At 70.6% G+C, this 115,343-nt stretch carries 32 protein-coding genes and 1 pseudogene (2 of these 33 only partly in view); 15 read left to right on the forward strand and 18 right to left on the reverse strand.

The features are described from left to right. The 7 genes from ACLJPX_RS35165 to ACLJPX_RS35195 form a co-directional block, all read right to left on the reverse strand. Positions 1-7,347: the 5' portion of a type I polyketide synthase gene (locus ACLJPX_RS35165; protein ID WP_410604662.1), read on the reverse strand. Its footprint begins 1,395 nt before the window's first position; the window shows 7,347 of its 8,742 coding nt (coding positions 1-7,347); the start codon lies at positions 7,345-7,347; its stop codon lies beyond the left edge, outside the window. A gap of 30 nt (positions 7,348-7,377) precedes the next feature. Beyond that, positions 7,378-18,414 (reverse strand): SDR family NAD(P)-dependent oxidoreductase, encoded by an 11,037-nt coding sequence (locus ACLJPX_RS35170; RefSeq protein WP_410604663.1) that lies wholly within the window; start codon positions 18,412-18,414, stop codon positions 7,378-7,380. 33 nt (positions 18,415-18,447) lie between these two features. Beyond that, complete coding sequence (locus ACLJPX_RS35175) at positions 18,448-40,188, reverse strand: SDR family NAD(P)-dependent oxidoreductase (protein WP_410604664.1); 21,741 nt, start codon at positions 40,186-40,188, stop codon at positions 18,448-18,450. Positions 40,189-40,228: 40 nt separating this feature from the next. Further along, positions 40,229-44,587 carry a type I polyketide synthase gene (locus ACLJPX_RS35180; RefSeq protein ID WP_410604665.1) on the reverse strand — a complete coding sequence of 1,453 codons (4,359 nt, stop codon included), beginning with the start codon at positions 44,585-44,587 and terminating at the stop codon, positions 40,229-40,231. 272 nt (positions 44,588-44,859) lie between these two features. Next, positions 44,860-54,681 carry an SDR family NAD(P)-dependent oxidoreductase gene (locus ACLJPX_RS35185; protein WP_410604666.1) on the reverse strand — a complete coding sequence of 3,274 codons (9,822 nt, stop codon included), beginning with the start codon at positions 54,679-54,681 and terminating at the stop codon, positions 44,860-44,862. A 14-nt stretch (positions 54,682-54,695) separates the two neighbouring features. Next, positions 54,696-54,917 carry a hypothetical protein gene (locus ACLJPX_RS35190; protein WP_410604667.1) on the reverse strand — a complete coding sequence of 74 codons (222 nt, stop codon included), beginning with the start codon at positions 54,915-54,917 and terminating at the stop codon, positions 54,696-54,698. Then, the gene (locus ACLJPX_RS35195; protein ID WP_410604668.1) at positions 54,917-61,312 is read right to left on the reverse strand and encodes an SDR family NAD(P)-dependent oxidoreductase; all 6,396 of its coding nucleotides are present in this window, start codon (positions 61,310-61,312) and stop codon (positions 54,917-54,919) included. The genes ACLJPX_RS35190 and ACLJPX_RS35195 overlap by 1 nt, the downstream gene beginning before the upstream one ends. Before the next feature lie 331 nt (positions 61,313-61,643). On the opposite strand from ACLJPX_RS35195, the gene ACLJPX_RS35200 reads away from it, so the two are divergent. The 5 genes from ACLJPX_RS35200 (at position 61,644) to ACLJPX_RS35220 (ending at position 70,751) form a co-directional block, all read left to right on the forward strand. After that, the gene (locus ACLJPX_RS35200) at positions 61,644-63,335 is read left to right on the forward strand and encodes a flavin monoamine oxidase family protein (RefSeq protein ID WP_101606867.1); all 1,692 of its coding nucleotides are present in this window, start codon (positions 61,644-61,646) and stop codon (positions 63,333-63,335) included. A 19-nt stretch (positions 63,336-63,354) separates the two neighbouring features. After that, on the forward strand, positions 63,355-64,767 hold the full coding sequence (locus ACLJPX_RS35205) for a class I adenylate-forming enzyme family protein (RefSeq protein ID WP_410604669.1): 1,413 nt from the start codon (positions 63,355-63,357) through the stop codon (positions 64,765-64,767). A gap of 27 nt (positions 64,768-64,794) precedes the next feature. Beyond that, positions 64,795-65,733 (forward strand): ACP S-malonyltransferase, encoded by a 939-nt coding sequence (locus ACLJPX_RS35210; protein ID WP_410604670.1) that lies wholly within the window; start codon positions 64,795-64,797, stop codon positions 65,731-65,733. After that, the gene (locus tag ACLJPX_RS35215) at positions 65,730-67,289 is read left to right on the forward strand and encodes an MFS transporter (RefSeq protein ID WP_410604671.1); all 1,560 of its coding nucleotides are present in this window, start codon (positions 65,730-65,732) and stop codon (positions 67,287-67,289) included. Before ACLJPX_RS35210 ends, ACLJPX_RS35215 begins: the two co-directional genes overlap by 4 nt. A 690-nt stretch (positions 67,290-67,979) precedes the next feature. Then, on the forward strand, positions 67,980-70,751 hold the full coding sequence (locus ACLJPX_RS35220) for an AAA family ATPase (RefSeq protein ID WP_410604672.1): 2,772 nt from the start codon (positions 67,980-67,982) through the stop codon (positions 70,749-70,751). 6 nt (positions 70,752-70,757) lie between these two features. Here ACLJPX_RS35220 and ACLJPX_RS35225 read toward each other — a convergent pair whose 3' ends face one another. From ACLJPX_RS35225 to ACLJPX_RS35245, 5 genes are all read right to left on the reverse strand, one after another. Next, complete coding sequence (locus ACLJPX_RS35225; protein ID WP_410604673.1) at positions 70,758-73,484, reverse strand: AAA family ATPase; 2,727 nt, start codon at positions 73,482-73,484, stop codon at positions 70,758-70,760. Positions 73,485-73,493: 9 nt separating this feature from the next. Next, positions 73,494-76,253, reverse strand: a complete 2,760-nt coding sequence (locus tag ACLJPX_RS35230; RefSeq protein ID WP_410604674.1) for an AAA family ATPase — start codon at positions 76,251-76,253, stop codon at positions 73,494-73,496. Further along, positions 76,250-78,955, reverse strand: coding sequence for an AAA family ATPase (locus ACLJPX_RS35235; RefSeq protein WP_410604675.1), 2,706 nt, complete (start codon positions 78,953-78,955; stop codon positions 76,250-76,252). Before ACLJPX_RS35235 ends, ACLJPX_RS35230 begins: the two co-directional genes overlap by 4 nt. A 490-nt stretch (positions 78,956-79,445) precedes the next feature. Then, complete coding sequence (locus tag ACLJPX_RS35240) at positions 79,446-80,111, reverse strand: LuxR C-terminal-related transcriptional regulator (protein WP_410604676.1); 666 nt, start codon at positions 80,109-80,111, stop codon at positions 79,446-79,448. Between the two features lie 540 nt (positions 80,112-80,651). Next, complete coding sequence (locus ACLJPX_RS35245) at positions 80,652-80,987, reverse strand: hypothetical protein (RefSeq protein WP_410604677.1); 336 nt, start codon at positions 80,985-80,987, stop codon at positions 80,652-80,654. 218 nt (positions 80,988-81,205) lie between these two features. Here ACLJPX_RS35245 and ACLJPX_RS35250 point away from each other — a divergent pair, with 218 nt between their 5' ends. Continuing rightward, positions 81,206-81,694, forward strand: a complete 489-nt coding sequence (locus ACLJPX_RS35250; protein ID WP_101606856.1) for a beta-class carbonic anhydrase — start codon at positions 81,206-81,208, stop codon at positions 81,692-81,694. 46 nt (positions 81,695-81,740) lie between these two features. Here ACLJPX_RS35250 and ACLJPX_RS35255 read toward each other — a convergent pair whose 3' ends face one another. Both ACLJPX_RS35255 and ACLJPX_RS35260 read right to left on the reverse strand, forming a co-directional pair. After that, entirely contained in the window at positions 81,741-82,526 is a 786-nt protein-coding gene (locus ACLJPX_RS35255) for an SDR family oxidoreductase (protein WP_101606855.1), read from the reverse strand. Further along, entirely contained in the window at positions 82,523-83,275 is a 753-nt protein-coding gene (locus ACLJPX_RS35260) for an SDR family oxidoreductase (RefSeq protein WP_410604678.1), read from the reverse strand. Before ACLJPX_RS35260 ends, ACLJPX_RS35255 begins: the two co-directional genes overlap by 4 nt. Before the next feature lie 123 nt (positions 83,276-83,398). On the opposite strand from ACLJPX_RS35260, the gene ACLJPX_RS35265 reads away from it, so the two are divergent. Next, positions 83,399-84,013 carry a TetR/AcrR family transcriptional regulator gene (locus tag ACLJPX_RS35265; RefSeq protein WP_410604679.1) on the forward strand — a complete coding sequence of 205 codons (615 nt, stop codon included), beginning with the start codon at positions 83,399-83,401 and terminating at the stop codon, positions 84,011-84,013. Positions 84,014-84,286: 273 nt separating this feature from the next. Here ACLJPX_RS35265 and ACLJPX_RS35270 read toward each other — a convergent pair whose 3' ends face one another. Beyond that, positions 84,287-85,984: a helix-turn-helix domain-containing protein gene (locus ACLJPX_RS35270; RefSeq protein ID WP_410604680.1), complete on the reverse strand. Its 1,698-nt coding sequence runs from the start codon at positions 85,982-85,984 to the stop codon at positions 84,287-84,289. 514 nt (positions 85,985-86,498) lie between these two features. On the opposite strand from ACLJPX_RS35270, the gene ACLJPX_RS35275 reads away from it, so the two are divergent. From ACLJPX_RS35275 to ACLJPX_RS35290, 4 genes and pseudogenes are all read left to right on the forward strand, one after another. Further along, positions 86,499-86,741, forward strand: coding sequence for a hypothetical protein (locus ACLJPX_RS35275; protein ID WP_410604681.1), 243 nt, complete (start codon positions 86,499-86,501; stop codon positions 86,739-86,741). A 238-nt stretch (positions 86,742-86,979) separates the two neighbouring features. Further along, positions 86,980-87,150 (forward strand): hypothetical protein, encoded by a 171-nt coding sequence (locus tag ACLJPX_RS35280; RefSeq protein WP_410604682.1) that lies wholly within the window; start codon positions 86,980-86,982, stop codon positions 87,148-87,150. Positions 87,151-87,246: 96 nt separating this feature from the next. Next, positions 87,247-87,522: pseudogene (locus tag ACLJPX_RS35285) on the forward strand (phthiocerol/phthiodiolone dimycocerosyl transferase family protein); the annotation flags it as partial. A gap of 330 nt (positions 87,523-87,852) precedes the next feature. Continuing rightward, positions 87,853-89,520, forward strand: coding sequence for an aminotransferase class V-fold PLP-dependent enzyme (locus ACLJPX_RS35290; RefSeq protein ID WP_410604683.1), 1,668 nt, complete (start codon positions 87,853-87,855; stop codon positions 89,518-89,520). Between the two features lie 418 nt (positions 89,521-89,938). Here the strand turns inward: ACLJPX_RS35290 and ACLJPX_RS35295 are convergent, their stop codons facing one another. Then, the gene (locus tag ACLJPX_RS35295) at positions 89,939-90,124 is read right to left on the reverse strand and encodes a hypothetical protein (RefSeq protein ID WP_410604684.1); all 186 of its coding nucleotides are present in this window, start codon (positions 90,122-90,124) and stop codon (positions 89,939-89,941) included. Positions 90,125-91,045: 921 nt separating this feature from the next. On the opposite strand from ACLJPX_RS35295, the gene ACLJPX_RS35300 reads away from it, so the two are divergent. The 3 genes from ACLJPX_RS35300 (at position 91,046) to ACLJPX_RS35310 (ending at position 100,607) form a co-directional block, all read left to right on the forward strand. After that, complete coding sequence (locus tag ACLJPX_RS35300; protein ID WP_410604685.1) at positions 91,046-98,053, forward strand: SDR family NAD(P)-dependent oxidoreductase; 7,008 nt, start codon at positions 91,046-91,048, stop codon at positions 98,051-98,053. Next, positions 98,011-98,991 carry a TIGR03560 family F420-dependent LLM class oxidoreductase gene (locus ACLJPX_RS35305; protein WP_410604686.1) on the forward strand — a complete coding sequence of 327 codons (981 nt, stop codon included), beginning with the start codon at positions 98,011-98,013 and terminating at the stop codon, positions 98,989-98,991. The genes ACLJPX_RS35300 and ACLJPX_RS35305 overlap by 43 nt, the downstream gene beginning before the upstream one ends. Positions 98,992-99,788: 797 nt before the next feature. Beyond that, the gene (locus tag ACLJPX_RS35310; protein WP_410604687.1) at positions 99,789-100,607 is read left to right on the forward strand and encodes an alpha/beta fold hydrolase; all 819 of its coding nucleotides are present in this window, start codon (positions 99,789-99,791) and stop codon (positions 100,605-100,607) included. A gap of 375 nt (positions 100,608-100,982) precedes the next feature. Here the strand turns inward: ACLJPX_RS35310 and adhE are convergent, their stop codons facing one another. Both adhE and ACLJPX_RS35320 read right to left on the reverse strand, forming a co-directional pair. Then, positions 100,983-107,087, reverse strand: a complete 6,105-nt coding sequence (gene adhE / locus ACLJPX_RS35315; protein WP_410604688.1) for a bifunctional acetaldehyde-CoA/alcohol dehydrogenase — start codon at positions 107,085-107,087, stop codon at positions 100,983-100,985. Between the two features lie 701 nt (positions 107,088-107,788). Beyond that, complete coding sequence (locus ACLJPX_RS35320) at positions 107,789-113,053, reverse strand: type I polyketide synthase (RefSeq protein ID WP_410604689.1); 5,265 nt, start codon at positions 113,051-113,053, stop codon at positions 107,789-107,791. A gap of 979 nt (positions 113,054-114,032) precedes the next feature. On the opposite strand from ACLJPX_RS35320, the gene ACLJPX_RS35325 reads away from it, so the two are divergent. Beyond that, on the forward strand, positions 114,033-115,343 hold the 5' portion of the coding sequence (locus ACLJPX_RS35325; protein ID WP_410604690.1) for a hypothetical protein. Its footprint extends 108 nt past the window's final position; 1,311 of the gene's 1,419 nt are visible here — the first part of the coding sequence; it begins with the start codon at positions 114,033-114,035; the stop codon falls past the right edge of the window.

Genomic DNA, 115,343 nt, shown 5'->3' on the forward strand with positions numbered 1-115,343 from the left:
GTCCGCGTACTGCGCGTGGACCGACGGGTACTCGGCGGCGATGGCGTCGGCCGTCGCGGCGATGGTCGGGGCGAAGGCGTCGGTGGCGTCCCCGCCGAGGACGTCGAAGCCATTGTGTCCCAAGGTGAGCAGGTCGACGCGACGCCCGGCGCATTCGGCACCGATGGCCTTGCCTAGTTCCAGAAGGCTGTAGAAGCCGGATTCGAGGCCGCTCGCGGTGAGGCCGAGGGCGTGCACGATCCGCAGCGGTCCGTCACCGGCGAGCGCTTGGCGGTCCACATCGGACGCGACCGTGACGCGGTGCCCGGCGGCTTCCGCCGCGGCCGCGAAGCCGTCGGCGAATTTGCCCGGCTCGGCGAACAGAACCAGGTCGCCCGGTGTCGTGGGCACCCGGCGGGTGGTGTCCCGGTGCCAGGTCGGCGTGTGCGCGGCGAGGCCCGAACGGACCGGGGTCTCGGGCACGGCCTCACCGGCGGACATCTGCGTCAGCGACCAGCCGTTGCCGCGGGAGGCGACCTCCGGCCAGTAACGCGTGCGCTGGAAGCGGTACCCGGGCAGGGAAACGAACCGGCGGTCCGGCCCCGCGCCCTCCGCCCAGCCGATCTGGACGCCGTGCTCCCACAGCGCGCCGAGCGCGGTCAGCCAGGCACGCCGTCCCGCCCCGGCCACCGGCTCCGGCAGCAGGGAGACCACCGGGGTCTGTGGCAGGTAGCGACCGGCCGCCTCGGCGCCGTCGTCCCCGAGCCCGGCTTCGACCAGGACACCGGCGTACTTGGCCAGCGCCAGCAGGCCGTCTTCGAAGCGGTCGTCCGCGATCCGCCAGTGCGCCGGATCCGCGGCCTCGGCGGCGGTGAGCACCGCGCCGGTGCGGGGCGAGATCACCGGTACCGTCGGCGTTCCCGCCTTCGGAACCGATCCGCCGAGCGCGAGTTCGAGCCCCTCGGCGAGCCCGAACAGCCCACCCGCGACGGCGGCCACGCATTCGCCGGTCCCCCGGCCCAGCAGCACGGCCGGTTCGAGGCCCCACGCGGTCAGCAGCCGGGTGAAGGCGTACTCGACGGCGAAGACCACGGCCCGTTCGTCGGCCTCGGCGGTGCCGTAAAGCGCGCCGAGCAGGTCTGCGCGACCGTCCAGCAGGGCCGCGCAGTCGTCGATCGCGGCACGGAAGGCGAGTTCGGTGCGGTAGAGCTCGTCGGTGGTGCCCTGCCAGGCGCGGCGGGTGCCGGGCAGCAGGAGCCCGAAGCGACGCTTGTCGGTGACGGCCGTGCCGCCGGTGACCGAGTTCAGCGCCGTGACCGCGTCGCCGTGGTCGCGGACCAGCACCGCCTTGCGGAGCGGAAGAGCGCTGCGTCCGGCCTGGGTGGTGAAGGCGACGTCGGCCAGTTCGGCGTCTTCGGTCAGGTGGGCGGCGAGGGCTTCCGCGTTGGCGCGCAGCCCGGCTTCGCTCTGCCCGGACAGCGTGAGCAGCTGCCATTCCCCGCCCGGGGTGGCGGCCGGGGCGGGCGCGGCCTGGTCGAGGACGAAGTGGACGTTCGAGCCGGACCAGCCGAACGAGCTGACGCCCGCGCGCAGGATCCCGTCGGCGTTGGCCGGGAACGGCCGCGCTTCGGGGACCGGGCGCACCGTGCCGTCCACGGTGACCACCGAGTTCGGCGTGCTCATGTGCAGGTTGCCCGGCAAGGTCCCGTTTTCCAGCGACAGCACCGTTTTGATCAGCCCGGCCATGCCCGCCGCGGCCAGCGTGTGGCCGACGTTCGTCTTGACCGCGCCGACGTAGAGCGGCTCGGGCGCGTTGCGCTCGCCGAAGATCTCGCCGAGCGCGGTGAACTCGATCGCGTCGCCGAGCTGGGTGCCGGAGCCGTGCGCCTCGACGTAACCGATCTCGTCGGGAGCGACCCCGGCGTCGGCCAGCGCCGCGCGGATGACCGCGTTCTGCGCCGCGCGGTTCGGTGCGGTGAGGCCGTTGCTGCGGCCGTCCTGGTTGGTCGCGGTGCCGCGGATGACCGCCCGCGTCCGCCTGCCAGGGCCGACCTCGCCCGCCCGGCGGAGCACGACGACGCCGCCGCCCTCACCGATGACGTAGCCGTCGGCGCTCTCGTCGAAGGTCTTGGTGCGGCCGTCGACCGCGAGCATGCTCATCTTGCAGGACTGGATGAAGACGTCCGGGTTGATCATCGCCGAGGCCGCACCCACGATCGCGATGTCGCACTCACCCCGCCGAAGGCTCTGCACGGCCAGGTGCGCCGCGCTCAGCGCCGACGAGCAGGCGGTGTCCACGGTCAGGCAAGGCCCGCGCAGGTCGAGCAGATGCGCGATACGCCCGGCGGCGGCGGAAAGCGAGCTGCCGAGCCCGAAGTAGGGGTCGTCGGCCGCGTCCATGCCGTCGGCTTCGAGCTGCCGCATGCTGTACTGCATGGTGTCGATCAGGCCGGCGAACACGCCGGTGCGGCTGCCGCGCAGTTCGTCCGCGGTGAGCCCGGCGTCCTCGATGCCCTCCCACACCAGCTCCATGAGCAGCCGGAACGTCGGGTCGAGCCGCCGCGCTTCCTGGGGCGACAGGCCGAAGAACGCCGCGTCCCAGCCCGCGATGTCGTCGACGAACGCGCCCTGCTGCGTGTACGCCTTGCCCGGCGCGGTGCGGTCGGGGTCGTAGTAGTCGGCGGCGGTCCAGCGGTCCGGCGGCACCTCGCGCACGAGATCCTTGCCCTGGACCAGGTTCTCCCAGAACTTCTCGGGAGTGTCGCTGCCGCCCGCGAACCGGCAGGACAGGCCGACCACGGCGACGTCCTGGCCCGCGGCGGCCGGGCCGGTGACGACGGTCCGGGTCTCCTGGGCGACCGGGGTGAGCGCGGCCAGCAGATGCGCGGCCAGCGCGGCCGGCGTCGCGTGGTCGAACACCATCGTCGGCGGCAGCGCCAGCCCGGTCTCGGTGTTGATCCGGCCGCGCAGTTCGATGGCGGTGAGCGAATCGATGCCCAGTTTGGTGAACTGCTGCCCGGCCGGGACACCGTCGGTGTGCCCGAGGACGGCGGCGGTGTGGGTCAGGACCAGTTCGGTGACGACGCGTTCGCGTTCGGCCTCGGGCAGTCCGGCGAGCCGGGTGCGCCACGCGTCGGCGGCTTCCGCGCCCTCGGCGGCCTGTGCGGCTTCGGCGGCGGCGATGGCGGCGACCTCGGGCAGGTCGGCCAGCAGCGGGCTGGGCCGCAGCGCGGCGAACGGCGGCGCGAACTTCTCCCAGGTCAGTTCGGCGACGGTCAGCGCGGTCTCGTCGCGGTCGAGCGCCTGGCGGAGCGCGACGAGCCCGGTTTCGGGCGCCATGGCGGGAACGCCGAGTCCGCTGAGCATTTCGTCGAGGTCCGCGCCGACTCCCATGCCGACCCGGCCCCAGCGACCCCACGCGATCGACGTCGCGGGCAGGCCGTGCGCCCGGCGCCGTTGCGCGACCGCTTCGAGGTGCGCGTTCGCGGCGCCGTAAGCGCTCTGGACCGCGTTGCCGATGGAAGCGGCGATCGAGGAGAACAGCACGAAGGCGTCGAGGTCGAGTCCTTCGGTGAGTTCTTCGAGGTTGCGCGTCCCGGCCACCTTGGGGCGCAGGACGTCGGCGTAGCGCTCGCGGTCCATCGTCTCGATGAGGCCGAGTTCGAGCACCCCGGCGAGGTGGAACACGGCGCGGAGGTCGCCACGGACCGGCTCGATGACCGCGGCCAGGGCATCGCGGTCGGCGACGTCGCAGGCGGCGATGGTGACGCGGTCGCCTGCCAGTTCGGCCGCGCCGGGTGCGTCTTCTCCCTGGCGTGAAACGAGAACGACATGGTCGGCGCCGTGCTCGACCAGCCACCGGGCGACGATCCCGCCCAGGCCGCCGGTGCCACCGGTGACGAGTACGGTGCCACGTGGCTTCCAGGACCGCTTGGGCTCGGCGGGTTCTGCGTGCGCGAGCCGCCTGCCGAAAGCGCCGGTCGCGCGGACGGCGACCTGGTCCTCACCGCGGGGACCGGTGAGGACGCCGCGCAGCAGGGCCACGACCCGCTCCCCCGCCTCGGCCGGGACGTCGACGAGCCCGCCCCACGCCTGGGGGTTCTCCAGCGCGGCCGCGCGGCCGAAGCCCCACAGCTGGGACTGCGCGGGCGCGTCCGGTGCGTCGTGGGCACCGGTCGAGACCGCGCCGCGGGTCAGCGTCCACAGTGGACCTTGAGGATCACGCGCGGCCAGTTCCCGCACCAGCGTCATGGTGGCCTCGGCACCGAAGGACAGTCCGTCGCTCTCGGTCTCGTCGAGGGCCAGCAAGGACAGGATGCCGTCGAAAGACTCGTCGGGCAGCTCCACGCGATCGGGCCGGTCGACGACGAGCCGCCGGACCTCGGCTGCGGCCAAGGCCTCGGCCGCGGTCTCGATCCACGGGTGTTCCCTCGCGGAGGTGACGAGCAGCCAGCGGCCGGTGGCCGTGGTCGTCGCGGGAGTGAAGGGCTGCCAGCGAACGTGGTAGGCCAGCGCAGCCGCTTCGGCCGACAGCGACCGGGCACGGCGGTAGCGCGACAACGCGGGCAGGACGGTGCCGAGCGGGGCTTCGACGTCGGACAGCTTCAGCTCGGCGGCGAACTCGCCGACGTCGCCCGCTTCGACGACCGACCAGAACCGGCCGTCCTCGGCGGCGACGGGCGCGCCCGCACCCGGGTCCTCCAGCCAGAAACGCTTGCGCTGGAACGGATAGGTCGGCAGCGTGACCACCCGCGCGCCACTGCCGCCCAGGTAGGCGGCCCAGTCGACCCGGGCGCCGTTGGCATGCGCGAGCCCCAGCGCGGTGACGAGCGTGGCCGCCTGGTCGCGGTCCTTGCGCTGGGTCGCGGCGAAGACAGCGCCGTCCGGGCGGACCGAGCGGCCCATCGGGGTGAGCGCCGCGTCCGGGCCGAGCTCGAGGAACGTGGTGACGCCTTGGCCGTGCAGGGTTTCCACCGCGTCGGCGAACCGGACGGTGCCGCGGACGTGCTCGGCCCAGTACTCCGGGTCGGTGAGCCTGTCGGCGTTCTGGCCGGTCAGCGTCGAGACGACCGGGATCGTCGGCTCGCGGTAGGTCAGGGTGCGCGCGACCGCGGCGAACTCGGCCAGCATCGGCTCCATCAGCGCCGAGTGGAAGGCGTGGGAGACGGACAGGCGGGTCGTGCGGCGGCCCGGGAAGCGTTCGGCGACCGCGGTCGCCGCCGCCTCGGCGCCGGAAAGGACGACCGCGCGGGGTCCGTTGACCGCCGCGAGCGCGACTTCCTCGGACAGGTACGGGCGCACCTCGTCCTCGGTCGCCTCCAACGCGATCATCGCGCCGCCTTCGGGCAACGCCTGCATCAGCCGACCGCGGGCCAGGACCAGCTTCGCCGCGTCCTCCAGGGAAAGCACGCCGGCGACGTGCGCGGCCGCGAGCTCGCCGACCGAGTGCCCGGCGAGGAAGTCCGGGGTGACACCCCAGGACGTCACGAGCCGGAAGAGCGCGACCTCGAAGGCGAACAGGGCGGGCTGGGCGAATTCGGTGCGGTCGAGCCGCGCGGCGTCGGAGCCGAACACGACGTCGCGGACGCCGGGCAGCTGCGCGCAGGCTTCGTCGAAGGCGTCGGCGAACACCGGGAAGCATTCGTGGAGACGGCGGCCCATGCCGAGCCGCTGCGATCCCTGGCCGGTGAACAGCACGGCGAGGCGTCCGGCGGTGTCGCTGCCGGTGACCGTGCCCGCTTCACCTCCCGCGAGGGCGCGGAGACCGGCGGCCAGTTCGGTACGGTCGGCGCCGGTGACGACCGCGCGGTGCTCCATCCCGGCGCGCGTGGTGGCCAGCGACAGCGCGACATCGACGGGCTCGGCGCCGGACTCGTCCACAGTGGACAAAAGTGTGGCGGCCTGTGCGCGGACGGCCTCGGGGGAAGCGCCGGACAGGACGTAGGGAACCACCGGCGGGGCCACGATCTCACGGTCCGCGGCGGGTTCGTCCGACGGCTGCTCCAGGACGACATGCGCGTTGGTGCCGCTGATCCCGAACGAGGACACACCCGCGCGGCGGGGCCGGTCGGTGGCGGTCCACGGTCGGGCCTTGTCGAGCAGTTCCACGGAACCGGCCGACCAGTCGACGTGCGGGGACGGCGCGTCGACGTGCAGGGTCGCGGGCAGCGTGCCGTGGCGCATCGCTTCGACCAGCTTGACGATGCCCGCGAGTCCGGCGGCGGCCTGGGTGTGGCCGATGTTCGACTTCACGGAACCCAGCCACAGCGGGGTTTCCCGATCCCGGCCGTAGGTGGCCAGCAACGCCTGCGCCTCGATCGGGTCACCCAGCGCGGTGCCGGTGCCGTGCGCCTCGACGACGTCCACAGTGGACGCTTCGATCCCGGCGTTCGCCAGCGCCGCGCGGATCACGCGCTGCTGAGAGGGACCGTTCGGGGCGGTCAGGCCGCTGGAAGCGCCGTCGGAGTTGACCGCGCTGCCGCGAACGAGCGCGAGGACCGGATGGCCGTTGCGGCGGGCGTCGGAAAGGCGTTCCAGCACCAGCATCCCGGCGCCCTCGGCCCAGTTCGTGCCGTCGGCGGCGGCCGCGAAGGGCTTGCAGCGGCCGTCCGGCGCGAGCCCGCGCTGCCGCGAGAACTCGACGAACGCGCCCGGCGTCGCCATCACCGTGACCCCGCCGGCCAGTGCCAGCGTGCACTCTCCCGACCGCAGCGCGCGGGCCGCGAGGTGGACCGCGACCAGCGAAGACGAGCACGCCGTATCGATCGACACCGACGGTCCTTCGAGGCCGAGCGCGTAGGAAACCCTGCCGGAGACGACACTGCCGGAGGTGCCGATGCCCAGGTAGCCCTCGTGTTCCTCGGGCAGGGCGGTCAGCCGCGAGGCGTAGTCGGTGAACCCGACCCCGGCGAACACGCCGGTGGCGCTGCCTTTGAGCGAGAGCGGGTCGATCCCGGCCCGCTCGACGGCCTCCCACGCGGTCTCGAGCAGAAGCCGCTGCTGCGGATCGGTCGCCTCGGCCTCCCGCGGCGAGATGCCGAACAGTTCGTTGTCGAACTCGGCGGCGTCGTGCAGGAAGCCACCTTCACGGACGTAACTGGTTCCCGGGACGGACGCGTCGAGGTCGTGGATCGCGTCGGTGTCCCAGCCGCGGTCGACGGGGAACGGCGAGATCGCGTCGGCGCCCGAATCGACCAGGTCCCACAGCTGTTCCGGGGTGCGGACGCCGCCGGGGAACCGGCAGCTCATCGCGACGATCGCGATGGGCTCGGTCTCCTTGTCCCGCGCGTCCGCCAGCTCGCGGCGGCTCTCACGCAGGTCGGCCGCCATCCGCTTGAGGTAGTCGACGTACTGCTCTTCCGAAGGCATGGGTCACGGCTCCTGAGGGTCTGTCGCGGGTCAGCGCGGGCCGAACTCGTTGTCGATCAGCGCGAGGAGGTCGTCCGGGGACGCGGCTTCGAGGTCGGCGGTGGCGTGCGCGGGCTTCTTCGCCGCCCAGACCGACACCAGCCGCTTCAGCCGTCCGTCGATCTCCGCGTCGCCGGGGTCGGCGCCGTCGAGCAGGGCTTCGAGCCGGGTGATCTGTTCGGTCACCGCGGCACCGGCGCCGGTCTCGGGGGCGAGTTCGGTCTGGAGGTACTTGGCCAGCGCGTCCGGCGCCGGGTAGTCGAAGACGACCGTCGTGGGCAGGGTGAGCCCGGTCGCGGCGGCCAGCGCGGTCCGGAACTCGACCGCGGTGAGCGAGTCGAAACCGAGGTCGAGGAAACCGCGCCCGGGGGCGATCGCGGCCGCCCCGGCGTGCCCGAGCACGGCCGCGGCCTGCCCGCGCACCAGGTCGAGCAACGCGCGCTCCTGCTCCGCTTCGGCCAGCCCGGCGAGCTTGGAACGCAGTTCGCCGGCGTCGGCCGCCGCGGCCCGGCGCCGCACCGCGGGGACCAGATCGCGCAGCACCGGCGGGAGCTGCCCGGCCGCGGCGAGCCCGGCTCGATCGAGCTTCACCGGGACCGACGCCGCCAGGTCCGTGGCCAGTGCCGCGTCGAACAGCGCCAGGCCTTCGTCGGTGCTCAGCGCGGGGAAACCGTTGCGGCTCAGCCGTTGCCCGGCTTGCTCGCCGAGCGCGCCGCCCATGCCGTCGGCCCAGCGGCCCCAAGCCAGCGAGCGGGCGGGCAGGCCGAGAGCCCGGCGGTGCACGGCGAGACCGTCGAGGAACGCGTTGGCGGCGGCGTAGTTGCCCTGCCCGGCGTTGCCGAGCACCCCGGCGGCCGAGGAGAACAGGACGAACGCCGCGAGCTCGTGGCCCTTCGTCAGTTCGTGCAGATGCCAAGCGGCGGCGGCCTTCGGGCCGAACACGGTCGCGAGCCGGTCCGGGGTGAGCGTGTCGACGAGACCGTCGTCGAGGACACCCGCCGCGTGCACGATCCCGGTCAGTCCGGGGATGCCGGCCAGCAGGGTTTCGACGGCGGCGCGGTCCGCTACGTCGCAGGCCTCGATCCGGACGTCGGCGCCGAGTGCCTTCAACTCGTCGGACAACTCGGTCGCGCCCGGGGCGTCCGGCCCGCGACGGCTGGTCAGCACGAGGTCGCGGACCCCGTGCGCCTGAACCAGATGCCGCGCGAGGTGGGCGCCGAGCCCACCGGTGCCGCCGGTGACGAGCACCGCTCCGCCTGCCAGCTCCGGTGTCTCGGCGGCGGAGTCACGCACCTGCGCGAGCCTCGGCGCGTACAGCTTTCCTTCGCGCAGCAGCAGTTGGTCCTCACCGGTGGCCAGGGCCCTGCCGAGAATCGTCGTGTCGCCATCGCCGTCGACGAGGACGAACCGGCCGGGGTTCTCCGACTGCGCGGCACGCACCAGACCCCAGACCGCGGCGGCCGCGGGGTCGGCACCGTCCTCTTCGGACAGTGCGACCGCACCCGCGGTCAGCACGACCAGGCGGGTGTCCGTGTAACTCGGGTCCTGGAGCGCGGCGAGCACGGTCGCGGTCGCCGTCCGGGCCGCGTCGGCGACGTCGCCGTCGGGCTCGGCGAGTTCCAGTACGACGGCGCCGGGCAGGTCCGCGCCGACGTCTTCGTGGCGGGCCCACGACGTTTCGCCGTCGACCGCCGGCACCGGTGTCCAGACGATCCGGTGGAGCGACTCGCTCGGCGACGTCACGGCCGCCGGGCGTTCCCCGAAGGTGACCTCGGCGGACAGCACCGGGGCACCGGCGAGGTCGAAGACCGCCAGCTCCCCCGCCGGGCTCAGGCTCGCCCGGACGGTGGTGGCGCCGGTGGCGTGCAGGGTGACGTTCCGCCAGGCGACCGGCCAGCCGTACTCGGCCAGCAGCGGGTCGATCAGGCCCGGGTGGAGACCGAACAGCTGCGGGATGTCGTCCGGCACGGTCAGTTCGGTCAGGACGTCGGGGGCGGCCGGCGCCGGGGCGGGTGCGGTGACCAGGAATCCGGTGCCGTGGCGCTGCCAGTCCTTTCCGGCGCGGGTGTGGATCGAGACCGGGCGGCGGCCGCCGTCCTCGGGACCGACGGCGACCTGGACCTCGCGGTCCCCGGTCAGCGGTGCCTCGACGGCGAACTCCGCGAGAGTGCCCGCGCCGGCCTCGTCACCGGCGCGGATCGCGAGTTCGACGAGCAGCGTGTCCGAGGGGTCGGCCGGGAGGACCCCGGTGCACAGGACCGAGCCGTCGCCCGCCGAGGTGACCGCGGAGGCCAGGACCGGATGGCGCAGGCCACCGGCGACCCGCGCCACGGCCGGTTCGCGCAGCCAGTACCGCTCGTGCTGGAAGGCGTAGGTCGGCAGGTCGATCACGCGCGGTTTCGCGGGGGCGAAGAACGCGGACCAGTCGACGTCGATCCCGCGGACGTGCAGCCGGGCCAGCGCGGTGACCGCCGCGGTGGGCTCGTCCCGATCGTCGCGCAGGGCGGGGATCGCCTCGCCGGACCCCGCGGCCAGCGCCGAAAGCACCGCCGCCGGGCCGATTTCGAGGAAAGTGGTCACGTTTTCGGCCGAGAGGGCGGTCAGCGCGTCGGCGAACCGGACCGGTTCCCGCACGTGCCGCACCCAGTACGCGGGATCGGTCAGCTCGGTGGCGACGGCGCCGGTGACGGCCGAGACGACCGGGATCTTCGGCTCGGCGTAGGTCAGGCTCCGCGCCACTTCGGCGAAGTCTTCGAGCATCGGGTCCATCAGCGGCGAGTGGAACGCGTGGGAGACGTCGAGGCGCTTCACCTTGCGGCCACGGGCTTCCAGCGCCGACGCGGCGGCCAGCACCGGTTCCTCCGCGCCCGAGAGCACGATGGCGTCGGGCCCGTTGATCGCGGCGACGGCGACCCCGTCGAACTCGGCGGCCTCGGCCTCGGTCGCCTGCACGGCGACCATCGCGCCGCCTTCCGGCAGCGCCTCCATGAGCCTGCCGCGGGCTTCGATCAGTTTCGCCGCATCTTCCAGGGAGAACACGCCTGCGACGTGTGCGGCCGCGATCTCGCCGATCGAGTGCCCGGTGAGGTAGGCGGGACGCACACCCCAGGACTCGAAGAGGCGGTAGAGCGCGACTTCCAGGGCGAAAATGGCGGGCTGGGCGGTCCCGGTCCGGCTGAGATCACCGTCGATCGGGAGAAGCGCGGCGATCTCGTCGTAAGCCTTAGCGAAGGTGGGGAAGGCTTCGTACAGGCCGCGTCCCATCCCGGCGCGCTGCGAACCCTGTCCGGTGAACAGGAACGCGAGCCGGCCGGTCGCGGGTTCGCCGGTGACGACGCCTCCCGCGGATCCACCAGAGGCCAGTGCCCGCAGACCGGCGCCGGGCTCGCCGACGACGACCGCGCGGCACGCGTGGTGAGTCCTGGTGGTCGCCAGCGAGAATCCCGCATCGACCGAAGAATCCACAGTAGACAGACGAGAAGCTTGAGCGGCCAGGGCCTCCGGGGTACGACCGGAGAGAACCAGGGGTACGACAGGCAGCGATCCCGAAGGCTCGGGCTCGGCTTCGGCCGGGGCCTGTTCGAGGACGATGTGGGCGTTCGTGCCGCTGATACCGAAGGACGACACCCCGGCGCGGCGTGGCTGACCGGTCTCCGGCCACGGCTTCTGCTCGGTGAGCAGGGAGATGTCGCCGGTGGTCCAGTCGACGTGCGGGGTCGGCTCGTCCACGTGCAGGCTCGCCGGGACGACACCGTGGTTCATCGCCTCGACCATCTTGATGATCCCGGCGACCCCGGCCGCGGCCTGGGTGTGGCCGATGTTCGATTTCACCGAACCGAGCAGCAACGGCCGCTCGCGGTCACGGCCGTAGGTCGCCAGCAAGGCTTGTGCCTCGATCGGGTCGCCCAGCGGCGTGCCGGTGCCGTGCGCCTCGACGACGTCCACAGTGGACGCCTCCACGCCCGCGTTCGCCAGCGCCGAGCGGATCACCCGCTGCTGCGAGGGACCGTTGGGGGCGGTGAGGCCGTTCGACGCGCCGTCCTGGTTGACCGCCGAGCCCTTGACCACCGCCAGCACCCGGTGTCCGTTACGGCGGGCGTCGGAAAGGCGTTCCAGCACCAGGATTCCGACTCCTTCGGCCCAGTTCGTGCCGTCGGCTGCCCCGGCGAACGGCTTGCAGCGCCCGTCCGGCGCCAGTCCGCGCTGGCGGGAGAACTCGACGAACATGTCGGGCGAGGCCATCACGTTGACGCCGCCCGCCAGTGCCAGCGAGCACTCTCCCGACCGCAACGACTGCGCGGCCAGGTGCACAGCCACCAGGGAAGAAGAGCAAGCGGTGTCGACGGAGACGGCCGGGCCTTCCAGTCCCAGCGCGTAGGCGACCCGGCCGGAGACGACACTGCTGAAGGACGCGGTGCCGAGGAAGCCTTCGACCTGCTCGGGAATCGCGCTCAGCCGCGAGATGTAGTCGTTGGACAGCGCCCCGGCGAACACGCCGGTGCTGGTGCCGCGCAGGGAGCCGGGTTCGATACCCGCGCGCTCCAGCGCCTCCCACGCGGTCTCGAGGACCTGGCGCTGCTGCGGGTCGATCGCCAGCGCCTCACGCGGCGAGATCCCGAAGAACTCGGCGTCGAAGTCGCCCGCGTTGTACAGGAAAGCGCCCTCGGACGCGTAAGTGGTGCCGCGGTGGTCGGGGTCCGGGTGGAACAGCGAGTCCAGGGGCCAGTCGCGGTCGGCCGGGAAGTCTCCGACGCCGTCGCGGCCCTCGGCGACCAGCTGCCAGAGCTCGCCGGGCGAGGTGACCTCACCCGGATAGCGGCAGCCCATGCCGACGATGACGACCGGGTCGTCGTGGATACCGGACCCGGCCGTGGCGGGGGGTACCACGACCGGGGCCGGCGTTTCGTCCCCGACGAGCTCGCCGCGCAGGAAGACCTTCAGCGCGTCCGGTGTCGGGTGGTCGAAGACGAGCGTCGCGGGCAGCCGGAGACCGGTCGCGGCGCCGAGACGGTTGCGCAGCTCGACCGCGGTGAGCGAGTCGAAGCCGATTTCGTTGAACGCGCGGGTCGCGGCGATCCCGGCCGCGTCGGTGTGGCCGAGCACCAGCGCGACCTCGCGGCGCACCAGGTCCAGCAGCAGCTCGTCCCGGTCCGGCGCGGGCAGCCCCGCGAGTTTGCGCCGCAGTTCGCCCGCCTGTTCGGCGCTGGCCGTCTTGGCCTTGGCACGGCCGGAGCCGCCGACGAGCGCGCGGATCAGCGGTGAGATCGGGGCGTCGCTGCCGCGCACGGTCGCGCGGTCGAACTTGAGGCCCAGCAGGACGGCGTGGTCGAGGCCGACCGCGCGGTCGAACATCGCCAGGCCCTCTCCCGCGTCGATCGGCGGGAAACCGCTGCGGCGCATACGTTCTTCGCCCGCGTCGCCGAGTTCGCCCTTCATGCCGCCGGACCAGAGGCCCCAGGCGACCGACTGCGCCGCGAGACCTTCGGCGCGACGGCGGGTGGCGAGGCCGTCGAGGAAGGCGTTGGCGGCGGCGTAGTTGCCCTGACCCGGGTTGCCGAGCACGCCGGCGGCCGAGGAGAACTGGACGAACCAGCGCAGCGGAAGCCCTGCGGTCAGCTCGTGCAGATGCCAGGCCGCGTCCGCCTTGGGAGCCAGGACACGGTCGAGACGTTCGGGGGTGAGCGCGTCGATCGGGGCGTCGTCGAGGACACCGGCCGCGTGGACGACGCCGGTGAGCGGGTGCTCTTCGGGGATCGAGGCCAGCAGCGTGGCGACGGCGTCGCGATCCGCGCTGTCACACGCGGCGACGGTGACGGTCGCGCCCAGGGTTTCGAGTTCGGCGGAAAGCTCGGAAGCGCCGGGCGCGGCCGGACCCCGGCGGCTGGTCAGCAGCAGATGCCGGACGCCGTACTCCGCGATGAGGTGCTTGGCGAGCATCGCGCCGAGACCACCGGTGCCGCCGGTGATCAGGACGGTGCCTCCGGGCTCCGGGCCGCGCGGGATGGTGAGCACGACCTTGCCGATGTGCTTGGCCTGGCTGAGCAACCGGAACGCCTCCGGCGCCCGGCGGACGTCCCAGACGCGGCGCGGCAACGGCTTCAGGACACCGGTGGCGAACAGGTCCAGCACTTCGGCCCACATGCGGGAGAACTGCTCGGGTCCCGCCTCGATCAGGTCGTAGGGCCGGTACTCGACGCCGGGGTGCTGGGTGGCGACTTCTTCGGGATCGCGCAGGCCCGCCTTGCCCATCTCCAGGAACCGGCCGCCGCGCGGCAGGAGCCGCAGGGACGCGTCCACGAAGTCGCCGGTGAGCGCGTCGAGGACGACGTCCACGCCGCGTCCTTCGCTGGTGGCGAGGAAGTGCTGTTCGAAGTCGAGGGTGCGGGAGTTGGCGATGTGGGCGTCGTCGAGCCCGGCCTCGCGCAGCACGTGCTGCTTGGCGGGACTGGCGGTGCTGTAGACCTCGGCGCCGAGATGCCGCGCGATCTGGATGGCGGCCATGCCGACACCACCGGCGCCCGCGTGGATGAGCACGGACTCCCCCGCCTTCAGACCGGTGAGTTCCTTGAGCCCGAAGTAAGCGGTGAGGAACACCAGCGGCACGGACGCGGCTTCTTCGTCCGTCCAGCCGTCGGGGATCCGTGCGCACATCGAGCGCTGTGCGGTGGTGATGGAGCCGATACCGCCGATGGCGACGCCCATGACGCGGTCTCCAGGTTTGAGATCGCCTGTGCCTTCTACGTCGGACCCGGTTTCCAGGACGACACCGGCGATCTCGTTGCCGAGCGGGCCGGGTTCGCCCTCGAACATGCCGAGGACGTTGAGCGCGTCGCGGAAGTTGAGCCCCGCGGCGGCGACGGCGACCCGGATGTGCCCGGGCGCCAACGGTTCCAAGGCCTGGGGACAGGGCTCCAGGCGGAGTTCTTCCAGGGTGCCGCGCGCGGCCATGCCGAGGCGCCACGCGGGTTCGGCGGGCGGGCTCAGTTCGTCGGTTCCCGGGACGGGGCCGAGGCGCAGCACGGCGAAGGCGCCGTCGCGCAGCGTGAGCTGGGGTTCGCCGGTCGCCAGTGCGGCGACGAGTTCGGTGTCGGCGAGGTCGCCGGTCTCGGTGTCGACGAGGACGACGCGGCCCGGCAGTTCGCTTTGCGCGGAGCGGCCGAGGCCCCAGACCGCCGCGGCCGCCGGGTCGACCTTGCCGGGTCCGATCGCGGCGCAGGTGACGATGACGAGTTTCGCGTCGGCGAACCGGTCTTCGGTGGAGAACTGCTGCAGGACGGCGAGGACCTCGCGCGTGGCGATCCGGGCCCCCGCCGGGTCGGTGAAGACCGGGAGCACGACCACCGGTGGCACGGCGCCGCCACCGATCCGCCCGTGGTAGGCCCATTCGGCCGGGGCCGGCTCGGCCGGGGTGGGGATCGGGGTCCAGTCGAGGCGGAACAGCGAGTCGAGACCGGGGGTCGCCGAGGTGACCGGGGCGAGTTCGCGCAGGGTCAGGGAACCGATGGTGACGACGGGCGCGCCGGTCCCGTCGGCGGCGCGCAGGGTCACCGCGCCGGACGCGGCGGGCGTGAGCTTCAGCCGCAGCGCGGACGCGCCGGTGGCGTGCAGGGTGACGTCCTGCCAGAGGAACGGCAGTTTCGCGCCGCCCGGCTCGTCGGCCAGCAGGCCGATCGCGTGCAGACCGGCGTCCAGCAGGGCGGGGTGCAGGCCGAACCGGTCGATGTCGGCCTTCGCGGTGTCTTCGGGCAGCGCCGTCTCGGCGAAGATCTCTTCGCCGAGGCGCCAAGCTGCCTTGAGTCCTCGGAAAACCGGGCCGTACTCGAGACCCGCGGCGGCGAACACCGGGTAGACCTCGGTGACGTCGACCTGCGTCGCGTCCTTCGGTGGCCATTCGGCGAGGTCGAAGCCTGCGGCCGGGGCTTGCGGGGCCAGCGTTCCCGAACCGTGCAACGTCCAGGCGCCTTCACCGGCCCGGGAGTAGACGGCGACGGCGCGGCGGGCGCTCTCGTCCGGGGCCGCCAGCACGACCTGGACGTCCGAGGGACCGGCGAGGACCATCGGCTCGCGCAGGGTGAGTTCTTCCAGATGCGCGCAGCCGGCTTCGTCACCGGCCCTCAGCGCCAGCTCGACCAGGGCGGTGCCGGGGACGATGACGGTGCCCGCGACCGCGTGGTCGGAAAGCCAGGGGTGGGTGGACGGCGAGATCCGGCCGGTGAGGACGATCCCGGCGCCGTCGGCGAGCGGGACGGACGCGCCCAGCAGCGGGTGGGCGGCGTCGGCGAGGCCGAGCCCGCCGGGGTCGCCCGCGCCGAGTCCGCCGCGCAGCCAGTAGTTCTCGCGCTGGAACGGGTACGTGGGCAGATCGATCGTGCGGGCGCCGGTGCCGTCGTGGAACACGGTCCAGTCGACGCGGGCGCCGCGGACGTGCAGTTCGGCGAGCACGGTCATCGCCGTCCGGGCTTCGGGGCGGTCCTTGCGCAGCACCGGGACGGTGAGGATGCCTTCGGGCGGCAGCGTCCGCGCGACCATCCCCGCCAGCACCGAATCCGGGCCGATCTCGACGAACCGGGAAACCCCTTCGCCGCGCAGGAAACCGATCCCGTCGGCGAACCGGACGGGCTGCCGGACGTGCCGCGGCCAGTAGCCGGGCACGGTGACCTCGTCGGGTCCGGCGAGACGGCCGGTCACGTTGGACACCACCGGGATCGACGGTGTCCCGTGCAGGATCTCTTCGGCGATCGCGCCGAATTCCGCGAGCATGCCGTCCATCCGCGCGGAATGCGACGCGTGGGAGATGTTGAGCCGCTTGATCTTCCGGCCGCGCTCGGCGAATTTCGCGGCCAGCGCCTCGGCGGCGGCCTCCTCACCGGAGACGACGACCGAGTCGGGCGCGTTGAGCGCGCCGATGGCGAGGCCGTCGGTCAGTTCGGCCGCGACCTCCTCTTCGGTGGCCTGGATGCCGATCATCGCGCCACCCGGCGGCTGGGCCTCCATCAGGCGGCCGCGCGCGGTGATCATCCGGGCGGCACCGGCGAGGTCCCAGACCCCGGCGACGTGGGCCGCGGCGAGTTCCCCCGCGGAGTGGCCGACGACGTAGTCCGGCCGGGCGCCCCACGACTCCAGCAGGCGGAAGAGCGCGACCTGCAGGGCGAACATCGCGGGCTGCGCGTAGGTCATCCGGTCGAGCAGCTTTTGGTCGTCGCCGAAGACGACCTCGGCGAGCGGGCGGTCGAGGTGGGTGTCGAGGGCGGCGCACGCCTCGTCGAAGGCCGCGCGGTAGGCCGGGAAGGTGTCGTACAGCTCGCGGCCCATGCCGCAGCGCTGGGCACCCATCCCGGAGAACAGGAACGCGGTGCGCCCGAGCAGCGGTTCGCCGGTGACGACGCCGGGGGCGGGATCGCCCGCGGCGAGCGCGGTCAGTCCGGCCTTGAGGTCGTCAGGCGTGCTGCCGACGATCGCGGCACGCGACTCCAGCGCGGTCCGGGTGGTGGCCAGTGACCAGCCGAGGTCGAGCGGGTCGACGTCGTCCGAATTGGACACAGTGGACAGAAGATCGGCCGCGGCGGCCTTGAGCGCGGCGGGCCCGCGAGCCGACAACGGCCAGGTCTGGACGGCGGGCGGGGTCCGCTCCGGCTCGGCGTCCTCGCTCGCGGGGGCCTGCTCCAGGATGACGTGCGCGTTGGTGCCGCTCATGCCGAAGGACGACACCCCGGCCCGCCGGGGCCGGTCGCCGGTGTCCCACGGCTTCGGTTCGGTGAGCAGTTCGACGGCGCCCGCCGTCCAGTCGATGTGCGGGGAGGGCTCGTCCACGTGCAGGGTGCGCGGCAGGACGCCGCGGCGCATGGCCTCGACCATCTTGATGATCCCGGCGGCGCCCGCGGCGGCCTGGGTGTGCCCGATGTTGGACTTGATCGACCCGAGCCACAGCGGGTTTTCCCGTTCGCGGCCGTAGGTCGCCAAAAGCGCCTGCGCCTCGATCGGGTCACCGAGGGTGGTGCCGGTGCCGTGCGCCTCGACGGCGTCGACGTCGGCGGCGGTCAGCTTCGCGTTCTTCAGCGCGGCACGGATGACGCGCTGCTGGGCCGGGCCGTTGGGCGCGGTCAGGCCGTTGGACGCGCCGTCCTGGTTGACCGCGGATCCCTTGAGGACGGCGAGGATCCGGTGCCCGTTGCGGCGGGCGTCGGACAGCCGCTCCAGCAGGAGCATGCCCGCGCCCTCGGACCAGCCGGTGCCGTCGGCCCCGGCGGCGAACGCCTTGCAGCGCCCGTTCGGCGCCATCCCGCGCTGCCGCGAGAACTCGACGAACGTCTCCGGTGTGGCCATCACCGTGACCCCGCCCGCCAGTGCGAGCGAGCACTCCCCCGACCGCAGCGCGTGCGCCGCGAGGTGGACCGCGACCAGCGAAGACGAGCACGCCGTGTCGATCGTGACCGCCGGCCCCTCCAAGCCGAGGGTGTAGGCGAGCCTGCCCGACAGCACGCTGTTGGACGAGCCGGTGCCGAGAAATCCTTCGACCTCTTCGGATCCGCCGTCGAACCCGGAGACGTACTCACTGCGCATCGCACCGGCGAACACTCCGGTGGCGCTGCCCTTCAGCGCGGCGGTGTCCAGCCCCGCCCGTTCGAACGTCTCCCACGTGACCTCCAGCAGCAACCGCTGCTGGGGGTCCATCGCCAGCGCTTCCCGCGGCGAGATGCCGAAGAAGCCCGCGTCGAACTCCCCGGCGTCGTGAAGGAATCCGCCCTGATCGCTGTAGCTGGTGCCCCGGTGTTCCGGGTCCGGGTGGTACAGCCCGTCGGTGTCCCAGCCCCGGTTCGCCGGGAATCCCGTCATCCCGTCCCCGCCGCCGTCGACGAGGTCCCACAGTCCTTCCGGCGAGGTGACCCCGCCCGGGAACCGGCAGGCCATGCCGATCACGGCCAGTGGCTCGGAGCCGCTCTCCTCGGCTTCTCGCAGACGGCGCCGCGTCTCACGCAGTTCGGCGGTCAGTCGCTTGAGGTAGTCGAGCGTCCGCTCGTCGGTGGTCATGACGGTGGTCCTCCTCGCGGCGCCGGGCCGGGGTCAGAGTTCGTTGTCCAGCAGGGCGAACATGTCGTCGATGGTGTCCACTTCCAGATCCGCGTCGCCGCCGGACGGCCGGACCCGGTCCTGCCACAGGGCGACCAGGTTCCGCAGCTTCGCCTCGACCTCGGCACCGTCCGCGGCCGCGATGTCCACTGTGGACAGCTCGGCGGCGAGCCGGTCGATGCCCGACGCCAGGCCGGCGGCCCCGGCCGGGGCCGTCGGTCCCGCAGCGTCCATCTCGGACTGCAGGAACTTGGCGAGATCGTCCGGGGTCGGGTAGTCGAAGATCAGCGTCGCGGGCAGGCGCAGCCCGGTGGCCGCGTCGAGCCCGTTGCGCAGCTCGACCGCGGTGAGCGAGTCGAAGCCCAGTTCGGTGAACGCCCGGCCCGGCTCGATCGAGTCCGCGCCGTCGTGCCCGAGGGCCGCCGCGGCCTGACCGCGCACCACCCCGAGCAGCACCAGTTCGGCGTCCGCCTGCGCAAGCCCGGCGAGCCGACGCTTGAGTCCGTCGGCCTGCGCCGCCGCGTCCACCGTGGCGGCACGCCGCACCGAACCGCGGACGAGACCGCGCAGCAGCGGCGGTACCGGTCCGGTCATCGTGCGGAGCCCGGCGACGTCGAGCTTGACCGGCACCGAGACCGGCTCGGCCAGGCCGGTGGCCAGGTCGAACAGCTCCAGTCCTTCGACCGGGTCGAAACTGCCGACCCCGTCGCGGCCCATCCGGTCCGCGTCCGCCGAGTCGCCCATCCCGTCGGCCCAGAGGCCGAAGGCGAGCGATGTCGCGGGCAGGCCGAGGCCGCGGCGGTGGTGCGCCAGCCCGTCGAGGAACGTGTTCGCCGCCGCGTAGTTCGCCTGTCCCGGCGCGCCGAGCACCCCGGCGGCCGAGGAGAACAGGACGAACATGGTCAGGTCGTGGCCGCGGGTCAGCTCGTGCAGGTTCCACGCCGCGTCCACCTTGGGCCGCAGCACCTTCTCGAGCCGCTCGGGGGTGAGCGCGGTCAGCAGCCCGTCGTCGAGGACGCCGGCCGCGTGCACCACACCGGTGAGCTCCGGTGTGCGGTCCAGGACCGCGGCGAGTGCGTCCCGGTCGGCGGCGTCGCACGCCTCGATCCGCACGGTGGCGCCCAGCGCGGTCAGGTCCGCCGTCAGTTCGGCCGCGCCGGGCGCGTCCGGACCGCGACGGCTGGTGAGCACCAGGCTGGTGACGCCGTGCTCGGTGACCAGATGCCTGGCCAGCACCGCGCCGAGGCCGCCGGTACCGCCGGTGACCAGCACCGTGCCGCCGATCGGGCGGCGCGGCACGGTCAGCACGACCTTGCCGACGTGCTTGGCCTGCGACAGGAAGCGCAGCGCCTCCGGTGCCCGGCGCAGATCCCAGGTGCGGACCGGCAGCGGGGTGAGCGCGCCCTGGTCGAACAAGACGATCAGCTCCTCCCATATCTGCGCGATCCGGCGGTTGCCCGCTTCGATCACGTCGAACGCCTGGTAAGTCACACCGGGATGGTGCCCCGCGGCGCCGCCGTCCGGACGGACGTCGGTCTTCCCCATTTCCACGAACCGCCCACCGCGCGGTAACAGGCGCATCGAGGCGTCGATGAAGTCGCCGGTCAGCGCGTTGAGGACGACGTCGACGCCGTTCCCGCCGGTGGTCTCGCGGAACCGTTCCTCGAAGTCGAGCGTCCGCGACGACGCGATGTGGTCGTCGTCCAGCCCGGCCGCGCGCAGGACGTCCCACTTGCCCTCGCTCGCGGTGCCGAACACCTCGGCGCCGACGTGCCGGGCGAGCTGTGTCGCGGCCATCCCGACGCCACCGGCCGCGGCGTGGATCAGCACCGACTCGCCCTTCTTCAGCGCGCCGAGGTCGGTCAGCGCGTAGTAGGCGGTGAGGAACACCAGCGGCACCGACGCGGCCTCTTCGAACGTCCAGCCCTCGGGCATCTTGGCCAGCAGGGCCCGGTCGGCGAAGGTGAGCGGGCCGAACCCGCCGTGCACCAGGCCCATCACCCGGTCGCCGACGGCGAGATCGTCCACTTCGGACCCGACGTCGGTGACGACACCGGCGGCCTCGTACCCGATCCGGCCCGCGTCACCCGGGTACATGCCGAGCACGTTGAGCACGTCGCGGAAGTTCGTCCCGGCCGCGCGGGTGGCGATCCGGACCTCACGCGGCAGCAACGGTTCGAGCACGTCCGGGTACGGCTCGAAGGAGAGCCTGTCGAGGGTTCCCTTGACCACGCTGTCGAGACGCCAGGCCGGTTCGTGCCACGGCGGCACGAGGTCCGGCGACGACGCCGCGGTCAGCAGCCGCGCGGCGTGGACGACGCCGTCGCGCACGGCGAGCTGGGTTTCGTCGCCCAGCACGGCCAGCGCGGTGTCGACGTCGGCCTCGGCCGCGTCGAGCAGCACCAGACGACCGGGATGCTCGGACTGAGCACTGCGGACCAGGCCCCAGACCGCGGCCGAAGCCGGGTCGACACTGTCCGAAGTAGACACGGCGACACCGTTCTCGGTGCGCACCACGAGCGTGGTGTCCTTCTCCTCGGCCAGCCACTCCTGCAGTTTCGCCAGCGTGCTCAGCAGCAGCGCGTGCGTGGCCGCCGGGGTGTCCCCGGCCTCCGGTACCGCCGACAGGATCTCCGTCGGGGTCGCCGGGGACTCGTTCGTCACCTGCGCCCAGCCGAGCCGGAACAGAGCGTCCGAAGTGGACGGAGCGGCCGGGCCGAGGTCGGTGACCTCGCGCAGCAGCAGCGCTCCCACCGTCAGCACCGGTGCGCCGGCGCCGTCGGTGAGCTCCAGGCGGACCGAGTCGGTGCCGGTGGCGGAGACCCGGACGCGGGCGGCGGTGGCGCCGGCCGCGTGCAGGACGACGTCGCGCCAGAGGAACGGCAGCCGGGTGGTCGTGGTGTCCCCGGTGGGCAGCAGGCCGATCGCGTGCAGCGCGGCGTCGAGCAGTGCCGGGTGCAGGCCGAACTTCCCGGCGTCGCCGTGGGCGGCGGCGGGCAGTTCGAGATCGGCGCAGACGTCGTCGCCCACCCGCCACGCGGCGGTGAGGCACTGGAACACCGGCCCGTACTGCAGGCCCGCTTCGGCGAGCCCCGGGTAGAGCTCGGTGACGTCGAGGGCCTCGGCCCCGGCGGGCGGCCACGCGGCGTCCTTGGCCGCCGGGTAAGCGTCCCCGGGAGCGAGCAGACCGGTCGCGTGTTCGGTCCACGGAGCCTCGCCGAGGCGGGAGTGGATCGACACCGGACGCCGTCCATCGTCGTCCGGAGCGCCGAGGACGACCTGCACGGCGAGTCCGCCGGTCTCCGGCAGCACCATCGGCGCGGCCAGGGTCAGTTCGGCGACGCGGGCGCAGCCGAGTTCGTCGCCCACCCGGACGGCGAGCTCGACCAAGGCCGCGCCGGGGACCAGCACGGTGCCGAGCACCGCGTGGTCGGCCAGCCACGGCTGCGCGGCGCGGGACAACCGGCCGTAGCCGACCAGCCCGTCCTCGCCCGCCGTCGGCACGGTCGCGCCGAGCAGCGGATGCCCGGCCGCGGCCAAGCCCAGCCCGGCGGCGTCGCCCGCGGTGGCGGGCGGGTCGAGCCAGAACCGCTCACGCTGGAACGCGTAGGTCGGCAGCGACACGGCGCGGGCGTCCGTGCCGTCGAAGAACGCCGTCCAGTCGACGTCGGTACCCGCCGCAACTAGTCGGCTAAATGCGAGAGCGGCGGTCTGCCGCTCGTCACGGTCCTTGCGCAGCACCGGGACGAACACCGCGTCCGGGGCGCTGTCCGCTCCCATCGCGGAGAGCACCCCGTCCGGGCCGAGCTCCGCGAACCGGGTGACCCCGGCGGCGGCGAGCGCGGCGACACCGTCGGCGAACCGGACCGGCTCACGGACATGCCGCACCCAGTAACCCGGGTCGGACAGTTCGTCGGCGACCCGGCCGGTCACGGTGGAGACGATCGGGATCCGTGGTTCGGCGTAGCTCAGGCTCTCCGCCACCGTGGCGAACTCCGCGAGCATCGGCTCCATCAGCGCCGAGTGGAACGCGTGCGAGACGACCAGAGCCTTGGTACGGCGTCCTTCCCCGGCGAACCGGGCGGCGACCTCGCGGACCGGACCGTCCACACCGGACAGCACGATCGCCTGCGGTCCGTTGACCGCGGCCAGGCAGACGTCGTCGGACAGGTGTTCGCGCACCTCGTCCTCGGTCGCCTGGACCGCGACCATCGCACCGCCTTCCGGCAGCGCCTCCATCAGCCGTCCTCGCGCCTCGACGAGTTTCGCCGCGTCCTCCAGGGAGAACACGCCCGCCACATGGGCGGCCGCGATCTCGCCGATCGAGTGACCGGCCAGGAAGTCGGGCCGGATCCCCCACGACTCCACGAGCCGGGACAACGCCACCTCGAGAGCGAAAATCGCGGGCTGCGCGGTGCCGGTGCGGTCGAGATCACCAGCGAGAGGCAGCAGCGCGGCGACCTCGTCGTAAGCCTCGGCGAACACCGGGAAAGCGGCGTAGAGCCCTTCGCCCATACCGAGCCGCTGGGAACCCTGGCCAGTGAACAGCAGGGCGAGCTTGCCTTCGGCCGAGCGGCCGGTGACGACCTGCGGGGTGGTCCGGCCGCCGGCCAGCGCGGCCAGACCGGTGCGCAGCGCGTCGGCGTCGCCGGTGAGCACCGCCCGACGTTCGAACGCGGTCCGGGTGGTCGCCAGCGCGTAGCCGATGTCCAGTGGGTCCGCGAATCCGACGGTGCCGAGCAGTCGCCCGGCCTGAGCCCGCAGCGCGTCTTCGGTACGGGCGCTCAGCATCCACGGGAGAAGCGACGGTGGCGCCGGAGTCCGGGCCGGTGCGGCGGGTTCCGGAACCTGCTCCAGGATGACGTGCGCGTTGGTGCCGCTGATGCCGAACGCCGACACCGCCGCGCGCCGCGGCCGTCCGGCCTCGGGCCACGGCCGGGCCTCGGTGAGTAGCCGGACCTCGCCCTCGCTCCAGTCGACGTGCGGTGACGGCTCGTCGACGTGCAGGGTCGCGGGCAGCACTCCGTGCCGCATCGCCTCGACCATCTTGATGATCCCGGCGAGTCCGGCGGCGGCCTGGGTGTGGCCGATGTTGGACTTCACCGAGCCGAGCCACAGCGGTTCCTCGCGGTCCTGGCCGTAGGTGGCCAGCAGCGCTTGCGCCTCGATCGGGTCACCCAGCGCCGTACCGGTGCCGTGTGCCTCGACGATGTCCACAGTGGACGACTCGACGCCCGCCGCGGCCAGCGCGCGGCGGATCACCCGCTGCTGCGAGGGACCGTTGGGCGCAGTCATCCCGTTGGACGCGCCGTCCTGGTTCACCGCCGACCCCTTGACGACGGCCAGTATGCGACGTCCGTTGCGGCGCGCGTCGGAAAGCCTTTCCAGGAGCAGGAAACCGGCGCCCTCGGCCCAGGCGGTGCCGTCGGCCGCCGCCGCGAACGGCTTGCAGCGGCCGTCGGCGGCCAGGCCGCGCTGACGGGAGAACTCGATGAACGGGTTGGGGCTGGCCATCACGGTCGCGCCGCCGACCAGCGCCAGTCCGCACTCGCCCGAACGCAGCGCCTGCGCCGCCCAGTGCAGGGCGACCAGCGACGACGAACACGCCGTGTCGACCGACACCGCCGGGCCTTCGAGCCCGAAGGTGTAGGCGACCCGGCCGGTCAGCACGCTGCTCGCACTGCCGGTCCCGAGCAGGCCCTCCATCCCCTCCGGGGTGGCGGCCAGCCGGGAGGCGTAGTCGTCGTACATCACCCCGGCGAACACACCGGTGGCGCTGCCGCGCAGCGAGACCGGGTCGATCCCGGCGCGTTCGAACGCCTCCTGCGCGGTCTCCAGCAGCAACCGCTGCTGCGGGTCGACGGTGACCGCTTCCCGCGGCGAGATGCCGAAGAACTCCGCGTCGAAGTCGGCGGCTTCGTGCAGGAAACCGCCCTCGCGGGCGTAGCTGGTGCCGGGGTGGTCGGGATCCGGGTGGTACAGCCCGTCGAGATCCCAGCCGCGGTCGGACGGGAACGGCGTGATCGCGTCGGTCCCTTCGGCGACCAGGCGCCACAGATCCTCCGGTGAGCTGACGCCGCCCGGGAACCGGCAGCTCATCGCGACGATCGCGATGGGCTCGTCCGGTTCGGCCACGCGCACCGGTTCGATGTCCACACCTGCCTCGTCACCGGCCAGCTCGGACCGGACGTAGGTGGCGAGCGCCGCCGGGGTCGGGTGGTCGAACACCAGCGTGGCGGGCAGCCGCAGCCCGGTCGCCTCGCCGAGCCGGTTCCGCAGTTCGACGGCGGTGAGTGAGTCGAAGCCGAGTTCCGTGAACGCGCGACCGGCCTCGACCGACGTCGCCGTGCCGTGTCCGAGCACGTCGGCGACGTGCCCCCGGACCAGGTCGACCAGATGCGAGAGCTGGTCGGCGGGCGAAAGCCGGGTCAGCGTCGCGGTCAGCCCGGCGGCGGCCGCGGCGTTGGCCGCGCCACGCCGCTTCGGCACCCGGACCAGGCCGCGCAGCGCGGGGGCGGGCTCACTGGTGCGGGCCAGCGTGCGCAGCGTCGCCAGGTCCAGTTTGACCGGGACCGGAACCGGCGTCGAGGCGGCCAAGGCGGCGTCGAACAACGCCAGGCCCTCTTCGTCGGTCAGCGCGCCGAATCCGGCGCGAGCGAGACGGTCCACATCGGACTGTCCGCCCATGCCGTTGGCCCACAGGCCGTACGCCAGCGAACGTGCGGGCAGCCCCTCCGCGTGACGTCGGCGAGCGAGGTCGTCGAGCAGGGCGTTGGCCGCGGCGTAGCTGGCCTGCCCCGGACCGCCGAGGATCCCGGACACCGAGGACACCAGGACGAACTGGGTCAGCGGCTTGCCGAGGGTGAGTTCGTGAAGCGCGAGCGCCGCGTCGGCCTTGGGCCGCAGCACGGTGTCGAAGCGCTCCGGGGTCAGTTCGGTGACGACGCCGTCGTCGAGCACGCCGGCGGCGTGCACGATCCCGGTGAGGTCTTCGATCCCGTCGAGCAGCGCGGCGAGCGCGTCGCGGTCGGTGACGTCGCAGGCGACGACCTCGGCGCCGAGCTCTTCCGCCAGTTCCGGGGCGCCGGGCGCGCCGAGGCCGCGGCGGCTGGTGAGGACCAGCCTGGTGACGTCCGGCGCGAGGTGCCGGGCGATCGCGGCCCCGACCCCGCCGGTGCCGCCGGTGACGAGAACCGTGCCCTCGCCCCAGATCGCGGCCTCTCCCGGCGTCGCCCGGGTCAGGCGCGGGACTTCCGCCACGCCATCGCGGATCCGGACCTGCGGTTCGCCGGTGGCCAGCGCCAGGCTGACGTCCTCGCCTTCAAGGACGACGAACCGGCCAGGGTGCTCCGAAGCGGCGGTGCGGGCGAGACCGCGGACGGCGGCCCCCGCCGGGGTGTCGCCGGTGCGCACCACCAGACGCGGCCCGCCGTCGGCCAGGAACTCCTGGATCGCCGTGAGGGTCGCGGCCAGCGCGTCACGCGGCTCGCCCTCCGGCGCGGTGAAGACCTGGACGTCCTCGGCGGCTTCACCGTCGGCGGGTACTTCGACCCAGGTCAGCTCGTACAGCGAGTCGGTGCCGCGCGGCCTCGGGGCCTCCGCGGTCCGGACGTTCACCGTGCCGAGGGTGATCACCGGCGCGCCGGTGGTGTCGGTGGCCAGCAGGGAAACGGTGCCCGTCCCGGTCGGTGTGACGCGGACGCGCAGCGCGGTGGCGCCGGTGGCGTGCAGGGTGACGTCGCCGAAGAGGAACGGCAGCCGGGTGCCCTCACCGGGGAGGAGACCCAGGGTGTGGAGCGCCGCGTCGAGCAGCGCCGGGTGCAGGCCGAAGCCGTCGACTTCGGTGCCCTCGGGCAGTTCCACCTCGGCGAACACGGTGTCCCCGTCGCGCCAGGCGGTGGTGAGCCCGCGGAACGGCGGGCCGTAGTCGAGACCTGCGGCCGCCAGGTCCGCGTAGAGCCCGTCGAGCGGGATGGGTTCCGCGGCGGGCGGCCACTCGGTCAGCCCGGACGGCACGGCGGCCGTTTCCGGGACGAGGATCCCGGCGGCGTGCTCGGTCCACTCCCCCTGCGGGGCACGCGAGTGCACCGAAACCGGCCGTCGCCCGCCCGTGCCCGCCGCTCCGACGAGCACCTGGACGTCGAGCGCGCCGTGCGGCGGCAGCACCAGCGGTGCGGCCAGGGTCAGTTCCTCCACGCCCGCGCAACCGGCTTCGTCACCCGCGCGGACGGCGAGTTCGAGCAGTCCGGTGCCGGGGACGAGGACCTCGCCGAACGCGGCGTGCCCGGCCAGCCACGGATGCGTGGCGACCGAAAGCCGTCCGGTGAGGACCCAGCCGTCGCCGTCGGCGAACGGCACGGCGGCGCCCAGCAGCGGGTGCCCGGCGGGCTGGAGCCCCGCCGTGGTGACGTCGCCCGCGCCGGATCCGGCGGCGAGCCAGAAGCGGCGGCGGTCGAACACCGTCGTCGGCAGGTCGACGACGCGGGCGCCCGTCGGGCGGAACACCTCGGCCCAGTCGACGCCGACACCGCGGGTGTACGCGGCGGCCAGCGTGGTGAGCGCGGTTTCCGCCTCATCACGGTCGGCGCGCAGGAACGACGCCGCGAAGGTGTCCGGGCCGTCGTCGGCGAGGGCGGTCAGCACGGCGGCCGGGCCCAGCTCCACGAACCGGGTCACGCCTGCCTCGCGCAGCCACGCCAAGCCGGCGGCGAACCGGACGGTGGCGCGGACGTGCTCCGCCCAGTACTCCGGCTCGGCGACCCTGCCGGTCCTCTCGCCGTCCACTGTGGACACGAAGGGGATCGCCGGGGCCGAGAACTCCAGTTCCCGCACCACGGCGGCGAACTCGTCGAGCATCGGCTCCATCAGGGCCGAGTGGAAAGCGTGCGACACCTCCAGCCGCTTGGTGCGGCGGCCGAGCTTCTCGAACTTCTTGGCCAGCTTCAGCGTCGGCGAGGCGGCACCCGAAAGCACGACCGCGTTCGGGCCGTTGACGGCGGCCAGCGAGACCTTGGCCGTCAGGTGCTCGCGCACCTCCTCCTCGCTCGCCTGCACCGCGACCATCGCGCCGCCCTCGGGCAGCGCCTCCATCAACCGGCCACGCGCCTCGACAAGCTTGGCCGCGTCCTCCAGCGAAAGCACACCCGCCACGTGAGCGGCCGCGATCTCGCCGATCGAATGACCGGCCACGAAGTCGGGGACGACGCCCCAGGATTCGGCGAGCCGGTACAGTGCGACTTCCAGCGCGAAGATCGCCGGCTGCGCGGCGCCGGTGCGGTTCAAGTCGCCTCCGGCCGGGAGCAGCGCGGTGACCTCGTCGTAGGCGGCGGCGAACACCGGGAACGCGGCGTAGAGCCCTTCGCCCATGCCGAGCCGCTGGGATCCCTGTCCGGTGAACAGGAACGCCGTCCGTCCGGACAGGACGCGGCCGGTGACGACCGACGGGGTGGCCGTGCCCTCGGCGAGGGATTCCAGTCCCGTGCGGAGATCCGCGTCCGTGGCGCCGAGCACGACGGCACGCCGTTCGTGCGCGGTGCGCGTCGTCGCGAGTGCGAAACCGACGTCGACCGGCTCGCCGTCACGGCCGAGCAGACGTCCGGCCTGCTCTCGCAGGGTGTCTTCGGCGCGGCCGGAGAGCACCCACGGCACGAGAGCCGGAGCGACGACCTCGCGCGGGGCCGGGGTTTCGGCCGGTGGCTGTTCGAGGATGACGTGCGCGTTGGTCCCGCTGATCCCGAACGACGACACGGCGGATCGCCGCGGCCGCCCGGTTTCCGGCCAGTCCCGGCCCTCGGCGAGCAGTTCGACGTCACCGGCTTCCCAGTCGACGTGCGGGGTCACCTCGCCGAGGTGCAGCGTCTTCGGCAGGACACCGTGGCGCATCGCCTGGACCATCTTGATGATCCCGGCGACCCCCGCGGCGGCCTGGGTGTGACCGAAGTTGGACTTCACGGAGCCGAGGTACAGCGGTTCGCCGTCGCGCTCGCGGCCGTAGGTGGCCAGGAGCGCCTGCGCCTCGATCGGGTCACCCAGCGTCGTACCGGTGCCGTGTGCCTCGACAGCGTCCACAGTGGACGACGGGACACCGGCCGCGGCCAGCGCTTGGCGGATCACCCGCTGCTGTGAGGGACCGTTGGGCGCGGTGAGGCCGTTGGACGCGCCGTCGGAGTTGACCGCCGAGCCCTTGACCACCGCCAGCACGCGGTGCCCGTTGCGGCGCGCGTCGGAAAGCCTTTCCAGCACGAGCATTCCCGCGCCTTCTGCCCAGCCGGTTCCGTCGGCGTCGGACGAGAAGGACTTGCAGCGGCCGTCGGCGGCGAGGCCGCGCTGACGGGAGAAGCCGATGAACGTCTCCGGCGTCGCCATCACCGTGACCCCACCGGCCAGCGCCAGCGAGCACTCCCCCGAACGCAACGCCTGCGTCGCCCAGTGCAGGGCGACCAGCGACGAGGAGCAGGCCGTGTCGACCGACACCGCGGGCCCCTCCAGGCCGAGGGTGTAGGCCACGCGGCCGGACAGCACGCTGCCCGAGGTACCGGTGCCGAGGAACCCTTCGACGTCGTCGGGGACGTCGTTGCCGAGCCGGGTGCCGTAGTCGTGGTACATGACCCCGGCGAACACGCCGGTCGGGCTGCCCTTGAGCGACGTCGGATCGGTGCCGGAACGTTCCAGCGCTTCCCAGGCGACTTCGAGCAGCAACCGCTGCTGCGGGTCCATCGCGAGCGCTTCCCGGGGCGAGATCCCGAAGAACTCCGGGTCGAAGTCGCCCGCGTCGTGCAGGAATCCGCCTTCGCGGGTGTAGGTCTTGCCCGGCCGGTCGGGGTCGGGGTCGTAGATGCCGTCGACGTCCCAGCCGCGGTCCTCGGGGAAGCGGGTCACCCCGTCCTTGCCGCCGGAAACGAGGTCCCACAGCTCTTCCGGCGACGTCACGCCGCCCGGGTAGCGGCAGGCCATGCCGACGATGACGATCGGGTCGCCGTCGGCGCGGGCCGCGGTGAAGACCGGGGTCGCGTCGGTGGGTTCGTCGAGCAGTTCGGCGAGCAGGAATTCGGCCAGCGCCAGCGGGGTCGGGTGGTCGAAGGTCAGCGTCGCGGGCAGGCGCAGCCCGGTGACCGTGCCGAGGCGGTTGCGGAACTCGACCGCGGTGAGCGAGTCGAACCCGAGGTCACCGAAGGCGCGATCGGCTTCGACGGCGTCGGGGCTGGTGTGGCTGAGGACGTGCGCGGCCTCGGTGCGGACAAGTTCGGTCAGCAGCCGCACGCGTTCGCCGGCGGGCACCCCCGCGAGCCGCTGGCGCAACCCGGCCGCTTCCGCTTCCTCGGCCGCACGACGGCGCCGTGGCCGGACCAGGCTCCGCAGCACGTGCGGGACCTCTGCTTCGGCACGCAGCGCGGCCAGGTCGAGCTTGGTCGCGACGGGACGCGGGTCGTCGCCGAAGGCCAGCAGGTCGAACAGTTCCAGCCCGGCTTCGACGGGCAAGGCCGCTCCACCGCGACCTTCACCCATGCCGGTTTCCCAGAGGCCGAAGGCGATCGAGGTGCCGGGGAGGCCCTGGGCGCGCCGGTGGGCGGCGAGCCCGTCGAGGTAGCCGTTGGCCGCGGCGTAGTTCGCCTGGCCGGGTGCGCCGAGGGCGCCGGCGATCGAGGAGAACGTGACGAACAGCTTGAGGTCGCTGGTCAGTTCGTGTAGATGCCTGGCGGCCTCGGACTTGGGGCCCGCGACGGCGGCGAGCCGTTCGGGTGTCATCGCGGCGAGGACGCCGTCGTCGAGGACGCCCGCGGCGTGCACCACGCCGCTCAGCGGCTCCTCCGCGAGCGCGAGCACGGACTCGAGCTGGGAACGGTCGGCGACGTCGCACGCGGCGATCGTCACCTCGGCGCCGAGCGCGACCAGATCCTCCCGCAGGGCTTCGGCGCCGGGGGCGTCCGCTCCCCGGCGTCCGACGAGCAGCAGGTGCCGGACGCCGTGGCGCTCGACGAGCCGCCGGGCGACGTGCGCGCCGAGTCCGCCGGTACCGCCGGTGACCAGCACGGTGCCGTCGAGGGTCCAGTCCGGGTCGGCGGTGGCGCGGGACCGCGTCAACCGAGGAACGCGCAGGCCGTCTTCGGTGAAGGCGACCTCGGGTTCACTGGTCGCGGCCGCGATCCGGACGTCGCCGGTGCCGTGGACCAGGACGAACTTGTCCGGGTACTCGGCCTGCGCGCTGCGCACGAGTCCGGCGACGGCGGCGTGCTCCGGGCTGTCACCGGTGAGGTGCACGACGAGCCGGTCTTCGGCCGTCTGCAGCGCTTCGAGTGCGGCCTCGACCGACGTGGCTTCGTGCACGGCGATGTCTTCGCTCTCCGAAGGCGTCGCGACGGGGATCCAGTCGATGCCGAACAGCGCGTCGGTGGTGGCGCTGGGCAGCGGCCCGTCGCCCACCGGGCGCAGGCTCAGCGAGCCGGCCGAGAGCACCGGAGCACCGGTGCCGTCGGTGACACGCAAGGAAACGGCGTCCTGACCGGCCGGGGTGAGCCGGGCCCGGACCGTGGTCGCACCGGTGGCGTGCAACGCCAATCCGGTCCACGAGAACGGCAGCCGGGCCGGGCCGCCGGTCAGGCCGACGGCGTGCAGGACCGCGTCGAGCAGGGCCGGGTGCAGTCCGAACCCGCGGACGTCGGTGCCCTCGGGCAGCGCGACTTCCGCGAAGATCTCGTCACCCTGTCGCCAGGCAGCGCGCAGGCCTCGGAACGGGTCCGCGTAGGTGAGTCCGGCTTCGGCGAGTGTCGCGTAGAAGCCTTCCAGGTCAACGGATTCGGCACCGGTCGGCGGCCATTCCGGTTCGGCCGCGGGTTCGGTGTCCGTCGCGATCAGCGAGCCGGTGGCGTGCAACGTCCATTCGCCGTCCTGAGGACGCGAGTGCACCGCCAGCGTGCGGCGGCTGTCACCATCCGAAAGGGACACTCGCAGCTGGACCGGGGCGGCGGTGAGCACCAGTGGCGCCTGCAGCGTCAGTTCTTCGACGGTGCCACAGCCGACCTCATCGCCCGCCCGGACGGCGAGTTCGGCGAACGCGGTACCCGGCAGCAGGACGGCGTCGCGGACGCGGTGCCCGGCCAGCCACGGCTGCTCGTCGAGCGAAAGCCGTCCGGTGAGGACCAGCCCGCCGCGTTCGGGCAGCGCGACGGCGGCGCCCAGCAGCGGGTGGTCGAGCGCGCCGAGACCCAGCGCGGAGGCGTCGCCGGAGCCCGGCGGCGCCAGCAGCCAGAAACGGCGGCGCTGGAACGGATAGGTGGGCAGGTTCGCGGGTCGCGCGCCACTGCCGTCGAAGAAGCGGTCCCAGTCGACGGGAGCGCCCGCCGCGTGCACCGTGCCCAGCGCGGTCATCGCGGACCGGGCCTCGTCCGAGTCCTTGCGCAGGGTGGAGACGAAGACGCCTTCGTTGCCCATCGCGGAGAGCACGGCGTCGGGGCCGAGTTCGAGGAACGCGGTGACACCTTCGGCGGTCAGCACCGCGAGGCCGTCGGCGAACCGCACGGTTTCACGGACGTGGCGCACCCAGTAACCCGGGTCGGTCGGATCGGCCGATTCGCTCACCGTGGAGACGATCGGGATCCGCGGCTCGGCGTACTCCAGCGACTCCGCGACCTCGGCGAACTCCGCCAGCATCGGCTCCATCAGCGCCGAATGGAACGCGTGCGACACCACGAGATGCTTGGTGCGACGCCCTTCCTGGGCGAACCTGGCGGCGACCGCGCGGACCGGACCGTCCACACCGGACAGGACGACGGAGTCGGGCCCGTTGACGGCGGCTAGACTCACCTCGTCGGTCAGGAACTCGCGCACCTCGTCTTCGGACGCCTGCACCGCGACCATCGCGCCGCCCTCGGGCAGCGCCTCCATCAACCGGCCGCGTGCCTCGACGAGCTTCGCGGCGTCCTCCAGGGAGAACACGCCGGCCACGTGTGCCGCGGCGATCTCACCGATCGAGTGCCCGGCCAGGAAATCCGGGGTCACGCCCCAGGACTCGAAGAGCCGGAACAGTGCCACTTCCAGGGCGAAGATCGCAGGCTGCGCGGTACCGGTGCGGTCGAGGTCGCCGTCGAGAGGCAGCAGCGCGGCGACCTCGTCGTACGCCGCTGCGAAGGCGGGGAAGGTCTCGTAAAGGCCTTGGCCCATGCCGATTCGCTGGGAACCCTGCCCGGTGAACAGGAACGCGAGCCGTCCGGTGACCGCGCGGCCGGAGACGACGTTGACCGCCCGGCCGGTGTCGGCGAACGCGGCCAGCCCGGCCCGCAGGACGGACGGATCGGTGCCGACGACGACCGCGCGCCGCTCGTGCGCGGTACGGGCGGTCGCCAGCGACCAGGCGACGTCGAGCGGGTCGGCCGTCAGGTCGGCGAGCCGTGCGGCCTGTGCCCGCAGGGCCTCTTCGGACCGGCCGGACAACACCCAGGGCAGCATCGCGGGCCGGGCAGTCGATTCCTCGGTCTCCGGCACGGGAACGTGTTCGAGCACGACGTGCGCGTTGGTCCCGCTGAACCCGAACGAGGACACGCCCGCCCGGCGCGGACGGCCGGTCTCCGGCCAGCCCGCGGCCTCGGTGGCCACGCGGATCGCGCCGGCCTCCCAGTCGACCTGGGCCGAGGGCGCGTCGACGTGCAGCGTCGCGGGGACGACGCCGTGCCGCATCGCCTCGATCATCTTGATCACCCCGGCCACCCCGGCGGCGGCCTGGGTGTGCCCGAAGTTCGACTTCACCGAGCCGAGCAGCAACGGCTCTTCGCGGTCCTGGCCGTAGGTGGCCAGCAGCGCCTGTGCCTCGATCGGGTCGCCCAGCCTGGTGCCGGTACCGTGCGCCTCGACGACGTCGATGTCCGAAGTGGACAGTCCGGCGTTGGCGAGCGCCTGCCGGATCACGCGTTGCTGCGACGGTCCGTTCGGGGCGGTGAGCCCGCTGGACGCGCCGTCCTGGTTGATCGCGGAACCCTTGAGCAGGGCGAGGACCGGGTGACCGTTGCGGCGCGCGTCGGACAGTTTCTCCAGCAGGACGAATCCGGCGCCCTCACCCCAGCTGACACCGTCGGCGCCGTTGGCGAAGGCCTTGCAGCGGCCGTCGATCGCCATCGCGTTCTGCTTACTGAAGTCGACGAACGGGTCGGGGTTGGCCATCACGGTGACGCCGCCCGCCAGTGCGAGGGAGCATTCCCCCGAACGCAGGGCTTGGCTCGCCAGATGCATCGCGACCAGTGAGGACGAGCACGCCGTGTCCACCGACACGGCCGGTCCCTCGAACCCGAAGGTGTAGGAGACACGGCCGGACATCATCGCGCCGGACGTGCCGGTGCCGAGGAAACCTTCGACCTCCTCCGGGATCTTCGTCAGCCTGGACGCGTACTCGTGGTAGATCGCGCCGGTGAAGACACCGGTGTCGCTGCCGCGCAACGTGCCGGGCGGGATGCCCGCGCGTTCGAAGGCCTCCCACGCGATCTCCAGGAGCAACCGCTGCTGCGGGTCCATGGCGAGGGCTTCGCGGGGCGAGATGCCGAAGAACTCCGGGTCGAAGTCCCCCGCGTCGGGCAGGAAGCCGCCGGTGCGGGTGTTCGACACACCCTGTTTGCCCGGGGTCGTGTCGAACAGCGCGGCCAGGTCCCAGCCACGGTCGGTGGGGAACTCCGTCAGGCCTTCGCGGCCTTCGGAAACCAGGCGCCACAGGTCTTCCGGCGTGTTCACGTCGCCGGGGAACCGGCAGCTGGTCGCGACGATCGCGATCGGCTCACCGGCGTCGACGACCCGGGCACGGGCACGAGGTCCGGCGGTGAGGTCGCCGAGCAGTTCCGAACGCACGTAACCGGCGAGGGCGACCGGGGTCGGGTGGTCGAAGATCACCGTCGACGGCAGCCGCAGCCCGGTCACGGAACCGAGGCGGTTGCGCAGTTCGACCGCGGTCAGGGAGTCGAAACCGAGGTCCATGAAGCCGCGGCCGGGTTCGACCGTGGCCGCGTTGACGTGCCCGAGCACCAGGGCGACCTGCGTGCGGACGAGGTCCAGCAGCTCGCGGTCCTGATCGGCTTCGGTCAGCCCGGCGAGCCGCCTGGCCAGCGAGGAGTCCTGGCCGCCGCCCGATTTCGCGGTCCGGCGGCCGGGTTTGACCAGCGCGCCGAGCAGCGGCGGGAGCGGTCCGGACGCGGCCAGCACCGGCAGGTCCAGCTGAACGGGGATGGCGAGCGGCGCTCCGGCGGCGATGGCCGCGTCGAACAGCGCGAGACCGTCTTCGACGGCGAGCGCGGGAGTGCCGCCGGCGCGCAGCCGCGCCAGGTGGGCTTCGCCGAGCGTCTCCGCCATGCCCGCGGCCCACGGGCCCCAGGCCAGCGATTGCCCGGCGAGACCGAGCGAACGGCGGTGTGCGGCGAGACCGTCGAGGTAGCCGTTGGCCGCCGCGTAGTTGCCCTGCCCCGGGGCGCCGAGCACCCCGGCGGCCGAGGAGAACGTGACGAACAGGTCCGGGTCGCCGGACAGTTCGTGCAGATGGCGGGCCGCGTCGGCCTTCGGGCCGAGCACGAAGTCGAGCCGTTCGCGGGTGAGCGCGTCGATGGTGCCGTCGTCCAGCACACCGGCGGCGTGCACGACACCGGTCAGGTCGACGCCGTCCAGCAGCGCCGCCACGGCGTCACGATCGGAGACGTCGCAAGCGACGACGCGGACTTCGGCGTCGAGCTCCTCCACCAGCTCCGCCGCTCCGGGCGCGTCGAGGCCCCGGCGGCTGGTGAGCAGGAGCTTCCGGACTCCGTGCTTGGTCACCAGATGGCGGGCGACCAGGGCACCGAGACCGCCCGTGCCGCCGGTGATCAGCACCGTCCGGTCCGGGTCGAGTGCCCTCGGCATGGTGAGCGCGACCTTGCCGATGTGCTTGGCCTGGCCGAGGAACCGGAACGCTTCCCTGGCCTCGCGGACGTCCCAGGTCCGGGTCGGCAAGGGGGCGAGCGCGCCGGAGGCGAAGAGGTCGGTCAGCGCGTCCCACAACTGAGCCGTCCGCTCCGGCCCGGCGTCGATCAGGTCGAAGGCGCGGTAGTGGACGCCTTCGGGCTCGCGGATGTCGGTCTTGCCCATCTCCAGGAAACGGCCGCCGGGCGCCATCGTCCGGATCGAGGCGTCGATGAAGTCCCCGGCGAGGGCGTTCAGGACGACGTCGATACCGCTGAACCGCTCCTCGAACTCCAGCGTGCGGCTCGAGGCGATGTGCGCGTCGTCGAGTCCGGCGTCGCGCAGCACGTACTGCTTGCTTTCGCTCGCGGTGCCGTACACCTCGGCGCCCAGATGGCGCGCGAGCTGCGTCGCGGCCATCCCCACCCCGCCGGCGGCGGCGTGGATCAGGATCGACTCGCCCGCCTTGAGCCCGGCCAGGTCGACCAGCGCGTAGTACGCGGTCAGGAACACCAGTGGCGTCGAGGCCGCCTGTTCGTACGTCCAGTCCGCGGGCTTGTGGGTGATCATCGGCCGTTCGGCGATCGCGATCGGCCCGGCACCTCCGGAGACGAGGCCCATCACCTGGTCGCCGGGGCTCAGGTCGGTGACGTCGGCGCCGACTTCGAGGACGGTCCCGGCGAACTCGCTGCCGAGCAGCCCGGCCTCGCCGGGGTACATGCCGAGCGCGTTGAGGACGTCGCGGAAGTTGAGCCCGGCGGCGCGGACGGAAACCCGGACACCCAGCGGGCCGAGCGGCTCGTCGGGCAGCGGTTCCAGGGTCAGGTGGTCGAAGGTGCCCTTGCCGGACAGGCCGAGCCGCCAGTTGCCCGGCGGCGGGAGCAGGCGTCCGGTGGATTCGGGCGTGACCAGGCGAGGGACGCGCAGTTCGCCCTCACGGACGGCGATCTGCGGTTCCCCGGCGGCCAGCACCGCGTCGGTGAGCTCGTCGGCGTCGGCGAGCAGGAACCGGTCCGGGTGCTCGGACTGCGCACTGCGCACCAGCCCCCACACCGCGGCCGCGACCGGGTCCACATCGGACAGTCCGGTGTGGACGAGCAGTTTCGCTTCGGCGAAGCGTTCTTCGGCGAGGAAGGTCCGGAGCACGTCGAGGGTCGCGCCGGTGACGGCGTGGACGTCGTCGCCTTCCGCGCGGTACACGACGACCTCGGGGGCCTCATCGGTGACGTCGGCGAACCGCGCCCAGCGCGGGGCTTCGCCGTCCGGTGTGGCGATCGGCCGCCAAGCCAACTCGTACAGTCCCTCGCGAGTGGTCGCGGGACGCAGCTGTCCGGCCGAAACCGGGCGGACGACCAGGGAGCCGACGGTGGCGACCGGCGCACCGGTCCCGTCGGCCACGCGCAGGGTGACCGCGTCGGTGCCGGCCGGGGTGAGCCGGACGCGCAGTTCGGCCGCGCCAGAGGCATGCAGGACGACGTCGCTCCAGGCGAACGGCAGGCGGGCGGGGCCGTCGCCTTCCGCGAGCGCGTGCAGCGCCGCGTCGAGCAGCGCCGGGTGCAGGCCGAAGCGGCCCGCCTGGTCACGGGCGGTCTCGGGCAGGGAGACCTCGGCGTAGGTGTGCTTGCCGTCGCGCCACAGGGAATGCAGGCCCTGGAAGATTTCGCCGTACTCCAGCCCGGCCGAGGCCAGTTCGGCATAGCGGCCTTCGAGGGAGACGGCCTCGGCGCCGGGCGGCGGCCACTCCGCCAGGTCCCATTCGGGCGTGGACGAAGCCGGGGCGAGCGCGCCGGTGGCGTGCAGCGTCCACTCCCCCGCGCCGTGGGGGCGCGAGTGCACGGTGAGCGGGCGGTGGCCGGTTTCCTCCGGCGTCCCGGCCCACAACTGGACCTGGACCGCGCCGCTCTCCGGCAGCACCAGGGGCGTCTGCAGCGTCAGCTCTTCCAGCACCGCGAGGCCGGTCTCGTCGGCGGCTCGCACCGCCAGTTCGACCAGCGCGGTACCGGGTACGACGACCTGCCCGTGCACCACGTGCTCGGCCAGCCACGGATGCGTCCGCAGCGAAAGGCTTCCGGTGAACAGGAATCCGCCCGCGTCGGCGACCGAAACGGCGGCACCGAGCAGGGGATGGTCGAGCGAACCGAGGCCGAGACCCGCCGCGTCACCGGCGGCGTGCGTCGCGGGGAGCCAATAGAACTCGCGCTGGAACGGGTACGTGGGCAGTTCGACCGGCCGCGCGCCGTCGAACGCGGCGGCCCAGCCGACCTTCCCGCCGTCGGTGTACACGGCGGCCAGCGCGGCGACGAAGGTCTCGGGTTCGGGCCGGTCACGGCGCAGGGCCGGGACGAACAGGCCGTCCGCGCTTTCCTGCCCCGCCGCGGAAAGGACACCGTCCGGACCGAGTTCGAGGAAGCGGGTGACGCCCGCCTCGGCCAGCGCGCCGACGCCGTCCGCGAACCGCACGGCCTCGCGCACGTGCCGGACCCAGTAGGCCGGGTCGAGGATCTCGGCGGTCTCGGCGATGCGGCCGGTGACGTTGGAGACGAGCGCGATCTTCGGCGTCTTGTAGGTGACTCGGCGGGCGACGGCGGCGAAGTCGTCGAGCATGCCGTCCATCAGCGCCGAGTGGAACGCGTGGGAGACGGCGAGGTTCTTGGTCCTGCGGCCCTGCTCGGTGAAGACGGCGGCGACGGTCCGCACGGCGTCCTCGGTACCGGAGACGACGATCGCGCGCGGTCCGTTGACGGCCGCGACGTCCGCCCCTGTCACCAGGGCGGCGCGAACCTCGTCCTCGGTCGCTTCGATGGCGCACATCGCGCCCCCGCGCGGCAAAGCGCTCATCAGGCGGCCGCGTGCCGTGACCAGTTCGGCGGCGTCGTCCAATGACCAGATGCCGGCGACGTGCGCCGCGGCGAGTTCACCGACGGAATGACCGATCAGGAAATCCGGGACGACACCCCAGGATTCGACCAGGCGGTAGAGCGAGACCTCCAGTGCGAACAGCGCGGGCTGGGCGTTCCCGGTGTCGTTCAGGGCTTCGGCGTCCTCGCCGAAAACGATCTCGCGCACGCCGGGCAGCAGCTCGCAGACCTCGTCGAACGCGGCGGCGAAGGCCGGATACGCCTCGTAGAGCTCGCGGCCCATGCCGAGTCGCTGCGAGCCCTGGCCGGTGAAGCACACCGCGAGGGCACCGTCGGTCGCGTCGCCGACGTTCGAGTCCCCCTCCGCGACCGCCGCCAGCCCGGCGCGCAGGGTGGCCTCGTCGCGGCCGGTGACGACGGCACGGTGTTCGAAGGCGGACCGGGTCGCGGCCAGCGACCAGCCGATGTCGGCCGGGTCGCCCTCGACGTCCAGCAGCGCGCGAGCCTGGGCGCGCAACGCCGCCGGAGTACGGCCGGACAGCACCCACGGGATCACCGGCGGCGTGACGGCGTCCACTGTGGACGGATCGACGGCGGGCGCCTGCTCAAGCAGTACATGGGAGTTGGTCCCGCTGATGCCGAACGACGAGACACCCGCCCGGCGGGTCTCCCCCTCCGGCCAAGGGCGCGCCGACGCCAGCAGTTCGATCGTTCCCGGCGACCAGTCGACCTGCGGACTCGGCGCGTCGATGTGCAGGCTCGCGGGCAGGATTCCGTTGCGCAGGGCCAAGACCATCTTGATGATCCCGGCGACCCCCGCCGCGGCCTGGGTGTGGCCGATGTTCGTCTTCACCGAACCGAGCAGCAACGGCCCCCGCTCGCCGCGGTCGCGACCGTAGGTGGCCTGCAGGGCTTGGACCTCGATCGGGTCGCCCAGCGTCGTCCCGGTGCCGTGCGCCTCGACGACGTCGACGTCCTTCGTGGACAGACGAGCGTCGGCGAGCGCCTGGCGGATGACGCGCTGCTGCGAAGGACCGTTGGGGGCGGTGAGGCCGTTGGACGCGCCGTCCTGGTTGACCGCGGAGCCGCGCACGACGGCCAAAACGGGGTGGCCGTTGCGCTGGGCGTCGGACAGCCGCTCCAGCACGATCATGCCGGCGCCCTCGCCCCACGCGGTGCCGTCGGCCCCGGCGGCGAACGCCTTGACCAGGCCATCGCGGGCGAGACCGCGCTGACGGGAGAACTCGATGAACGCGTCCGGGCTCGCCATCACGGTGGCGCCGCCCGAAAGCGCGAGGTCGCACTCCCCCGCCCGCAAGGCGCGGACGGCCAGGTGGAGCGTGACCAGGGAAGCCGAGCACGCCGTGTCGACGGTGACGGACGGGCCTTCCAGCCCGAGGACGTAGGAGATCCGTCCGGAAAGGACACTGCCGGAGATCCCGGTGCCGAGGTAGCCCTCGACCCCTTCGACGCCCTTGGGCAGGTCGCGGCCGTAGTCCTGGCCGTTGGTGCCGACGAAGACCCCGGCGCGGCTGCCGGACAGCGACGCGGGGTCGATCCCGCCGCGCTCCAGCGCCTCCCACGACGTCTCCAGCAGCAGCCGTTGCTGCGGGTCCATCGAGACGGCCTCGCGCGGCGAGATGCCGAAGAACTCGGGGTCGAATTCCCCGGCGCCGTCGACGAAACCGCCTCGGTCGACGTAGCTGGTGCCGAGGTGGTCCGGATCCGGGTCGACGAGCGCGCCGACGTCCCAGCCGCGGTCGTCGGGGAACCCGGTGATCCCGTGGTCCCCGGCGGTCAGCAGTTCCCAGAACCGCTCCGGCGACCGGACGCCGCCCGGGAAGCGGCAGCCCATGCCGACGATGGCGATCGGTTCGGCGGCGCGGTCTTCCAGCGCGGCGAGCCTGCCGCGCGTGCGCTGCAGTTCGCCGGTGACTCGCGTCAGGTAGTCGCGAAGCTTGTCGTTCTCACCCACGGTGTCCCCACTCATCGGTCGAGGTCGCGTGCACTCGGGCTCAAGCACCGAGTTGCTGGTCAATGAAGGCGAAGAGTTCGTCGTCCGAAGACGGCGTGAAGCCGGGCCCGTCCAGGCGCTCGGCGAGTTTCCGCAGCCGCTCGCCCGCCCTGGCGTGCTCGTCGCCGCCGGGATCGAGGCGGCCCAGCGCGGCTTCCAGCCCGTCGAGCAGGTCGTCGACGTCGGCGGTGTCAGCACTGTCCGCGCCGTCCGCCGCGGCGAGTTCCTGCCAGAGGTAGGCGGCGAGGGCCTGCGGGGTCGGATGGTCGAAGACGAGCGTCGCGGGCACGGCGAGGCCGGTCGCGGCGTCGAGGCGGTTGCGCAGTTCGACCGCGGTGAGCGAGTCGAACCCGAGTTCGGTGAACGCGCGGTCCGGTCCGATCGCCGACGTGTCCGGATGGCCGAGCACGCGGGCCACGGTCTCGCGGGCGACCTTCAGCAGCAGCCGTCGCTGTTCGGGCTCGATCAGCCCGGCCAGCCGGGACCGCAGATCCGCCACCGGCGCTTCGGCCGCCGCGGTTTCCGGCCGGGGCAGTTCGGCGAGCATCGGAGCGGCGCGGAAGTCCTCGAAGAACGACGGCCAGTCGAAGTCCGCGACGGTGACGCAGGTGTCGTCCGCGGCGATCGCCCGGACGAACTCCTCCGCCGCGGCCTCCGGCGTCATCGGGCGCAAACCCTTGCGGCGGACGGCTTCGTCGACATCCTCGGCCATCCCGCCCTCGGCCCACGGGCCCCAAGCGATCGACAGCGCCTTGACGCCCTCGGCCCGCCACTGGGCCGCGAGCGTGTCGAGTTCCGCGTTCGCGGCGGCGTAGGCGGCCTGGCCACCGTTGCCGAGCACCCCGGCGACCGAGGAGAACAGCACCAACGCGTCGAGGTCTTTCGTGATTTCGCGCAGGTTCCGCGCGCCGGTCACCTTGGGCCGGGCGACGGCTTCGAACCGCTCCGGGGTCGCGTCGTCGAGCAGGGCGTCGTCGAGGACACCGGCGGTGTGCACGACCACACGCAGGTCCTCCAGGCCGGTGACCACTGTGGACAGTGCGTCGCGGTCGGCGGCGTCGCAGGCGTGGATGTCGACGCGGGCGCCGAGACCTTCCAGCCGTTCGCGCAGTTCCGCCGCGCCCGGCGCGTCTTCACCACGGCGCGAAAGGAGCACGACGTGATCCGTCCCGGCGCGGATCAGCCGTTCGGCCACGAGCGCGCCCAGCGCCCCGGTACCGCCGGTGACCAGCGCGGTGCCGGAGGTCGTCCATTCCTCGGCCGGCACCGGAGCGGCGGGGACGAACCGGCGGGCGAAGATCCCGTCCTCCCGGATCGCGACCTCGTCTTCCGGACCGCCGAGCACTTCGCGCAGCCGGGCTACCGCGCCGTCGTCCGGCTGCTCGGGCAGCGTCACGCAGCCGCCCCAGCGGCGGGGCTGTTCGATCGCCGCGACCCTCGCGACGGCGGCGACACCGGGATCGCCGGTGGCGCACCAGACCTTCGCCGGGGTGTCCCGCAGGAGCGCGGCGAGCGCGGCACCGTCCGCCGGGAAGGCGAGGACCGGCCCGGTGTCGGGCACTTCCGTGACCAGGGGCGCATCGAGCGCCTTCGCGGCGGCTTCGGCCCAAGCGCTGGATTCGGGGGCGTAGACGGTCCACGCTTCCGACGTCGGCACCGGTTCGATCGGGCGCCACACGACCTCGTAACGCCGGGCCGGGGGCGTGCTCCGATCGGCGGCGGCGAGCCAGAAGCGGTCCCGCCGGAAGGGATACGTCGGCAAGTCGACACGGGCGCCGCCGCCGAGGATCCCGTCCCAGTCGAGCCGGACCCCGGCGGTGAACAACCTCGCCCGCGCCAGGTCGGCGGCGGCCGCCTCGTCACGGTCTTTCCGTTGCGTGGCGATGAAAGTGCCGTCCGCGACGCAGTCCGCGCCGAGCGCGGTCAGCGAAGCGTCCGGCCCGATCTCGACGAAACGCCGGACCCCGCGCGCGTGCAGCGTCGCGATGCCGTCGGCGAACCGGACGGGCTCGCGCACCTGCCGTACCCAGTACTCCGGGTCGCGAACGTCCCCGGAGGCGAGCGGGATCCGGGGTTCGGCGTACGTCACGCTCTCGGCGACCTCGCGGAAGTCGTCGAGCATCCCGTCCATCATCGCGGAGTGGAAGGCGTGGCTGACCGAAAGCCGTTTGGTGCGGCGGCCCGGGAAGGCTTCGAGCAGGGCGGTGACCGCGGCTTCCTCGCCGGAGAGCACGACGGACGACGGACCGTTGATCGCGGCGATGCTGACGCCGGCGGGCAGGTCCAGTTCGGCTTCGGTGGCCTGCAGCGCGACCATCACCCCGCCGGAGGGCTGGGCCTGCATCAACCGGCCGCGGGCGGCGACCAGCCGGGCGGCGTCGTCGAGCGACCACACGCCGGCGAGGTACGCGGCGGTGAGTTCGCCGATCGAATGTCCGAGCAGGAAGTCGGGTTCGACGCCCCAGGAGCGCACCAGCTCGGCCATCGCGACCTCGAAGGCGAACAACGCGGGCTGCGCCACGTCGGTCCGGTCGATCCTCGTCTGGTCTTCGCAGGACAGGATTTCGGCGAGTTCGAAGCCTGTGTGCGCGTCGAGCCGTTCCGCGACGCGGGCGAAAGCCTCACCGAAGACGGGGAACGCAGAGGAAAGCGCGGTGCCCATCGCGAGCCGCTGCGCGCCTTGCCCGGTGCACAGGAACGCCAGTTTGCCGCTGCCCGCGCGGCCGGTGACGACGCCGGGCGCGGACTCGCCGCGGGCCAAGGCGCCGAGTCCGGCGAGGAGTTCTTCTTCATCGGCGCCGGTGACGACCGCGCGGTACGGCAGCGCGGCCCTTCCGGTGGCCAGCGACCAGGCGAGGTCGGCGGGGTGTCCCCCGGTCTGGCGCAGCCGGTCCGCCAGCTCGGGCAGCGTGGCCTCGGACCGCGCGGACAGCACCCACGGGACCCGGGCCCGCGGGAGGTGCTCGACCGCGGGCGCCGGTTCCGGGGCCTGGCGGAGGATGACGTGCGAATTGGTGCCGCTGATCCCGAACGACGACACGGCGGCCGCGCGCGGGCGGCCGGTCTCGGGCCAGGGCCGGTGCTCGGTGAGGAGTTCGACCGCGCCGGAATCCCAGGCGACGTGCGGAGACGGCTCGTCGGCGTGCAGCGTGCGCGGCAGTTCGCCGCGGCGCAACGCCTCGACCATCTTGATGATCCCGGCGACCCCGGCCGCGGCCTGCGTGTGACCGAGGTTCGACTTGACCGAACCGAGGTACAGCGGGACCTCACGGTCGCGGCCGTAGGTGGCGAGCAGGGTGTCGGCCTCGATCGGGTCGCCGAGTTTCGTGCCCGTGCCGTGCGCTTCGACGACGTCGATGTCCGAAGTGGACAGACCGGCGCCTGCCAGCGCGGCGCGGATCACGCGTTGCTGCGACGGGCCGTTCGGTGCGGTGAGGCCGTTGGACGCGCCGTCGGAGTTGACCGCGGAGCCTTGGACGACGGCGAGCACCCGGTGTCCGTTCCGGACGGCGTCGGACAGCTTCTCCAGCACCAGAACCCCGGCGCCCTCACCCCAGCCGGTGCCGTCGGCGCCCGCGCCGAACGACTTACAGCGGCCGTCCGGGGCGAGCCCGCGTTGACGGGAGAATTCGACGAAGGTGTCCGGGACGGCCATCACGGTCGCGCCACCGGCCAGGGCGAGCGAGCACTCCCCCGCCCGCAGCGCCTGCGCGGCGAGGTGCACGGCCACCAGCGACGACGAGCAGGCGGTGTCGACCGAAACGGCCGGGCCCTCGAAACCGAAGGTGTACGCGACACGGCCGGACAGCACGCTGCCCGCCGTACCGGTGCCGAGGAAGCCTTCGACGCCCTCCGGCAACTCGGTGACGCCGGTTCCGTAGTCGTGGTACATGATCCCGGCGAACACACCGGTCGCGCTGCCCTTCAACGCCGAGGCGTCGAGCCCGGCGCGCTCGATCGCCTCCCAGCTGATCTGGAGCAGGAGCCGCTGCTGCGGATCCATCGCGAGCGCTTCACGCGGCGAGATGCCGAAGAACTCGGGGTCGAATTCGGCGGCCTCGTGGAGGAATCCCCCTTCCCGCGCGTAGGACGTGCCGCGATGGTCGGGATCGGGGTGGAACAGCTCGGCGAGGTTCCAGCCGCGATCGGCGGGGAACTCCGAGACCGCGTCGCGGCCGTCGGCCACCAGCTCCCACAGCGCTTCGGGCGAATCGGCCCCACCGGGGTAGCGGCATCCCATGCCGATGATCGCGACCGGTTCCCGCGCCGCTTCGGCGAGTTCGCGGTTGCGCGCGGCCAGCCTGCTGTTCTCCTTGACCGATTCCCGCAGCGCGGTCACCAGCTCTTCGGGTGTCGCCATCAGATTCTCCGGACCGGACGAGACGGGCGCAGCTCGGGCATGGCCTCATCCTGGGCGCGGGCGCCGCTCCCCCCGCGCGCTGTTCGCCACCCCGGCCCCATTCCCCGGTAACCGAAGACCCACCCCCCAGTACGTGAAGGCCCCCTTCACTGCGCTAGACGCAATGAAGGGGGCCTTCACGTACTGGGGGCGGCGGGGGCTGAAGGACGCTTTCCCCGCATCTCACGTGGGGAAAGCGCCCTTCACCGCGTCCGATGCGGGGAAAGGCCCCTTCAGCTCTGACCGGACGAAGACATCGCCCGGCTGATCAGGTCACCCACGTCCAGGTCGTCGATGGCCTCGGCCGACACCGCGGGCGTGTCCGCAGGCAGTTCTTCGGCCAGTTGCACCAACGCCTCCAGCACGCCCAGCTCACGGAGTCTGTCGAGCGACGCGCCCGCCAGGGCCCGGCGCAGACGTGCCTCGTCCGGCACCGCGACTTCGGGGAACAGCAGGGTGCCGAGGTGGGCAGCGAGCGCCGCCGGGGTCGGGTGGTCGAACACCACCGTCGCCCCCAGCGGACGGCCTGCCGCGGCCGCGAGGCGGTTACGCAGCTCGACCGACGTCAGCGAGTCGAACCCGAGGTCGGTGAACGCGTGCTCCGGATCCACCTCGCCCGCCGTGGCGAAGCCGAGCACCTGCGCGGTCTGCGTCCGGACCAGGTCTTCCAGCGCGTCCGGCGTCAGCGGACCGGTGTCGGCGACCGGGGAGGCCGTCCGCCGCACCGGGAGCCGGACGAGTCCGGTGAGCAGCGCGGGCAGCACTCCCGCCCGGGCCTGGTCGCGCAGCCCGGCCAGGTCGAGTTTGACGGGGACGGCCACCGGGCCGGGAGCGAGATCGAACAGGACCGCGCCCTCCTCCGGGCTCAGGGCACCGAAGCCGTCGCGCCGCATCCTGTCGATCAGTGCCTCGTCGAGAACGCCGCCCATCCCCTCCGCGGCCCACATCCCGTAGGCGAGCGACCGCGCGGGCAGGCCGTCGGCGTGCCGCTGCTCGGCCAGCGCGTCCAGGTAGGCGTTGGCCGCCGCGTAGTTGCCCTGTCCCGGCCCGCCGAGCACGCCGGACACCGACGAGACGAGCACGAACTCGGTCAGCGGCCGGTAGAGGGTCAGTTCGTGCAGGTGACGGGCACCGTCGGCCTTCGGGCCGAGCACGCGGTCCAGGCGTTCGGGGGTCAGCGCGGTGACGACGCCGTCGTCGAGCACGCCGGCCGCGTGCACGATCCCCGACAGGCCGGGGATTCCGTCGAGCAGGGCGGCCACGGCGTCACGATCGGCGACGTCGCACGCTTCGACGCGCACCTCGGCTCCCAGTTCGCCCAGCCGGTCGGCCAGTTCTCGAGCGCCGGGGGCGGCGAGGCCGCGACGGCTGGTGAGGACCAGGCGTTCGACGCCGTGCCCGGTGACGAGCCGTTCGGCCAGTTTGGCCCCGACGCCGCCGGTGCCGCCGGTGATCAGCACCGTGCCCGCGGACTCCCAGTCCGGTTTCGGGCCGGGCTCGGCCCGGACCAGGCGCGGCACCTCGGCCCGGCCGTCGCGCACCCGGACCCGGGGTTCCCCGGTCGCCAGCGCGATGTCCACATCGGACACTTCACCGTCGAGGATGACGAACCTGCCGGGGTTTTCCGCCTGAGCGGATCGCACCAGCCCGGCGGCGGCCGCGTCGTCGAGCCCGGGTCCGGTGACCACGACCAGTCGTGAGCCGGAGAACCGGGGTTCGGCGAGGAAGCTTTGCAGGGCGGCGAGGACGGCGTGGATTCCCTCCGGGGGAACCGGCAGGACGACCACCGGCGGAACCGGCTCGGTCACCTCGTCCCACCGCGCCCACGGCACCGGCGTGGTCACCGATGCCTCGGCCGCGATGTGCTCGACGCGGAACAGCGACCGGTCTTCCCCCGCCCGCAGTTGCTCACCGGTGACCGCGCGGACGACCAGCGAGCCGACCGACAGCACCGGCGCACCGGCGAGATCGGTCAGGTCGATGGCGACCTCACCGGGCCCGATGAACCGCAGCCGCGCACGGACCGTCGTGGCGCCGGTCGCGTACAGGCTGACGTCGCTCCAGCTGAACGGCAGCGCGCCCGACTCCTCGCCCTCGCCGAGGAACATGCCGTGCAGGGCGGCGTCGAACAGCGCGGGGTGGATACCGAAGCGGGCCGCGTCCTCCTGCGCCTCCTCCGGCAGCGAGATCTCGGCGTAGCGGTCCTCACCGTGCCGCCAGGCCGCCCGCAAGCCCTGGAACAGCGGGCCGTAGGCGAACCCGCGGTCGGCGAGGTCGTCGTAGAAGGAGCCGAGGTCGATCGGCTCGAGACCGTCCGGCCACGTGAATCCCTTGGCGGGTGGCTCCGCCTCCGCCAGCAGGCCGAGCGCGTTGAGTTCCCACTCCTCGCCGGGAATCCGCGAGTGCACGGTCACCGCCGCCGCACCGCTGACCGCGACCTGCAGTTCGATCGGCCCGCTCTCGGGAATCACGACGGGCGCGTGCAGGGTCAGTTCGACCAGGCGCGGCCGCCCGGCCTCGTCACCCGCCCGGACGGCGAGCTCGGCGAGCGCTGCTCCCGGCAGCAGGACGGTGTCGTGCACCGTGTGCCCGGCGAGCCAGGGATGGGTCGCGAGCGAAAGCCGCCCGGTGAGGACGGTGCCGTCGCCCTCCGCGAGCGAAAGCCCGGCGGCGAGCAGCGGATGCCCCGGCGAGTCCAGCCCGGCCGAGGTGAGGTCCGCGACGGGCGCGGGTTCGAGCCAGAAATGCTTGCGCTGGAACGGATAGGTCGGCAGGTCAAGGGCACGCGCGCCGGGCAGGACGCCGTCCCAGCCGACGGCGACACCCTGGACGTGCAGCGTGGCGAGTGCGGTCATCGCCGTGACGGCCTCGTCCCGGCCCTTGCGGAGCAACGGAATCCCGTCGGTGAGCGCCGAGAGCACCGCGTCGGGGCCGACTTCGAGGAACTTCGTGACCCCGTCGGCGCGGAGCGTCTCGACAGCCTCAGCGAAGCGCACGGTTTCGCGCACGTGCGACACCCAGTACGCCGGGTCGGTCACGGGTGACACGAGCGGGATACGCGGCTCCGAGAACGTCAGCTCCCGCACCACCGCGGCGAAGTCGTCCAGCATCGGTTCCATCAGCACCGAATGAAACGCGTGCGAAACGTCCAGGCGTTTGGTCTTCCGGCCGCTGAACCGGGCCACGAAAGCGAGCGTCGGCTCCTCCGCACCCGAAAGCACCAACGACGTCGGGCCGTTCACCGCGGCCAGCGAAACACCGTCCGGCAGTTCCCCGAGTTCGTCCTCGGCCGCTTGCGCGGCCACCATCACCCCGCCCTCGGGCAGGGCCTGCATCAACCGGCCGCGCGCCGTGACGAGCTTCGCCGCGTCCCCCAGCGAGAACACCCCGGCGACATGAGCCGCCGCGATCTCACCGATCGAATGCCCCGCCAGGAAATCGGGCCGCACACCCCAGGACTCCACCAGCCGGAACAGCGCCACTTCCAGCGCGAAGATCGCGGGCTGCGCGAACTCCGTCCGCGAGAGGTCCCCGAACTCCGGTAACAGCGCGCACACCTCGTCGTAGGCCGCCGCGAACACCGGGAACGCCCGGTACAGCTCGGTTCCCATGCCGGGACGCTGCGAACCCTGGCCGGTGAACAGGAACGCGAGCTTGCCCTGTTTGACCTTGCCGGTGATGCCGCCACCTTCGGCGACGGCTTCGAGCCCGGCACGCAAACCGTCCGCGTCCGCCCCGACGACCGCGGCCCGGCGTTCGTGCGCGGTCCGCGTCGTGGCCAGCGAATAAGCGACGTCAAGCGGGTCTGCGGAGTCCACAAGGGACAGCAAGGCCTGGGCCCGCTCGGCCAGAGCCTGGTCGGTTTTCGCCGAAAGCACCCACGGCACGACACCGTGCGAGGTGGACTCGGCGGGCTTCTCGGCCGGGACCTGTTCCAGGACGACGTGCGCGTTGGTCCCGCTGATCCCGAAGGACGACACCCCGGCGCGCCGGGGCCTGCCGGTTCCGGGCCACTCGCGCGGCTCGGTGAGCAGTTCCACCGCCCCGGCGTCCCAGTCGACCTCGGCCGACAGCTCCGCCGCGTGCAGGCTGCGCGGCAGCACACCCCGCCGCATCGCCTCGACCATCTTGATGATCCCGGCGACCCCGGCGGCGGCCTGCGTGTGGCCGAGGTTCGACTTGACCGAACCGAACCACAGCGGCTCGTCCCGTTCGGCGCCGTAGGTCGCGATGAGCGCCTGTGCCTCGATGGGGTCGCCCAGCCTCGTACCGGTGCCGTGCGCCTCGACCGCGTCGATGTCCGAAGTGGACAGACCGGCGTCGGCGAGCGCCGCGCGGATCACGCGCTGCTGCGAAGGACCGTTCGGCGCGGTGAGGCCGTTGGACGCGCCGTCCTGGTTGACCGCCGAACCGCGGACCACGGCCAGCACCGGATGCCCGTTGCGACGGGCGTCCGAAAGCCGCTCCAGCACGAGCACTCCGGCGCCTTCCGACCAGCCGGTGCCGTCGGCGTCGTTGGAGAAGGACTTGCAGCGGCCGTCCGGGGAAAGCCCGCGCTGGCGGGAGAAGTCGAGGAACGTCTCCGGCGTCGCCATCACGGTGACCCCGCCGGCGAGCGCCATGTCGCACTCCCCCGCCCGCAGCGACCGGGCGGCCAGATGCAGGGCGACCAGCGACGACGAACACGCCGTGTCGACCGACACCGCCGGGCCCTCCAGCCCGAGGGTGTAGGCGATCCGCCCGGACAGCACGCTGGCCGAGGTGCCGGTCCCGAGGAACCCGGCGACACTGTCGGGGACGCTGGCCAGTTTCGCGGCGTAGTCGTAGTACATGATCCCGGCGAACACACCGGTGGCGCTGCCCTTCAGCGAGGCCGGGTCGAGCCGGGCGCGTTCGAAGGCCTCCCAGCTGATCTCGAGCAGGAGACGCTGCTGCGGGTCCATCGCGAGGGCTTCGCGGGGCGCGATCCCGAAGAACTCGGGGTCGAATTCGCCCGCGTCGTGCAGGAATCCGCCGTGCCGCGTGTAGGTCTTGCCGGGCAGACCGGGTTCGGGGTCGTAGATGCCGTCGACGTCCCAGCCGCGGCGGCCGGGGAACGGCGAGATCGCGTCGGTCCCCGCGGCCACGAGGTCCCAGAGATCCTCGGGCGACCGGACGCCGCCGGGGTACCGGCAGCTCATCGCGACGATCGCGATCGGCTCGTCGGCGGCGCCACGCCGGGTCACCACCGGGCGGACCGGTTCCGGGGCGCCGAGCAGTTCGGTGCCGAGGAACGCGGCCACCGCGGCCGGGCTCGGGTGGTCGAAGACGAGGGTCGCGGGCAGCCGCAGACCGGTCTCGGAGGTGAGCTCGTTGCGCAGTTCGACGGCGGTCAGGGAGTCGAAACCCAGTTCGGTGAACGGTCGCGAAGCCTCCACGGTGTCCGCGCCCGCCCTGCCGAGGACGGCCGCGACGCGGGCCCGCACCAGGTCCACCAGCAAGGCTTCGCGGTCACCCTCGGGCAGCCCGGCGAGCCGTCCGGCCAGTCCGGTGTCGGTGCGGCGGGCGGCTTCGCGGCGAGTGCGGACGCGGACCAGCCCGCGCAGCAGGGGCGGTACCCCGGCGTTCCGCACGGTCGCGAGGTCGAGCCGCACCGGGACGAGGACGGCGCCGCCGTCGGCCACCGCGGCGTCGAACAGCGCGAGGCCCTCTTCCGGTTCGAGGGCGCCGAAGCCGTCCCGGCCGATCCGGTCCCGGTCGGTGCCGCTCAGCGCGGCACCCATGCCTTCCCGCCACAGGCCCCAGGCGAGCGATTGAGCGGGCTTCCCGTCGGCCCGGCGCTGCCTTGCGAGCGCGTCCAGGGCGGCGTTCGCGGCCGAGTAGGCCGCCTGCCCCGGCGAGCCGAACACCCCGGCGATCGACGAGAACAGCACGAAAAAGTCGAGGTCGCCGGCGAGTTCGTCGAGGACGTGCGCGGCGGTGGCCTTCGCCCGGAACACCGCGGCGACCCGCTCGGGAGTAAGCGAGGTGAGGACGCCGTCATCGAGGACCCCCGCCGCGTGGACGATCCCGGTGACCGGCGGTTCGGCCCGGTCCAGCAGGTCGCGCACCTGATCGCGATCGGCGACGTCGCAGGCCTCGATCCGGGCCCCGAGTTCCTCGGCGAGTTCCTTCGCGCCGGGCGCGGCCTCACCACGGCGGCTGACCAGCAGCAGATGCCGGACGCCGTGTTCGGCGACCAGATGCCGGGCAAGGCGGGCGCCGAGCCCGCCGGTTCCGCCGGTGATCAGGACCGTGCCGGAAGTGTCCAATGTGGACTCACCGGTGCCGGCCCTGGCGAGGCGTGGCGCAGACAGGACGCCGTCGAGCGCGTGCACTTCGGGTTCGCCGGTGGCGAGCGCGGCGTCGATGTCCGCGCGGGTACCGCGGACCAGGACGATCCGCCCCGGATGCTCGGCCTGCGCGGTCCGGACCAGGCCTTCGACAGCGCCTTCGCGCCCGGTCAGCACCACGAGCGGGCCGGGCTCGTCCGTGGCCAGGAAGTCCTGCAGCGCGGAGAGAGTGGCGTCGAGCGAATCGGCTTCCAGGACCCCTGCGGGCGTAACGTCCGAGGAACCGGCTGGCAGCGGAACGTCTTCGAGACGATAGAGGCCGTCCTGCACCGAACTAGCAGCCGTGACGGCGCGGACGCTCAGCCCACCGATCGTGGCGACCGGCGCGCCGGTGCCGTCGGCGAGGTCGAACTCGAACGAGCCGTCGGCACCCGGCCGCGCGTGCACGCGCAGTTCGGTCGCGCCCCGCGCGTGCAGCACGACGTCGCGCCAGGCGAACGGCACCGCTCCCTGGTCTTCGCCGAGGACCGCGGTGGCCTGGAGCGCGGCGTCCAGCAGTGCCGGATGCAGGCCGAACTTCGCCGCCTGATCGGGATCCGGCAGGGCGACCTCGGCGAAGACCTCGCCACCGCGACGCCAGACCTTGCGCAGGCCGCGGAACATCGGCCCGTAGGCCAGCCCGGCGGCAGCGAGCCGGTCGTAAGCGTCACCGAGGTCCACGGACTCGACGTTCTCCGGCGGCCAAGCCATGTCCACAGTGGACATCGGCGGCGTGCCGAGGAAGCCGGTGGCGTGGGTGGTCCACGGATGCTCCGGCAACCGCGAGTGGATCGACACCGGGCGGCGGCCGTGCTGGTCGGCGGCGCCCGCGACGACCTGGACCTCCGGCGTGGCACCGGGTTCGAGGACGAGCGGTTCCTGCAGGATCAGCTCTTCCACGCCCGCGCAGCCCGCTTCGTCACCCGCGCGGACGGCGAGTTCGGCGAACGCGGTGCCGGGCACGAGCACGCGGCCCGCGACGACGTGATCGGCCAGCCACGGATGCCGGTCGAGCGAAAGCCGCCCGGTGAGCAGGACACCGTCGTCGGTGGCCACGGACACCGCCGCGCCGAGGAGCGGATGGTCGGCGGCGGCGAGCCCGGCCGCCGTGACGTCGGCGTCGCTTTCCTGGCCGAGCCAGAAGTACTCGTGCTGGAAGGCGTAGGTCGGCAGTTCGGTGAACCGCCCGCTGCCGTCGAGGTAGGCGGACCAGTCGACGGCGACACCGCGCGTGTGCAGGGTGCCGAGCGCGGTGACCAGCTGCCGGGGTTCGTCGTGACCACGGCGCAGTGCGGGAACCCCGCCGTCGACCAGTGCGCTGAGCACCGCGTCCGGCCCGAGTTCTAGGAACTTCGTGACCCCGGTGGCCGTCAAGCGCTGGACCGCGTCGGAGAACCGCACGGTCTCGCGGACATGGGCGACCCAGTAGGCCGGGTCGGTCACGGGCGACATCATCGCGATACGCGGCTCCGAGAAGGTCAGCTCCCGCACCACCTCGGCGAAGTCGTCCAGCATCGGTTCCATCAGCACCGAATGGAACGCGTGCGACACCTCCAGCCGCTTGGTCTTGCGGTCCGTGAACCGGGCGGCGAAGGCCAGCGTCGGTTCCTCGGCGCCGGACAGCACCACCGACGACGGACCGTTCACCGCGGCCAGCGAAACACCGTCGGGCAGCTCCCCGAGTTCGTCTTCGGACGCCTGCACCGCGACCATGACGCCGCCCTCAGGAAGGGCCTGCATCAACCGGCCGCGCGCGACGACGAGTTTCGCCGCGTCTTCCAGCGACAGCACGCCCGCCACGTGGGCCGCGGCGATCTCACCGATCGAATGCCCCGCCAGGAAATCGGGCCGCACTCCCCACGACTCCACCAACCGGAACAACGCCACTTCCAGCGCGAAGATCGCGGGCTGCGCGAATTCCGTCCGGCCCAGGTCCCCGAGCTCCGGCAGCAACGCGCGCACTTCGTCGTACGCGGCCGCGAACACCGGGAACGCTTGGTACAGCTCGGTTCCCATCCCGGGGCGCTGCGAACCCTGACCGGTGAACAGGAAGGCCAGTCCGCCTTCGGTGACCTTGCCGGTGACACCGCCGCCATCGGCCACTTCGGACAGACCCGCCGAGAGGATCTCCCAGTCCGTGCCCGTGACGACGGCCCGGTACGGCAGCGCCGCCCGGGTGGTCAGCGTGTGGGCGACGTCGATCGGCGCTGTCGTTCCCGCGGCCGACAGCAGGCGAGAAGCCTGGTCGGCCAGCGCCGGTTCGGTCGCCGCGGAAAGCAGCAGCGGCACGACCGCGGGCGCGTCCCGCACGGCGGCGGGTTCCGTCGCGGGAGCCTGCTCCAGCACGACGTGCGCGTTGGTGCCGCTGATACCGAACGACGACACCGCCGCCGACCGGGGGCGGCCGGTCTCCGGCCACAGCGTGCTTTCGGTCAGCAGCGAGACCGGTCCGGCGGACCAGTCGACCTCGCGGCTGGGCGTGCCGACGTTCAGCGTCGGCGGCAGGACGCCGTGCCGCATCGCCTCGACCATCTTGATGATCCCGGCGACCCCGGCCGCGGCCTGCGCGTGGCCGAAGTTCGACTTGACCGAGCCCAGGAACAGCGGGCGATCGCGGTCACGGCCGTAGGTGGCCATCAGCGCCTCGGCCTCGATCGGGTCGCCCAGCCTGGTCCCGGTGCCGTGCGCCTCGATCGCGTCGATGTCCGAAGTGGACAGTCGAGCGTCGGCGAGCGCGGCGCGGATCACGCGTTGCTGCGACGGGCCGTTCGGCGCGGTGAGCCCGTTGGACGCGCCGTCGGAGTTCACCGCGGAACCCCGCACCACGGCGAGGATCCGGTGACCGTTTCGCTGGGCGTCGGAGAGCTTCTCCAGTACGAGCATCCCGACGCCTTCGGCCCAGGCGGTGCCGTCGGCGTCGTCGGAGAACGACTTGCAGCGCCCGTCCGGGGCCAGGCCGCGCTGGCGGGCGAAGTCGACGAAGATCCCCGGCGAGGCCATCAGGTTGACGCCGCCGGCCAGCGCCAGGGTGCACTCCCCCGCGCGCAGGCCGCGCACCGCGGCGTGCACCGCGACCAGGGACGACGAACACGCCGTGTCGATCGACACCGCCGGGCCCTCCAGGCCGAACTGGTAGGCGATCCGTCCGGAGTGGACACTGCAGGTGGTGCCGGTGAGCAGGTAGCCGTCCACCGTGTCACCCGGATTGTGCAGCCGTGGCCCGTATTCCTGCGCGGAAACACCGACGTAGACCCCGGTGGGGCTGCCGCGCAGCGCGGCCGGGTCGAGACCGGACCGTTCGACGGCCTCCCAGCCGACCTCCAGCAGCAACCGCTGCTGAGGTTCCATCGCCAGCGCCTCGCGCGGTGAGATCCCGAAGAACTCGGCGTCGAATCCGGCGGCGCCGGGCAGGAAACCGCCGGTGCGCACGTAGGTGGTGCCGCGGTGGTCGGGGTCGTCGTCGAACAGTCCGGAGGTGTCCCAGCCGCGGTCGGCCGGGAACTCGCCGATGCCCTCGCGGCCGGAATCGACCAGGTCCCACAGCGCGGCGGGCGTGTCGGCCCCGCCGGGGAACCGGCAGGCCATGCCGACGATCGCGACCGGCTCGTGCCGTCCGTCCTCGGCGTCGCGCAGCCGTTCGCGAGTCCGGTGCAGATCCCCGGTCACTCGCTTGAGCAGGTCGAGAAGCTTCTCTTGGTCCGCCATCACACCCTCGCTGGTCAGAAGATCTCGTCGGTGAGGAAGTCGAAGACCTTGTCGACAGCGGCGTCGAAGAGCAGGTCGTCGAACTCGTCGTCCTTGTCTCCGGCCGCGTAGGCCAGCAGCAGCTTCTTCAGCGGCTTGGCGACCTTCTTCCGGTCTTCGATGTCCAGGTCGCTCAAGCGCTCGCTCAGCCGCTCGATGTCGGCGAGCACCTTGGCGACCGCTTTCTTGTCCGCCATCAGGAAATCCCCAGTTCGGTGGCCAGGAAGTCGACGACTTCGTCCGCGGTCGCGTCTTCGAGACGCCCGCCGACGTCCGTTCCCGGCGTGATGCCGTCGAGCAGGGCCCGCAGCCGTCCGGCGACCGCCGTGCGGCCGTCGTCGTCGACCCCGCTCAGGCGCGTCTCGAGCGCGTCGAGTTCGGCCAGCACCGCGTCGGCCGCGCTGAGCGACGGCGGGGCCAGTTCGGTCAGCAGGTGCCCGGCGAGCGTGGCGACGGTCGGATGGTCGAACACCGCGGTGGCCGACAGGCGCAGCCCGGTGACGGTGTTGATCCGGTTACGCAGTTCCACCGACGTCAGCGAGTCGAACCCGAGGTCCTTGAACGCGCGCGCCGGATCGATCATGCCGCCCGCCTCGTGGCCGAGGACGGCGGCGGCGTTGTGCCGCACCAAATCGATCAGCAGGGCCGAACGTTCTTCGTCCGGCAGTGCCGTGAGCCGCTCGCCGAGGCCGGCGCCACCCGTCGTCGCGGGTCCCGCGACGCGCCGGGTGGCGACCTTCGCGAGGCCACGCAGCACCGGCGCCACTTCGGTGGTCCTGGCGTGGGCGCGCAGCGCGGCCCGGTCCAGTTCGATCGGCAGGACGGCGGTGAACCCGCCGTCGAGGGCGGCGTCGAACAGGGCGAGCCCGGACTCCGCGGTCAGCGGCGGAAGTCCTTCGCGGGCCATGCGGTCGACGTCGTTCTCGGCCAATCCGCTGCCCATTCCCTCGCGCCACAGCCCCCACGCGAGCGAGACGGCGGGCAAGCCTTGTGCGCGGCGCTGGGCGGCCAGCGCGTCCAGGAACGTGTTCGCGGCCGCGTAGGAAGCCTGCCCCGCGGAACCGACGATCCCGGACACCGAGGAGTAGAGCGCGAACAGCGCGAGGTCGTGGCCACGGGTCAGCTCGTGCAGATGCCAGGCCGCGTCCACCTTGGGGCGCAACACTTTCGCGAGCCTCTCGGGAGTCAGCCCGGTGAGCACGCCGTCGTCGAGGACACCCGCGGTGTGCACGACGCCGGTCAGCTCGACGCCGTCCAGCAGCGCGGCGAGCGCGTCCCGGTCCGCGACGTCGCAGGCGGCGATCCGGACTTCGGCGCCCAGCCCGGTCAGCTCGGCGGCGAGTTCGCCCGCGCCCGGCGCGTCCGGGCCGCGGCGGCTGGTGAGCAGCAGTTTGCGGACTCCGTGCGTGGTCACGAGATGCCGGGCGACGAGCGCCCCGAGTCCGCCGGTGCCCCCGGTGACGAGCACCGGCCGGTCCGGATCCAGCGCCCGCGGCACGGTCAGCGCGACCTTGCCGATGTGCCGGGCCTGGCTGACGAACCGGAACGCGTCCGGCGCGTGCCGGACGTCCCAGGTCCGCACCGGCAGCGGGGTGAGCGCGCCCTTGTCGACCAGCGCGAGCAGTTCGGTCCAGATCTCGGCGGTGCGCGCCCGGCCCGCTTCGATCAGGTCGAAGGCCCGGTAGGCGACGGTTTCGGGCGCGCGGACGTCGGTCTTGCCCATTTCGAGGAACCGGCCGCCGGCCGCGGTCACGCCGAGGGAGGCGTCGACGAACTCGCCCGCGAGGGAGTTGAGCACGACGTCGACACCTCGTCCGCCGGTGGCCGTCAAGAACTCGGCGGCGAAGTCGAGGGTCCGCGAGGACGCGATGTGGTCGTCCGGCAGCCCGGCGGCGCGCAGGACGTGCTGTTTGCCCTCGCTCGCGGTGCCGAACACCTCCGCCCCCAGGTGACGTGCGAGCTGGGTCGCGGCCATCCCGACCCCGCCCGCCGCGGAGTGGATCAGGATCGACTCGCCCGCCTTGAGCCCGGCGAGGTCGACGAGCGCGTAGTAGGCGGTCAGGAAGACCAGCGGCACGGTCGCGGCCTGCTCGTCGGTCCAGCCGTCCGGGATCCGGGTCAGGAACGGGCGCTCGCCGACGGCGACCGGGCCGATACCGCCGTGCACCATGCCCATCACGCGGTCGCCCGGCGCCAGATCGGTCACCGCGGCTCCGGCGGCCAGCACGGTCCCGGCGACCTCGCAGCCCAGCGGCCCGGCCTCGCCCGGGTACATGCCCAGGACGTTGAGGACGTCGCGGAAGTTCAGCCCGGCCGCCCGGACGGCGATGCGGACGTCGTCCGGTCCGAGGCCGGGCTCGTCGATCGTGGTCAGGGCGAGGTTTTCGACGGTCCCCTCGCCGGTTTTGTCGAGCCGCCAAGGCCCGGCGGGCGGCAGCAGGACCCCCGCGCCCGCCTCGGCGATCCGCGGGACGAGCGGGACGCCGTCGCGCACCGCGACCTGCGGTTCCCCGGTCGCCACGGCCATCGGGACCTCTTCGGGCGAAGCGTCGACGAGGACGAACCGGCCCTGGTGTTCGGCCTGGGCGCTGCGCACCAGGCCCCAGACCGAGGCGGCCGCCGGATCCGCGGCATCGGGTCCCGCCGCGTGTCGCGTGTGGACGACCAAAGTGGACTCTTCCCGCGTCACCCAGTCCTGGAGCACTTCCAGCACACGGGTGCCGAGCTCGTACGCCGAGGTGACCGGGTCACCTTCGGACCGCAGCGACAGCACGGTGGGTTTGCCGGGGACGACCTCCGGATACGTCGTGCACGCCACCGGTTCCGCGACCGCGACCGGCGTCCAGTCCACGGTGAACAGCCCGGCGGGGAGTTCCCGGCCACGCTCGGACGGACGGCGGACGGTCAGCGAGCCGACGCTGAGCACTTCGGCGCCCGCCGGATCGACGGCGACCAGCGACACGGTGTCCGCCGCGTGGAAGGTGATCCGCAGCCGCAGCGCTGTCGCACCGCTCGCCCGCAGGCGGACATCCGACCAGGAGAACGGCAGTCCACCGGCGGTCTCCGCCGACTCGCGGAAGAACATCGCGTGCAGGCCGGCGTCCAGCAGGGCCGGGTGGATGCCGAAACCGCCGCCTCCGTCCTCGACGTCGCCGGGAAGCGCGACTTCGGCGTGGACGTCGTCGCCGTCCACCCACACCGCCTGGAGGCCGCGGAACACGCCTTCGTAGCCGAATCCGGGCAGGTCCTCGTAGAAGCCTTCCAGGGAGGGGGATTCTCCCGGCGGTGGCCACGCGACAGCTGTCGGGACGGCGCCTGTGTCAGGGACGAGAGTGCCGTTCGCGTGGCTGGTCCATTCCTCGCCGTGCTCCGGTCGCGAGTGGACGGTGACCGCGCGGCGGCCGTCGTCGTCCGCGGCCGCCACCACCACCTGCACTTCGACCGGGGCCGCGAGGACGAGCGGCGCGCCCAAGGTCAGCTCCTCCACGCATCCGCAGCCGGTCTCGGCTCCGGCGTGCAGGGCCAGTTCGAGGAAACCGGTGCCGGGGAAGAGGATGTCGTCGCCGACCCGGTGCCCGCTCAGCCACGGCTGCTCGGCCACCGAGAGCCGGGCGGTGAAAACGGTGTCGCCGCCGGGGACCGGGACCACCGCCCCGAGGAGCGGGTGCCCGGCGTCGCGCAGGCCGAGCCCGCGCGCGTCCTTCCCCGGACCGGGGGTGAGCCAGTAGCGCGACCGCTGGAACGGGTAGGTCGGCAGAGCGATCCGGCGCCCGCCCGGGACTAGAGCCGCGAAGTCGACGTCGATCCCGCGTACGTGGGCGGTGCCCAAGGCCGTCAGGATTTCGGGCACTTCGGCTCGGTCACGGCGGAGCAGCGGCCGGGCGACGCCGTCGTCGACCAGCGCCGAGAGCACGCCGTCCGGGCCCAGTTCCAGGTACGTGCCGCAGCCGTTGTCCCGCAGCACGCGCAGCGCGTCGGCGAAGCGGACGGTGGCCTCGACGTGGCGGATCCAGTACTCAGCCGCGTCGTGCCCGCCGATCTCGCCGGTGACCGTCGAGACGATCGGCAGGTTCGCGGGGTGGTACTCGGCGAGCCGCGCGATCCGGGCGAAGTCGTCGAGCATGTCCCGCATCAACGGCGAGTGGAAGGCATGACTGACGTTGAGCCACTTGACCTTGCCGTCGAATCCGGCGATCGCCGCTTCCAGCGTCGCACGCGCGCCGGACAGCACGACGGCTTCCCCGCCGTTGACCGCGGCGATCCCGGCGCTGCTCTCGTATCCGGTCAGCAGCGCGCGGGCCGTTTCTTCCGTGGCACGGAGGGAGACCATCGCGCCGCCCTCGGGCAGCTCGCGCATGAGCCTGCCGCGAGCGGTCACCAGCATCGCCGCGTCGGACAGCGACAGGACGCCCGCGACGTGCGCGGCCGCGAACTCGCCGACCGAATGCCCGCACAGGTAGGCCGGGACGACGCCCCAGGACTCCAGCAGCCGGAACAGGGCGACCTCGACGGCGAACAGCGCGGGCTGCGCGTAGTCGGTGCGGTCCAGCAGCGCCGGGTCCGCCCCGCCGAACACCACGTCCCGCAGCGGAGGATCGAGCTGCAGGTCCACGTGGGCACAGACCTCGTCAAAGGCTTCGGCGTAGACGTCGTAGGTGTCGTAGAGCCCCCGGCCCATCGCGATCCGCTGGGCGCCCTGTCCGGTGAACAGGTACGCGAGTTCGGCGGGCTCCTGGAGCGGGCCACCGCGCAGCACTCGCTCGTCGAAAGCGGTCAGGGCCTCGGTCAGGCCGTCGGCGTCCGGTGCCAGGACGAAGGCACGTTCGGCCAGCGTCGCCCGGGTCTTGGCGAGCGAGAAGGCCAGGTCTGCCGGGTTCGCTTCGACGGCGGCGAGCTGGGCCGCGCGGGCACGCAACGCGTCCGGATCGGCGGCCGAGAACGCGACCGCGATCGGCGACGGCACCTCGGGCGCGGGCGCTCCGGGCGTGGCGGGCGCCGGTTCTTCCAGGATCAGGTGGGCATTGGTGCCGGAGATGCCAAACGACGAGACGGCGGCCCGGCGCGGTTCCTCACCGCGAGGCCATTCCACCGGCTCGGCCAGCAGCGAAACCGCGCCTGCGGACCAGTCGACCGCCGGTGTCGGGTCGGCGCCGTGCAGGGTGCGGGGCAGCCGGTCGTGCCGCAGCGCCATGATCATCTTGATCACCCCGGCCGCTCCGGCGGCCGCCTGTGCGTGCCCGATGTTGGCCTTCACCGAACCCAGCCACAGCGGGGTTTCCCGGTCCTTGCCGTAGGTCGAAAGCAGTGCTTGCGCCTCGATCGGGTCTCCGAGGGTGGTCCCCGTGCTGTGCGCCTCGACAGCGTCCACAGTGGACGCGGCGATCCCGGCGTCGGCCAGCGCGGCGCGGATCACCCGCTGCTGGGACGGACCGTTGGGCGCGGTGAGCCCGTTGGAAGCGCCGTCGGAGTTGACGGCGCTGCCGCGGATCACCGCGAGCACCGGATGCCCGTGGCGTTCGGCGTCGGAAAGCCTTTCCAGGACGAACATCCCGGCGCCTTCGGCCCACGCCGTACCGTCCGCCGCCGCCGAGAACGGCTTGCAGCGCCCGTCCGGCGCCAAGCCGCGCTGATGCGAGAAGGCCACGAAAGGACCGGGCGTACCGAGCACGGCCACCCCGCCGGCGAGCGCGAGCGTGCATTCACCATTCCGCAGTGCGCGGACCGCGAGATGGAGGGCGACCAGCGAGCCGGAACACGCGGTGTCGACAGTCAGCGCGGGCCCTTGCAGGCCGAGGGTGTACGCGATCCGGCCGGAGACGACGCTCGGCGCGCTGCCGGTGAGCAGGAGCCCGTCGAGACCTTCGGGCGCGTCCGCCAGGCGGGTGCCGTACTCCTGCGGCTCGGCGCCGACGAACACCCCGGTGCGGCTGCCGGTCAGGGTCCCGGCGTCGATCCCGGCACGTTCCAGCGCCTCCCACGCCGTCTCCAGCACCAGGCGCTGCTGCGGGTCCATCGCCAGCGCCTCACGCGGTGAGATGCCGAAGAACCCCGCGTCGAATTCGGCCGCGCCGGGCAGGAAACCGCCGTGGCGCACATAGGTCTTGCCCGGGGTGCCCGGCCGGGAGTCGTACAGGCCGTCGACGTCCCAGCCGCGGTCGCGGGGGAATTCCGTGACGACGTCCCTTCCTTCGTCCACAAGGGACCAGAGAGCGGCGGGTGAGTCCGCGCCGCCGGGGAAGCGGCAGCCGATGCCGACGATCACGACGGGTTCGCCGGTGGCCGCGCCACCGTCCGCGGCGTCCTCGGGCCCGGCACCGAAGAGGCACTCGTCGAGGAAGTCCGCCAGCGCCTCCGGTCCAGGATGGTCGTAGGCGAGGGTCACCGGCAGTTCGAGTCCCGTCTCGGCGCTCAGCCACGCGTGCAGCTTCACCGCCAGCAGCGAATCGAACCCCAGGTCGGCGAAGGTGCGGCCGGCCGGGAGCGGCCCGTCCAGCACCGCCGACGTCGCCCGGCGCACCAGGCCCAGCAGCGTGCGGCGCCGCTCGGCGCGCGGCCTGCTCTCCAGCCGTCGCAGGGAATCCAGCTCGGTCATGCGCGCACTCGCCACCTCGGGTCGCCTGGCACAGGGAAGTCGTGCTCCAGCTATCCACAGCGGGCCGGGCGAGCGGGACGGAACTGTTCCACCGCCGGGTAACCGCCCGCCCCTCCGCCCGGTTTCCGTGCCGTGGGCAAGCGGTGGAAAAGGTATCCGTCGCTCCGGAACGGAATCGTTAACGTGGCTCTCGGCGAACCGGATTTCAGTGCCCCGATTTCAGCGCCCCCGATTTCAGCGCACAGACCCGTGGCCGCACGAGAACGCCGGCGTCCGCCGTGCCGGCCGGGTCGTCCGCGCGACGCCAGAACTAGTGCCGGAGGTAACGCCGATGACCATGTCTCCCGTCGAAGAACGCGTCCTGCCCCGCCCGCGGGCCGAGGCGGCTCCGCCGACGAGCATGCTGTGTCCCGATTTCCCGTTCGCCTACGACGACTGGATCCGCCATCCCGCCGGCCTCGGCCGGGTACCGCGCCAGGCGCACGGCACCGAGGTCGCGGTGATCGGCGGTGGCCTGTCCGGGATGGTGGCCGCCTACGAGCTGATGAAGCTCGGCCTGAAGCCGGTGATCTACGAGGCCGAGCAACTCGGCGGCCGGATGCGCTCGGTGAGCCTGCCCGGCTACCCCGACGCCGTCGCCGAGCTGGGCGCGATGCGCTTCCCGCCGTCCGCGGGCGCGCTCTTCCACTACATCGACAAGGTCGGGCTGGAGACGACGCCGTTCCCCAACCCGCTCTCCCCCGCGTCGCCGAGCACGGTGATCAACCTGCACGGCGAGAACCACTGGGCCCGCACGTCCGCCGACCTGCCCGCGGTGTACCGCGAGGTCAACGACGCCTGGACGAAGACGCTGCAGGAGCAGGCGGACCTGTCGCTGATGGAGGACGCCATCCGGCGCCGGGACATCTCGACCATCAAGGCACTGTGGAACCACTTGGTCACCAAGTTCGACAACGTGTCGTTCTACGGCTTCCTGACCTCGTCCCCGCTGTTCTCCTCCTTCGAGCACCGCGAGATCTTCGGCCAGGTCGGCTTCGGCTGCGGTGGCTGGGACACCGACTTCCCCAACTCCGCGCTCGAGATCCTGCGCGTGATCTGCACCGACACCAGCGACGAGCACCACCGGATCATCGGCGGCTGCCAGCAGTTGCCGCTCGGGCTGTGGACCGACGAGCCCGCCGAGCTCGAATACTGGCCGTCCGGTACGTCGCTGGCGAGCCTGCACGGCGGCGAGCCGCGCCCGGCGGTGGTGCGGATCGACCGGACCGGCCGCGGGTTCACCATCGAGGACGCCGACCGCGACGTGCGCACCTATCCGGCGGCGATCTTCGCCGCGCAGAACTGGAACCTGCTCTCGGGGATGAAGAGCGACGACGCCCTGTTGCCGCAGCCGGTGTGGACCGCGCTGGAGCGCACGCACTACATGGGCGCGTCCAAGCTGTTCGTCATCACCGACCGGCCGTTCTGGCTCGACCAGGACCCGGCGACCGGCCGGGACGTGATGAGCACAACGCTCACCGACCGCATCCCGCGCGGGGTCTACCTGATCGACAACGGCCCCGACGAACCCGGCACGATGCTGCTTTCCTACACGTGGAACGACGACTCGCTGAAGGTCGCTTCGCTGACCCCGGACGAGCGGCTCGACGTGATGCTCGCCGCGCTGGCCAAGATCTACCCCGGCGTCGACATCCGCTCCCACATGATCGGCCCGCCGATCGCGATCACCTGGGAGACCCAGCCGCATTTCAAGGGCGCCTTCAAATCCTGCCTTCCCGGCAGCTACCGCTACCAGCGACGGCTGTTCACCCAGTTCATGCAGCGCGACGCCGCCGACCACCACCGCGGCTTCTTCCTGGCCGGCGACGACGTCGCGTGGATCGCCGGTTTCTCCGAGAGCGCGGTCACCACCGCGTTGAACGCCGTGTGGGGCGTCGTCGAGCACCTGGGCGGCGGCACCCATCCGGACAACCCCGGTCCCGGCGACGTGTTCGACGAGATCGCCCCGGTGAGCCTGGATTGACAGTGGAAAGGACTTCCCCATGTTCGCGAAGATCTATTCCCCCGACGCGGTCACCGGCGGCGCCGCCTTCGAGCAGCAGGCCCTCCGGGTCGCCGAAGTGCTGCGCGACCGCGGTGTCGGCTCCGGCGACCGTGTCCTGCTCAAGGCCGACAACACGTTGGCCTACCTGACGATCCTCGTCGCGCTGATGCACGCCGGCGCGTCCGTGGTGCTCGTCGACCACATGGAGCACGCCGACCGTACCGCCGAGACGATCGCCGGTTCCGGTGTCGTGCTGGCGGTCGTCGACGACGACGCGCCGATGCCTGCCGACGCGCCCACGGCGTACACCTACGAGATCATGGTGGCCGCCGCCGACCGGACCCCGACCGATGTCCGGTTGCGGTTCGACGTCTGGGAAAAGCTGCCCGACAGCCTCGTGATGTGGTCTTCCGGCTCGACCGGCGTCCCCAAGGGCGTCGCGAAGAACGGCGCGCGGTTCCTGAAGAACCTGGAACGCAACGCCGACCTGGTCGGCCACGTCGCCGACGACGTCCTCCTACCGCTGCTGCCGTTCAACCACCAGTACGGCCTTTCGATGGTGATGATCGCTTGGCTGCGGGACTGCTCGCTGGTGATCGCGCCCTACCGCCGTCCCGACCGGGCGCTGCGCCTGGCGGGGATGGCCGGCGCGACGGTCGTCGACGCGACGCCGTCCACCTATCGCAGCCTGTTCAACATCATCGGCAAACGTCCGTCGCTCAAAGCGGAATTCTCCCGCGTGCGCATGCTGTGCAGTGGCGCCGCCCCGCTCGAACCCGGGGTCGTGGAGCAGTCCGACGAGCTCTTCGGCATGCCGCTGCTCGACAGCTACGGCAGCACAGAAATGGGCAACGTCGCCTTCGCCAACATCGGAAACCCCCGTGGGTGCGGGCAAATCGTCGAAGGGCTGACGCTGGAGGTGCGCGCCGACGACGGCACCGTGCTGCCCAGCGGCGAAATCGGCGAGCTGTTCGTCCTCGACCCGGATCTCATGGAGGGCTACCTCGACGGCACCGGGCAGGTGCTCCCCGTCGACCGCGGCTGGTACGCCACCGGCGACCTCGGCCGGCTCGACGCGGACGGGAACCTGTTCGTCGTCGGGCGCAAACGGGCCGTGCACCGCAACGGGCACACCCTGCACCCCGAGGTGATCGAGCACCGGCTGGCCGAAGACGGCTGTTCGGCGAAGATCGTCGCGCTGCCCGACCAGCGGCGCGGGTCGAGCCTGGTCTTCGTCGTCGAGGACGACGCACAACGGGACTCGCGCTACTGGCGCGACCGGATCTGCGGCGTGCTGCCCCCGGCCGAGCAGCCGAACCGTGTCCTCGTCACCGATCAGTTCCCGTTGAACCGCAACGGGAAACCGGACCGGAAGCGGCTCGAGCAGTTCGCCGCGGCCGAACAACTCTGATCCGAAAAACGAAACTGGGTGTGCACAGTGGACATTTCCACGGATGCCGTCCTCTTCCCCGGCATGGGTCCCGCCCGTGCTTCGGAACTGGGCAGGTTCCTCGTCATCGACCCTCTGGCCCGGCGCCTGCTCGGCGCGGCGGAGCACGCGCTCGGCCGCTCCTTGCTGGATCCGCTGGCCAGAACGGGCGAAGAGTACAACGAGCACACCCAGATCGCGTTCGTGCTCGCGTCGCTGGCGCTCGCCGAACGGGCGGAGCGGGAGCACGGGCTGGCACCGGTCGCGGTCGGCGGCGCCAGCTTCGGCGAACGCGCCGCCGTGGTCCGCGCGGGCGCCCTTCCGCTCGGCGATCTCGTCCGGCTCGTCGACGCCGTCGCACGCCGGGAACGGGAGTATTTCGAGACGACGAACCAGGATCTCGTCAGCCAGTTCATCGTGCGGACGCCGGAAACGGCGCTCGGCGAGATCCTCGACGGGATCGGCCACGAACTCTCCGGCCGGTTCGACGAGGAAGTCCACCTGGTGACCCTGCGCGAGTCCGCTTTGGACGAATTCGTCCGCCGGGTGCGGGCCGCGGGCGGTTACGCGCTCACGACGATGCGTCCCGCCGCCCACGCGCGGATGCTCGGCGGGCTGCGCGACAGGCTCGCGGAAGAGGTCTTCGGCGAGTTCGAGTTTTCCGCCCCTGACCTCCCGATCGTGTCCGATCAGGACGGAGAGGCGATCCGGACCGGTGACGAGGCGGCGTCGCTCCTGCTGGAGTCGACGGTCAACGCGGTACGGCTGCCCGGGCTGGTCCACCGGTTCACCCGGCTCGGCGTCGACCGGGTCCTCGTCGCCGGCCCGGACCACCTGCTGCACCGGCTGCCCGGGCTGACGTCGGCGTTCACCCTCCTGCGCGCCGACCTCCGGAGCACGGTGAAACCGAAACCCCGGCCCCGCCTTCCCGAGGCGGTGGCCGCATGAGCACCAAGGCCCGCGACATCGCGACGATCATGGTGTCCTGCCTGGCGCAGCTGATGGTCGCGATCGACATGACCGTGCTGCACCTGGCCGTACCGGCGCTCACCACCCAGCTCGGCGCGTCGGCCGAGGAACTGCTGTGGATCGCGGACGTCTACGGCTTCGCCATGGGCGGTCTGCTGGTGACCATGGGCAATCTGGGCGACCGGTTCGGCAGGCGGCGGGTGCTCGTGGTCGGGGTGGCCGCGTTCGCGCTGGGCTCGCTGGTGGCCGCCTACGCCCCGAGCGCCGAAATGCTCATCACGGCCCGGGCGCTGCTGGGGGTCGCGGGCGCGGCCGTGCTGCCCTCGACGACTTCGTTGCTACGCGCGGTTTTCACCACCCAGCGGGCGCGGACCGCCGCGGTGGGCGTCACCGCCGGGGTGTCGGCGGCGGGCTTCGCGATCGGCCCGATCGTCGGCGGGGTGCTGCTGGAGCACTTCTGGTGGGGTTCGGTGTTCATGGTCAACATCCCGGTGGCGCTGCTGATCCTCGGCGCCGCCCGCGTCGTGCCGGAATCCCGCTCCAGCGGCCGGTTGCGGCTCGATCTGCCCAGCGTGCTGCTGTCCATCGTCGGGCTGGTGGCCGTGGTGTACGCGCTGAAGGGCGCGTTCTACGTCGGCCTGTGGTACCCGGAGGTGCTCGGCGCGTTCGCGGTCGGAGGCGCGTCGCTGTGGTGGTTCGCCCGCCGCCAGCGACGGCTCGAACAACCGCTGATCGACCTGGAGCTGTTCCGGCGCCGCGGGTTCTCGGCCTCCGTCGGCTCGAATCTGGTGTCGGTGTTCACGATGTCGGCCTTCGCCCTGATCTCCAGCCAGTACTTCCAGCTCGTCCTGGGCTGGAGTCCACTGCGCTCCGGGCTGGCGTTCGTCCCGGGCGCGATCGCGGCGCTCGTCGCGGGCGGTGTCCTGGCGGCCAAGGCGGTGCGCCGGTTCGGCCGGGCGCCGACGGTGTCGGGCGGGCTGGCGCTGGCGTCGATCGGCTTCGGGCTGTTCGGCGCGGTGAACACGGACTCGACGTACGTACTGGTGCTGGCCGCGCAGGTGGCGTTCGGCGCAGGCGCGGGGCTCACGCTGACCGTCACCGGCGACACCATCCTCGGCACGGTCCCCCGCGATCGCGCCGGTGCGGCGTCGGCGATCTCCGCCACCGCCTACGAACTCGGCGGCTCACTCGGCATCGCGGTGGTCGGCAGCGTGCTGTCCGCCGTCTACCACGCCGAGCTGACCCTGCCCGCCGGCGTGCCGCCCGAGCTGGCCGCCCAGGTGCGGGAGTCGTTCAGTGCCACGGCGGCGGTCGCGACCGGCCTGCCGGAACCGGTGGCGACGGCGGTCCGCACGGCCGCGGAGGAGTCGTTCGTCGGCGGCATCCGCACCAGCATGCTGGGCAGCGCGGCGGTGATGGTGGTCCTCGCGGTGGTGGCGCTCCGGAGCCTGCGCGGCGTCCCGAAGGTGATCGAGACCGACGTACCCCCGCCGCAACCCGACCCCGTCCCCGAGGCCCCCAGCACCCGCATTTAGTCCTCTAGTTGCGGTAGTTGCGCACGCTAAAGACCGCAACTAGAGGACGAAACGCGGCACACAAGGTGTCGTGCACTGGCGTGGGCCTGGTGGTTTCCTGTGGGGTGGTCGTGAGTGGCGTTCCGGGTTAGAGCCGCAGGGGTCTTAGATACCTGCTGTTTGTGGCAGGAGTTGGTTGCAGGTCCGTGAAGGCCTCCTTGCCTACCCTGAAGGTAGTGAAGGAGGCCTTCACACCTTCCCCGAGTACATGAAGGCCCCCTTCCTGTACCTAGGCGCAAGGAAGGGGGCCTTCATGTACCGCAGAGGAGAGCCTGGGCGACAGTGGCGTGGTGGGTCGAGTCGTTGCGAGGGCCGAGCCAGCCAGCCCGGGTGTCGCGAAAGCCACGGGCCAGGAGCTGCGAACGCCACTTTCGCAACACGCCCCGATCCCCACACCCGCGTTTAGTCCTCTAGTTGCGGTAGTTGCCCACGCTAAAGACCGCAACTAGAGGACGAAACGCGGAGGGAGAGAGCGCTTTCTTCGGGAAGGCTGACTCTGGTGGAAGCGGTCGACCGTGGTCCGCCGGGGCAACTATGCTGGCCGAAGGTGCCCCGGCCGCCTGACCTCCCGACCGAGCGGTCCTCCGTGCGCCATGCTCGGAGCGACCGTCGCCCGGCCGCGCCGTGGTCCCGCGCCGGCCGAGGAGGGAAATGGGAGCGACGGCCGTCACGAACGCCGGACCGGACGACGCGCAGGCCGCTCTGGACCGGGTGCTCACCGGGTCCGGTGCGATCTGGGTGGTGCACGGCCCGGCGGGCAGCGGCCGCAGCACCGTCCTCTCCGGGCTGGCCCAGCGCGGACGACGCTCCGGCGCCGCCGTGCTGGCCGTCCCGGCCGGTCCCGAGCCCGAAACCGTGCTGCTCCGGCTGACGACCCAGCTGGTCGAGCTGATCGCGACCCTCGACCGGCCCGAGCTGGTCAGCATGCTCAGCGCGGTGGCCTGGCTGCGGGCCCGGCTCGAGTCGGGCTCCGGCACCGGACCGCAGACGACGGCCCACGATCTGATCACCGTTCTCGCCACCCTCGCCCCGCGCAGCCGGATCGTCCTGCAGTTCGACGACTTCGATCTGCTGCCACCGGAGCTCGCCACCGTGCTCACCCTGGTCGCCGAGGGTGCCCGCGCCACCGGGACGGTCACCGTCGCGACCGCGGCAGGCCGGGATCCCGGCGGCGGCCCGGTCGGCAAACTGCTCGCCATCGCCGACGGCACGGTGGGCCTCCGGCCGCTGACCGCCGCGGAGACGACGGCGCTGCTGCCCGGCTGGACCACCCGCGCCGGGCGGATCGCGAGCGATCCCGCGCTCGTCAGCGCGGTCCGCACCGCGCTCGGCCCGCTGTTCGGCAATCCCGGCACGGTCGGCGCGACGATCACGGGCCTGCGCGTCTCCGGCAGGCTGTCGGTCGTCGACGAACACGTCTGCCTGACCGGCGCGGGCACCCCGATCGTGCTGCCCGAGGGACATGCCGAGACGATCGGGCTGCGACGGCTCGGGCCGCGCGCCCGGCGGCTGGCCGCCATCATCGCGGTACTGAGCGAACAAAGCGTCCCGACCCTCGAAAGGTTGCCCTGGCTGGCGTCCGCGGCCGCGCTGACGCCGCCGGTCGCGGGCCAGGCCCTCGACGACCTGGTCCGGGCCGGGATCCTTCGCGGCGGGACGGACGGCGCGGTGGAGTTCGCCGTCCCCGCGCTGGCCGACAAACTCCGGCTGGAGCACGGCCTACGCTGGCGCACGGTGCTGCACCGGAGGATCGTGCGGGATCTCCTCGACCGCCATCCGGCCGATCCGGCCGAAATCGCCCCGCATCTCGCCGAGCTCCCGCCGTCACCGCCGGATCCCGGGACGGCGAGCCTGCTGCTCGACGCGGCCGCGAGCGGGAACACCGACATGCCGACGGCGCGCCGCTACCGGCTGGCGGCGCTCCGGCTGCTCGCCCCGTCCGACGACCGGTTTCCCGAAGTGCTCCGGGCCCTCCTCGCGGACAGCCTCGCGGCAGGCGGCTACGGCGCGCTGGCCGACGACCTCGCCACCGTCGTCGCACCGCGGCTTGCCGACCCGGGGCCGTCCGCCCGGCTGTCCGCCACCGTCCTGATGTGCTGGCTAGGCGCGCTCGCCCACGAGCAACGACTCGCCGAACTCGACGTCGTAAGACCGCTGGCCGCCGAAGTCGCGCATCTCCTCGACAAGGTTCCCGACTGCCGTCTGCTGCTCGACGCGGTCAACCGGGCCGACCGCCCGGCGGCCGCCGAAGCGGTGCGGGCGCTCGCGCGTGCCAGTGGCGCGGAAGACGACCAGCTGTTCGCCCTCGGCGCCGGGATCCTGCTGGGCGCGCTGCCCGGCGACGGCGGCAGACCGGCCGAGGAGTGGTTGGTACTGACGGAAATGCCGCCGCACGAGGACGTCGCCGAAGCCGCCGAGGTCCTCGACACGGTCAGTGTCCTGAACGTCCTGCTGCGCGGCCGCTACCAGCCGCCGACGTCCGGTTTCGCGGTCGATTGGCATATGGTCCGGCAGGCTTACCGCGAGGGCGAGTGGGACGCGGCGTTGTCGCTGGCCCGGCAGCTCGAAGGCGACCGCCTGTGGTGGGACCCGCCCCGCCGCCACCGGTTCGCGAGTGTGTTCGCCGCGGAGATCTGCGCCCAGCGCGCCCAGCCGGACCGGGCGGCGGATTGGTTGCGCCGCTTGCCTTTCCGGACTTCCGCCGACGCGTACGTCGCGTGGGTCAGGTGCCTGCTCCAACAGTCCGAAGGACAGCACGACGAAGCCCTCGTCCGGGGCTGGCGGGACTACGCCGAATGCCGCGAACGCGGGGTGCGGGCGGGGATGGAGCGCCTGCTCGCCCGGCTTTTGCACGGAGCGAGACAGCAGGGGGACACCGAGACCGTGACCCGCCTGCTCGCCGAACTCGAGAGCCTCGCCGTCCGGAGCCCGACCGCGTCGGTCCAGGAGGCGGCGCTGGTGTGCGGGGGTCTCGTGCGCGGGGACATGGAATCGGTGCGCGCCGGGGTCAAGCTGGCCCGGCAGTCCGGTGACGTGTTCCGGATCGCCGAAGCGTGCACGGCGTTCGGCGAGGTGAGCCCGGTCCCCGGGCCGTCACTGCTGGAGGCGCACCGGACGTTGAAGCGCCTGGACGCCGTCACGGCCCTGCCGCACGTTTCGGATCTGCTCGATCGGCACCGGATCTCCTTCTCCCCGGACCGCGCGGACCGGACCGACCGGGCGGGGCTGGATCCCTTGGAGCGCCACATCGTCGGCCTGATCGCGAGCGGCCGCACGAACCGGCAGATCGCGGCGGCGCTGCAGGTCAGCGAGAAGCGCATCGAAGCCCGGCTGACGTCGTTGTTCGAACGCACCGGCAGCCAGTCCCGGGTCGAGTTGGCGGCGGCATGGCTGCAGGGACGCCTCGGCCCCGCCGGATCCTGACCGGCCTCAGCCCGCCCGGTGACCGCGCATCGCCGCGGCCAACTGGGCGCGGCCACTGATGCCCAGCTTGCGATACGAACTGGTGAGGTGCTTCTCCACCGCGCGCACGGTGACCTCCAGCAGTTCCGCGATGTCGCGGTTGCGGCGGCCGGACACCGCCAGTTCCACCACGCGCTGCTCGGTCGCGGTCAGCAGTCCACCGTCCGCCTGGTCCGGCGGCTCCGCGGACCCGGTCAGCCAGCTCGCCCCGCATCCGGCCGCCAGGCTGCGCCCTTCCAGCAGCCGCTCGCGGGCGTCGGGTCCGGTACCGCGTTCCCCGAGCAGGATCAGCGTGCGGGCGAGTTCGAGCCGGTCTCCCGAGCGGGCCAGGGTTTCCGCGGCTTCGCGCAGGATCGGGACGGCGTCCTCGTCCCGGTCGAGCAGCGTCGCGCGGATCCGCAGCGCGCGCCCCACCGACGACGGCGCGCCCCACGACAACGCCCGCTCGACCTCACCCTGCGCGACCGCTTCCGCCCGCTTCGGATCGTCGGTCGCCGCGAGCAGCAGGGCGATCTGACCGCGCAGTGGCAGCAGCACGCGGTTCCCGAACCGCTCCAGCTGATGCACGCAGTCGAGGAAGTATTCGGCGGCCGCGGTGTGATTTGCCTCGGTCAGGGCCAAGGTGCCGTACGCCAGGGACCGGAGCCAGGGGTCGTGCTCGACCTCCAGATGGTCGACGATCAGCCGCGCGAGTGCCGGATCTCGTTGCTCCATAGCGATTTCGGCCAGCACCCGCATCGCCGTCATGGTGATCCCGACCCGGCTGGGACCCGCCGACACCAGCACGGCCTGCGCCCGGTCGCGGGCGACGCCGAGCAGGCCGGTGGCGGAGGCCACGAGCGACTGTCCCGCCCAGGCGACCAGTGTCGGCAGGTCCGGATCGGCCGCGGGACCGCACGCCGCGGCGAGCCAGGAGTCGACGCCGTCGAGCGAATCCGCGGCGGCCAGCACCAGCACCGTGAGCGGCAGCGTGGTGTACATCTGGTCCGGCGAACCGGGTTCCCGCTCCAGCACCTGCCTGGCGAGGTCCACAATGGACTCCCGGGGCGCGACGCCCGCGACGGTCATCAGGTACAGCAGGACCGCGACCAGCTCCCGCTGGGCCGAGGAATCCTGGGCGGGCGCGGGACCGAGTTCCGCCAGCCGGTCCGCCGCCGCGTCACCGGCACCGGGGACACCCCGTTCGAGATAGCGAAGACGGGCCTCCATCCGCAACGCCGCGTCGGCCGCGTCCGGACCGGGGACCTCCCGTAGTTCCGCGAGCACCTGCCGGAGACGGCGGACGTCCGCGGCGAACCGCAGCCCGGTCACCACCGGGAGCAGGCCGAGCGCGAACGCGCGGTCCACCGGATCCCGCATCAGGCCCAGCGCCTGGTGCAGATGCCGGTGGGCGGCGGGCAGATCGTAGCCGCGTTCGACGGCGGCGAGATCGACGAGCAGTTCCGCGCGATCGGCCCCCGGATGCGCCAGCGCGTGCTGCAGATACTGGGCGGCCGTCTGGGGCGACGAGTTCGCGAGCGCGGCACTGGCCGCTGTCCGCAGCACCTCCGCGGCCCACGGCTCGGGTTCGGCGACCGTGGCCAGCAGCTGCCGTCCGATCTGCTCGACCGGCCTTCCGTTGCGGTAGAGGACATTCGCGGCGCGCAGGTGCAACCGGTCCTGTTCGTCCGCGCTGAGCTGGTCGGCGACGAGATCGCCCGCCATCTCCCCCGCGAACCGCAGCAGCCCGTCGGCGGGGGCTTCGACGAGCCCCAGCCGCCGCAACGCGCGCAAGGCCGCGTCGAAGTCCGGCGAGTCGAGGTCGGCGAGCTCGGCGAGGACGCCGGGCTCGGTCGCCCCGCCGAGCGCGGCCATCGCCTTGGCCACCGCGGAGACGTCGTCCGGCTGGGCGCGCAGGCACCGGGTCAGCCGCGCCGCGGCGGGCGAGGGTCGCAGCGCGGCGAGCTCGGCCGCGGCCGGGGCGATCGGCCGCAGACCGTGGCCGAGCATCGCGTTGACCAGCGCGTCCAGCAGCATCGGCGAACCGCCGGTGCGGGCGTAGCAGACGTCCGCGAACTCGTCCGCGGGTTCGGCTCCGCAGCGGGCGGTCAGGTAGGACCGGACACCGGCGGCCGAGAGCGGGGTGGCGTGCACCGTGCGTGCCGCGGTCCGGGCGATGTCCTTGACCACGACGTCGTCCGCGGAGTCGTCACCTTCCAGCAGGGTGGCCACGACGAGGACCCGCAGGCGGCTCATCCGCTTGGCCAGATACGCGAGCCACCGCGCCGAAGCCGCGTCCGCCCACTGCAGATCGTCCACCAGCAGCGCGACCGGACCGGTGTCGCGCACCATGTCGGTGAACAGTTCCAGCAGTTCGTGCAGGACGAGATGGGCGCGGCGCGCGTCGGGCGGATCGGCGGGGAACTCACTGTCGGCTCGGACAGCGGTGAGCAACTCTCCGCGGCGGCCGGATTCCAGCAAGGGTTCCAGCAGCAACCAGACCACGCCGTGCGCGACGCCTCGATCCAGCGGGGTCGCCGCCGCCCGGACGACGCGCACGCCCCGCGCGGCGGCCTCCTCCCCCGCCGCGTGCAGCAGCGCGGACCGGCCGGCGCCCAGCCCGCCGCGGACGACGACGAACTGCCCCGCCCCGGCACGCGCTTCGGCGACGGCCCCGGCGATCGCGGCCTGCTGGTCGACACGCTCGATCATCATGACGACGGATCAGAGCTCCTTGTCCAGCGCGTCGAACAGCTCCCGCAGCTCGGCCCGCCCGGTCACCTCGAGCTGCCGGTAGATCGCGGTGAGCCGGAGCTCGACGGCGCGTTTGCTCACGCCCAGCTCCTCCGCCAGGTCGGCGTTGGAGGCGTTCGCGAGCACGCGGCGGACGAGGTCGGTCGCGGCGGGCGAGAGCGCCCGCCAGCGCCGGGACGCCGTGCGATAGGACCGCCGCGGCCGGTCGGACAGCCGTTTCCCGAGGTCGGCGATGCGGGAGGTCGCCCACGCGAGCTGGTACGCGGTGGCCAGCCGCTCGGCCTCGCGCAGCAGGCGCGGCACGCCGCTGGTCTGGCCCCGGTTGATCTGCGCGGCCGCGAGCAGCAGCACCGCCTCGACGTAGAGCACCCTGGCAGGCGACTGCTGGAGCGCGTTGACGGCCTGTGTCAGCCGGAACACCGCGTCCTCGGACCGCACCGCGACACCCGCGCCCAGATGGGTCCGGCCGATCGCGGTGCGCGTGCCCCAATCCTGCGCCAGCCGCCATTCCTCGCTGATCATCGCGGCGGCGGTGTGCTCGTCGCCGAGCGCCTGCGCCGCGATGGCGACATGCGAACGCCACGGCACCAGACCGGGGTTCTGCCAGCCGATCGCGTTCATCCGCCTGCCGCATTCCTGGAACAGCCCCAGTGCCCGCCGATGGCGTTTCAGGTCCAGTTCCAGCAACCCGCGCATGAAGAGCAGATACGGCGTGGAGTACAGCGGCCCGCCGTCGACGGCCGCATCGACCGCGCGCTGGGCGGCCTCGAGATCGCCGCGGGTGAGCCCCGCCGCGATCGCGATCGTGCTCAGCGACGCGGTGACCGTCGGCGGCCAGCCGTCCGGCGGACCGGACGCGGTGGCCTTGGCGAGCGCCTCCTCCGCGGCCTGCACGCGACCGCGTTGCAGGTGGATCCAGGCCTGGCCGGTGAGGCCCAGCGCCACCGGCACGCCCGCCCCGGCTGCGCTCGCGTCCGCGATCACTTCCTCGTAGACGGAAAGCGCTTCCAGGACGTCGTCGGTCTGGGTGAAGGTGATGGCCAGCGCCAGCCGCGGCGAGTAGAGGGTCATGGGCTCGTTCGACGGATCCGCCGCGCGCCGGGCCAGCCTGCGGGCCACCCGCCCGTCGCGGCACGCCGTCGTCGCCAGCCAGGACGCGGCCGCCGTCTGCGCGGGCGTCAGCGATGCCGGGTCCAGGTCCGTCAAGGCCGGGATGCCGAGGAGGACGGCACCCGCGCCGGTCCCTTCGGCCAGCCAGTGCAACGCCGTCAGATCCGCGCGATCCCGGTCGTCGGCCACGGCCTCGCTCAACACGGCCAGCTCGCGCAGCGCGTCGTCCCTGGCCCCTCGCTGCATCATCAAGTCCACAGCGGACAGTCGCGTTCGGACGGTGTCGTCGCCGTCGGAGACCCGGGTCGCCCTGGCCAGCCGCAACCCGCCGGTGAACGGGCACGACGACGCCTCGACCGTCTCCAGTTCCAACCGCAACCGCGCCGACGTCCCGGGCGGCGCGGGTTCGGCGAGCGCCCGCCGGTAGTACCGGGCCGCTTCGGTGTGGTCCCCGGCTTCGCGACGGCGCAACGCGGCCGCGTGCAGGGTCTCCAGCGCCCAAGCCTCGCCGACCGGCTGCGAACCGAGCAGCAGCCCGGCGACGTCTTCCTCCGGGGCGGCCCGGCGATGCCCGAGCTCGGCGGCCCGCCGTCGCGTCCCCGCCCGCTCCTCCGCGCCGGTCGCGGCCAGCACCCAGGTGGCCACCTGGGGGTTCATCGGCTCGGCGGGATCGGTCCCGATCAGGCCGGAGTCCGCCAGCACCCGCAGCGCCCGGTTCAGCGGCATCCCGAGCGGGGCGGCGAGCGGGCGCAGGTAGGCCTCGTCGAGGGTGCCGATCGCGGCGATCGTCCGCACCAGCGCGGCGAGATCGGACGGCAGCCGGGCGAGCAGGTCGAGCACGGTGTCGCGGCGCACGTCCGCGGTGATCGCGGTGATCTCCGCGCCGGGCCCCGGCCCGGCGGCCGACCGGGCGAGCACTTCCGCGAGCAGGGCTGGGTTTCCGCGTGTGGCCGCGTAGACCTCGGCCACCGGCGGACGCGGCGCCGGGACCGCGTGCACCAGCCGCCGGACGGCCGCCTCGCTCAACGGCCGCAACCGCACGACATGCCGGTTCTCCCAGGGAAGACCGCCGAGGCACAGCGGATCCGCGCCGTCGCCGTCGGCGTCCTGCGGGCCGGAATGCGCGGCGATGAGCAGCACCGGGTCGCTCCCCCGGCGTCGCTGCAACGCGGCCAGCCAGGCCTCGGACTGTTCGTCGGCCAGGATCAGGTCGTCGACGACCAGCAGGACCGGGCGGCGCCGGGCCGATTCCAGGAGCCGCTGGCAGAGCAGTTCGTGCAGGACCTGCACGTCGGTGCCGTCCGAAAGCGCGGCGTGCAGCCACGGGACGTCCGCGAGTTCCGGGATCGAGGCGAGCAGCTGGGAAAGCAGCCCATACGGCAGCTCGGCCTCGGTGGCCGATCCGCGCGCGGTGAACACCTGCAGCCCCCGCTCGGTGGCCAGCGACGCGACCTGGTCCAGCAGCGCCGTCCGCCCGCTGCCCGCCGGACCGAGCACGAGCGCGGAACCGCCGTGGCCGAGTTCGAGATCCCCGACCAGGCGGGTGAGCAGGCGCAGTTCGGTTTCGCGCTCGACGAGTTCGTCCGCGCCGTCGGCTTCGAGCCGCCGGACGGCGCTCACCGGGCACCTTCGAGCAGCACGGGACGGTCGTCGACGTGGCCGACGATCACGGCCAGCTCGCCCCGCCCGGTGATCCGCAGCTTGCGGTACACGCTCGTCAGATGCGTTTCGATGGTCCGGACGGTGACGAAGAGGCGTTCCGCGATGACCCGGTTGCTGATCCCGCGACCGGCGAGCCGGGCGATGTGCCGTTCGGCCGGGCTCAGCGAATCGAGCGGGGAGACCTCGCTCGGGATACCGGCCTCGGCGGCGGTCCGCTGGGCCCGGCGGAGCAGAAAACGGTCCCCTGTCCGCAAACTCAGCTCGACACAGCGTCGCAGGCGGACGCGCGCGGCGGCCGTGTCCCCCGCTTCGACGAGCGCGTGGCCGAGGTGGAACTCCGCCAGTGCTTCCTCAAGCCGGGCGGGAGACCCGGCGAGAATGCCCGCAGCCTCTTCGATCAGCGCGATCCGGTCCGGTCCGCGGGTGGCGACCGCGGTCGCGAGCCGGGACATCCCGACCGCTCGCGGGGTGCCCCACCGCGCCGCCGGCTCGGCACCTTCGGCCGCGAGTTCCGCCGCGGCCTCGAATTCCCCCTCGCCCGCCAGCAGGCAGGCGCCCTCGAACCACCACGGTGCCAGCAGCGGGTTGGCGATGCCGACGTCGGCGAGACTCTCGCCGCAGCGATGGAACAGCTTCAGCGCCGCCTCTCGATCCCCCGCCGCCCAGTGCACCCGTGCGTCGACGAGCTGGAACCACGGGCGCATCACCGTGTGATCCCACAACTGCGGGGAATCCGCTTCCCGCAACAACTTCATCGCCTTCGAGGTATCGCCCTGCTGGGCCGCGACGGTGGCGAGCGCGATGCGCGGGACCACCCCGCCGGTGCGCCCTTCGGCACGGCGGCTGAGCGCGTAGGCCTGTCCGGCGTCGGCGGCCGCGGTGGCGAGATCGCCGCACCAATGCCCGAGCAGGCCGCGGAAAGCGAGGTACTCGCTGCGCTGGGCCGGGACGAGTTCGATGGCCCTGGTCAGTTCGTTCCTGGCGACGTCGACCTCGTCGGTCAGCAAGAGCGCCAGGACGGCGGAGCTGACGGCCGAGTCGTCGGTGGTCGGGGTGTACCCGCGGATCGCGCGCATCGCCCATTCGGCGGCCTCGCGCGGCCGGGTGCCGTCGAGTGCGGCGACGACGGCGCACACGGCCAGATGCCTGGCGTCGACGACGGCTTCCGGGCCGTCGCCGGTCCGGGGCTGGATCCGGGTGTCGAGCTTCGGCAGGCTGTCGCGATCTTCGATGCCCACCAGGCACAACAGCCCTTCGAGATGGATCCGCAATTGCTGGTCCACCTCGCCACCGAGGACGGTCAGCACCCGGTCCAGCACGGTGACGGCGGTCCCGCAGCGGCGGGCGACGAGCGCCGCACGGCCCAGCTTCACCGCGGCCCTGGCGCGGTCGGAGGGATCCTGTTGCAGTTCGAGCGCGCGGCGCAGGAGGTCGAAGCCGCTGTCCGGTTCCAGCAAGGCGACCGTCTCGGCGAGCTGAACGGCCAGGCCCGCGTCGGAAGGCCTCGCCGCCGCGGCGGGCCGGAGATAGCGCAGCGCGTCCCACGGCGCGCCCCGGTCGCAGGCGCAGCTCGCGGCGTCCCTCAGCAGGTCGACCATCCACGAGTCCAGCTCGCCGAGTTCGAGCAGGTGCTCGGCCACTTCTTCCGGTGACCCGGCCGCGTCGCTCAGCAGAATCGCCGCGGTACGCCGCCACCGGCCGAGCTCGGCGGGATCGAGAGCGTCGAGCAGCCCTTCCCGCACCGGGTCGTGCCGGAAGGAAAACCCTTCCTGCGCAAGGATGTGCTGGCTCCGCAGCAGGTCGACGGCGGTTCCGGCGGTACGGGCCGGCACCTTGGCCAGCCGCGCCACCAGGGACAGGTCCTGCCCGCCGAGTACCGCGATGGCGGTGGCGACCGACCGGGCGTAGTCCGGGATGCCGGTGAACAGGGAGTGGATCAGCGCGGCTCCCGCCGCGGAACCGGCCACCGGCGCGACACCCGCCGCGACCTTGCCCAGTTCGTCGAGCATCTCCCGCAGCAGCAAGGGATTCCCGCCGGACTGCTCGACGCAGTGCCGCACGAACGCTTCCCCAGGCTCCGATCCGACGGCCTCGCGCGCCAGCGAGGCGACAGCCTCCGCGGGCAGCGGACCGAGGTCGAGCACCTCGGTGCCGTACCAGGATTCGAGGTCCGCCAACCGTTCCGCCACACCGTCCGGGCCGTCGGCGGCCGACCGGACCAGGATCATCCGCACCGGCAGCCGCGTCGCGTGGCGGGCGATGAGGCTCAGCCATCGCAACGTCGGTTCATCACACCACTGCACGTCGTCGACGGCGAGCACGATCGCGGGCTGCCCGCCCGCCCAAGCCGCGAATCCCTCGTACCAGGCGGCGAAGTCGTCCGGATCCGAGACCGGCGCACCGGCCCGGCGCAGTCTCGCGAGCAGTTCCCGGGAGGCCGCGGCCCCTTCACCCGGCACACCGGCGCCCCGGCAGACGACGGTGTCCGTGAGAGCGGCCAGCGCGGTGTCCAGCAGGCTGGACTTGCCGATACCCGACTGCCCTCGCACGACGATGACGGAGCCTTGACCAGGCGCACCGGGACTCAGCCGCGCGGCGAGCCGGCGCAGCTCGTCGTCACGTCCGGCCAGCGTGCGCCCGGGTCTGTTGGCGTCCACCATCTCCGCCTCCTGTCGTCCCATCGGGTCGCTGCCGTCACACAGAGCGAACAAACGCTTACGTGCTTCCATCTCATCGTGTGATCGTCTTACCGAATAGACCGGCCAACCCCGGCGAGGGTTATCCCTCGCTACGGGGATGCGTGCCGCTCAAATGAGCGCGAAGTCGGAGAGCGCGCGATTCCGAGGGCAACGCGGCCACACTCGACGCGGCACCACACGTGAGCCTGGTGGGACGAAGTGTGACAGAAGACCGCGCTCCAGGGAATGAACCGTGAACGACCCATGACATCCAGGTTTACCCCAGCAGGCCACCCGGCGTCCGCTCCGGTCGGCCGCGCTGCTCAGATGAGCGAACATGCCTCGAAGATCATTACGAATTCTTCCGAAATACGACGGTGAGCAGGGGCTGAGCCCGGACCGTTCACTGGGACCGCACCGTAATCGCACGAGTACGTCACGCGGCGGCCATCCATCCGTCAGATCCGGGCGGTCAGCTCGCGCGACGGGACTCCGGCACCCGCGGCGGCCACGCCGTCGAGTCGAGCAGCCCGGTGGCGAAGGCGCGCGAAACCAGTTCGACCCGGTTGCGCGCCTTGAACTTCCGCTGCAAGCGGGCGACGTGGTAGTCGATGCCCTGGCGGCTCAGGTAGTACTTGTCGGCCATCTCCAGGCTGGACAAGCCGCTTGCGATGCCCTGGAGGATCTTCGCCTCGATGTCGTTGACCGAGCTCAGCTGCTCGGCGCGGGCCGCGGCGGGCCCCGCCTCCGGGAGCACGGTCAGCAGGATCGCCGTACCCGGCGCCCGCATCCGGCCCGCCACGATGGTCAGCCGGTCGGCACCGCCGGATCCGAGCCCGGTCACGCTGCCGCGAAACCGCTGCTCCCAGCCTTCGGCGACCCGGTTCAGCCGGTCACGCAGATGGTCGGGACCGGTGGTGACGAGCTCGGGGAACGATTCACCGAGCACGTCGGCGGGACGACGGCCGAGCAGCCTGAAGAAGGCGGCGTTGCCACCACCGAGCCGCAGCCCGGCACTGAGCGCCGCCAGTGGCATGTCGGCGACTTCCACGAATTCACTGATGATTCCGGGCCGCGCGGTACGACCCGCGTCGAAAGCCCACTTGCCGATCGGGGAAATCGTTCGGATGCCGGCCATGGAAAGCCCCCTTCTGCCTGAGCCATTCGTGTCCACCAAAGCCGTCCCTGCCCAAGACTCGGCAAACACTACGAACCGGCTCTCGACGGGGTCAACGAATTCCGCAGCAGTTCGTGGCCACCGAACCCACCGTGCGGACAGGCCGTACCGAAGGTTCGGTATCGGCGGCCCCGCGGGAGAATCCTCAGCTCAGCGGCGGATTCGGTGACCGAACCCCCGCGGCGAGCCCGCACCACGAGGGATGCGAGGCGAATTCCGAGTGAAGAACTTCTCGCGTTTCGCCCAGTCAAGATAGCACCGAATCCGCCGGTCCTTAACATTGATTTAAGGTGGATCTCGGCGTCTTTGCGCCGTCGTCGGAGCGGATTCACGAAGAGGGTGCCCGGTGATCGGCACACCGCCGTCCTCACCTGTCGATCGACCGAATCGGCATTCGGCGCAGAAGCGATCGCTTGACCGAAACCTGGCCGTCCACTGTGGACACCGAAAAAGTGACAGGGCTGTCCCGGATGTTTCACACCCGGGACAGCCCTGCGCGGATCAGACCGTTTCGCGCGTGGTCACCGCGTCCTTCTCGGCGGCCAGCGCGGTGCAGGTGCGCACCCACAGCTCCCAGCCCGCCAGCGCCTGGCTGCAGTTCCAGCCGGTCCAGCGCATCGCCTGCGCGCCCTCGTTCCCGGCGCGGTTACAGGAGGTTTTGCTGCTCCAGCCTTCACTCTGCTTGCGGTACGGCGTGCAGGAAGCCGCCGCGACGTCACCCGACGCCCCGGCGGCGCACGGTTCCGCGGTGCTCGCCATCGCCGTTCCCCCGGTGAGCACGGAGCCCGCGAGGGTCGCGGCGAGAACGGCCCCACGGACCACGAAGCGCTTGTTCATTGAGTTTTCCTTACCGCGAGCAAGACCCCACGCCTACAGTGGCCGAATCCCAGGCGAAGATCAACCTTCCCGGCCGAAGGTCCCCGTTCGAAACCCGGAGCACCCCGGCTTGGTTCACCCACCTGATCAGCCGATCCCGGTCCCAGCTCATGGGCACGGTTGCGCATGCGTGCATCCCAACGGTCCACTCGTCGGTACTCCGATCGGAAGGGATCACCATGTCCGTCACCGACGAACTCCTGGCCAACAACGCCGACTACGCCTCGCGCTTTTCCGGGCCGCTTCCCTTGCCACCCGCCAAGCAGGTCGCCGTGCTCGCGTGTATGGACGCCCGAATCAACGTTTACGGCGTCCTCGGCCTTCAGGAAGGCGAAGCGCACGTCATCCGCAACGCGGGCGGCGTCGTCACCGAGGACGAAATCCGTTCTCTCGCGATCAGCCAGCGCCTGCTCGGCACGCGGGAAATCATCCTCATCCACCACACCGACTGCGGAATGCTGACCTTCACCGACGACGGCTTCAAGAAATCCATCCAGGAGGACGTCGGCGTCAAACCGTCCTGGGCCGCCGAAGCCTTCGGTGACCTCGACGCCGACGTGCGTCAGTCGATCGCGCGCATCAAGAACAGCCCGTTCATCCCCGAGAAGGATTCCGTCCGCGGCTTCGTCTTCGATGTCGCCACCGGAAAACTGAACGAGGTCGCCTGACCGGGGCGCGGGCCGCGACCGCGCGCACGGTCGCGGCCCGTTCCGGTCATTCGCCGATGACCTGCTCCACCTTGCGCTGCAGTTTGTTCATCCCGCCGAGCCAGCGGTCGGTCTGCGTGGCACGCGCGGCGTAGTAATCCGCGACCTCGGGGTGCGGCAGGACCAGGAAACGTTCGTCGGCGATGGCCTCGAACAACGCGTCCGCGACCTGCTCCGGCTGGATCGCCGACGCGCCCATGAGCAGTTCGCCCGCCGGGCCGGTGTTCTCCAGCATCGCCGTCCGCACGCCTTGCGGGCAGATCGCCTGCACGGTGAGGCCGCGATGCCGGTAGGTGGCCGACAGCCATTCGGCGAAGGCGAGCGCGCCGTGTTTGGTCACCGAGTACGAGGCCGAACCGAGGGTGGTCAGCAATCCCGCCGCCGACACCGTCGAAATGAAGTGCCCCCGGCCGCGCTCGAGCCACGGCGGCAGCAACAGCCGTGCCGCGCGCACGTGCGCCATCACGTTGACGTCCCAGATCCGCGCCCACTCCTCCTCCGGCGCGTCCACGCCGCCCATCGGCGCGATCCCGGCGTTGGCACAGAAGACATCGACCTCGCCGAGGGTTTCGCGGGCCGTCTCGATCAGCGACGCGACACCCGCTTCGCTCGCGGCGTCCCCGGCGACGGCGGTTCCGCCGATCTCCTTCGCGACTTCGGCCGCGGCGTCCCCGTTCAGGTCGCCGACGACGACCCTGGCCCCCTCCGCGGCGAACCGGCGGGCGAGCACGGAGCCGATACCGCCGCCTCCACCGGTGACGACGACACCCGCTCCGGCGAACGACGCGGTCACAGGCCACCCGCCAGGGTCACGCCGCCGTCGAGGACGACCGTCTGCCCGGTGATCCAGCCCGCTTCGTCCGAGAGCAGGAACGACACCGCGCTCGCGATGTCCGCCGGCACCCCGAGCCGCTTCATCGGGTACGACTCGGAGACCTCTTCTTCCCGGCCCTCGTACAGCGCGGTCGCGAACTTGGTCTTGACCACGGCGGGCGCGACGGCGTTCACCCGGATCTTCGGCCCCAGCTCGAAGCCGAGCTCCTTGGTGAGGCGGATCAGCGCGGCCTTGCTGACGCCGTACATGCCGATCCCCGGAGACGCGCCGAGTCCGGCGACCGACGCGACGTTCACCACCGCGCCGCCGTGCTCCCCCATCCACGCGTCGCGCGCCCGGCGGGTCCACGACAGCGGTGCGAGCACGTTCACGGCGAAGATCTTCGCCGCGGCTTCCGGTTCGATGTCCAGGGTGGGCCCGAAGACGGGGTTGATGCCGGTGTTGTTGACCAGCATGTCCAGCCGCCCGAAGGCCTCGATCGTCTTGGCGACGGCCTCGTCCTGGTGCGCGGTGTCGTCGGCCTTGCCGGGGACGGCGATGGCGACGGCTTCCCCGCCCAGTTCGGCGACGGCCTCGGCCAGCGGTTCCGGCTTGCGCGCGGTGATGCACACCTTCGCGCCGCGCTCGACCAGGTCCTTGGCGATCCCGAGGCCGATACCCCGGCTGGCGCCGGTGACGATCGCGACGCGATCCTTGAACGAGTTCACTCTTCGATCTCCTCTGTGTTCACCGACGAGCGCAGTCACTAAGCGAGCGCTCACTTACAATGGGAAGGGCCGGAGGTGGTGTCAAGCCCACCATCCGGTACGAGCGTCTGGGAGGATTCGCGGATGACCATGTCGCTGTCGGCCGAACTGTGGCCCGACGTCCAGCCGGAGACGGCACGACGGCTGATGCTGGCCGGGGTCGAATCCTTCGCCCGGCGCGGTTATCACGCGACCACCACCCGGGACATCGCCTCGGCGGCGGGAATGAGCCCCGCGGCGCTGTACGTCCACTTCCCGTCCAAGGCCGCGCTACTGTTCGCGATCTCCAAATACGGCCACGAGCAGACGCTCTCGCTGGTCGAGAGCGTCGTGGCCCGCGAGACCGACCCCGTCGAACGGATCCGGCTGCTGGTCGAGGACTTCGTGGCGTGGCACGCGCGGCGGCACACCGTGGCGCGCGTCGTGCAGTACGAACTGCACGCGCTCCCGGACGAGGAGTTCGAGATCGTCGCGAAACTGCGCCGCCGCATCGAGCAGATCGTGCGCGAGGTCATCACCGAGGGCGCGCGGACGGGCGTGTTCACCGTCGGCGACCCGCACACCGCCGCCCGCGCCGTGCTCTCGCTCGGCGTCGACGTCTCCCGCTGGTACAGCGACCGCGCCCGCCAGACACCGAAGAAGCTGGGCCAGGAGTACAGCGAGCTGGTGCTCCGCATGCTCGGCACGAAACTCTCCTGACCAGTATTGATCGACCTCCGTCGGCGATACCGCCACCAGAGTGACATACCAACCGGTCGGTATCGAGAAATACCCGCTGAGACGTTGACCACATACTAAGCGGTTGTTAACTTGCCCGGACTGCATCGCCGCAGCAGCGCCGAGCGAAGGGCATCCAGATGGCCGACAGTGCTCCGAACGCCCCGGAAAACGCCGCCGAACCGACGATCACCGTGTCCCAGCGAAGGAGGGCCGCGACCGCGGCGACTCGTTTGACACACCCGCCGGTTTCCGCTAGGTGGTGTCCGCGCGGTGCCTATTTACGAAGTCAGTGACGGCTGGTTCATCGAGCCCCATCCAACCGTGGTATTGAAAAATTTCCCTCTGAGCCTGGTTGACAAGGGCTAGGACGGCATCAGCGAGGAGCCTGTCATCACCATCGAACAGGGCTGCGCGCACACTGGGGTCGGTGACCATCGCGACGAACGCCGGGGCGCTGCGCTGGGAGTAGTAGCGAGCGAAGTTCGTGTAGAAGTTGCTGTCATCGGCGCTACCGCGCAGACCGATCACGACCAACGCTCCGTAGACGTCGAACTGGATCAGGCTGTCCAGAATCTGACTGTCGTCCGCTGAGCGATCCGGTCGCAACGCGGCATTGTCGCGAATGACGTTGTGCGCGCTGGCCAGAAGTCCCGCCTTCTCCTCTGACTCGAACATCCCTGCTCGTGCGGCCATCGTCAGCGCGTGGCGGAGCCAGCTGCCATACACCCTGAACGCCTGCCCTGTGGGACGTGGTTCGGCCAGCGCTCGAACTGCTGCCCAGTTCTTCTCGCGTACCGCTAGAGCTCCTAGGGCGTAGACCCTGATGATGACGGCGTACCACAAGCGGGCTGATGTCGTGCCGCGCGTGTTGCCGTGTTCGTCGAGACCGCTTTCGTAGATGAGCTGGAGGGTGGCGATCGCCTGGGTGAACCAGGTGGCGCGTTGATGGTGCAGTGCCGTTGCGGCGATCGTGGTGACCCGGTTGAGGAGTTGGCCGAATTCGTCGAGGTCGTCGCCGGCAATCAAGGGAGCGGAGTCGCGCCCAGCCTGGTCAAGCAGATGCCGCAGCGGGATGTCGTCCTGCTGGCGCAGCAGTTCGATGACCAGCTCGTCGAAGGTCTCGGCGTCCATACGCCAGGTGATCGCTGTCGTGGACTGATCCCGCAAATCTCGCACAGCCTTATTTAGGCGGGCATGTTCTGTAAACTCGGCGGAAAGTTCTCGACGCCAGTCGTCCTTACGACGGTCGACGACCTGCTTGATCAGGCGGTCAACATCCGCGTCGGTCCAGCGTTCACTGCTGGTGCCGTGCCGGACGAACACATCGCCGACACGGAAGACGTAGTGTTTCTTGCTGTCGACCTCATACTCACCCGGCGCACGAAAGACACACCATCCAGTTTCGGCCGTGGGTACGTAGATCAGTGCCACCTGGTGGCCGGCGACCTCGTGGACCGCGCTGCGCAATCCCGCCGAGTCCAGGTACTTATCCAGTTTGGGACGCAAGACGGCTTCATCAAAGTGACGAGTCAGGTCCGGTGTAAGCCCAGGCATCGGCTTCCCGTAGTTATCCGCCCCCACGACGATGTAGCCGCCGGCCTCCTCGGCACGCAAGGCGGCGACGTCCTTGGCGAGCTCCACGAGATCCTGAGTATGTCCCTTGCCAAGGTTGAGCGTCGTCTTGTAGTCCAGGACAGACTGCTCATGTTCCTCGGCGAGAAGCGCCAGCAGCTTCTCGCGAGTGACGACGGGCTCCACCACAACGGTCATGCCCGTATCTTGCCCTACCGCGACCGCGGAAGTGCGTTCTTCGAGATCGGAGCTGACGCCAACGCGGTCAACGAGAACATCGGAACGCTCGGCGGTCGCGGCATCCGGAGGCACCCTGACGACCGCTGCAAGCTCAAGCATCGATCTCACGACGTGGATCTCTGCAGAAGGCGGCACCACCCGGACTCCCCTTTAACGAAACTCGCCGAGGGCAGCAGTCCTTGGTAGCCGTCTAGAGTACCGACCACTCGTTCACCACTAACGTGGACTTCGAAGCGACCCGGATCGAAGCCGCCGGCTTCCCACGCCATATCACTCGTCTCAGCACACCATTCACGCCCAGTAAAACGCTCCCGCACCAGCCACTCAGCCTGCGCACCTCCCTTGACCCACATGTCACGCCACCATCGGCCACAAACCGTTACAGCAACGATACAACCGTCGATGCACTCCAAAGGATCACCACCCGAGGTTCGGTCACCGGGTTGCCCATGGTCCTCGCCCGGACGACGGCGGCCGCAGACTGGACCTTGCCCGCTTGTCCCGCGTTCATTCCCGAATGGACATATTCCCCTCAGGAAAAGGTTTCAGGCGCGGAATCGCTCGTACAATCCCGTCCGGAGACGGATCACTCGATTCGGGTAGTGCCGTCTCCATCCAGAGACCGAGTACCGTCACAAGCGAGGACTTGTCCATGGTGAAAACACCGCACCTGTCCTTGTCGACCACACGCCGCCGGGCACCGGTCTACCGGCTTCCGGGTACCAACGGCGAAGTGTCGACGGAAGCCCCTGACGAGGAGATCCGCGCACGCGCGACCCGGACCGTCTGGCGGCTCGTCCAGAACGAGGAAGAACGTACCGGCCTGCTCGCGATGCTCGGCCTCGACCCGGCCGACCGGTCCACAATGGCCGGACGGCCACCAGAAAAGCGATGACGTACAGAAATTCCGGCGTTCGCATCACTCCCGTACCGCGTCTCCTGGCCAACCCGGAGTTCCACGAACCGTCGGCGCCGACGGCAGAATGGCTCAGGAGGAAGTCTCACGAAAAGCCCATCACTGTACTGTGCGGTCCCGCACCGAGCGAACACCCGCGATATCTGAGTCAGGCGGCGACTCTTGGCAGGCTGCTCGCTGAGAGTGGCTTTGTCTCGGTGGCCCGGACGGCTTCCGCTTGAGGCTGCGGGACGCCCTGCCGACGATTGCCGCCGGAGCGGACACCTTCGACGACGATGTATTCCAGCGGCTCGCGGACGGCACCGTCAGCCGGTTGTCGCTGCACAAAACGGCCGACACGACGGTCCTGACCCTCGCCGTCGACCACGCCTTTCCGACGGGCGCCTGATGCGGAACCTGCTGCACGCTCTGCGGGGATTCACACCACTCTGCTGTGCGGTGAAACCCCGCCCGCGGCGCCGCGTCCGGCTTCGGCGCACACCACCCCGAACTCGAACCCGCCCCGACAGCCGACGTCGTCGCGTTCGCCCACGACAACGGGATTTCGCTCACGGATCTGGTGGGTGGAGCGGTGCGGGCAAGGTCTCCCGAAGCCGACAGTCCGCTGCCGGTCTTCTTCCGCATCCCGGTGGACTTCCACGAACGGCTCGCCTCCCCGCCCGGCGCGGACGCGCAACTGTACGGAATCCTTCCGTACAGCGTCATCGTCCCGGTCGTCGCCGACGACGACACGCTCAAAGCCGGCCTTCATGTCGCCGCGGAACTGCGTACCCCCTCGAACGCGAAGAACTTCAGCGCGCCTTGCCGGACCTGCGGACTCCCCCGCCCCACGACGATCACGGTGCCGGCACCGGTGACATGCGGAAACCCGTGCTGTCGACGACGAGCGGACGGCTCGCCCCTCGATCTGATTGTACGACAGCGCTTTCCACAATCAGCGGAAATCGGTGCGGTCATGGCAGCGGTCGAAGCCACTCTGCGCTCGTGGTGGCCCACTGAACACCTCGTCCACCGTGCCTGCGCCTTTGTCGGGCAAGTCGGCCCCTTTTTCTGTCACTCCGCAACGCCTGGAGGCAACATACTGGCGGCCGTGAAGGACGACCTACTACTGAAGCGAGTACAGGAATCGATCATCGGCTCGAACCTGATGATGCCCGGCCCGTACGGTCCCCGTCGGATGGTCTACGCGGACTACACCGCCTCCGGCCGAGCGGTGAGCTTCATCGAGGACTTCATCCGCGATCGCGTGTTGCCCTGGTACGCCAACACCCACAACGATTCCTCGGCCACCGCCGCACAGACCACCCTGTTCCGGGAAGAAGCCCGGCGCACGATCCGTGAAGCCATCGGCGGTGACGAGGACACCGTGGTGATCTTCACCGGATCCGGGAGCACCGGGGCCATCGCGAAGATGATCGACATCCTCGGCTTGCGTGTCCCCGCCGTGCTGCAGGACCGCCTCCGGCTGGCCGACGCCATCCCGGCGCACGAACGGCCTGTCGTCTTCCTCGGACCCTTCGAGCACCACTCGAACGATCTACCCTGGCGAGAGTCCCTTTGTGACGTGGTGACCATTCCGCAGGACCCGGATGGGAGGCTGTCACAGTCCGCGCTGCGGAAGGCGCTGATCCGTTACGCCCGGCGGCCGTTGAGGATCGGTTCGTTCTCAGCGGCGTCGAACGTGACCGGTGCCCTCACCGACACCGAACAGATCACCGCCCTCCTGCACCGGCACGGAGCGCTGGCGTTCTGGGACTGCGCGGCTGCCGCACCGCACGGCGGGGTCTACATGAACCCTGACTCCGCCAGGGAACTCCATACACGGAAAGACGCCGTTTTCCTGTCTCCGCACAAGTTCACCGGTGGTCCCGGGACGCCGGGCGTCCTGGCTGTCCGCCGGGAACTGCTGCGGAACCGGGTGCCGAGCACACCCGGCGGCGGAACGGTCACCTATGTCAACTCGACGGTGCACCACTACGTGACCGACGCCGCCCATCGTGAAGAAGGCGGCACGCCCGCTGTCGTCGAGTCGATCCGCGCGGGCCTGGCCTTCGGCCTGCAGCAGGCCATCGGTGCCCAGACCGTGCACGACCGGGAGCAGTCCTTCCTGCGCCGGGCGATGACGTCCTGGTCCACCGACCCGAACCTGCAGGTCCTCGGTGACACCGGAGCGGATCGGCTGGCGATCGTTTCCTTGGTGTTCCGCGGGCCCACCGGAAGCCAGCTCCACTACAACTACGTAGTAAGGCTCCTGAACGACCTGTTCGGGATCCAGGCCCGCGGCGGCTGCTCCTGCGCGGGCCCGTACGGACATCGGCTCCTTCACATCGACGAAACCCGATCCCGGCTCCTCCAGCGGGAGATCCTGGCTGGCCGAGCCGGGATCAGACCCGGCTGGGTGCGGTTGAGCTTCGACTACGCGATGTCCGACGAGGTCGTCGACTACCTCATCGAGGCTGTGCACCGTGTCGCCGCCCTGGGCTGGAAACTGCTGGGTGATTACCACTTCGATCCGGTTTCCGGGGTGTGGCGGCACCGTCGCGACACCCAGCCTCAGGTGACGCTGGCCGAACTGTGGGATATCGGGGAGCATCGGCTCCCCTTGGCCGAAGACGGCGGCGATGTCCTGACGCGGCAGCTCGACGAGTCGACCCGGATCTTCGCCGCGGCGGAGGCGATCGCCCCGGAGCAGGGCTGCGTGACAGGCGGGTTCGACGAGCTGCGCTGGTTCGATCTTCCCGCAGTCTGCCTGCGGTGAGCTCAAGGCGCGCCGCGGGCGGGTCAGCGCCGGCCCCTCATGGCGTCGTCGGTCTCGGAGAGCCGGATTTCAGCCGGTGAGCGGATGTGCTGGACCAGCGGCGGCGCCTCGGACCCGAGCTGGGCCAGGAAGGTGCCCGGCCCAGTCCCATGATGGAGTCTTCGGTTCCCGCCGGCAGGTCGTGAAGGTCGACACAGGTGGGGGTGTCGCTAGGCAACTGCCCGAAGACGAACACCGTCTCGGCTTCCTGAAGCAATGAGCGGGCGGCGGACTCGACGGGCAGATCCGACGCGTGATGGAGCCCGGCCATCGTCGCGAGGCCGAGTCCGCGCGCGGGCTTCGTCTTGCGCCGGAACACTTTGCTGAGCGTGCCCTCCGCGACGTTGTCAGCCCTCTTCGACGATGTCGACCGTCGGCGTCAACCGCTGGGAACGCCGCGCGCGCACGTTCGCCAGGTGTTGATCACCGTCATCACGATCCGCAGCGCGGGCCCCTCGACGGGGAGTCCGGAGATGTCGAATGGACTAGGCCGCGGGGACGGTCGAGCTTGGATGTCGGGCGAAGTCTCCCCGTCCACCAGCCCGGCCAAGTCCTCCTCGATCATGCGCTCCACCGCGGAAGCCGGTCCGCAGCGCCATGCCCTCTCGTTCGGTTACCTCACGGCCGAGCGCTTCGGCATGGACGGCACGAAGCAACATTATCTGCCGGTGGGACGCTCCGACTATCTGCCGCGTTCACCCGTGTCACCGAGGGAGATGACCAGATCGAGCAGATTCGGCCCGCTTCCAGTGCCGTCCACGGTGAACTGAACGGACGGGAACGCCGACGGCACGGGCGAGCCTGGTGTACTTCCCTTACCCCGTATGGGTCTTCCTGTCGAGCACCACCAGCTGGCGCGCGTTTCCCCTGGTCTCCGGTGGCTCGGAGAGCAAGTGGGGAATCATTGATTCGCGGCCTTCCCGTGGAGCCGGCCGTCGAGGTGAACGATCTGGTTGGCGGTCCTCGGCGAGAGCATCATCGGGCTGCTTCGCGAGGAGAGTTGTTCAGTGCTTGGGACACAACGGTCACCAGGGCTCTCACCGTGCTTCTTCTCCGGCGAGGAGGGCCCCGACGGGGAGTGGCGAGCATTCGATGTGTGCCGGTCTGAATGCCGACGACGATCTCCTTGCTCACCAGATCGAGGCGGCCTTCGGCCTCCAGCCGATCGAGCATCCACCACGCCGCCCTCGCCGCGTAGAGGTCATCGGGAATCGCTATCGCCGATGCCGTCGATCGGGCGCGCCGAAGACCAGCGGCGCGGAACGCCATCCGGAGCAACTCGCGCTTCGAAACCCCGCAGCCGGCTAGGACATGCTTCGATACCGGCCCGAACCCGTAATCACGCAAGGAAAGCCGTGAACCCTTAGGGGCTTCAGGATAGGAATATTGACCGAAGTACCGCTATCAAGCGTATTTTCCTCACGTGGCCCTTAGCATCAGCGAAGCAACAGAGCCAAGCGCTAAGAGGTGTCCAGTGCACAATGCCGTGTCCTCGCGAAAGACCTCGGAACCGGCCGCGATCGTCGGTATCGGCTGCCGGTTCCCTGGCGGGATTTCCGGACCGGACAGCTTCTGGGAGCTGATCGCGTCAGGCGTCGACGCCATCGGGGACATTCCCGCGGATCGCTGGCGGACAAGCGATTTCTTTGACGCGGACCATTCGACCCCGGGACGGATGTTCGTCCGCCAGGGAGGTTTCGTCGACACTCCGATCGACAGGTTCGACGCGGGATTCTTCGAGATGCCGCCCCGAGAGGCGGCCGCGCTGGATCCGCAACAGCGAATGCTACTCGAAGTGACCTGGGAATCGTTGGAGAACGCCGGTATTCCGCCAAGTTCGACGGCCGGGACGAACGTGGGGGTTTATGTCGGCGCGTTCACCTTCGACGCGGCCACTCTTCAGCTGACCGATTCGAACCAGCATTTGCTCAGCTCGGCCACTGCCACCGGGGTCAGCATGACCATGCTCGCTGCCCGGTTGTCCTATGCGTTCGACTGGCGGGGTCCGTCCTTCACCCTCGACACCGCCTGCTCGTCGTCGTTGGTCGCGCTGCACCACGCCTGCAACGCACTCACCCTCGGCGACTGCGACCTCGCGGTGGCGGGCGGGGTCAACATCATGGTGAATCCGGCCACCACTGTCCTCATGTCCAAAGGGCAGTTCCTGTCGCCGGACGCCCGCTGCAAGTCCTTCGACCACCGGGCCAACGGCTACGCTCGCGGTGAGGGCGCGGGAATCCTCGTTTTGAAGCCGCTTTCCGCGGCACTGCGCGACGGAGATCGCGTCCACGCGATCGTGCGGGGCACTGCGGTGAACCAGGACGGCCGCACTCCCGGCATCACCGTGCCGCGAGTGGAGGCCCAGCGCACGCTGATCGAGCAGGCCTGCCGGGCAGCCGACGTCGCGCCATCGTCCATCGGCTACTTCGAGGCCCACGGCACCGGCACCGCGGCGGGAGATCCGGTCGAGGCCACCGCGATCGGCGAAGTCCTGAGCGGATCCTCAGAGACGCACTGGATGGGCTCGGTCAAGTCGAATATCGGGCACACCGAGGCGGCAGCAGGGGTGGCCGGTGTGATCAAGGGGACCTTGTGCCTGCAACAGGGTGCCATCCCGCCGAACCTCCATTTCGAGAAGCCGAATCCCCGGATCCCGTTCGGCAAGCTCCCTATCCGGGTACCTACCGAAATGGTTGCCTTTCCTGAACAGGAACACCCGAGGCGTGCGGCAGTCAACTCATTCGGCTTCGGCGGAACCAACGCGCACGCGATCCTCGAACAATGGCCGGCCCCCGCGACCGGCGACGAGACGGCAGCCGAAGACGCGAAGGTGCTATTGCCGCTCTCCGCCCGCAGTGCAGAGGCTTTGAATACTCTGGCCGAATCCTATGCGGAGCTGCTCGAGAAACCGGATGCCCCCGCACTCCGGACGGTGTGCCGTGCGGCCTCTCGCAACCGCGATCACCATCCGATGAGGACGTTTGTGGTCGCGGGGGACGCGTCCGGTGCCGTAGAAAAACTGCGGAACCTCAGCATCGATCCGGTTCGGGCCACCCGCCCGTCGATCGCTTTCGTCTACACCGGAATGGGGCCGCAATGGTGGGGCATGGGGCGGGAACTCCTTGAGACGGAGCCGGTCTTCGCGGAGGCGGTCGCCGCCTGCGACGCTCTGCTCGCCCCCCACGACCTATCGATCGCGGATGAGTTGCGACGGCCGGAGGACGAATCGCGGCTGACCAGGACCTTGTACGCGCAGGTCGCCAACTTTGTCGTCCAGGTAGGTCTCACCGCTTTGTGGCGGCACTGGGGAATCCGGCCCGCAGCTGTCTTGGGCCATAGTGTGGGAGAAGTGGCCGCGGCCCACGCCGCTGGGGTCTATTCTCTCGAAGACGCGGTCACGGTCAGCTTCCACCGAGCCAGCCTGCAGGCGCGGCTGGCCGGGCGCGGCACGATGGCGGCGGTCGCCCTGCCGGCGGAGGAGGTGGCACCCTATCTGGTCACCGGGACGAGCATCGCGGCGATCAACAGCAACCATGCGACGACGATCGCTGGTGATCGCCAGGCCGTAGCGGCCGTTTCCGTCGCGATGGCTGCGGCGGGGGCAGCGGTGGAGGAACTGCGGGTCGAGGTGGCCTATCACAGCCCGCAGATGGACGAAATCCGTGACTCTCTGCTTGAAGCACTGGCGAAAGTGAGCCCGCGTCCAGCGGAGATCCCTTTGTTCTCGACGGTGCTGGGTGATCAGGTCAAGGGAACCGAACTGGACGCGGGCTACTGGTGGCAGAACGTCCGGCAGCCGGTGAGCTTCGCCGTCGCGTTGCGCAAGGTCCTCGCCCGGGGCACGGACGCGGTACTGGAGGTCGGGCCCCACCCTGTGCTGGCTTCGGCGATCGACGAGGCACTGGCCGAGCGATCGGACGCCGCTGTCAGATTCGCCTCACTTCGCCGGGACCGGCCGCAGCGCGAACAGCTCCTGGAGACGCTCGGGAAACTCTACGAGGTCGGTGCCGATCCCGATTGGCAGCACGTCCTGCCCGGCCCCAGGACCCATCCGGCACTGCCGACATATCCCTGGCAGCGTGACCGCCACTGGGTCGAATCACCCGCATCCCGCCGTCGACGCTTGGGCTCCGACGGACTTCGGATGGCCGGGCGAACCGTCGCCGCCGTCACTCCGGTCCACGACGTGGAACTGTCCGCTTCCGCGCTACCCTATCTCGAAGATCACAAGGTGGCCGGTGCCGTCGTATTTCCCGGTTGCGGGTACCTCGACGCCGCGCTGGCCGCTTTCGCCGAAGACGAGCCGTGCGTACTCGAGGACGTCGTCTTCCACCGGCCGCTGGTTCTGCCGTCCTCGGCGGTCACCACGCTGCGTGTGGGTTACGACCCGGAGCGGGGACAGGTCACCATGCACAGCCGGGCGAATCCTGACGACGCGACCTGGACTCTGCACACCGAACTCCGCCGTGCCCACGTGGCGAACGCCCGCTGCCCGTCGCCCCGCCCGGCTGTGCCGGACGGGCTCGTCGACGGGTTGCCCAGCCTCGGCCACGAGGAGATCTATTCGCGGCTCACCGCGGCCGGATTGCGGTACGGCCCGTCGTTCCAGGTCGTGGATCGTGTGTGGTGGCGGGCCGAGACACGGGAGATCTTCGCCGAACTCAGGCTCGACACCGTCGAGCGGGCGGGACACAGGCTGCATCCTGCCCGTCTCGACGGCGCCTTGCAGGCTGTCATCGTCGGCGCGCATATGGTCGGCGAAGAGGAAGATCTGGGCACCTACGTGCCGACGCATGTCGAGTCGTTCCAATTCTTCCGGCCTCCCGTGGGTCGGTTGTGGGTGCACGGCCAGGGCAAGGAGTCCACCAAGCCGGGAGTGGTCGAATGCGATCTGACCCTGGTGACCGACGACGGCGAAGTGGTCGCGGAGATCCGCGGCCTGCGAGCGGCCAGGCTCTCGGAGGCCTCCCAGCCCGCACCGAAACTGGTCTACCGAAACTCGTGGGAAGCACAATCGCTCGAACGGATCGCTGACGGTCAGGGCCGCTGGGTCGTCGTGGGCTCGGGGGCCACCGCGACCCGGCTCGCCGACGGTCTCACCGCACTCGGCGGAGAGGTCGTCCGCACGGCAGTGACCGAAGAGCACTGGGTCGAGACCGCGGTTTCCGCCGCGTCCGGCAACCCCGCCTGTCGCGGCGTGATCTATGTCAACGAGAGCCCGGAGATCTCTTCTCCGCTGTGTTCTGCGGTGGCCGAGCCGCTCCGGCTCGTACAAGGGTTGTCCGCTGGTGCGAGCCGGTTGTTCCTGGTCACCACCGCCGCGCAGAGCGTGTCCGCCGACGATCCCACGGCCAGCCCATCCGGTGCCGCAGTATGGGGTTTCGGCCGCATCGTGCCCGCGGAACTGCCGGAACTGCATTGCCGCCTGGTCGATCTCGCCCCGAACGGTCTGGACGACGGTGTACTCGACGCACTGATCGCCGAAGTCAGCTCTGACACAGTCGGCGAAGTCGCCCTCCGCGAACACGGCCGTTACGTCCGGAAGATGGTCCGGGTGGAAGAGGGCTCGGAGTTCGATTCCGTCGAGGTCAGCACCGACGAAACACCCGTACGGCTGTCCCCGGTCCGCACCGCCGTAGGAGACCGGCGGTTCGTCGCGGCTGTCCGGCGGCCGCCTGGGCACGGGGAAGTCGAGCTGCGGGTGTCTCACGTCGGCTTGACTTTCGAGGACGTGCTCAAGCAAGCGGGTCAGTGGACCACCGAGGGCGGCTTCTCCGGGGAGATGCCCGGCGTGGAGTGCTCGGGCATCGTCGTCGGAGTCGGCGACGGGGTTGAGGATTTGCGTATCGGCGACGAGGTTTTCGCGCACGGCAGAGAGTTCTTCGCCTCGTACAGCACGCTCGAAGCCATTCGTGTGGTGAAGAAGCCGATCGGCCTTCACCTTGCGCAAGCGGCTTCGCTCCTGCCCGTGGCGGTCGCCCACCTGGCGCTGACCCGACTGGCTGCGGTCCGGGGAGGCGAACGTGTTCTGGTGCACTCGGCGGCCGGCGGTGTCGGGCTGGCCGCGGCACGCCTCGCGACCCATCTCGGCGCGGAGGTCTTCGTCACCGCGGGCAGCGATCAGCGACGGGACTTCCTGCGCCACGAAGGATTCACCCGCGTCGCGGATTCGAGGTCCATGTCCTTCGCGGACGACATCCTCGAGTGGACCGGCGGCGACGGCGTCGATGTCATCGTCAACGCGTTGCCCGCGGACATGATCCACCACAGTCTCCGAGCACTGAATGCCTTCGGGCGGTTCGTCGAGCTGCGCAAACCCGCGAATCCGGCCGACCACGCGGCTCGGGCGGCCGCGACCCGGCGAGCCGCGTCATTCCATTCGCTCGACTACGACCGGATGATGGCGCTGCGACCGCATGCGGTCCGGGAGTGCATGACCGCGGCCGCGGAGCTTTTCGACCGGGGCACGATCGCCGCCTTGCCACTGACCGAACTAGCCGCGAGCGAGACCGCCAGCGCCTTCAGCATCCTGACGACCCCGGAACACCGCGGCAAGGTCGTCGTCCAGATGGCGGAGCAGACAGTGCGCGTACCAGCCGCTTCCCTGCCCAGCTCACCGATCCGGCCGGACGTCACGTACTTGCTCACCGGCGGTCTCGGCGGTCTCGGGCTCACGGTCGCTCGCTGGCTCGCCGACAACGGCGCCCGGTATCTCGCTCTCGTCGGTCGTCGAGGGGTGAGTTCCTCCGCCGCGGCACGGGAGATCGCGGAGCTGACCGCCCGAGGTGTTCGGGTACGGGTCCAGAAAGCCGACGTCAGCGACCGCTCTCAGGTCCGAGCCCTGCTCTCGCGGCTACGCCGCCAACTGCCGCCGCTCGGCGGAATCGTGCATGGCGCGGCCAATTTCGACGACGTCGTGCTCACCAACACCACCGAGGCCAGGATCGTCGAAGCCACCAAGGCGAAAGCGGACGGCGCCTGGTTCCTGCACGAGGAGACCCTCTCCGACGAACTCGACTTCTTCGTCTTGTTCTCCTCAGTCGCGGCACAACTCGGCGCGGCCGGCGCGGGCGCCTACGCGACCGCGAACGAAGCGCTCAACGGCCTCGCCCGCTATCGGCGTGCGCAGGGGCTGCCCGCGCTCAGCGTTGGGTGGGGCATGGTCGCGGAGGTGGGTGTCGCGGTCAGCCGCGGCGGCCACGTCGGCAACATCTTGCGACGCAACGGCCAGGTGGCCATGCCGCCTTCGCGGCTTGTCGCCGAGCTGGACGTGCTGCTCCGTACCCGGCCTGGTGAGGCAGCGGTCGCCGACATCGACTGGCCGCGGTGGGCCCGCGCTAACCCGGAGCTCTCGTCGCTGCCCCAGTTCAGCACGGTGGTTCCGGAGAATGCCGCGAACGGCGGCGAGGACGACGGTGACGAAGAGCCGGTGGTCAAGCGCCTCCGATCAGCGAATCCTGCCGAGCGCGCCGCGATGCTCCAGCCTCACGTCATATCATTGATGGAACAGATCACCGGGTTGACCAAGCAGCAAATCATCGAGCAGCAGGCGGTGGATGTCGATTCCCTGTCCGCGGTCGAACTGCGGGTCCAAGCGCAGAAACAACTGGGCATCGCAGTCCCCGCGGGCAGGCTGCAGCGCAGCTTGAGCGCCGACGTGCTCGTCGGGCTGCTCGTCGACGAACTGGAACGTGCACAACCGGACGAAGCCTCACTCCTCGCGAACGTCGCTGTCCACGAGATCACCGCGGACGACGGCCTGACGATCTACGGCCACCTCAGTCTTCCGGTCGGGGAGGGACCACACCCCGCCGTGCTGGTCTGCACGTCCGGTGACGGAGGTGCTTTGAACAGCAAGGGCGAATACGCGCACATGACCGAGCACGTGCCGCTGCTGGCCGCCGGATTCGCGGTCTTCACCGTGGATCAGCGCGGCGCGAAGGGACACGGCGACAGCTACCGGAAGCTGGCCGAAATCGGCGGCGCGGACGTCGACGACGTCGTCGCTGCGGGACGATACCTCGCCGGGCTGCCCGAAATCGACGCGGCACGCCTCAACATCCTGGGAACCAGTCGCGGTGCGTACTCCTCGCTACTGGCGCTGGAACGGGAGCCTGCACTGTGGCGGCACGCCGCGCTGCTGATGGGCTTCTACGATCCGACTTCGTTCGCGAAGGCGGATCAGGACCGCCCCGGCTCGTTGCTGCCGGCGAGCTCGGAAGTCGACCCCGCGGAGTATTTCGCGTCGCCGCGACGGCTGCCGTTGACGGCACTCGAAAGTGTCGTCGCCCCCTTGCTCATCGTTCACGGCGACAACGACACGGTCATTTCCCGGGCACAGTCCGATGAACTACTGAAACGAATGGAGAAGGAAGTGGCACCCGCCCAGATGGTCACCGTTCCGGGCCTCGGCCACGACACCCGGCACGAGGACGCGGCCTGGGCCGACCTGTGGCCCGAGATCATCCGGTTCTTCGAGGAAGGGCCACGATGAAATACAGCATTTTCCTCCCTTCGGGGTTCGCCCGCGAATTCGCCCGCTTCGCCGATCCGATCGAGGCATTCACCCGTCTCGTCGACATCTCCGTGGTCGCCGACGACGCCGGGTTCCACGCCTTGTACGCGCCCGACCATCTGACGACGGTCCAGCCTTCGTTCGACATGGTCTTCGAAGCCTGGACGATGCTCGCCGCACTGGCACGGGAAACCGTCAACGTACGGATCGGCCACCTGGTCACGGCGAACGGCTACCGCAATCCGGCCCTGCAGGCCAAAATGGCATCGACTCTGGACGTCGTTTCCGGCGGACGGCTGACCTTCGGGATCGGCGCGGGTTGGCTGGAGAAGGACCACGCGCAGTACGGGTACGAGTTCGGAACAGGCCCCGAGCGAGCCCGCAGGCTTCGCGAGGCAGTACAGGTGATCCTGGCGTTGTGGACAGAAAGGCAGGCCGGGTTCGAAGGCGAGTTCTACCGGCTCCGAGACGCTGTCAACGAGCCGAAAGGCGTGCAGCTGCCGTCCATCCCCTTGATGATCGCCGGCAATGGCGAGAAGGTGACGCTACGACTCGTCGCGCAATACGGCAGCGCATGCAACCTCGTCACCTCTCCCGAGGTCGCGGTGCACAAATTCGGCGTACTGCGCAGGCATTGCGACGACGCCGGCCGGGATTACGACTCGATTTCCCGTACTGCCACTACCTTGTGCATCATCCAAGACACTGATGCGGCCGCGCGGGCGCTGGTGCCTCCGTCGTCCAAATTCGTCTTCCCGGACGATCCCGGCGTTTATGGTCTGGTCGGCTCGGCGGACACGGTCAAGAGGCGACTCGCCGCCTATGAAGAAGCAGGAGTACAGGAACTGATCGTGTACTTCGAAGATCCGACGAGCATAGCGCAGGTGGAAGAGTTCGCCCGGCTCTTCGTAAGCTGAGCACCCGCGATCCCGCCTCCGGTTCACGGGTTTCCCGGCCGGCATGGGCATGCGAACGAACAGTTCACGCTCGCGAGCCGATCGGCGATAGCTGCGGTTGCCGGATCTCCAGCGCATTCGTACGTGCCGGGCGGGCACTTGCCTCGCTGATGAGACCTCGCCGTCCAGTTCGTTGATTGGCGGGTCAACACGAACGCGCGACGATTTGCTTGGTCCTGAGCAACGGGTCCAACTCGGCCGCGATCACGGCGTCCGGGACAAGCAGCCTCAGGTCCGGTCACCCGGATCCCGGTTCTCGTGGATCGATCTCGCTTCCAGTCACTCGCCGAAGTAGTACGCGTCTAGAGCGAACAAGGCACTCCAGCACGCAAATCAAGTGAGAAGAAACGGCGGAATGAGCAAATTACTTGCGTACGGCCTCGAATTTTCGGGCTATTACTTGTGTCGAGACAGCTCGGCCGTATGACATCTACCCACAGCCGGATGACCGGCCAGATCGAAGGGACAAACATGCCCCGGGGAAGCTCGGACAAGAAGCACCGGGATCGACCGGTACCATGACGCGTCGGCCACACAACCCACGGTCATCGCCGCCGAACACAACCTTCCTGACTCCTTTGGCCGGTGGATTCCCGACGAAGCCGACACCACGTTACAGTTCAACCAAGCGGAACCTCTACCTGCGGTAAGACCAATACACCTGGAAGGGTTCTTTTCGCATCCGGTGCGGCCTACATAGTGCAAATACTCCACTTTTCTGCGACAGTGTAATGATGATTTCGAGTGTGCTTCCTCCATTGCCCTCGTTCGTGACTGAGTCGTCCGTCGAGGTCGCCGACGGCGTTTCCCTTCGTGTGTTACGCGCCGGGAGCGGCCCGCGGCTTCTGCTGTTGCCAGGATGGACCTGCTCCGCGGACTTCTTCGTGCATCAACTCACCGAACTCGCCGACCGTTTCGACGTAATCGCCATCGATCCTCGCGGGCAGGGCGGCTCCTCGAAGCCGCTCACCGGGAACACCTTCGCTCAGCGTGGCGACGACCTCGCAGCGCTCGTCGATGCGCTGGGTCTCGACCGATTCGCCCTACTGGGCTGGTCATTCGGCGTGCTCGACGTTCTGAGCTACGTGCGCCGTCACGGCACCAACCGCGTCGAACGCCTCGTCCTCGTTGACGAGACCCCGAAAGTCCCCGCCGACCCCGCGAACCCTGCGGAGTGGGGCGAGGCCCCACTCCGCCACGACGGCATCGTCTCGTTACTTCGAGCCGCCTTCGACGACCGGCTCGGATTTTGGACCGACTACGCGGGCTACATGATCGGCTCCGACGCCGCTCCCGCCGATATCGAGCGCATCGTCGAACTAGGAATGCAGACACCGGAACACGTCGCCATGGCCTCGCTGGCGGATGGCACCACGAGCGACTACTCGGCCGAAGCTACAGCGGCGAGTTCAGCCGTCCCGACACTCTTCCTCGCGCGTGAGGACTGGGCCGAGGACGCCCGCATCTGGGTGAACACGGCGATGCCGGACTCGGAGTTCGACACGATCCCGCTACACCTGGCATTCGCGACCCACCCTGCCGAATTCAACGAGCGCATCAAACACTTCCTCGCCTGACGACGACAGCAGACTTCAACCGAACGCATCGATACAGCAGCAGAATCTGTGCCCTACGAGGAATCTCACGTCTGCCTTCACCGTTGAGGCACCTGCGGCCAGGCGCATTCGGCCATCAGGTTGATTACAGTCGGCTGGTGAGTGGATGTCCTCCAAATACGCTGTGGCGGCGTTGAGTGTTGTCGTGCTCGAGCCAGGGTGCAAGTGCTGCTCGTCAGGCCGGTCCCGCTCATAGGGGACGGCGATGCTGTCGGTGGTCCCGCTGATCGGGCTGAGCACCCGGGTTCAACCCGGCCGCGATCACGGCGTCCGGGACAAGCAGCCTCAGGTCCGGTCACCCGGATCCCGGTTCTCGTGGATCGATTTCGCTTCCAGTCACTCGCCGAAGTAGTACGCGTCCCGCATGAGACCTTCCATGTCCTTCAGCACCGGCATTCTCGGATTCGCGGGTGCGCACTGGTCCTTGTACGCGTTCACGGCCTGCCTGGGCAGGGCGCCGATGAACTCGGCCTCATCGATGCCGATCTCCTTGAAGGACTTCGGCAGGTGCACCGCGTCGCGCAACCGCTCGATGGCATCCGCGTAGGATCCGACAGCCTCGTCCGGGGAGCCCGCCGGAAGCCCCAGCATCCTGGCGATGTCCTGAATTCGTTGCGGCGCCTGGTAACTCTCGTACTTGGGCCAGCCGGTCAGCTTTGTCGGACGGGTTCCGTTGTAGCGGACCACGTGGGGTAGCAGGACCGCGTTCGTCCGGCCGTGTGCGATACCGTAAGTGGAGCCGAGGGTGTGCGCCATCGCGTGCACGATTCCCAGGAACGCGTTGCCGAAGGCCATTCCGGCGATCGTCGAGGCATTGTGCATCTTCTCCCTTGCCTCGGGGTCGCTCGCGCCGTACTGGACCGAACGCTCGAGGTGGCCGAAGATCAGCCTGATGGCCTGCAAGCAAAGCCCGTCCGTGTAGTCGTTCGCGAACACCGAGAGATAGGCCTCGGTGGCGTGGGTGAGCGCGTCAAAGCCGCCGTCGGCCGCGATGCCCGCCGGCAGATCACCAACCAGCACCGGGTCGACGATCGCCACGCTGGGGGTGAGGGCGTAGTCGGCTAGCGGGTACTTTGTTCCTGTTCTCTTGTCCGTCACGACCGCGAAGGGGGTGACTTCGGATCCACTCCCTGACGTCGTCGGCACACAGACCAGACGAGCCCGTTCGCCGAGTTTCGGGAAGGTGAACACCCGCTTGCGGATGTCGTGGAATCGCTCCTTCATATCGTCGAAGTCGACGTCGGGATGTTCGTACCAGAGCCACATCACCTTGCCCGCGTCCAACGAAGAGCCGCCGCCGAGTGCGATGATCGTGTCCGGCTGGAATTCCCGCATCATCGCCGCGCCCCGGGCGACCGTGTCGACGCCGGGTTCCGGTTCGATGAAGTCGAGTACCTGGATGGCGACCGGCTCCGCCCGGGAACGCAGGATCCGGCTCACCTTCTCCACGTGACCGAGTTTGGCCACCGTGGGTCCACTCACGATCGAGACCCGGCTGACGTCCGGCATGTCGGCGAGGTAGCGAAGGGAGTTGGGCTCGAAGTAGATCTTCGGCGGTACCTTGAACCACTGGATGTTGTTGTTCCGCCGTGCGATCCGCCGGATGTTGAGCAGATTGACCGCGCTCACGTTGCCAGAGAAGGAGTTTCCGCCGTACGAGCCACAACCCAGGGTCAACGACGGGAGGAAGGCGTTATAGAGATCTCCCATTCCTCCTTGTGCCCCAGGTGAGTTCCAGACCACGCGAACGGCCTTCACCTCATTGCCGAACTTGGTGGCGAAGCGCTCATCGCGGGTGTGCACGACAGCGGTGTGTCCGCGGCCGTGGAGATCGACGACCCGCATCGCCTGGTCGATCCCGTGCTCGGTGTCCTCTACGGTCAGGAAGGCCAGTACGGGACAGGTTTTGGCCCGGGTCAGCGGCTCATCCTCACCGATCGAGTCCACTGTGGCCAGCAGGAGAGAAGTTTCTTCGGGCACCGCGAACCCGGCGAGGCCGGCCAACCGGACGGGCCCCAAGCCGACCGACGCCGGGTTGAGGACCGCGGTCGCGCATTCCGGGCTTCCTGCCTCGGCGCCGAACAGGAAGAGCTCGAGTTCGCGCTTCTCTTCCGGTGTCAACCGATACGCGTGCAACAGGTCGAATTCGTGCAGGACGACGTCCTGGATGGCTCGTTCCGCGAGGACGGTCTGTTCCGCCGCGCAACTGGTGCCGTTGTCGAAGGTGCGGGACAGCACGATGTCGTTGACCGCGCGCGGGATATCGGCGTCGCAGCGGATCAGGGCGGGCACGTTTCCCGCGCCCACACCGATGGCGGGCGTCCCCGACGAGTAAGCGGCCTTGACCAGTTCGTCACCGCCCGTCGCCAGGATCACCGCGATGCCGTCATGCCCCATCAGGGTGCGTGTCGCTTCCCGGCTGGGCAGATCCATCCATTGCACGCAGTGCTCGGGCGCACCCGCACGGACTGCCTCGTCACGCACGATCCTGGCGGCGGCGACACCACTTTCGGAGCACAAATGGTGGAAGGAGAAGATGATCGGGTTGCGTGTCTTGAGTGCCATCAGCGCCTTGAAGATCACCACCGCGGTGGGGCTGGTGAACGGGGTGACCGCACAGATCACCCCCACCGGCTCGGCGATTTCGACGATCCCGGCGATATCGTCCCGGAACACCTCACCGACGGTCTTGAGCCCGGACATGCTCTTGGACACGTGCTCGATGGCGAACAGGTTCTTCACGGCACGGTCCTCCACCACACCGCGACCGGTCTCCCGCACCGCGAGCTCCGCGAGCTCGACGTGGGAGCCCAGCGCGGCCATCGCCGCGCGGTCGACGATGGCGTCGACCTCTTCCTGGGACATGGTGGTGAACTCGCCCAAGGCTTTGTCTCCTCGACGGACGAGTTCGTCCACTACCGACCTCAGGTCCGGACCGGGAGGATCCGCGGTGACCTCCCCCGTCTTTCGGGGCGGCCCGAGTACCGCGGCCAGGTCACCGAGTGTGGCGTACTCGTAGAAGGCCCCGAGGTCCACCGGGCCGAAGTGCGGTTCGAGCGCGACGGCGGCTTCGACGAAGGCCAGTGATGAGGCCCCGAGTCCGGCGAACCGGGTTTCGGCCGTCAACTCCGTCCGAGGTAAGGCCAAGACGTCGGACAGGATCGTCACCATGACCGGCAAGGCGGAGTCGTCTGGTGGCCCCGACCCTGTTCCCATCTCGGAACGAGTCCCGTCATGGAGCCATCGTGAGATCGCGGTGACGCTGCTGAGCTCTTCGGCGAGATGGGCGAGCGTGCCGAGTGGACGTTCGTGGATCGCACCGGGTGCGGCTGATGACGTCTTGGTCTTCACGGTGACCGATTCGGCGGCATCCGGCCGGAAACACACAGCAGCGGCTTCGACAGAGCCGAGGATGAACACCGCTTCTTCGCTCGAATCGGGTCCGTTCTTGCCGGTGATCTCTTCCAGGAAGAGCCGGGCAGGCAAGTTCTTTGCCGTCTCCCGGAACGGGATGTGCACCGGCAGCCCCAGGCTTCGCGCGTACGCGCCGACAGCGGCGACGATCCGGTGCTCGACACCGCGTCCGAGCGCGCGGCAGCTGAGAAGCAAGGTGTCCACGACAACCGCGCCCTCGACGACGCGCTGGATCGCCGTGCCGACGATGCCGTAGTCACCGAACCGGTCACTGACACGGACGACTTCACAGGTGACACCGGGCTCGGCCAGCAGGGCGCGCAATTCGGCTTCCTGGCGCCGGATCGTGCTGACGTTGAACTGATTGGTCCGTTGTGTCATCTGAGCGAGCCTGGCGAGATCGTCATCGGCGGCGGGCCGGATGTCGACTTCAAGCCGCAGGCTCTCGATGAAGTCGGCGAAGTTCAGCCCGCTGCTCCGGAGATCGCCGCGTTCACGGTCGGCCTGGTAAGCGGCCGCCCGCCCGAGATCCTCGTTGGTGACGACCAGCCGGTCGAAGGCCCAGATCCGGTCGAGGAAGGCGGGTACGGCATCGGCGGACGACGGCAGGGTGAGCGCCAGGACCTCAGGGCACGCCGCCCGTACTTCCGCGACTTCGATGGGGTTGTCGTCGAGGAAAGCGATGCTGTCCAGCCCGAGGTTCAGTTCCTCCGCCATGCGGCGGATGCCTTCGGACTTCGCGTGCCAGCTCACCGCTTGTGCGGTGATGTGTTCCGCGCGCAGTGGCATGTCGTCACGCCGGCGGAAGACCTCTGCCACGGTTTCAGGGTCGTTCTTGCTCGCCAGGCACAGCAAGACGCCACGCGAGCGTAGTGCGACCGCCCATTCCTGCACTCGCCGTTGCGGCTCCGGGACAGTCACCCCGTGTGCCCCGTCCTCTCCCGCGACTCCCTTCCACAGCGTGTTGTCGCAGTCGAGGACGAGCACCTTGAAGGGAGCTCCGAGCACCGAGTTGGCGGATCGGGCCACCCCTGTCGCGAGTGCCACGCACGCTTCCGGCGTATAGGGAATGTGGGCCAGGCGGAGCCGGGCGGGGTCGTGGGGCTCAGCGACGGGCAACCCGCCTGACCACTTGTCCACTCCGAGGAAATGAACTCCCGGGAGTCCGGCGAGGGCCTCGGCGAGTCTCCGTTCCCGCGGGTCTTCGTGGTGTGTCACGGACGGCGACGGGCAGACCTGGACGACCACCCTCACCCCTCCACGAGCGCTGAAGGTACGGAAGGCTTCGGCCAGATCGCGCAGGTTTCGGTCGGTGTCTTCGGGGGGCCAGTCGTCAAAACGGATGAGTACGAATCCGCATCCGGACGACTGTCGGCCAAGGGTGCTGGAGGGGCTCAGCAACTCCTGGAAAACCTGTGCGTAGGGGGCTAGTTCGACCTCGACCGAGAGGCCGAGCCGATCGCACCACGATCGCAGCGGCACGGCGAGCGGGTCGAGGGTGAAAGTGGCCGTCACGGAGAGGGTGGCCTCAGGGGCCGCTTCCCTCTTGGCGTCGGCCACGCCACCGAAGTGGTCGATCCGCTCGACCCTTCCGACAGTGATCTGCGGCAGGCGTTTGACGAGTGCCGCCGCCACCGGTTCGACGTCCATGCCAGGGGTGTCGGTCAGGCCGGGCGCGTACCCGGTGCAGAGTCGCGGTGGCCGGGCGACCAGCCCTGCGAGCGGGCGTTCCCGGACGATGCCCGCCAGCAGAGATTCCGCCCGCTTCTTGGCCGCGACGTAGTGGTCCCAGCCCGGAGGTGGGTTGTCCACCGCGGCGCTCGATACGAGCAGGACAGACCCTTGCCCCTTTTCGAGGACGGGACCGAAGCACCCCAGCGGCACCGCGACGGTCGCCAGGGCACCTTCGACGTAGGCCATGGCCGCCGCAGTGGCGTTCTCGTCAGACGGTGACGGTTGAAAAGCGGGGAAAGCGTTCAAAACCAGTATGTCGACCCGAGCGTGCTGTTCGGCCAGTTGGGCCCTCAATCGTTCGTTCGCTTGAGGATCGGCCGCGTCGCATCGGATCAATCGCACGCGGTCTCCATCGGGGCCGAGTTCCGCCTTGATCCTCTCCGCTTCCTCCTGGCTTTGGCTGAAGGTGAGATACACCTCCGCCTCCAGGATGGCCAAAGCCTGCACCAGGCTCGCACCGAGACCACGGCTCCCGCCGACGACGACCGCGACCTGGCCCGCCAAGGAGTCCGCCCCGGCCACGAGCGCGCGGACCTGCTCCAGCCGCGACTCTCGCGGCCGGTCACGGACGACCGTCTTGACGCAGGCCTGCCCGTACCCGGGAAGATGGGCGACGAAGTCGATGAGACGATAGCGCGTTTCCAGCCGCCGGATCTCGATCGAGGGGCTGTCGCCCGGATCCGTGTTCCGCAGATCCACGGTCATGGCCGAGATCAGGGACTGGGTACCCGGTACTTCCATCCCTGCGGCATAACTCGCCCAGCCGAGCATCGCCGCGTGCGCGCTGGTGATACCGGTGAGCTCCGCACCAGAACGCCTCAGCGTGTCTTGGTAGGAAACGGGATCGACGTGATAGCCGACGCCGAACGCTCCGACGTCCAGATCGCCGAGTGTTCGTTCGGCCGCCGAAGTCCTGCGGTTTCCCTCGATCATGGCCGGTGAGAGGAACTCCCCTGCCGGATCCAGCTCGAGCACGATGTCGACCATCGACTGTCGCGCGCCGGTGACCTGCAGGCGGATCTCGGTATCGGATCGCAGATGGACGGTGACCTCATACCGCTCATCCAGGAAAACCGCGCCGTGGAATCGCGCGGACAACCTCACGATCGGTAGTGGTGTCGCACGTGATGGGAGCGCGCCGAGGGCGTGGAGAACGACCAGGGCCCCATGACTCACCGGAGCGCCGAAACTCGTCCGGCGGGCATAGCGACGGTCCACATGCAGCGGATTGACGTCACCGCTGGCTTCCGCGAACTCGGCCACGTCTTCCCATGAAATCCGGAAAGTACCCATCGACACTCATATCCTTCTGTCGCCCGTCGTTGCCGGCAGGTTCATCGGAGTCGCGCTTATCCGCTCGGTCGAATACCGGAAAAGACCGTCGGCCGTCTCGGAACAGGTCGCCTCCAGCACAGTCGACATCAAGGTCATCCGGCGCACTACAGTCTGTATATATGCGACGACGCAGAAGCAGGAGCCTTCGCAAGTAGTTCGTCTATCAAGGTTGCCCGGAAGTCAGGAGGTGAAACAAAGTGTTCGAATAAAATTGGAATCGCACAGCACCGCCGGCACCGCGAGGCCACGCGCCATGTAGGACGACCGACGCGATTCGCTTGACATCCGCTCCGTATTCCACCGGTTCGGAGGCGTCCAGCGAGAGCGTTCGCCTCGTCTTCACCCGCGGTAGCCCCCTGGACCACGCCTCTATCTCTGACGTACGAAAGCAGGCCGAAGAAGTTCCAGCCGGCGGAACCGTGGCTTGCGCGATCTCCCGAGGCGTGTGTCCGCTGTCGGAACTCGCCGCCCGCATCATCGGCGACAAGGATGAATCGGTCACGAACCTGAGATCCCGTTTCATCAGGCTACAGATATTGAATGAATTCGTCATGCTGCCACCAAGAAGCCGGTGACGCCTGGATGTCTCGTATTAGTCGAGACGGTCGGCGCCCGGACCGGCTACGGTGGGCTGCGGCCCCGATGAGGAGGTGGGAGACTCATCCGAGGGCGGCTTTGCTGAGGTAGCGCGCCAGTTCCGCCGACGTAGGATGAGTCCACATGATACTGGCCGGCAAGTGGATTCCCGTCTGTTGTTGGAGACGCCCACGGATCGAAATGTTCATGACCGAGTCAAGTCCGATCTCGATGAACGGGCGATCCGGCTCGACTTGAGACAAGGAGAGACCGGTCTCGTCTGCGACCTGCCTCCGCACCTCGTCGAGCGCGGCCCCGAAGAGACTCTCCGGGGGCAGAGCACGCAGCAGGGAACCGACTGGGGGCTGCTCCTGTTTCTCGCCGATGCTTCGGTCAGCGACATGCTCGAAGAATGAATTCCTCCCGCCGGCAGGAGGTGTCGTCGGGCGCACAACAACTACGTAGCCGTCGTCGACCGCATGCAGGCAGTTCCATGCTTCGTGTGCTTCGCTGACGGTGATGCCGCCGAAACCCTGCTCACGCATGCTGAGCAGGCTGTCGGCGTTCAACTGGCCCATACCTTTGTCACGCCACGCGGTCCAGGCGATCGCGCTGGTCTTGTCTCCACGTCGACGCCGGTGTGCCGCGAGTCCGTCGAGGAAGACATTGGCGGCGGCATAAGCAGTCACGCCGGGCAGGGTGACCAGCGGCGCGGTCGAGGAGAACAGCACCATGAAGTCGACCGACCCGGGCGGGAACAAATCATGCAGGACAAGTGCTCCCTTGACCTTGGCGTGCATGTTTTGGCGCACAGCCGAGTCTCCAAGCTCGTCGATGAGGCATCCGTGGATGGCACCCGCCGCGTGTACCAGGCCGCGAATCGGCGGCATCCCCCACACATCCGGAGCGAGAAGTGCGCGGCATGCCTGGTCGTCGGTCACGTCCAGTGCGACCGGTCGCACGGTGGCACCTGCCCGCTCGAGTTCTTCGATGGTGCTGATCGCCAGACGCTGGGCCTCGTCCTGGGCGTCTCGCCAGAGTGCGCGATCAGGCAGTCCCCGACGCCCCACGAGGATGAGATTGCGCGCGCCTCTGCCGTACAAATGCCGAGCGGCTTCGAGGCCGAGGGCGCCAAAACCGCCGGTGACAAGGTAGGTGGCATCGGGATCCAGCCGATCACGCGGAGTCTTGGAACGCCGCGGCCGGGGTACCAGCCGAGCAGCCTCGATGCCGTCGGGACTTATGGACAACCAATCTTCAGCAAGGTCCTGCTTTACCACGTCGGCGAGTAGGTTCACGGACGTCGGACTGTCATCGGCGAGATCCACGGCCCCACAGCGGAACTCGGGGTGTTCCGTGGCGATGATCCGGGCGGCGCCCCACAACGGTCGTGTCGCGAGCGCGGTCTCCCTTGCGCATTCACGGGCCCCTGACGTGACTATCCACAGTCGGCAGCCTGTCCCGCCAAACCGGACAAGGGACTGGACAGTCTGCGCCAGCGCCGTCAGATTCCGCACCGACGACTCGTAAGTCGTTTCATCCGGAAGGGACGAACTATCCGACGGAGCAACGAAAATCACGTCCCGTGGGCCAGCCGGAATCTCGTCGGCCGTCTGAACCACTTCGGCTCCGGCGAAGTGGCGGGTCAGTAGTCCGGTCATCGGAGTCGGGCTCGCCGAAACGATGGTGACCGCTCGCCCGTCATCGACCTGAGCCGGCATGGCCAGAACCGGCTGCCAGCTCAGGCCGTGCAAGAGCGTGGCCGGATCGGCGTCGGCAACATGGTCGATGTCGAGGAGCCCGAACCGCAACCCGGTTACGCGGGCGGCTGCCTCGCTGTCGATGCCACGGATGGTGACGTCGATGACGTCCGCTGTGCCTTCACGCAGAACCGCTTCGAGCCGGGCGGTGGCGGGTGCGGGCCCGGTCACCTCGACGGACTCGATCGCCGCAGGCATACGGTGGATGCCTTGGCGTGCCAGCGGCAGCGACGCAAGCGTCGTCGCTGCATCCAGAATGACGACCCAGCTCGCGGGCAAGTCGTTCGCGGACACGGTCGCGGTGACCGTGTACTCGTCGTGTACGAGGTGGTTGACCTTCCATTCGAACGCCAGCCCTGAGACCCCCAGGGGGCGGAGCAAGTCGATCACGTGGTCCGTTCCGACCGGTGCCTCCGGAGCAGCCGTAATGCCGATGGGGATGTCGTCCGGTGTGAGGACAGTTGGTCCCCCGTCGTGCGCCTGGGTGTGCGTGATCCAGTTCGCATCGGCGAGCGCGTCGTACGGCCGCGAGTTCACGGTCGCCATTCCGTTCTGACTGATGACCTGGACCGCTCGGTCCTGCTCGGCCGGTAAGGGCGTCCGTAATTTCACGTCGCGCAGTCGTCGAGACGGCCCGGCCCCAGTCGATGTAGCCGCGATAAGTGTCGCCAACAGCACCGCGGCCGGCACGATGTCGACCCCGTGTACCGTGTGAGGCTGCTTATACGGCCGAGTGCCCGGTGTCAGCCTGGTCTGCCACACGTCCGCCGGAGGGTTCGTCGCCACCGCGAGCCTCGACCCCAGCAAGGTATACGAGTCAACATCATGGCCGCCCTGGCCGACAGCGGCCGCAGGGAGCCAGAAGGGCCGATGTTGCCACGCTACGCGCGGCAAGTCGACCCTTTCGGACCTCGGCCAAGAAGCGCTCCAGTCAACAAGCACGCCGGCGCAGTGCAGCTCGCCGAGTTGCTCGGTCAGTTCGGTGAGCTGCGGCTTGCCACGGCGGAGCGAGTGCGCGACCGTGACTCCGCGAACGCCCAGTCCTTCCGCGATCTGTGGGATGTTGTGCCCGACCACGGGGTGTGGCGACACCTCGAGGAAATGTCGGTGGCCGTCTTCGAACATGGCTGTGACGGCAGTGGCAAACCGGACTGGATCGCGCATGTTGCGCTGCCAGTAGCCCGCATCCCGAGGCACCGTCGACCGTGGATCGGATAGAGCCGTCGAGTAGAGCGGCAGCGTCGCACGACCACACGGCAGTTCCTCGGCCACGTGCTTCAAATTTTCGAGTAAACCATCCATACTCGCGCTATGGAAGGCGACGTCGGAGGCGACCCGGCGCGCCACATGCCCCTCACACGTCGCTTCCCTGACGAAGGCTTCCACCTGGTCTGCGTCACCGGCGACCACCGCCCAGCCCGGAGCGGTCTCGATCCCGGCTTCGAGACCGGGGGCGCTCGCAAGCCGCGACCGTAATTCGTCGAAAGGCATGTCCAGCAGGGCCATCGCGCCCCGGCCGGCTACCGCGGTGAGCAGGGCGGCCCGGCGGCACGCGAAACGAGCGGCATCCTCGGCACTCCACAGCCCGGCGGCCGCGGCCGCTGCGATCTCGCCCATCGAATGTCCGACGACCGCTGCGGGACGGACGCCGTACGCCTCCCAAACCCGCAGCAGCCCCAGCTGCACACCCGGCATGATCGCCTGGATCCGGTCGGTACGCGTGAATTCATCACGCTCCAAAGCTCCGATCAGCGAAAAGCCGCTCTCGGCACGATAGACGGGATCGAGTTCCTCACACGACGCGGCGAACTCCTGGCTTCGGAGCAGAAGCTCTCGTCCCATCCCAGCCCACTGGGAACCATGTCCGGAGAACACGAACGCCGGTCGGGTCTTCTCGTCTCGCGCCCTGGCGTGCACCACTCCCGGCACCTGTTTCCCGCCTGACCAGGCGCGAAGCCTGCTGATCGCCTGGTCACGGTTCTCCGCGACGACCGCTGTCCGCCAGGCTAGATGGGAACGACGCACCGCCAGAGCACTCGCCACCATGCCGAGATCCGACGAACCGGCTTCCAGCACGTTCGCCAGTTCTCCGGCCGTATCTCGAACGGCCTCAGAAGATGCTGCGGAAAGAACCAGAAGTAGAGGGTTGTCCGAGGCTTCGTCCGGACGCCCGGGCGCCAAGGGGTCACCCTCCTCGATCACGACGTGACCGATTGTGCCGCCATAGCCGAAACTCGACACCGCCGCGATTCGCGGTCTGTCCGGGTCGCGCGGCCAAGGAGTTGGTTGATCGACCACCCGTAGACACGACTGTGCTGCCACCTGGGGATTCACCCCCTCCTGAAGGCCGACCGTCGCCGGGAGCAGTTCGTGTCGCATCGCCAGGACGGTCTTGATGACGCCGACAGCGCCGGCACCTGCTTCCAGGTGTCCCACATTGCCTTTGACAGAGCCGATCAGCAAAGGGCGTCCGGCCGCGCGTCCAGCGCCGAACACCGTCGCCGCCGCTTCGGCTTCGGTCGGGTCGCCCAGCGCCGTGCCCGTGCCGTGGGCCTCGAGATAGTCCACCGCGGACACCGGAATGCCCGCTTGACGATAGGTTCGCGTCAGCATCTCGATCTGGGCGCGTCCGTTCGGAGCCATGATGCCGTTGGTGCGTCCATCCTGCCGAACAGTACTCCCACGGATCACCGCGAGGACGGTGTCGCCGTCGCGGCGAGCGTCCGGAAGGCGCTTGAGCACAAGCACGGCAGCGCCTTCGCCCCTGCCGTATCCGGACGCGGACGCGGAGAAGGGCTTGCTCCTGCCGTCAGTGGCCAACGCACCCGAGGCGCCCAGTGACAAAGTCTGCGCGGGCGCGGCGATCAGATTGACACCACCGGTGATCACCAGATCACATTCGCCAGAACCGAGTGCCTGCGTTCCGAGGTGGAGGGTGGCCAAGGATGACGAGCAGGCACTGTCGACCGCGAAGCTCGGTCCACGCAGGTCCAGGAAATAGGAAACCCGATTGGCGACCGCACAGTAGCTACCGCCGATGCTGCTCCATGGGCCGATGTTCTCCGGCGCGGCAAGCAACATCTGACCGTACTCACCACCGCCGACACCCATTATGACTCCAGTGTTGCTGCCCGCCAGGGAGGACGGCGCGATTCCGGCATGCTCCAATGCCTCCCAAGACACCTCGAGTATCAACCGTTGTTGCGGGTCCATCAAAGCCGCTTCGCGCGGTGTGATGCCGAAGAATTCCGCATCGAAACCGGCAGCGTCGTCCAGATAGGCGGCCCGGCTCGTAGCCCGTCCGACCGCAGCGGAAGCCGCCGGGCCAGATACCGGGTACGCCGCCCATCTACCTTCCGGCAGGTCCCCGACCATGGAGTCTTCACGGGCCAAGCACCTCCAGAATTCCTCCGGGCCGTTGATACCACCTGCCACTCGCAGGCCAAGGCCGACAATAGCGATCGCGTGACTCCCGCGAGCATCGTTCATATCGATATCGTCCTTAAGGTGAACATCACGCGGCTTCAGGAAAGCGCGAATCGAACGGCCATTCTTGAGCCTTTTAGGGAAGGCGACCTCTTCCGTCACCGTGGGTTCCAATGATTGGCATCCACTAGCCCTGAAAGTGACAAATAACGCTTTTCGGTCACTCGTTCTGCCCAAAAGACTCAAGGTTCTTGACGCCGGACACCGACGTCGGCCGGGCTCACGGAACGACGCCGCGTCCGACAAGCCCTTCCAGCGACGACCGTCCCGGCACCGGTCCAACGCGGCCATCCGAGCGGGGACCACGGCCGCCGACACGACCTCGGCCGAAGATTCGGGCGATCACAGCTCACCGGCAGGTCGGGAATCTCAGCGCTGATCGAAATATCGCCCAGTGCCAATCGATCTCGCGCGGCAAGCGGAAGGGTTCCATGGCGCGGCGCAGATCGGGGCGCCGCCGAATAAAGTCCACGCGGTTTCGCCCCGAGGGGGGAAGCAAGTCACAACGAGCACACGGACTCGATCCGGTCCTCGGACGACCACGAGCCGCCAAGGCAGGCGATTCACGGCAGAAACCGTTCGGATAGCGCGGGAGAACAAACCCAGCTTTTCACCGGCGACTTCGAGCGACCGAAATCCCGTATCGCGCACGAAGTACTGATGCGGCGCAACACGGAGTCGATTACAGGCTAGCCGAAACCGCATGTGTCGCTCACTGGCACAAGAATCACGGTTCCTCGTCAATGGGAGTTTGGCGGGTGACCAGGTCGCCGAAGCAATATGCCTCATCGAACCGAAGTCCGGACCGTACTTCCCGGCAAGCGCGGAGATCTGTCCAGCAGGACTGCCCCGATAGCCTCACTCTCGCACGCTCCTCTGGAAACTTGGCCACCCAGGAGATCTACTTGCTCCATCCAGATACAGCGAATACCTATCGACGATCATGACCAAATTCTCCGGTTGAGACACAGGGTGGATTGGCAGCCATACCATGACGACAGGAACTCGGCCGGACACCACCGATGAGTGGTGGCCGGCGAACTCCGGAAGACTTCCTCGGCACGCCGCGCCGGAACTGGGCGTGACCGGCGCGCACCGCGGCCCGAGACCTGAGCCGTCCAACGGCGGGCACTCCGGCTCACGGCACGCCGCGTGGGCGACCGAGGTACCCGCTCCCACGCCTCAGCGGGCCCGACTATTGATTCCGCGCCCGCGCCGAGTTGACTTACCGCCCACGAACCGTTGGCAGAAGTTCGCCAAACGACCGGCTTTCTTCCATTATCACCGGCTCGCCGCGGGCATCATCGCCATCAACGCCGTACTGCTGTTCTACCGACAGGACCTGTCGTTCGCCAACGACGCCACCCTCGTCAACCTCACGCTGGCCGTGCTTATCCGCCAACGGCACGTGATCAACGCGCTGTGGACACTGGTACGGCTGACCCCGCCGCATTGGCCGCGCTGGTTCCGGCGGTCCGCGGGGAAGGTCTACCACATCGGTGGCATCCATGTCGGCGGCTCGATCGCCGCTGTGGGGTGGTTCGTCGTGCTCGTGGTGCAGCTGACCCGGTCAGCCACGGGACCGGGGCCCCTGCCGGTTTCCCTCGTCCTGGCCTACTTCGTCTGCGCGCTGCTGATCGGGATCTGCGTCCTGGCCCTGCCCGTCGTGCGCCGGAATTGGCACAATCTCTTCGAGCGCACCCACCGGTTCGGTGGATGGCTGGCTCTGGCGATGATGTGGGCGCAGACCGTCGTGACTTCGTGGGAACTGTCCGGCGGGCTAGACTGGTACGACCTGCTGACGGCCCCGCAACTGTGGGTTCTGATGCTTGTGACAACGAGCGTGGTGCTCCCTTGGCTGAGCCTGCGTCGCGTGCCGATCACCGTGTCGCACCCTTCCCGGCATGCCGCGATCGTCACCTTTCATGAAGCCTGGCAGCCCTTTGCCGGTTCGACGACCGCTTTCAGCCGCTCAGCGTTCGGTGAATGGCATTCGTTCGCAACCATAGCTGCGGCTCCCGGCACCACCGGGTATCGCGTGATCGTGTCCCGGGCAGGTGACTGGACCAGCCGCTTCATCGACGCCCCACCCGACCATGTCTGGGTACGGGGCGGTTCTGTCCACGGTGTCGGCGGGGTGGACGTCTTGGCCAACCGCCTGCTGTGGGTGGTGACCGGTAGCGGGATCGGGCCGGCTCTCTCCCCGATGTTCGGTCGCCCTCGGAACAAGCCGTTGGCACTGCTCTGGGTGACCCGCGATCCGCGTAAGACCTACGGGAACGCGCTGGTCGACGAAGTTCTTTCACTGGTACCGGATGCGCTGATCATCAACACCGACCAAGCCGGCAAACCGGACGTCGTGACACTGGCCCATCGTGTCGCGACCGACTTC

The organism is Amycolatopsis sp. lyj-90 (genome assembly GCF_046549035.1).
In the GTDB taxonomy this organism is placed as follows: domain Bacteria; phylum Actinomycetota; class Actinomycetes; order Mycobacteriales; family Pseudonocardiaceae; genus Amycolatopsis.

Coding starts and splice junctions, on each gene's coding strand:
- ACLJPX_RS35235 (WP_410604675.1), bottom strand. CDS start 78,955: ATGGTGGACGCCAACAGACCCGGGCGCACGCTGGCCGGACGTGACGAC.
- adhE (WP_410604688.1), bottom strand. CDS start 107,087: ATGGGTACTTTCCGGATTTCATGGGAAGACGTGGCCGAGTTCGCGGAA.
- ACLJPX_RS35225 (WP_410604673.1), bottom strand. CDS start 73,484: ATGATGATCGAGCGTGTCGACCAGCAGGCCGCGATCGCCGGGGCCGTC.
- ACLJPX_RS35240 (WP_410604676.1), bottom strand. CDS start 80,111: ATGGCCGGCATCCGAACGATTTCCCCGATCGGCAAGTGGGCTTTCGAC.
- ACLJPX_RS35220 (WP_410604672.1), top strand. CDS start 67,980: ATGGGAGCGACGGCCGTCACGAACGCCGGACCGGACGACGCGCAGGCC.
- ACLJPX_RS35195 (WP_410604668.1), bottom strand. CDS start 61,312: ATGACCGAGCTGGATTCCCTGCGACGGCTGGAGAGCAGGCCGCGCGCC.
- ACLJPX_RS35295 (WP_410604684.1), bottom strand. CDS start 90,124: ATGATCGAGGAGGACTTGGCCGGGCTGGTGGACGGGGAGACTTCGCCC.
- ACLJPX_RS35250 (WP_101606856.1), top strand. CDS start 81,206: ATGTCCGTCACCGACGAACTCCTGGCCAACAACGCCGACTACGCCTCG.
- ACLJPX_RS35185 (WP_410604666.1), bottom strand. CDS start 54,681: ATGGCGGACCAAGAGAAGCTTCTCGACCTGCTCAAGCGAGTGACCGGG.
- ACLJPX_RS35265 (WP_410604679.1), top strand. CDS start 83,399: ATGACCATGTCGCTGTCGGCCGAACTGTGGCCCGACGTCCAGCCGGAG.
- ACLJPX_RS35205 (WP_410604669.1), top strand. CDS start 63,355: ATGTTCGCGAAGATCTATTCCCCCGACGCGGTCACCGGCGGCGCCGCC.
- ACLJPX_RS35180 (WP_410604665.1), bottom strand. CDS start 44,587: ATGGCGACACCCGAAGAGCTGGTGACCGCGCTGCGGGAATCGGTCAAG.
- ACLJPX_RS35170 (WP_410604663.1), bottom strand. CDS start 18,414: ATGACCACCGACGAGCGGACGCTCGACTACCTCAAGCGACTGACCGCC.
- ACLJPX_RS35200 (WP_101606867.1), top strand. CDS start 61,644: ATGACCATGTCTCCCGTCGAAGAACGCGTCCTGCCCCGCCCGCGGGCC.
- ACLJPX_RS35215 (WP_410604671.1), top strand. CDS start 65,730: ATGAGCACCAAGGCCCGCGACATCGCGACGATCATGGTGTCCTGCCTG.
- ACLJPX_RS35245 (WP_410604677.1), bottom strand. CDS start 80,987: ATGAACAAGCGCTTCGTGGTCCGTGGGGCCGTTCTCGCCGCGACCCTC.
- ACLJPX_RS35190 (WP_410604667.1), bottom strand. CDS start 54,917: ATGGCGGACAAGAAAGCGGTCGCCAAGGTGCTCGCCGACATCGAGCGG.
- ACLJPX_RS35275 (WP_410604681.1), top strand. CDS start 86,499: ATGGTGAAAACACCGCACCTGTCCTTGTCGACCACACGCCGCCGGGCA.